The organism is Bacteroidota bacterium, from assembly GCA_016713765.1.
Classification (GTDB): domain Bacteria; phylum Bacteroidota; class Bacteroidia; order AKYH767-A; family 2013-40CM-41-45; genus Pollutiaquabacter; species Pollutiaquabacter aromativorans.
This window is the reverse complement of sequence record JADJON010000001.1, coordinates 1,557,126-1,672,468: the sequence shown is the minus strand read 5'-3', so window position 1 is coordinate 1,672,468 and position 115,343 is coordinate 1,557,126. Positions and strand designations below refer to the sequence as shown.

Sequence of the window (115,343 nt, the reverse complement as noted above, 5' to 3'; positions counted from 1 at the left end):
GCGGATCATTTCAGAAAAAGAAGGGTAACGTGTCCGGATCAGCGCGCTTAGCTCGTCATTCGAAAAAGATACTTCACCGAACGGGTAAAAACGGAAAATCGCCGCAACCGTCAGGATCAGCCCGATCAACAATCTTTCGTTCCGCCGCGTATCCTGGTTCATACGGACTCGCCGGCGCCGCTCATGCGCTGCCGCAGCGCTTCAAAGATCAAGACACCCGCGGCCACTGATACGTTCAACGAACTCACCTTACCGGTCATCGGAATGCGCAGCCATTGATCACACACTTTGAGCAGATCGGAGGAAACGCCATCCTCTTCCGAACCCATGATGATGGCCGCCGGCTGGGAAAAGTCAGCATTGAAATGAAAGGTCTTGCCCTTCTCACTGGCCGCGAAAACCTTGAGTCCACACTCCTTGAGCAAATGGACGGCATCGCGCAAATGGTCGACACGACAAACCGGAAGGTTGTGCAGCGCGCCTGCCGAGGTGCGGATCGCGTCCGCCGAAACCGCGGCGGCTCCGCGCTTGGGAATGACCAGCGCGTGAACACCCGCGCATTCAGCTGTACGGGCAATCGCACCGAAATTACGCACATCGGTAATGCGATCCAGCAACAGTACGAGTGGCGTCATCCCCTGCTCAAAGACCCGCGTGACCACTTCCTCCAGGGGTTGATACGAGATAGGTGAAATGAACGCGATGATATCCTGGTGGTTCTTAAGTGTCAGCCGGTTCAACTTCTCGACCGGCACCTCCTGAAACGCGATCTGCTTCTCCCGCAACATTCTCCTCACCTGCTGAATGCCGTCACCCCGCGCGCCGTGGTGAATGAATACCCGATCAAACTCCTTACCGGCATTCAACGCTTCCAGGACCGGGTGGATCCCGTAGATCATCTGCTCGTCATCCTGTGATGGACGCTTCCGGTCTTCCCGGTTAAATTCCCTGCTCATCAGTACATATTGTTATAGACCCTCCCCGAACGCCAGACATCCACCGCCCTGAACCAACTGGTTTCATAGATCGGCGACCTTGAAAGGGCGTAGTCGTTTTCGGTAAAGGGATTGTCCACTTTTGTGAAGAAGAAATTGATAGATACCGGGTTGTTGACGGTACCATAAATCCAGGTCTCACTTTGCGCACTGCGGTAGATGGTATTCGGCACCCCGAGAACGACATAAATCATCCCACGATCGGTTCTCCACCCTTCCGTGTAACTGGAAAAAAAGCGATTCGCATCCTGTACCCGGGTGTAATACTTCCGGATCAGCATACGTGTCCGTTCTTCATTGCCGCCCCGCTCTATCCAAAATCCATCCACTGTCTGTCGTGGATGCGGGTTCGACTTCAGTTCCTCATACTCTTTTCTGGTCGTCAGGTAGCGCAATGCTTCCAGCATCTGGTCGACATCGGAGACCTGTGGATGATCCTCCCCGAAGCGAAAAATCGTGAAACCTTCCTTTCGCGTGGTATCGATCCGGAAATGATAAAATCCCCGTCGATTCAACGTCAGAACAGGATGCTCCTGCAAATCGTATCGGAAGACGGAATCCGCATGATAGTCGAAGGGCTCACGCGCATCAAATGAAAACGGCGGGTTGGCCAGCGGAAAATCCTTTTTGTAGTAATGACACCAAAGGAAGCCCGTCGACGTGTCCTGATAATAGATCCGCAAGCTGTCGTTGGCTTTCACATGATCACGAAAGAACGGCGTTCCATCCGGCAAGGTAGCCCAGAAGCACTGGCGGGATTGCGCGGTAAGGTGAGCAAACGGTATGAAAAAAGTTGCGGAAGCGCCCTTGCCTTCATCGGTGATCACGGTTTCCAGGAGGATGGTACCCTTCCGGTGTACCGGCAGTTCCACTTCGAAAATCCTTGCCTTCCCTTTCTCCGTCATGTCCATCGTATAACGCGCGACGGCGCTATCATAGCGAGTCGGAACGTCGTAGCTTTCGACCAGTTGCAAGTGGATGCCAACCGTGGCGAGGTATCGATTGTCCTCCTGACGCACGTAGAGGTACTCGTCCGGTTTGATTCGGATCAGTACACGTGCCAGGGAATCATTGACTTGACGGATCGTCACTTCAGCCGATAAGGATTGCCCGTCCATTGGCCGATAATTACCGGCCATGTTGCGGTTGGCAAGTTCGCCGGGACTGAAACACCCACCCAGCAGTAAGAACAGCAGGAGGAACAGGCTTCGTATCCCGTACCCGTGTGCAGGCTTATAGTCAGGGAGCAGCATCTGTATCACCGCTTTCGAGCGCACGCTCTACCAGTGCCTGAGGTAATTCCTTACTGGACTTCGCGCCAAGTTTACGCAAGTCTTCAATTCGCTTGATGATGTTGCCCGGGCCGGACGATAGCTTGTTCATCGCGTCACTGTAGCCGGCCTTGGCGGCATCCATTTTCTTACCAACGTCGATGAGGTCATCGATGAAGCCTTTGAACTTATCGTACAAGGCGCCGCCGACGCGGGCGATCTCCAGGGCGTTTCGTGTCTGTCGCTCCTGCTTCCAAAGCGAAGCGATGGTTCGCAGGGTCGCCAGCAGGGTACTCGGACTGACGATGACAATCTTACGGTCCCAGGCGTACGCGAACAATTCGGTATCACCCTGAATGGCGACGCTGAAGGAAGGTTCGATCGGCATGAACAGCAGTACAAAGTCGGGGGCGTTCATGCCTTCGGCCGACTGGTACTTTTTCTCGGAAAGCTGCCGTACATGATTCTTGACCGATTGCACATGCTCTCGCAGATACTGTTCCCGCTCTTCCTCGCTGCCGGCATTCACCATCGCTTCGTAGGCAACCAGGGAAACTTTGCTGTCGACGATGAGGTGCTTGTTGTCGGGTAGAAAAACGACTACATCGGGTTGAACCCGCCGACCTTCCTCATTGCTCGTGCTGTGTTGCACTTTGAATTCGCGGTCGCGTTCCAATCCGGAGTGTTCCAGAATTTTCTCCAGGATGAACTCGCCCCAGTTACCCTGCTTCTTGGTATCACCCTTCAGTGCACGAGCCAGGTTGTGCGCCTCGTCGCTGATCTGTTTGTTAAGTTCAACCAGTTTACCGATCTCCCCTTTCAGACTGTTTCGTTCAGCAGCTTCTGACTTGTATGCCTGATCGACCTTTTGCTCGAAATCCCGGATCTTTTCTTTGAGCGGATTGAGGATCACGTCCAGGTTGTTGCGGTTCTGTTCAACGAACTTCTGGCTCTTCTCCTCCAGGATCCTGTTCGCCAGATTCTCAAACTCCTTGGTAAACCGATCCTGCAGCGCTTCGAGTTCCGCCTTTTGGGATTGGAGCTTCTCCTGGAGGTTGCGATTGAGGGTCACTGCTTCGCTCAGCTTTCCGTTCAATTCGAGCTGTTGCTGTCGGTCCTGCTCCTGCCTGGACCTTCCTTCCTGCAACTGCTGCTCCAGCTGACGTGCCCGTTCAGCCAAGGCCGACCGTTCACTTTCAAGGGCTTGTACCGCAGTACGCTGTTCCTCCCGCACCGATTGAACCCCGGCTTTACCCAGCAACCAGCCGAGAAGTACACCGACTACCAATCCCACCAAAAGATAAACGAATTCCATCCGTTAGACGCTTGTAAGTGGTTAAAGATAGCGGATTTCGTGCATTTTTCGTTGTTCTGGTCGAATGGCGGTTAATCGCGAACTTTGCGCCCCTTCAAAGGATCCAAATGCGAATTGACCGAACCTATCGATGGCTGATCGCCTTCTTTCTGCTGACCGGAAGTTCTTCCCTGCGCGCCCAGGTTCCAAACAATCAATTGGATCTGCAGGCAACCGATTGGGGATTGAAAGGGTCGGTGTACCACATAGCCCGCGTCGAAGACGAACGAAAGAAAGCCGGAGATGCCGGTAGTATATCCGGCGGCGGTCCCGTCCAACCGATTCGCTTCAAACAAGATCTCGCGAAAGATCTGCTGCCTTATGTTCAAACGTGTACTGCCGCGGATACGAGTAAGGTAGCACTGGTTCTGGCATTCGAGAAATTTCAGTTGAAAGAAAACCGCACAGGACCACGACGGAACATCCAATTCGAATTTCAGGTGCGCATCTATCGCGATGTCGATGGCCAGCGCGTTCAACTCTACCAGGTAGGCGGAACCCCCTCCTATGTGGTACATGGGCCCAATCCCGGAATCTACGACAAACTGATCGGCGGATCCCTGCAACAAGCCCTATCCGGATTCGACCGCTGGGCGAAAGAGAACCGAAACCAGCCACCGCTGTGCAAACACGTACGCATCGAACTACAGGACGATGGCGCTTTTCGGGACACGGTCAGTGCTGATACGATTCGATGGAGTTCCGCCTATCGGCTGAAGTGGGCCGACTTCAAAGGACAGCCCGAACAACAGGTCGTATTTTCCGCGAACAGTGCCTGCGTCTATTCCTTCACATCGCGGCCCGCCTATCGGGATGACACACTTATTCTGGAGCTGCTGCTGCATCCGGCTTTTATCAAGCCAGCCTCCTGGGTTAAACCCGACAAGTTGCAGGATGGACTGCTCGCCCACGAACAACTGCATTTCGATATCTGCGAATTGTACGCCCGCCGGATGCGCGATCGCTTCACCCAATCCAGTCCGGGTCTATTGACCTACGATTCCGTTCTGAAAACCATCTTCGAATCCGAATGGCAGGCCTATCAACTTCGACAGGCCGACTACGACCGGGAAACAGAACACGGCCTGATTCCCGAACAACAGGCGAACTGGGAAAAATCGATCTCCGAGGAATTAAACCGGCTGGGATCCTTTGCCAGTCAGTGAAATTGACGGAATTAGCGATGTTGACTTAATTATTCTTTCACTTTTCGTTCACATTTAATATTGAGTTAACACAGCCCCGGGTTGGTTGGGTTTAATTTGCGACCGATAGCCAACCTTCAAATGAAAAAAGCATTACTACTATTCTTTATTGGCAGCCTATTCCTGCAGAGCGGCATCAACGCACAGGACAACGCCGCTCCAAGCTTCAACTTCAAGAACGGCCTGGGCATTGCCAGTCCGGACAGCGCGTTCACCATGAACATCCGCTTCCGGATCCAGAACCGGGCTGCATTCACCGTCGCACAAGAGGACGAGGACACCTGGGATGTATCTGCCGTAGATGCCCGCGTCCGACGCATGCGCCTCCGCTTTGAAGGACAGGTGTACGATCCCCGGCTCACCTACCTGATCCAACTGAGCTTCAGTAGGGGCGACATGGACTGGGACAATTCCGGTGTGCCGAATGTGTTGCGTGACGCCATGGTGTTTTACAAAGTCAGCAACAAACTCAACATCGCCCTGGGGCAGGGAAAGCTACCCGGTAATCGTCAGCGTGTCGTTTCTTCCGGAGACCAGCAGTTTGCCGACCGTTCGATTGTTAATGCCGCGTTGAACATTGACCGGGATTTCGGTTTTCAGTTCAACTATACCGAGAAAACCGGAGACGTTTACTACATCCTGCGTGGCGCGGTGAGTTCCGGCGAAGGACGCAACTCCGCAGGCTCCGACAAAGGATTGTGTTATACGGGCCGACTGGAATTACTCCCCTTCGGCCTGTTCGATCGAAGAGGAGATTATTTCGAAGGCGACCTGGCCCGGGAGAAAAAGCCGAAACTGTCGCTGGCCGGTGGCTTGTCTTTCAACGACCGCTCCGTTCGTACCGGCGGACAACTCGGGCGAGATCTTTATAGTCCTGTTGATATTCAAACAGCCATTTTCGACGGACTGTTCAAATACCAGGGCATCGCGCTTTACGGTGAATACATGCAACGCGAAACTCCGGAATTTTCTCCTGTGACGGAAAACAGCAGTGGCGCCAAGCGCTATGTATTTGCCGGCGAAGGCATGCTTGCCCAGGCGTCTTACCTTTTCAAAAGCAACTATGAAATCGCCGCCCGGTATGCCCTCACCCATCCGGCTGCTTCGATTCAATCCCTTGAACCGGAACGCACCAATTATACGCTGGGCGTGACCAAGTATCTCAAAGCGCACCGCGTCAAGCTCCAGTCCGATGTAACTTATGAGGAGACGCTTAACTTGTCCAACGATACCGAAGGAAAGAACTGGCAGTTCCGTTTCCAGGTGGAACTTGGCATCTGATCAGTTTGGTATTAAAAAGACGAGCGCGCAGAAGTCATCCGCGCGCTCGTCTTTTTAAGTTAGCAGCTGGTTATTCGACTACCAGTCGGCTCATGGCTCGTTGACCATTCAGCTCAAGGGTGAGGAAGTAAACGCCGCTTTGAAGCATGCGCACATCGACCGTACGATGTTGTTCGTCGATAGTCGTAAGCAACACTTCTTTTCCGGTGAGGTCCATCAGCCGTGCGACTACCGAACCACTTCCGGCCGGAAGTGTGATCTGGAACTCATCGCGGGCGGGATTCGGGAAAACATTGATTCCGGCAAGCAGTGCGGATGAATAAATACCCGTTGGGGTGAACGCAAAGACCGGAGAAACGCCGGCGCAACCTGCTGCTGAATATGCCACCACTTCATAGTTACCACTCTGCGTGGCGACGAAGAACGGAGAAGCACCTGAACCTGCGAGATTGCCGTTGAGGTACCATTCGTAGGTTACACCACCACTCGTATACAAGGTATCGCCGCTCATGGTAATCACCGGCGCGGGCGTCACGTCAATGTCGACCTGTACGGTTGCCGATGAGCTGCATCCGTTTGCATCCGTGACTACAACCGTGTACCCGGTAGCCGACGCGGGAGTCGCGACCGGGTTCGGGTCAGTGGCCGAGCTCAGACCTGTAGCGGGGGACCACAGATAAGCAAGCGTGCCGGTGCCACCCAGGCCTGTCGGACTTCCACCGATCGTAGCTGCAGCGCCGGAGCAAACTGCCGCATTGGCACCCGCGTCTGCAACGATAGCCGAAGGCTCCGTGATTGAAACGCTCAGGTTGTTGACACATCCGGTTTGGTCGGTAACCGTTACACTGTAACTACCGGCAGCGACGCCGCTCACGCTGGCAGTCGTGTTACCGTTGGACCACTGATACGTGTAGGGTCCGGTACCACCGGAAACCGTGACAGTGGCGGAACCATCGGTTCCACCGTTGCAAGCCGGTGAGGTGGATGAACTGTTGACGGACATCGTGCCGGCGGTAACGGCCAGGGTACTGGGTGTACTGCTTCCGCAGGAATTATTGGCGGTCACCGTGATGTTACCGGAAGTCGTGCTGGAGGTGACGTTGATGGAATTCGTCGTAGACGTACCGGTCCAACCGGAAGGCAACGTCCAGGCGTAGGTCGTGGCGCCCGCTACCGTTGCTACCGAATAGGTGGTAGCGGTTCCGGAACACAAGGAAGTGCTACCACTGATAGATCCCGGTTGAGAGGGCGTAGCGCTAGCCGTTACGGCCAGGGTGCGAGCCGTACTGTTTCCACACGAATTGTTCGCCGTTACGGAGATATTGCCGGAGGTACTTCCGGTGGTAACGTTGATGCTATTGCTGGTCGAGGTTCCCGTCCATCCGGAAGGCAATGTCCAGGTATACGTGGTCGCGCCGGAAACTGCAGCTACGGAATAGGTAACCGAACTTCCGCTGCAGGGGGTTGCGCCACCACTGATCGTACCCGGTTGAGCCGGCGTGGTGTTAGCGGTTACGGCCAGTGTTTGCGCGGTGCTGCTACCGCAGGCATTATTGGCAGTAACGGTAACATTACCGGAGGTACTGCCGGAGGTAACGTTGATGCTGTTGCTGGTCGAACTTCCCGTCCATCCGGAAGGAAGCGTCCACGTATAAGAAGTTGCGCCGGACACCGTAGCCACCGAATAGGTCACAGCCGAACCACTGCACTGCGTGGCACCGCCACTGATCGAGCCCGGTTGTGCCGGTGTCGTACAAGTAGCTTCCGTGAAAACCTGGTTGGATTTGTACACGTAGTCGTTGCTCTCGTTACCATCACCGTCGGCGGCAACGCCGGCGAAGTAGAAGGTGACCGGACCAGTACCAGCCGCAGGAGCTGTCCAGCTGAAGTTAAAGGTCATCGAGCTGGGGTTGGCACCGCCGTCGAGCGTATGCACCACGTTACGACGGGAGACCCCGCTGACAGTCGCGGATTTGATCTGAGTATGCGTAGCATCCGTGATATTCAGCGTGCCGCCGTTGGCATTCGAAGCCGTCAGTGCTTCGATGCCGACACCGAACAAACTGTTGGCCGACCGGGCGACGGTAACCGACATATTATAGGTTTGGCCCGGTGTATACTCATGGGTCGGCATACCGGTAGCGGTGATCGAAATCGATCCTCCGCCGGAGTTGATGCCGAAGTCACTGTGACAATCCGTACAATCAACTTCACCGGGGGCGCCGGTTCTAGCTGCTTTGCCGTTGTCGCTCATTTGTTCGCTGGTCAGCAGTGTGACCGCGATTACCGGAACGAGTACCAGTAATAATTTTTTGATCATGGTGGTGAGGGTTGAGATAGGTGATGAATTGAATGGACACCGGACTTAGCCGGTCGCAGTTGGTCACATTCAATGGTTCCGAATCAGAGGGGAACTTCAAACACCATCGAAGCAGGCGCAAAGTAGTTGAAGGAAAAGAATCCGGAAAGTGATGGAAGTCAGGTCCCGGGTGATACTCATCTTCCCTACCGAAGTTCTTTCAAAACCTCAGGAAAGTCGCAATCAGCGCGGGAAGCACGTTTCTTCGTTCATTCGAAGCGCCAAATTCAAGTACCTGCTTTTTATAAAAAGTTCAATAGTAAAACTATCACTAACAGTAAGGATACTTCGTGATTAAAACAGATCGAGCTGTAATTGCATCCGTTCCTCCGGAATCCGAAAGGCAGACAGATCATAGGCAGGCACTGATCTGCCGGACAGATGACGGCGTACCGATTGTCGAAAGAGTTGCTTGATGCTCTCAGCGATATTTCCTTCACCGGTCATACGGGTTCCGAACCGGCTATCGGACAGAGAACCTCCATGACATTCCGCGATTTGGTTCAGCACTTTCTCCGCCCTGTCAGGAAAGTGTTCGTGCAGCCAGGACTTGAATACGTCGGCAACCGCATCGTTGAGGCGGACGATGGTCATCCCCGCGTTGAGGGCTCCTGCTGCCGCTGCCGCTTCGATGATGGTGGGGATCTCCGGTGCATTGATTCCGGGAATGATCGGCGCGACCATCACATCGGCCGGAATCCCCGCTTCACTAAGCCGTCGGACCGTTTCCAAACGTTGTCGTCCGGTCACCGTCCGCGGCTCGAGTACGCGTCGGATCTTTTCATCGAGAGAAGTGATGGAGAGGTACACATGCACCAGGTTCAAGGATGCCAACTCCTTTAGCAAATCGAGGTCGCGCAGGACAAGCTTGTTTTTTGTGATAATGCCGACCGGGTTCCGGAATTTCAATGCGACCTCCAGGAGCTGCCGGGTTATTTTCCAGTGTCGCTCGGCGGGCTGGTAACAATCCGTATTACCGGAGAGCATGATCGGCGCAGGCTTCCAGTTGCGTTTGCGCATCTCCGCTTCGAGTAAGCGCGGCGCCTCGGGTTTAACGATGATCTTTTGCTCAAAGTCAAGGCCGGGACTCAGCCCCCAATAGGCATGTGTATTCCGGGCATAGCAATAGGTGCAGCCATGTTCACATCCCTGATAAGGGTTCACGGAAAAATCGGTTGGGATATCCGGGCTGTCGATCCGGTTGATGATCTTCTTCGGGTATTCTAAAAGATACGTTGTAGGATGCAGGGGATCGAAGGCCTCGTCCAGTCCTTCCGGATGATCGAATACGAGCTCCGACTTCAGGTACTTGCTCTTCGGGTTGATCCGCGCGCCGCGACTGCTACCTACGGGGGTTGTCATACGATCCAAACTGCTTTCTATAAGAAAAGAAAAAAGGGATCGCGCAACACAAGAGCCATAAAAGAAGCCATCCGAAGATGGCTTTTGGCAGACTCCGCTTCGCCTTAGAAAGAAATGATCATGTATCCCTTCTGTTCTAAGGGAGCGGTGGGTACGTTGTTGAACAGCGCGGACTCCGCGGCCTGCTTGGCCTTTGTCTTCAGGTATTCACTATTCGTGGTGCTTCCGGGAGCACCCGGAATGGCCTTCATGACGTGGCCGTATTTATCAATGGTAACATCCACCACGACCGTTCCTTTTTCCTGCGTCAGGTTGTCGATCCTTGGGGGCTTCGCAACGATTCGGTCGGCAACCTTGTAGCGGACCAGGTAGGATCCGGAAGTAACCTGCTTCTCGCCTACTTCCCGGGGAGCGGATGATGTCGATTCGCCCGCCGTCAGCGACGACTGTTCCACAAAGTTGATGGAGTACAGATCCGCCAACGGGAACTTCATCTTGTTTCCCTTGTAGAGGAACTCGAGGGTCTCGTTTTGAATGGACTCCACTTTACCGCTCATCTTTTCGCCGGATTTCATCGTCACGACGTGCTGGCCCTGGACCAGGGTTCCCGCCATCAGGAGGGCGGAAAGGATCATTGCTTTTCGCATGGTTTTCTGGATAATCATGCCGGAACGGTTACAATAACCGGGCCCGGAGCTGATTGGGTAAAAGTAGGGCTCAGTTCAGCCGCTTCCCGGCAACTAGCCGGGCTGTTTTTAACAGAGAAGTCTACAGCCGGGGAACCCTGCCCGGTGCGTATAAATCCCTATTTTTGACCCAATCATTTAAACACAACTCCATGATCAAACGTCTACTCCTTACCAGCATGTTACTTGGAGGTCTGGCCGCTTCAGCTCAGACCTGGACGATGCAGAATGTCGGATTCATCTCCGCCGGCGCATATCCTTTCGACATTTCCGTACCGGACGCGAACTCCGCGTGGTGCGTAGCCTATGACGGCTCCGGCGCGGCCGCCAACCTGCAGGAATTCTCCCGCACGATCGATGGCGGTACTACCTGGACCGCGGGTCTGGTCACCACCGGTACCAACCTCGCCTTCTCCTGTATCAGCGCCATCGATGCCGATACGGCCTATGCCATGATGTACGATGCCGACGCCGGTGCAGGCGGTGGCATTTTCAAGACCACCGATGGCGGCGCTAACTGGGCACAGATCGCCGTAGGCCTGATCTTCGATGGCAACTCATTCCCGAACGTGGTACATTTCTTCGACGCTCAGAACGGTTTTGCCATGGGCGACCCGAACGGCGGTTACTTCGAGATCTACACCACGAACGACTTCGGCGCAAGCTGGAACCGGGTGCCTTCAGGCAGTATCCCCGCACCGCTCGCCGGTGAATACGGAATCGTAAACGACTTTGACGTAGTCGGACAGACCATCTGGTTTGGCACCAACAAAGGGCGCGTTTTCAAATCCGACGACGGCGGCTTGAACTGGACCGCAGCGAGTGTACCTGCCAGTGCTTCCCGCACGATTTCGGCCATCGGTTTCCGCGACGCGAACACCGGCATTTGCATCAGCACTCCGACCAGTGGTACGGCCACGGTCTATACCTCAACGGATGGCGGCGCAACCTGGACCCTCCTGAGCCCTGCCGGCCCGATGTTCCTCAGTGAAGTTGACAATATTCCCGGCACGAACGTTTGGGTAAGCTGCGGTGCGAGTACAGTTGGTCGCGGCTCTTCCTACTCAACCGATGACGGCGCCAGCTGGGTTGGAATCGACACCTCCGGACAGGGCACCATGGATGGTTATACCGAAGTCGGTTTCCTCGACATCAACACCGGTTATGCCGGCGGTTTCGCCGTTGATCAGTTGACTGATGGTGTTTACAAGTGGGACGCGGGTATTCTTTCTGCGAAAGATCTCAGCCCGCGTGCCGAATTCGTCGCCTACCCGAATCCCAGCCAGGGATTGGTCAACCTCCGGATCAAAGCCCGTCAGCAGGATGTGTTGGTTCGCCTGATCGACATGACCGGTCGCGAAGTTGCTTTCCGCAGCTTCCAACAGGTTTCCGGGCTGTTCAATCAGACGCTTGACTTCTCTTACCTGCCTGCCGGCCTCTACAACCTCGTAGTAGAAAACGGTTCCGACCGGGTTACCGAACGGATCGTTCTTCAGTAATTCGTTCCTTACCGGTATTCAACACCCCTGCGTCTGCGGGGGTGTTTTTTTATTCCCATTTTCCAACGAAGCCTTCATGATGAGGGCAGGGCAATCGTTACCTTTACCGCTCCTCCCCAGACATGAAACTGCTTTTTTCCTACCTCAGCAAACATCGTAAAACCGTTTTCCTGGCATTGCTGTTAGCGGCGGTCAACCAGATTTTCTCCTTAATGGACCCGCTCATCGCCGGAAAGATGATGGACCGGTTCGGAGTGCACATAAATGATTATCGCGGCGATCCCATCAGCCGGTTTGTCGGCGACATCCTGCTGTTGTTGCTTGCCTCGATGGGTGTTGCCATGGTATCCAGAATAGCGAAGAACTTCCAGGACTACTTTACCAGTGTAATCGTGCAGCGGACTGGCGCGGCGATGTACACCGACGGGATCCGGCATTCGCTCGAACTCCCTTACCAGGTCTTTGAAGACCAGCGCAGCGGAGAAACGCTGGGCAAGCTCCAGAAAGTCCGGTTGGACAGTGAGAAACTGATCAATTCGTTCATCAGTGTAGTTTTCCAGACACTGGTGGGACTGATCTTCGTCTTATGGTATGCCTTCACGGTACACTGGATCATCGCGCCGGTTTTCCTCGTTACCGTTCCTTTGCTTGGCGTCATCAGCAACCTGCTCAGTAAACGGATTAAGAAAGTTTCGAAGGAGATCGTCTCTGAAACGACCGCCCTTGCCGGCTCAACGACCGAGTCCTTACGGAATATCGAACTGGTAAAAAGCCTCGGGCTGGCGAACCAGGAGGTGACCCGGTTGAATACGATCACCGGAAAGATCCTGAAGCTGGAGCTGAAGAAGGTGCGTTTCATTCGCAGTCTGAGTTTCGTGCAGGGAACGACCGTCAACTTCCTGCGAACCTCCTTCGTATTTCTACTCTACTATCTTGTCTTCCGCGACACGATCTCACCGGGAAAGCTGATGACCCTGATGTTCTTCAGCTTCTTCATCTTCGGACCGTTACAGGAACTCGGGAATGTGATTGCCATCTACCGTGAGACACAAGTTTCCTTACAGAACTTTCAGACCATCCTGAACATACCGAAGGAACCGCGACCGGCACATCCCGCCACGATCGGGCCGGTCGAACGTCTACGCTATGAGCGCGTCACGTTTCGTCATCAGGCCTCGACGCACAACGCGGTGGAGAACATCTCCTTTGAGGTGACCAAAGGTCAAAGCGTCGCATTCGTCGGCCCTTCCGGCTCCGGCAAGACCACCCTGGTGAAACTCCTCCTCGGCCTCTACCCTCCTTACTCCGGTGATATCTATTACAACGACATCCCCGGAAGCCAGATCGAGAAGGACGAATTGCGCGAACAGATCGGTTTCGTATCGCAGGATACGCAACTCTTCTCGGGAACCATCCGGGAGAACCTGCTGTTCGTCCGCCCGGGCGCCACGGATGAAGACTGCTATCGTGTTCTACGCCAGGCCGCCTGTCAGTCCCTGTTGGATCGCGCCTCCAACGGGCTGGACACCGTCATTGGCGAGGGAGGCGTAAAAGTTTCGGGCGGCGAGAAGCAGCGCCTTTCGATTGCAAGAGCGCTGCTGCGCAATCCAAAGCTCCTGATCTTCGATGAAGCCACCTCGGCGCTGGACTCCATTACCGAAGAAGAAATTACCGGTACGATACGACAACTTTCCGCCCGGCAGGAGCATATCACGATCATGATCGCTCACCGGCTGAGTACGATCCTGCACGCGGACCGCATCATCGTACTCGAAAAGGGACAAGTGGTGGAAACGGGAACGCATCAGGAACTCATCGAAACCAAAGGACTTTATTATGCCATGTGGCGTCAACAGATCGGTGAACGCAAGCGTGATGAAGAACGATCGAATGGATCCGCACGTCCGGCGCCCCAGCACGCATGAACAGTATCCGGGATCGTCTCTATTCACGGCTGCAGCAACCCTTACCCGGTATCGAGTCACAACTTCGCCTTGCACACCCGGACCGCATCAAGAATGTTCGCGAACTGAAGATTCCGGACAACGCGAGAATCAGCAGCGTCTTGGTGCTGCTCTATCCCGGCGATGCCGAAGTCCATTTCCCTCTGATCGTTCGTCCCGATTATCCGGGTGTACACAGTGGACAGGTCGGTTTACCCGGCGGGAAGCAGGAACCGGAAGACAGCAGTTTATCCGCAACTGCCCTGCGGGAGACCCATGAGGAAGTCGGCATTCATCCCGATACGATCGAACTGCTTGGCCGCTTGACGCCACTCTACATTCCTCCCAGCGGTTTCCTGGTGCACCCCTTCGTGGGCTGGCTGGGCCGATCGCCTGAATTCGCCATCGACCCTGCCGAGGTCGCGTCCCTTTTTGAAGTTTCCGTTTCCCGGCTCTTAGATCCCAATGCTATTTCCGAGGAGCGCATCCGGTTGCAAAGTGGTTTGCAGCTCACCACTCCTGCCTTCCGCTTCGATGACCGTATTGTCTGGGGTGCTACGGCGATGATCCTAAGCGAATTCGGAGAAGTCTGGAGGCAAGCCCTGGATCCGACACAATAAAAAAGCCCCGCTGAAGCGAGGCTTTTTTATTTGAGATAAGTCAAGATCAGGCGTGTGCCTTCATTGCCTGGGCTTTCATCCATTCGGTCGTGACGGAGCCCGGTCGTTCGATCGGATGACCGAGCGCACGATCCCACAAGAGCGACGCGAGTACCCCCAAGGCGCGGCTGACGCCGAAGAGCACCGTATAGAAATCATACTCTTCCATGCCGTAGTGAATGAGCAATGCGCCACTGTGGGCATCCACATTCGGCCAGGGGTTCTTGATCTTTTTGATTCCGCTCAGAATCGGAGGCACTACATCATAGACGGTATGCACGATCTGACACATGGAGTCGTCGGGCATGTAAGTCTTGGCGAATTCCATCTGGGCGATGAAGCGCGGATCGGTCTTGCGCAGTACGGCATGGCCGTAGCCCGGAATCACTTTCCCATCCTCGATCGTCTTCATGACATATTCGTGGATCTGTTCTTTGGAAGGCGTCGCGCCGTCGTAATAATTCCGAAGGTCGATGAGCCAGCGAACCACTTCCTGATTGGCCAGTCCGTGCAAAGGGCCCGCCAGTCCGTTCATACCGGCCGCAAAGGACAAGTAGGCATCACTCAGAGCCGAACCGACGAGGTGGGTGGAATGGGCGGAGACGTTTCCTCCCTCGTGATCGGCATGGATCGTGAGGTAGAGGCGCATCAGGCGTTTCATGTTGTAATCGTCGTACCCCAACATGTGGGCGAAATTCGCAGCCCAATCCAGTTTGGGATCCGGTTCAATATGAACGCCATTCTTATAGACCCGACGATAGATGTACGCTGCCACGCGCGGCAAACGGGCGATGAGATTCATCACATCCTCGTACATCGGATCCCAATACTCTTTTTTACTGAGGCCCTTCCGGTAAGCACTGGCGAATACCGATTCAGTTTGCAGCGCCATGACGGCCATGCTGAACTGGGTCATCGGATGGGTGTTAGCCGGGAGTTTATCCAGCATGTCGAACACATGCTTGGGAACGTTGCTCCGGCGCGCCCACTGGTTGGAAACGTAGGTCGCTTCTTCATCCGTCGGGATCTCACCGATCAGCATGAGGTAGAAGATACCTTCCGGTAACGGTTCCGTATCACCAGGAGCCTTGGGCAGTTTTTCCCGCAGTTCAGGAATGCTGTAACCGCGAAAACGGATACCTTCTTCCGGATCAAGTTTACTTGTTTCGGTCACCATCCCGATCATTCCCTTCATTCCGCTATAGACCTGTTCGATCGTATAGGAGCCGATGACATGGTTTCCGTTTTCCTTGATGAAATCTTTCAGCTCCGCTGCCATTGGCAACGCCACTTTTGCGAATTTCTCTTTCAGCTTGTCGGTTTTCACTGCAGTAAGATTAAAAGGCCGCGAGGGTCGGACTTGTTATTGGTTGTTGTATCGTTCCTGAGTCTTTCGGAACTTTTCCTGATTTGCCTTCTTATTAGAGCTCTCGATATTCAATTCCGGGAATACGATGATTAGACTGACCAGAAACGCAAGGATAAGGAATACCCACAATGCCATCTGACCATACTTTTTCATCCGTCGCTTTGAGATCAACGGATTCTTTTTCGTTTTTACCCGAACCCGCTTTCGCAGACGACCGCTTCGCGGTGAGATGGAATACTCACCGGAGGCCAATTTTTCCTGCAGCGTACGCTCGTCCATTAACTAACTATCGTAAGCCGCCCGTTGTTCAGGAGCGACTTACAAATTTAAAATCTTTTCCGCCAAATCGGGCATTTTCGCCTAAAGCTTCTTCGATGCGGAGCAATTGGTTGTATTTGGCAATCCGGTCGGACCGGGAGGCCGATCCGGTCTTGATCTGCCCGGTATTCAGGGCAACGGCAAGGTCAGCGATGGTGCTGTCTTCCGTCTCCCCGGAACGATGGCTCATGACCGAGGTATAACCGTTCCGATGGGCCAGGTCTACCGCTTCGATGGTCTCGGTGAGGGTCCCGATCTGGTTGACCTTTACCAAAATGGAATTGGCGACACCCTGGCGGATCCCGTCACCCAGTCGTTTCACGTTGGTGACGAAGAGGTCATCGCCGACGAGCTGCACCTTCTTGCCAGCCAGTTCGGTGAGCTTCTTCCATCCGGCCCAGTCGTCTTCCGCAAGTCCGTCCTCGATCGATACGATTGGGTATTTGGCGATCCAGCTTTGCCAGAACTCCGCCATCTGATCGGGGGTGAGTTTATCGCCCGTAGATTTTTTGAAGATGTACTGTCCGGAGGCTGCGTCAAAGAACTCGGTCGAAGCGGCATCCATGGCAATGAAAATGTCCTTACCCGCCACATAACCGGCCTCTCCGATCGCATCCATGACCGCCTGAATCGCTTCTTCATTCGATTTCAGGTTCGGCGCGAATCCGCCCTCGTCGCCTACGTTGGTGGAAAGACCTTTCTTCTTCAGGACCGCTTTCAGGTGATGGAACACTTCGGTTCCCATCCGGAGGGATTCGGAAAACGATGCAGCTCCGACGGGCATGATCATGAATTCCTGGAAGTCGATCCCGTTGTCGGCATGGGCACCGCCGTTCAGGATGTTCATCATGGGCAAGGGAAGAACGTTGGCGTTCACGCCACCGATGTAGCGATACAAGGGCTGTCCGCTTTCAATTGCCGCTGCCTTGGCACAGGCCAGTGAAACCCCCAGGATGGCATTGGCACCAAGGTTGGCTTTATTCTCGGTCCCGTCGATCTTGATCATCGCCAGGTCGATCAGCCGTTGTTCATAGACCGGAAAGCCATGAAGCTCTTCGTTCAACGTCTTGTTCACATTGTGAACGGCCCGCAACACCCCTTTTCCGAGGTACTTTTTCTTATCACCATCGCGCAGTTCTACCGCTTCATGTGCGCCGGTTGATGCGCCGGAAGGAACGGCAGCCCTGCCAACAACGCCATTTTCGGTAACTACGTCAACTTCTACCGTGGGATTGCCGCGGGAGTCCAGGATCTGTCTGGCGCGAATTTCAGCGATCGTGCTCATAATGGTGGTTTTGCGACGCAAAAATACGGAAAAAACCGGGCATTTGGCCACTTGGGCGAATCCTGACGCCTTCCTCCCAACCCGGTTTTTTACCTTCGTCCCGTTGAATCCGCTCTACCCAGCACTCGAATATTGCCGCTACCGGGTTCGTGCCTCGAACGAACATGGGTTGCACTCGCCTTTTGTCTACGAGTTATACAACTCGGTGATTCGGGATGAAACACCTTACTACGTCTTCGGCCTGATTGAATCCATACGCGCCCGCATGATCCTGAGCGATGAAGTGATCGACGTGCGTGATTTCGGGACCGGAGGCGGACCAACCGGGAGCAAGCGCCGACTGGGTGTTTCAGCGATTGCCCGACGGTTTGTGCAATCTCGTCGTCACGGACAACTGCTGTTTCGCCTCGTCAACCGCTTTCAGCCGGGCAAGGTGCTGGAGTTGGGGACCTCGATTGGGATCACCACGCTTTACCTCGCCGCACCCTCCGGAAACACCGAAGTCTGGACACTGGAAGGTTGTCCGGAGACAGCCCGCATCGCGCAGGAGAATTTCGACTCGGTGCAGGCGCCGAACATCCACCCGGTCGTTGGAGAATTCAGCACTACGCTTCCGGACGTGCTCCGGCAAATGGGAACGGTCGACTTCGCCTTTCTGGATGGCAACCACCGTTACGAAGCGACCCTTGCCTACTTCCGGCAACTGCTACCCTTTACGCATGAGCATTCCGTACTCGTATTCGACGACATCCATTGGAGTTCGGAGATGCGCAGAGCCTGGGAGGTGATCCGACAAGATCCGGCGGTCACCATCAGCATCGACCTCTACCAATTTGGAATCGTATTCTTTCGGCAAGGTCAGGCACGACAACATTTCACCCTTCAATACTGAAGCGATCCCTAACGTTTTGATAACACATTAAGGGCTACTTTTGCTGCAAACGAATCCACCATGGCGCTGATCGACATTCGCGATATCTCCCGACGCTACACCATAGGAAGCGAATCGGTAAATGCGCTTCGTTCGGTCACCCTTCAGATCGAAAAGGGCGAGTACGTCGCGCTCATGGGTCCTTCCGGATCCGGGAAGTCGACCCTGATGAATATCCTCGGATGTCTCGATACACCCAGTGGCGGCACGTACACGTTGAATGGCAAAGAGGTCAGCCGGATGACGGAAGACGAATTGGCCGAGATCCGGAACAAGGAGATCGGATTCATCTTCCAGACCTTTAACCTCATTCCCAGGAGCAACGCGCTCGACAATGTCGCGCTTCCGTTGGTCTATGCGGGCATCAACAAAGATGAACGCGACGAAAAAGCGAAGAAGGCACTGGACGATGTCGGTTTGACGGACCGGATGTTGCATAAACCCAACGAACTCTCCGGCGGTCAGCGACAACGGGTCGCCGTAGCCCGGGCCCTGGTCAATGATCCGTCCATCATCCTGGCCGATGAACCGACCGGTAATCTGGACTCCAAGACCTCGTCGGAGATCATGTCCTTATTCGAAGAGATCCACACACGCGGTAATACGATCATCGTCGTTACGCACGAAGAGGACATTGCCCGGTACGCTCACCGGATCGTTCGCATCAAGGACGGCATGATCGAGTCGGACGCGCGAAATCCGAACATCACCCGGGCCGACCGGCCGCTTACTGAAAACGCATGAAAATCTACACCCGGAAAGGCGACCAGGGCGAAACCTCCCTCATAGGCGGAACGCGTGTACCGAAGCACCACCTCCGCATTGAAGCGTACGGTACGATCGACGAACTGAACTCCTGGACGGGTCTTTTGCGGGATCACATAACCGACCCGCACATCCGCGAGGAATTGGCAGTCGTCCAGGACCGGCTCTTCACCATCGGCTCTCAACTGGCAGCGGACCCCGATGCATCCAGGATGCAACTGCCGGATATCCTGTCATCGGACATTCTTGCATTGGAATCATCCATGGACCGCATGGATGCGAACCTTCCCGAGATGCGCAACTTCGTGTTGCCGGGCGGCCATCCGGTCGTTTCGTACTGTCATGTAACGCGCTGTGTGTGCCGCAGAGCGGAACGCCTGTGTGTGCACCTTGGCGAAAACACTCCCGTTAAGCCGGAAATCCTCCAATACCTGAACCGATTGTCGGATTACTATTTCGTACTCTCCCGGCAGTTGGCCAAAGACCTTGGCGCTCAGGAATTGCCCTGGAAACCCCGGGGCTGAGCCCAATCCCCCATCCCGCCTTGTTTTTCAAGCAGTTCTAAAAAGTGATGCATCGGGTGCATCTGAACGGAATATTTTTATTTTTGCGGACTTTTAAAAAACCAGGATTACTCCTTAACCCGGCGACTATTATGTACTGGACCCTTGAACTGGCGCAGCATTTGGAAGACGCGCCCTGGCCTGCAACCAAGGATGAGCTGATTGACTACGCCATCCGCTCCGGTGCCCCGCTGGAAGTGATCGAGAACCTTCAGGAACTCGAAGATGAAGGCGAAGCCTACGAGAGCATTGAAGAAATCTGGCCCGACTATCCTACCAAAGACGATTTCTTCTTCAACGAAGACGAGTATTGAAAACACGTTTCGCAGCCGCCTCCGGGCGGCTGTTTTCTTTTCTACTTTTCCGTTATGTCAAAGCCGTTCATCATCCTTTTCCTGTGCCTGCAAGTGTTTGCTTCCGTTCGCGCGCAAACGGTATTTTCCAAAACCTACGGTGACGACGCTTACCAAAACGGCAGCGCCCTGCAGTTACTGCCGGATGGTGGTATGGTCATAGCCGGCACTACCGGCTTTGATCAAACGGATTCCGCCGACATCGCGCTTTATCGAATGAACGCCGACGGCGACCTCCTGTGGTCGGTGAAAGCCGGTGGACCCGTGAGCGATTACGTGAACAACATGATCCTGACGCACGATCAGGGCACTATCCTGACCGGCCAATCGATCGTCAATGATCCTGACAGCGCCATCGGGGCGCTTTTCGTAATTAAACTCGACAGTCTGGGCAATGCGGAATGGGCCCAGTCCTATGATCGCCCGGGGATTGAAAGCGGAAATGCAATTCGCGAGCTTGCGAATGGTGATTTCCTCATCGCTGGAAGCACTTCCTCGCCCGATTCAATGCCGAATGGGCTCCTTTTGAAGATCGACGCGTTGGGCAATCTTCTTTGGACGAAACGATTCGAGCTGAACCGATCCGTCCTCTTTACCTCGCTGGAATTGTCACCGACCGGTTCAACCGGCGAGTTCTTTGTCGGAGGTACAGCCATCGACAGCCTGCACGATCCGAACGGAGACTTCGTCGTTCTGAAACTCGACTCATCCGGCCAACCGCTTTGGCAATTCCTCGCTGGCGGAAGCGGTCTTGATGTCGTCAATGCTTTGGCGCTCTTAGCCGATGGTGGTCTCTACGGTTGCGGCACGACGAATTCCGGTCCCTCGATGAATGAAGATGACGGTGTCTTGTTCAAGCTGGATAGCCTGGGTAACGCCGAATGGGTGCACCATTATAACAGAACGAACGACGAAGGATTCATGGATTTGAAATTCGACCAAAACCGCCAGGAGGTATATCTCTGCGGAAGCATCACCACTTCGGGAAGCGGTCCATTACCCTTGATCCTCGTCACCGACGACTCCGGCACAGTGCTGCAGAGCAGGAAACAACAAGCCGTCTTTGCAGAAGCATTTTGCACGAACCTTCAATTGACCGACAATGGCCTACTGCTGACCGGTCAAGCCGATTTTGCCGACGCGCTTCTCGTACGTACCGATCGAAACGGAAACAGCCCGGTATGTCAGGACAGTATTATTCTCCTGACCGGCGATAGTCTGCCGCTAACCGGTGTCGGCTTCTTGACGACACAATCCTTTAGCCTCACCCCCGCGGTTTTGAATTGGACGTCACAACCGTTCGTCGACCAGTTTTCCACGCTTTGCTTCACCAATTCCACGTCCGACGTGAAGGAAGAGCCGTTACTGATATTCCCGAACCCAAGTAGTACGTGGCTACAAGCCCGATCTTCGTTCGACCATATTACCGAATGGGTGGTTTACTCGTTAACAGGAGAAAAACTCATGACAGGGAAGCTGCAACAACAAGAGCAGGTTCTTACAATCGGGTTGTCAACACTTGCAAACGGCGTTTATCTGCTCGAGCTCAATTCGGACGATGGTGTACAGCGAGCCCATTTTATCAGGCAGGAATAAAAAACGACGCCCGGCGAACACCGGGCGTCGTTCCTTCAATCGGTTTTAGACGACTTAGAATTTCACCAAACGGCCATTGGCTGCAGCCACATCGTTTCGCATCAGTCGGTAGAAATAGATTCCCGCGGTTTCTCCTTTCAGATCCACGCGATATGCCGACAGTTCAGCCGCCTTCAGGTTACTGAAAAGTTTCACCACCCGACCGGACACATCCACGAGCTCCAGGCGGTAATCTCCCGTATCCGGTGCCCGGAAGGAGAATACCACTTCACCGGAGGTGGGGTTCGGGTAAAGACCTGAAGCGATGGACGTGACCTCTGGCGTAGAGGAAGAGTTATCGTACAGGTTGATATCGTCCACATAGAGATGGTTGCCGTAGCCGCTGATGTATTGGAAGCGAATGAGCACGTTAGGATTCCCGGCGTAAGCACTGAGGTCGACACGTTCCGCACGCCATTGGCTCGGATCCGGTGTGAATTCATTCATGGTCTGGGGCGCCGTTGCAAGGCTGTTGTCGCCCTTTGCATATACCGCTGTAAAGGTCTCTCCGCAATCAAGGGACAAGAGCACTTTCAGCGAATCGTGCGAAGTAGCGTTGAATACCGCGTAGGCGACATTGAAATCAAGGTAAACCGGATTGGTCACGGCACTGAAATCAAGGTGAGGAAACTCGATGGACGAAGTCGCTCCCGGGCTGCTAAAGAAATAATTCACTTTCAGGGAGACACCGGACAGACCGAATCCGCTTGCACTTGTCGTATAGGAGAGCATTCCGGCAGCGTCATCGAGCACCCAATCCGCGGGAATTGAAAACGCCTCGAAGCCTTCCGCCTGGGGAACGTTGGCAACGCTCGTATTGACGGAGATATTGTAGGTATAGCCGTCATTCGCAGGCTGCTGATCGGCCTGACCATTCGGATCGGAGGTGGCCGCATAGATCGAATGCGAACCACCGGTGACCGTGATCAAGGGTAGCGTAACATGTGCAGTATCGCCGCTCGCGATATTGCCTGACCAGGCGAATGATTGTAAAGCCCCTCCGTCAAGGCGATAATTGATGTTAAGGTCCGTAAGCGCGTCACTACCATTGTTCCGTACGACGATGACCGGAGTCACAGAGTTCGAACAGATCGTCGCGGCAGGTTCGATGAATTGAATCACCGCGGCATCCAATGCCAGTGCGGTAACCGGATTCAAATCAACTTCCCAAATGCCTCGGCCGTAGGTGGCTGCGCGCAGCTTTTGTCCGGCATAGTAGATCTCCATGTCGCTGACGATAACGTTCGGCAGATCGTTGCCATAGGGCACCCAGTCCATCAGAGTGGCATCGCGGTAATACACGCCAAAATCAGTTCCGATGTACAGTGCGTCGTTCGAGCCATTCTGATAGACGATACAGTTCACCGGAATATTCGGAAGCGTACCGCTCACATTGGACCAAGTTGATCCACCGTCTACCGATGAGAAAACTTTGATGCCTGCCTGATAGCCCGAGAGCGTCACCCAGACCTGTTGCGGATTCTGATTCGAGATCGCGATGTAGGTGATACCGGTACTTCCAACCGGTAGTCCGGTCGTAATGTTGTTCCAGGAAGCTCCGCCGTTCGAGGTCATGTAGATACGGTCGAGCGCTGCGGTATAGATGTAATTGGGATTGGAAGGCGCTATGGCCAATGCAATAATCCCACCGCCGATGGCAACGGGGCCAATGGTATTCCAGTTGGTGCCCCGGTTGGTTGACTTGTAAACCTGGTCGTATCCCGCGTAGATGGTATTGTGGTCGACCGGATCGATGGCAAACGGCGTTACCCACTCCCCGGAGGAAGGCGCGATATCGTTGAAGTTGTTGCCTCCGTCCGTTGACCGTTGCAAGGCACCGTACTGGTAGGACACGTAGGCAATGTCGTCATCCGTGTAATCGACCATGCAATCCATTCCGTCGGCTCCGAATACCTGTGTCCAGTTGCCGTTTGCCAAACGGTCGGTTCCATTGTCCTGGGCTCCGGCATAGATCACGCCGGCGTTGGTAGCCGACTGCCCCATCCGGTAATATTGTTTGATGTGCAACTGATCGCTCAGGTCCGTCCAGGTAGCTCCGCCGTTGGTGGATCGGAACAAACCGCCATCGTTACCGGAGAAAATGATATTGCCGTTTCCGGGAGCGAAGTCCATGCTGTGGTTGTCGACATGGATATAATCGTTCCAGCTCATATTGCCGATCTGGTACCAGGTCTGACCTCCGTCGTCGGAGCGGCCGATATTCATACCGGCACAGATGACCACGTCCGGATCCGTTGGAGACACTGCCAGGACGCCGTCGTAGTAACCGTAAAAAGTAACCAGAGAAGACGGATCAGTGGTCGCGGTAAAAGAATCCCCCGCATCATCCGATCGCCATAAATTGCCGTTCTCGCAGAGCACATAGACCCGATTGGAATCCGCTTCGCAAGTACCGATCATGGAGCGGCCACCACACAATCCACCTTGGACAGGTGACCAGGTAGCGCCATAATTGTACGAGACGTAGAGGATGGAACTGGTAGTCGCGAAGACTTTCGCGGGATTACCAACTCCCCATTCAATGTCATAATGCTTGGATGTACGGACGGAGTTCCAGTTGACTCCCGCATCGGTCGAACGAAACAGACCATACCGGGTGGCAGCCAGCATGATCGAAGGATCCTGCGGATTGATGGTTAACCGCTGGACGATGTTGTTTTGATCCTGAGTAAAGGCTATTCCGGTCGGATTCCACGTAACGCCTCCATCCGGTGAAACGAGGATGCCGGCACTGTACGTTCCTCCCCAAAAATCGCCGTTGACCTCATACCCGTAACCGTCGCCGGTTGCGACATAAATCGAATCCGGGTAACGGGGATTAATGGCGATATCGGCAACCGAAAGCGCCGTGAGGAAATCGTCGAGTGCCGTCCAGGTGGAGCCGCCGTCGATGGATTTCCACAGACCGCCGCTGGCAGATCCCAGGTAAAGGATGTTATTATCGACCGGATTGAAGCGCAACACATTCAAGCGACCTGCTCCTCCGCCATTGGCGGGCACCACATCCGGTCCGACATAGGTCCAATTCGTCGATTGCATCCGCGCGTTATTGACCGGGCGGATATCACGGGTCCGCTTCCACTCCCGGAACAGGATATTCGGATCCGGCAGATCACCGGAAGGCCAGGTACGTTGCTTCATGAACCATTCCCAGCGACGGAACTGTTGATAGCCCCCTTCTTCCGCATTCTCCCCTTCATCAATGGAAGGGGTTCTGGAGTTCCAATACTCGTTGAACCTTGCTGAAAGATCCTGAAGGTTGGGACGTTTGCGCACCACTTCATCGCCGCTGGTCAGCGGACGCTTCATCCAGGGTTGTGCGGAATTTTCTTTGGGGAACAATAATCCGGTGAGCAGAGCCGACCAGACATATAGGCGCAGGATACGCATGTAAAGCGGTATTTTTTCAAAGATAGAAATACCGCCTCACCTGCACCAGCCTGCTGCCGGCTCCGCTCAAAGATGACAATTGATTGACATCGAATGCCTTCCGCCAAAGCCGGAAATAAAGAGTACCTTTGTCCTCCTTTTACCCTACCTGTATAATGCTTGGAATTCTCAATAAAACCATCGGAAAGATCTTCGGCAGCAAGCGTGACCGCGACCTGAAAGAACTGCTTCCGATCGTGGATTTGGCGAAGGCCGAATTCAGTAAGCTTTCCGCCATTTCGAACGATGAGCTGCGGTCCAGGACTTCCGATTTCCGGAGACGGATCGAAGATCATCTGAAGGAAACGAATGAAGAGATCAAACGCCTGGAGACTGAAGCGGCCGGACTGATTGACGGTGATATCGTTCGACAGGAAGAGATCTATCGGGAAATCGATCAACTTAAGAAGCAACGGAACAAGGAAACGGAGGAAGTCCTGATGGACCTCTTGCCCGAGGCTTTTGCTGTGGTGAAAGAAACCGCCCGCAGGTTCAGTGAACAGGCAGAGATCGTATCGACCGCCACGGAACTGGACCGCAATCTGGCCACCCGCAAGGACTATGTGCGCATCGACGGAGATCGGTCGGTTTTCAAGAACAGCTGGTCTGCTGCCGGCAACGTGGTGACCTGGAACATGGTTCATTATGACGTGCAGTTGATTGGCGGTTTGGTCCTCCACCAGGGTAAGATTTCGGAGATGGCGACCGGTGAAGGAAAAACGCTCGTCGGCACCCTGCCCATTTACCTGAACGCCCTGGCGAGTCAGGGCGTTCACGTTGTGACCGTGAACGATTACCTCGCAAAACGCGACTCGGAATGGAACGGACCGATTTTCGAATTCCTCGGATTGACGGTCGACTGCATTGACAAGCACGACCCCAATACGCCAGCCCGCCGCCAAGCCTACCTTGCCGACATCACCTACGGCACCAACAACGAATTCGGCTTTGATTACCTGCGCGATAACATGGCCCGTGCTACGGAAGACATGGTACAACGCGGCCACCACTTCGCGATCGTGGATGAGGTGGACTCTGTACTCATCGACGACGCCCGGACACCGCTGATCATCTCCGGACCGACGCCCAAAGGTGATCATCACGAATTCGACGTTTATAAGCCCAAAGTCGAACAGCTCGTTCGTGCTCAGCGTGAGTACGTGAATACACTTATTTCCGACGCGCGGAAATTACTCGAAGCGAAGAAAGAAGACGAAGCGGGCCTTGCCCTGTTGCGCGCGCATCGCGGATTGCCCAAAACGAAATCCCTGATCAAGTTGCTGGGCGAACAAGGCGTCATGGCCATCATGCGCAAGACGGAGAATCACTACATGCAGGACCAGTCGCGCGAGATGCACAAAGCCGACGCGACCCTGTATTTCGTGATCGACGAAAAGAACAACAACATCGAACTCACCGAGAAAGGCGTAGAGTTGATGTCGTCCAATGTTTCGGAGAAGAACTTTTTCGTACTACCGGACGTCGGCGCTGAAATCGCCGAGATCGAACGATCGACCGCTACGCCGGAAGACAAGATCACCCGGAAAGACGACCTGATGCGGGATTACGCGGTCAAGTCGGAGCGTATCCATACCGTCAACCAGCTCCTGCGCGCTTATGCCCTGTTCGAGAAAGATGTCGAGTACATCATCGCCGACGGCAAGATCAAGATCGTCGATGAACAGACCGGTCGTATCATGGAAGGCCGGCGTTATTCCGACGGACTGCACCAGGCCATCGAAGCAAAGGAGAACGTAAAAGTCGAAGCCGCGACGCAGACCTACGCCACCATCACGCTGCAGAATTACTTCCGGATGTACCACAAGCTGGCCGGCATGACCGGAACGGCAGAAACGGAGGCACAGGAATTCTGGTCGATCTATAAACTGGATGTTGTCAGCATTCCGACGAACAAGCCCATCTCCCGTAAGGATCACGAAGACAAGGTTTACAAGACCAAGCGGGAGAAATACAACGCGGTGATCGAAGAGATCGAACAATTGGTGAAAGCCGGCCGGCCGGTATTGGTCGGTACGACCAGTGTCGAGACTTCTGAATTGCTGAGCCGTATGCTCAAGCTGCGAAACATCCGCCACAACGTACTCAACGCGAAACTCCACCAAAAAGAAGCCCAGATCGTTGCCGAAGCGGGACAGTCCGGCACGGTGACCATCGCCACGAACATGGCGGGTCGCGGAACCGATATCAAGCTCGGATCGGGCGTTCGCGAAGCGGGCGGTCTTGCCATCATCGGTACTGAAAAGCACGAATCCCGTCGCGTCGACCGACAGTTGCGCGGTCGTTCCGGACGTCAGGGAGATCCCGGAAGCTCGCAGTTCTATGTTTCGCTTGAGGATGATCTGATGCGACTCTTCGGTTCGGAACGGATCATGAAGCTGATGGACCGCATGGGCATCGAGGAAGGGGAAGTCATCCAGCACTCGATGATCACCAGCTCCATCGAGCGCGCCCAGCGCAAAGTCGAAGAGAACAACTTCGGTATCCGGAAGCGCCTGATCGAATACGACGACGTCATGAACGCGCAGCGGGAGGTGATCTACACCCGTCGGCGTCATGCCATTTTCGGGGAGCGGCTCAGCATCGACATCAACAACATGTTGTACGACACTTGCGAGTCGATCGTACAGCAATTTCAGGAATCCCGCGATTACGAGGGTCTGAAACTCGACCTTGTCCGGATCCTTTCGATCGAGTGCCCCGTCAGCGAACAGGAATTCCTCAACGGAAAATCCGAAGCCATCACGGAGAAAGTATTCGCCGAAGCGCAGCGATACTACCGTCACAAATCCCAATTGATGATCGACCGCACCTGGCCGTTCATCAACGACGTTTTCACGAACCAAAGCGCGACCATCCAGAATATCGTCGTGCCGTTCTCGGACGGCATGAAAGGCATCCAGGTGATCGCCAACCTGCGGAAGTCGCACGACTCGCACGGGCGGGAACTCATATCGGCATTTGAACGCACCATCATTTCAGCGCTCATCGACGACGCCTGGAAAGAGCATTTGCGGGAGATGGACGACCTGAAGACGTCCGTGCAGAACGCGGTGTACGAACAGAAGGACCCGCTGCTCATTTACAAGTTCGAGTCGTTCGAATTGTTCAAGCGCATGGTGACGGAAACGAACCGGGACATCATCTCCTTCCTTTTCAAAGCCGTCATTCCGCAACAGGACCCGAACCAGGTGCGGGAAGCGAAGCCTCAACCCCGTCAGGACCTGCGCAACGTACAGACCAGCAAGGCCGATGCCAGTGAAGCACAGCGTTCCAACGGCATTCCCCAAGGACCGCCGCCGTCCGCGCCGAAAGCCCAACCCGTTCGCGTCGAACAAAAAGTAGGACGAAACGATCCATGCCCTTGTGGCAGCGGCAAAAAATTCAAAAACTGCCACGGCGCAGGTACGCTTTGAGCCGGATAATAAACACTACAGCCCCGAAGGAACTTCCTCCGGGGCTTTTTTTTGACCTTTTTACAATGGAACCAAAAGATTGAATTGCTTATACTTGTCGGGCACGCGCTAACGCCCCCACCACGCTATGAGCTACAGCTTAGAACAGATCCGGGACTTCAAAGGAAAGTACCCGAAGCAACTCTGGTATCTTTTCTTTTCCGAAATGTGGGAGCGTTTTTGCTTCTACGGAATGCGTGGGATGTTGACCGTCTTCATGGTCGACAAGATCGTCGGTCTCAGCATGCGGGAAGACGTCGCCAATTTGCAGTACGGTGCAACGCAAGCGTTCGTGTACGCTTTCACTTTTATCGGGGGACTGTTCGCAGACAAGATCCTCGGATTCCGGAAATCGCTCTTCTGGGGCGGGCTCCTGATGATTTCAGGCAGTTGCATCCTTGCAGCCGATCCGAAGGATTTCTTTTTCCTGGGGATCAGTTTCACAATTGTCGGTACCGGATTCTTCAAGCCGAACATATCGACCATGGTCGGGGCGTTGTACAACGACGGGGACCATCGGCGGGACGCGGGCTTTTCGCTCTTCTACGCAGGCATCAACATCGGCGCCTTGCTGGGCGGATATGCCTGTGTAGCGATCGCAAAAAGTTATTCGTGGAACCTTGCATTCGGTCTGGCCGCCATTGTGATGACCATCAGTCTGCTGACCTTCGTTTTCACCCAACGCAGCCTCGGTCCGATCGGTCGTTCGCCGATGGAAGCCGGCAAGGGTGGAAAGCGGTGGTACGAGTACGCGACCTACATCGGTTCGCTGGCGGTCATTCCGCTGATCATGACCATGGTGGCCAAGACGGAGTATACCGACTGGTTCATGTACATCATCGGGCCCTGCACACTGATCTACATGTTCTACGAGATGACGCGGTACAGCGCCGAGGAACGTAAGAAGCTGATCGCTGCACTGGTCTTCATTCTCTTTTCGGTACTCTTCTGGGCTTTCTTCGAACAAAGCGGTGGCTCCCTGAACCTGTTCGCCAGCAACAATCTCAAGGATTCCTTCCTGGGAGTAAAGCTTGACCCGAACGGCGTCAACAATTCCGCCAATTCACTCTTCGTGATCATCTTCGCGCCCTTGTCCGGGCTCTTCTGGTTGTGGCTGAGCAACCGGAAAGCGGAACCGAACACGGTGGTGAAATTCGGACTCGGATTCCTTTTTTTGTCGCTTGCGTTTTACGTCTTCTACTCCACCCGATTCTTCGCGGGCGCCGATGGCATGACCTCGCTGGAAGTATTTACCCTGGCCTATTTCGTGATCACCTTTGGCGAGCTTTGCCTCTCGCCGATCGGACTATCGATCATGACGAAACTTTCCCCACAGCCCTTACAGGGTGTGATGATGGGCATGTGGTTTCTCGCCAGCGCCTACGGGCAATACGTAGCAGGCATCCTCGGGGCAGGTATGGCATCGCCCAATGAAAACGCGACCTTATCCGAAAAATTGATCTCCTATACCGACGGCTACCAGCAGTTGGCCATCTATGCCGTCATCAGCGGCGTGGTCCTGATCGCCATTTCTCCGATGGTCCGTCGTCTGATGGGCAACGTGAAATAAACAGCCGGGCGTACAAACGAAAACAGCATGCGGCAGTACCGCATGCTGTAAAGATCGACGAACCGATTGTATCAGATCCGTTTGTTGGTCTTGCGCGCCGGGCGGGATTTGCCGCTGGTGCCGCGCCAGATTTTCCCTTTACGGGAACGTTTGTCACCTCTTCCCATGATTCAGTTTTTTAACGGCTTAAAAATAGAAAGGCCGGAACAATCCAGCAACCAGAATGTTATTTTTATAGCATGCGATTCCCGCTCTTACTTGTGGTTAGCCTATACTTTCAAGTACCGGGTTCGGTCAAGGCCCAGGTGATCCACCGGATGTCCTTTGACGGGATGGAACAGCGATTGCATGGTATTTCGGACAGTCTGGTGGTCTTGAATTTCTGGGCGACCTGGTGCAAACCCTGCGTGGAGGAATTGCCGTACTTCGACTCAGCTCCTGATCGCCACCCGGATCGACCCCTCAAGATCATCTTAGTCAATCTGGATTTTAACTCGCGGGTCAGTTCGCTTGCGGAACCCTTTGTCGTCAAAAGAAAAGTACGATCCGAGGTTTGGCACCTGGATGACACCGACCCCAATACCTGGATCAACCGCCTTGATCCGGCATGGAGTGGCGCCATTCCGGCATCCGCCTTTTATTACAATGGAAAAAAACTCGACTTTCGCGAAGGGCAATTGACACAGGTTGAACTGGATCAAATCATCCAACGCCTTTCCGAACACCGATAATCATCCAGAACCAGCATCATAACTCAAACCATAACAACCATGAAACAACTCCTCACTACCCTCGTGTTGGTATTCGTCGTACTTGCCGCGCAAGCCGGGTATAAAGTCGGTGACGAAGCGCGTGACTTCGCGCTGAAAAATGTTGACGGCACATCCGTCTCGCTCTCCAAATTCGCCGGTGATACCAAAGGCGCCATCGTCATTTTCACCTGCAACCATTGTCCCTTCTCCGTCGCGTACGAAGACCGCATCCTGGCCTTGGACAAGAAGTATGCTGCACTTGGATATCCGGTGATTGCCATCAACCCGAACGATGCCAAGATCCAGCCGGGTGATTCTTACGAGAATATGATCGAACGTGCGAAAGAAAAGAACTTCACATTTCCTTACCTGCACGACGAAACGCAGGAGATCGCTACGGCATTCGGCGCAGCACGCACGCCTCATGTATATGTCCTTGAGCGGGAAAAAGACAAATTCATTGTACGGTATATCGGCGCGATCGACAACAACAGTGACGAACCGGGAGCCGTTACTTCCAAATTCGTTGAGGAAGCCGTCGATGCATTGGTGGCGGGAAAACCGGTCACCACCGCGGAAACCAAAGCCATCGGTTGTACCATCAAGTGGACCCAGAAATAAAGTTCCATAACGCTTGAAAATGTTAATGCCTCCCCATCCGGGAGGCATTTTCTTCATCTGCCTGTTTTTCAACGTGTTTTATGACACTTGGCTTACCGGTTTTGATAGTGCGACAGGCCGGGAAATCGTAACTTGGGGCTCCTCTTTTAAAGCAACCGACTAACCAAAAACCAATTACCAACAAAATGAAACGACTGTTACTTGCAGCCTGTGCCCTTCTTGCAACGCTGGGCGCTACTGCCCAGGGAATCTGGGTCAGTCAGGCCACGAATTTCACGCCGGTATCTTCCGGTGTACGCTACATCAGCGCCGTTGACACCAACGTTGTATGGATCTGTTCCTACGACGGCTCTGGCGGTGGCGCCAGCCGTCAGGATTTCTCCCGTACCGTTGACGGTGGAGCCACCTGGACGGCGGGAACTGTTCCCTGCCCGACCTCGCACGACTGGTCGATGATCAATGCAGTATCTGCGGATTCTGCATGGGCCGTATTCTACAATGCGACTGCCGGTTCCGGCGGTGGCATTTGGCGCACGGCTGATGGCGGTGCCAACTGGACCCAAGTAGGTGTAGGTTCGATCTTCAACTCGACCTCCTTCCCGAACGTAGTGCATTTCTGGAACGCCCGTGACGGCTGGGCCATGGGTGATCCGAACCCTTCCGAGTTCGAACTCTACACCACCGCTGACGGAGGCGACACCTGGACCCCGACCGATCCTGCCAACATCCCCGACCCGCTTGCCGGTGAGTATGGTATCGTTGGTCACTACAATGTGATCGGTGACAACATCTGGTTCGACACCAACAAAGGCCGTGTTTACTATTCTACGGACCGCGGTCAGACCTGGAACGTAGGCACGACGGCAATCGCTGTTCCTGCAAACGGTGCCATCGACATCTGCTTCTGGTCACCGACCAACGGTCTTGCCCGTATCTACAACCAAACCACCGGTGCCAATACCGTTAAATTCACCACCGACGGTGGTGCTACCTGGTCGGCCGGCACGATCACCGGAACCTTCTTCGGTTCTGATGTGAAGCACATTCCCGGCACCACGTCCAAACTGATCTCCACCGGCGCAGCTACCGGCTTCGTTGGTTCCTCCTTCAGCGACGACGGTGGCCTCACCTGGAATACCATTGAAACGCTTGCGCAGCGCACCGCACTTGGTGTTGTCGACTCCATGCACATGTGGACCGGCGGCTTTACGGTCAGCCCGACCGAAGACGGCATTTTCAAGTGGGCTACCCTTGAGCCAGTTCTTTGCAACGATCCGACCATCAATCCCGGAACCGCGACTTCCGATGTGACCGAACTGTGCGAAGGCGACACCGCTACCTTCACCGCGACCGGAGTATTGGCTCCGAACGAGGGTGATTTCTCCGGTGTGAGCTGGATTATCTCCTCTGCCGACATCACCGGCATTTCGGACCCGCTGAGCGACCCGAGCCTGGTTGCGACCTACACGTTCTCTTTCCCTGCTCCTGCCACTTCGATCCGTCTCTACATCAACGATGGTACCCTGATCGATGGCTCCCTGGTTCCGTATGGCCTGTACTATTGGACCCCGGTCGTATTCGCCAATGCTACCAACCCCGGTTCGACTGCTCCGGTATTCCTGAGCGACCTCACCCTGGATCCGCTGTGTACCTACACCGGCAACTCGGTACCGGTTACCGTTTACGACCCGAACGATCCGGCCTGTCTGGGTACCGGTGTCGCCGAACTCAACAGCAACGACTTCAGCGTTCTTGCTAACCAGTCCGACGCCAACACGATTCGTGTACGTCTGCAGGCCAAGAAAGCCGGCAATGTCCGCCTCGAGATCATGGACCTGACGGGTCGCGTGGTCACCCGCATGAACCAGTACGTTGGCCAGGGTCTCACGATCCAGCACCTCGACGCTACGCAACTCCCCGCCGGCACCTACATCATCCGTGCTGAACAGAATGGCGTAGTTGGCACTGGTAAAGTGGTGAAACTGTAAACGCATCTTAAATTGTTATTAAAACGCCTCGTCCTGGACGAGGCGTTTTTTTTGTTTTTTCTCTATTCCGGCATTTTCTCCTGATCAAACAGGTAAAGTCGGCTAATGAGATGTGGATTTTTTTGAGGAATCAGGAGATAATTCCTAGTTTCGTTTCAACCTGCCCCTCCTTTCGCAGGCCTTACTGGAAGCGGCTTTTAGTCAATTTCGAACGGAAAGGACACTACCAATTGCACCTGCAAAATTCCCGATGAATCTTTTCGGAATTAGGCTGATGAACATTCCCCCAATCACTCAACAACGGGACATTGATCGTCCCGATTTAACAAACGACTACACACCAATTTATATGAACAGTATTTTACGCATTGCTCTATGGGCAGGTTGTTTTTTTCTGATCGCCAACAACACCATTGGCCAATCCCTGATCAGGAACATGAGTTCGACCGACGGAGCTGTGAATGCCATCGTCAAGAATGATGGTGTTTACTATATCGGCGGGAACTTCAACTATGTCGGGTTAATGACCGGCGGCGCTTCGCTGGTAACGGATACCAACGACTACCCCGACATGGACTTTCCGACCATCAATGGCAACGTACTTACATCTGTCCCCGACGGAAATGGTGGTTGGTTCATTGGAGGCACTTTCAGTTACCTGAATAACATTAACAATACCTGCCTGGCGCATGTCCGCAATGATAAATCCATTGATGCTAACTGGGCTGCCAATTTATCTGCCAGTTACGGCGGCGAGGTTCGGTCATTGTTTCGTGCAGGAGATACCCTTTTCGTCGGCGGCAGTTTTTCAAGCATTGGAAGCAGCAGCAGAAACAATCTGGCCGCCATTCGCATCTCCACCGGGACAGTCTTGAACTGGAACCCGAATTGTGATGGCGCTGTCAATACCATTTTAGTCAGGGACACGACCGTTTACATCGGCGGACAATTCAATCGAGTACAAGGGACCAAACGTTTCTGCTTTGCTGCATTAAGCCGGACGACAGGGCTTTCCTTGCCCGGTATCATGTCCGTTAACAGCACGGTAGAAAAGATCATTGCCAGTGGCGACACGGTATTCATTGCAGGGCAGTTCAGCGGATTCGGCTATGAGGCGAACAACCTTGCTTTGTTCGATAATGGAAGCCCCATTCCTTCGGACCCGTTTCCGTCCGCTGATAATACCGTCTTTGCCAGTATTCCGGATGGTTCGGGAGGATGGTATGTTGCAGGAAACTTTAGTACGATCGGCGACAGCAGTCGAGCCAAACTCGTCCATCTTCTTTCCAACGGTTTACCAGACCCCTCCTTTGCGCCGCCGGCGGTTCCCTATAATACGGTGAACTGCCTTCGCTTGGACGGTGGCACCTTGTATATCGGAGGAAATTTTGTCGATGCCGGTCCTCCCTACTTGGAGCGAAACTATCTCGCGGCCCTGGATGCCACCAGCGGGAATCCCTTGTCCTGGAATCCGAATCCAAACGGGCCGGTCAACAGCATCGACGTGGACGACAGTACTGTTTTTATTACCGGATCATTCACTTCGATCGGCGGAAAACAGGACATGTACTTTGCACGGATCAGTAAAGTATCGGGACTTCCTTTGGATAACACACCCGACTTCAACCAACCCACCGCTGCAGTCGTGGTGAAGAATGACTCCGTCTTCGTTGGAGGTTCCTTCACAGAAACCGGCAGTTCGAGTCCTTATCTGACGCGCTCGTCGGTGAACAACGCGCTTAGTTTTGCGCCGACAGCCATTCCCAATGGAGTTGTTCATGTAACGGAAGCAGACGGCAGCGGAGGTTGGTACATCGCCGGAACATTCAGCAGCATCGGCGATTCCAGCCGATTCCTCCTCGCTCACCTGCTTTCCGATGGAACTCTTGATCCGGTTTTCCAGTCACCCTTCGGGCAATACGACGTTTGGTCGGGCACTATACCCTATGCACTCCATCGGGAAGGCTCCACGCTGTTCGTGGCGGGATACTTCGCCAATTCCGGTCCGGACGCGCTGCCGAGAAACGGTATTGCTGCTTTGGACGCTACAACCGGCGCTCTGCTTCCCTGGAATACGCAGATCAGCGGGACAGTATTTTCGATTGCGAAGAAGGACACCTACCTGGTGTTGGGTGGCTTCATCATGACAGCCGGAGGACAGCCCGCAGGCTCACTGGCGAAAGTGGACATCTCAACGGCGGTCGCACAGCCGGGCTGGCTGGCAGGTGCCGGATATATTCGAAGCATGGCCATTTCGGGAGACAGTCTCATAGTCGGCGGCTCGCTCAACAATTTCGGATACATGCGGGAAAACCTGGCCTTTTATTCCACCGGGACATCTACCCCGCTTAGCAGTTGGCCGCAGGCAAATGGTCCGATCCTGGCATCCATCCCTGACGGCAGCGGAGGATGGTATGTGGGAGGCAGCTTCACACAAATCGGTGGAATATCCAGAACAGGGCTTGCACAAATCAATGCAGCCGGCCAGGTTGTAACGGGTTTCAATACGACCTTGGTTTGCACCTGTGGTACTGTATCGGTAAATGCGCTTGCTATTTCGGGTTCAAGGTTGATAATCGGTGGCGACTTCACGTCCGTTAATGGCGTTTCGGGTGCCGGCAGAACTTACCTCAGTGCTGTGAATCTGTCTAACGGGAGCAATGTCAGTTGGAGTGCTTCGGTCAACTCGACTGTCTTCGCTTTGGCCGTCGATGGATCCGGAAACGTCTTTGCCGGAGGCAGCTTTACGTTCTCAGGCGCTTCTTCTCGACAACGGTTGGCGAAGTTCAGTAGTTCCGGAACATTGAACGCATGGATCAAACACGCCAATTCAACTGTTACGTCATTGGCCATCCTGAATTCAAGCAGCCGATTACTCGCCGGCGGATACTTTACAACCATCGGAAGTACCACTAGCCAGTACATCGCCAAGCTCAGTACAACGGATAATACCAATGCACCTGTCTCAGGCTGGAATCCTGAACCAAATGGAAATGTGAATGCCATACTTGTGGATGGCGGCAAGGTCTATTTCGGCGGCAACTTCAACACCATTTTCACTAACAGTACTCCCGTTTCCCGTGCCAGTCTGGCTGCCGTGGATTCCGCGAATGGAATCAGCACGGCACTTCCCTTCGACAAGGGGGTCAACAACTGGGTCAGCACACTCCTGTTGAATGGATCTGAGCTCTACGTGGGCGGCTCCTTCACCCAGGCAGACGGAGCAACAGCAGCCCATCTGTGCAGCTTCAGTACAACAGGAACAGGATCGATCTTGACTTCGGATTATCTGATGAACGATTACGTCTCAACACTCAGCCTTTCCGGCGGCAAGTTGCTGGCGGGCGGGGGGTTTGGCAGAACGAATTTCGGATGGAGAAACAATCTGGCCTGCATCCAATTGTCAAGCGGCAAATTGAATGAATGGAATCCCGATCTGGGTGGTGAAGTGTTGGATGTCGTCATCGATCAGGGTCGGATATTTGCCGGCGGCTATTTCAGCTCGGTCCAGATCAGCTCCAGTCCCATTAACAGGAACCTGGTTGCTTCCTGGCTACTCTCCGATGGATCACTCACGGCCTGGAATCCTCAATTTACCGGAAGTTCCGTTGAGGACTTGTTGGTCGAGCAGGATACGGTTTACGCAGCAGGGACTTTCAGTAGTGTAAACGGATCCATACGAAACAATCTTGTTCGGCTGGATGGCACATCGGGCCAGGTACACGACTGGGATTTTTCGACCAATTGTACGGTCAATACAATTTCCCGTCAAAGCAATGAGCTCCTGGTTGGTGGGTGCTTCTCCTTGTCCCACTATTACCAACGTCAACGATTGATGGCCTATCGTGCTTCTACCGGCAGTGTGTTCAATTGGCACCCATTGGTCAACAGTTCCATTCTTGCCCTGGAACACACAAACAGTCGGTTATTTGTCGGGGGCCAGTTTAATGATATCAGCGGTACTCCACACAGCGGAATTGCACGCTTCGATCTCAGCCTACTTTCCGATACGGCTGATACTTGGGATCCCGGATTATTTTATCAGAATAATTATTATAGTGTGACGATCAATGATATGACGACCAACGGCTCCAACCTGATCATCGGGGGAACGTTTGATAGTCTCGGCACAGTCAAGCGACTTAACCTGGCGGAGGTCAGCCAAGCGGATGGCTCACCGACCTCCTGGAATCCGGATATGAACGGGCCGGTCTATTGTGTCGCCGCGCAATCCGGCAAGGTTCTCGCGGGAGGAAGTTTCACGCGTGGTTCCTTCCGGGAACGTTACTTCATTGCAGGCCTGCGACACAGTACGAAATCCGTACTCGACTGGAAACCCACAGTCAATAGCGCGGTCTATGACCTGTCAGTAGCAGGAAATCGACTTTACCTGGCAGGCGGTTTCAGCGAAGTGGAAAGTGTCCCGCGCTGGGGGTCCGCGGCCTACGACTTTCCATCCGGTACCCTTTCCAACTGGGATCCCAACTTCAATGTGTCATTCGGTAATGGGACCTTATACTCCATCTTCGCTTCCGGTGATAAAGTCTATGCAGGCGGCACCTTTAATATGGCCGGCATCTCCGAGCGTAACTCAGTAGCCTGTGTTGACACGGTAACAGGTTCTGCGCTCTCCTGGAATCCTTCAGCAAACGGGAATATTCGGCACATCAACAAATCCGGAAATTCCATGCTTCTGGGCGGCGAGCATCGTTTCCTCAAAGGAGCTCCCCGGACCCATCTTGCTGCTATCGACTCCGCCAGTGGTCTTCTACTGGAAGACTTCAGTCCGAATCCCAACGCGAATGTCAACGATTTACTGGTCACGAACGGGAAATTATATGTCGGAGGATTCTTCTCGAACATAGGAGGTGCCTACCATCCTTTTCTTGCCGATCTTGATTTTACCTACGGCAATTATCAGGGCTTGATCGCCGCACCGAATGCAGGTGTCCGAGACCTTGCGTTGGATTCTATCGGTAACATTTACCTGGGTGGCGACTTCAACCAAGTCGATGGCACACCGGTTTCGTATTTGGCTAAACTCGACGCGGCGGGAATTCTTCAAACCTGGAACCCCGATCCGGATAATGGTGTCTATTGCATTGAACCGACCACAAACTCCATTTCCGTAGGCGGAGCGTTTACCCAATTCACTTCTTCGAGTACCTCGCGTCCTTATTTTGGACAATTGGATTATAGCGGCAATCCAACCAGCTACAACCCGGCGCCGAATGGAAGCCCAATCTGCTTCCACGTTAACGGAAATACGTTTTATACCGGCGGGTACTTTTACACTTTCGACGGACAATCCAGAACCCATTTATCCGCAATCGATCTAAACACTTCTACCCTTCTACCCTTTGCACCGCAGTTGAACGGCGGGGTGGCAACACTTGCATCCTATGGCAATTTGTTGTTCGCAGGCGGCGATTTCAATTATATCGACACGCTCAATGCTCCCTTTATTGGTGCGATCAGCACGAGTACAGGATTCGGTGTTCCTTTCAATGTGACATTGGACGGAAGAGTGAATCGCCTGGTCGTTGATGGCAATCAGCTACTGGTCGGTGGCAACTTCACCTCGGTCGGCAGTCGTGCCCGCACCAGCTTCGCGGTCTACTCACTGCCCAACACGAATTGTATCGGCATTTCTCCACCCTCGGTAACGATCAGTGGTCCGCTGGAATTCTGTGAAGGCGACAGCGTCACCCTCAGTACGCCGTCCGGTTTTGCGAATTACAATTGGAGCAATGGCGCTACTACGAATACCATTACCGTCGGAACAAGCGGCAATTACAGCGTCACCGTGACCGACAACAATAACTGTTCCGCGTCTTCCACAGTCACAGCTGTGCTCGTCCATCCCAAACCCGTACCTGCCATCTCCGCCTCCGGCCCCTTACAATTCTGCATTGGCGGATCTGTCACTTTGGATGCGGGTTCCGGATATGTCAGCTACAACTGGTCCAACGGGGCTACCTCCCAGTCGATTTTGGTCAATGCATCTGCTACCTATTCAGTGACGGTAAGCGACTCCTATGGATGCGCAGGAAGCAACCAGTCCGAAGTTGTCGTTTCTTCGAATTACCCTGCCCTGATCGCCACCAGCAGTTCACCGGTGTGTCGGGGAAATAACCTTCGCATTCAAATCAACGGCGCAGGAAGTTATGCATGGACCGGCCCTGGTGGATTCAACGGCACTTTCAGCGACACCCTCTTGTCCAACATCCAACCATCCGCAAGTGGAACCTATACAGTCATTGGCACCAATCCCGGAGGGTGTACGGCTTCCTCGACGCTCACGGTAAACGTCAGTAACAACAACGCTCCGGTACTGGCCTATGTCGGCAACGTGCCATTTGCTGCCAGTGCCGTTTACCCTGCCAGCGGCGAACCGGCCGAGCGATTCCGCTTTGAAATCCGGTACACGGACCTTGACGGTGATTTGCCGCAACCCGGCTATCCCCGCTTGCTGCTGGACTTCGAAGGGAATGGACTTTACACTGATCCGAACGACCGTTCGATCTCGTTGTTGCAAAGCAACCCGTTGGACGTTGACGTGACCGATGGTAAAAACTACTACTGCGAGACAAGCGGATTGCCGGAATCCTACTACTACCATCATACATTCATTGTGGAAGACCCGACCGGTTGTACCACTTCATACGGACCGAATGCAGGCCCTGTTGTAACCTTTGCGCCCGACCTGAGCATTTTCGCGAACGACATCACCTTCTCAGACCCGAATCCCGCTCCTGGCAGTCCGTTGACCATCACAGCACGAATTCACAACTATCCAGGTTCTGCTAATGCTTCTCAATTGACAATACGGTTAAAAAATCAATTCGACACCACGATCGTTTATCCGGACCAGTTTATCTATACACCGATCAACCCCTACCCTTATGTAGATGTCGTATGGAACATTACCACACCGGCAGTTCCGGCCTGGTGTCCCATGCAGGTGATCGTCGACGCGACAAACGCCCTTTCGGAACCGAATGAGCTCGATAACCAGGCCATACGCCCCTTTACCAATGGTGTTTACGAATTACCCGGCGACATCATGATCACCGCTTCCGCCAATCCGGAAGTGGCGAGTGTTTGCGGCAGTGTTACCGTTTGCGGAACTGCTTATTACCGGAATACGGCGATACCGCTGACCGACTCCTCCTGCGCCGGCGCGACGGTTACCTGTAGGATCAACGAAACCGGACAGAGCGCCAGCGGATACACCAATTCATCGGGGGAATATTGTATCACGCTTCCGACGGCAGCAACCCCTGGACCGTATACAGTGAACGTCAGCATTACAGATTTCACCCTTACCGGCGACACCATCACCGACTTTGAGCTTACCGGCTCCTGTCCTACCAATAACGAAAACGACCCCGGAGGTGGGGCTGGCGGAGGAGGTGAAATCGAGCCATCCTGCAACATCATCCGTGATTTACTCCATCAGGGATCCGGAATCATTACCCTACATGCGACCTTGGGCATCACCGATGTCGTTGTGGCAGGCGACTCGCTTCATGTTTACTTTTCTGTTGAGAATGGTGGCTGTGACAGTATAACACGTCAGTCTATCCAACAAATCCAGATTCCGACAGCATTACCATCCGGCATCATGGATACTGTGCCGCCACTGGCTCCGGGAGCAAGTTATGCTATTGACCTTGGCTACGTCCGGTTCCCGACTCCGGGGCAAACCTACATCCGATCCATTTGCGACGCCACGGACTCCGTGACGGAAAGCAATGAATTCAACAACATCCTGATCAAGAACATCACGGTCCTTCCTGCGCTACCCGATCTTCTACCAACAGCGATGAACCTTCGCGGGCAATCCTCCCTGTTGAAGTGTCAGCTGAGCACGCTGATTTACTCCATTCAAAATACCGGTGGCGTTCCTTCGGGAACCTATCAGGCCAGACTGGACATTTACCGGAACGATACGCTGGAAAGCACCCAGACGCAGACTTTCCCTTCGATCAACGGTATCTCCAGCAGCAATATCACATTCACGCCTACCCTCGCAGGAACCGGCACTTACCGCTTCGAGTTGAATTGTGATCCTTCTAATTTTATTACGGAATTATCGGAGAACAATAACAATGCAGTTGATCAATTCGTCCTGGACGATTGCAAAGCCGATCTGCAAATGCTCAGTTGCGGAAGCGTGATCATTACACCAACCGACCCGACTCCCGGGGGAAACATGGTGATATCCGCGTCAATCTATAACGGCGGACAACTGGCAGCGAACGGACCGTTCACTGTCGACTTCGACGTCAACGGTACACACTATTACGGAACCTACAACGGCAACATCCAACCCGATTCGAGCAAGACCGTATCTGTTCTGGCAACGGTGCCGCCCTACGGCAGCGACACACTCACGGTGATCGCTGATAATTCGGGAGTGGTACCGGAGTTGGACGAGAACAACCAGGTAAAGCAGCCATTGTGCTATAACTTCTCGTTATCCAACTATAGTCACTGTCCGCCTTCGCAGAATGCGCTGATCAACAGTTCCTATCCGGTAAACGCGCCCGTTACGCTCGCCACGAACGTCTTCAATGCAGGACTTTACCAGGCCGGCAACGCGACCATACGATTCGAGGTCAGCGGGCCGGGAATCTCAGGCTGGGCACTGGCCGGTAACATCTCGAAATACCTGCCCGGCACCTGCGGCTGTCCGATCTACGTACAACTGCCATTGCCCTACTCCTTCCCTCAGACCGGGTCCTACACGATACGCATTACCATTGACCCCGCGAACCAATACCCGGAATGCAACGAAGCGGATAATGTCCTCCTGATCCCGGTTAACATCAGCAACTCTCCGGATTACCGTGTGTTATCGCAGTACATTGCTCCCGACATCCTGAACCCGGAGCCCGGGCAGCAAGTAACCCTGGACCTCACCTATGAGAATATCGGAGCCTATCGCCCCGATAGCCTGGAACTTCTCGTCCGCGGCGACACCAGTGATCTGGACTCCATCCTCGTGGCACCGCTTACGAACGGAACGTTCAGCACAGTCCGGCTGGCACAGACCTGGTCATCTCAGATCCGGGGCGTGCATGTGATCCGCTCGATCGTTGATCACGATGATGTCCTCAGCGAATCCGACGAAACAAATAATGAGGCCACACGCGCCATCGTAGTGGGAAGGTCACCCAATCTTCGGTTTACCTTCTTCGCCACAACGAATACGAATCCTTCGCCAGGCGCACAGATCAATATCAACGCCATCGTACAGAACAACGGCTATACCCGGTGTACCGGACTATTCGGACTGTATTATCTCGATAATTCAAATTTTGAAGTTCTCATTGCAACGCGAAATTTGAATCTGGATAGTAACGAATCAGCGAATTTCTCCATCCCCTGGTTTGTCGCCGAAGCACGTACGACGATCATTGGAAGACTTTTAAACTGTACTCCAATAGAATTTAATTCCACCGACAATGTAGCCCAGCTAGACATCGGCAGGCTGACGTTGAATGCCTTCGCTTTACCGGCAAGTTGTGACAGTAACGGAACCGGACTGGCCATTGCGGCAATCAGTGGCGGACAACCTCCATACTTCATCCAATGGTCCACCGGAGCAAATGTCGATTCCATCCGGGCGGTCAACGGCACCTACTACGTGAGCGTACTGGATGCGGAGGGGACCGCGCTGAGCGACTCCGCCAACATTGCCTGCCTCGCATTCGTCAACGGCCTTACGATAAAGTCGTGGCTATCCGGATTCTACGACCCCGGCGCTGACAACATGCGGGCCACCATCGACCCCATAAACATGGACACCATTGCGGATTCGATCATCGTGGTACTTGCGGATACGAGTACACCATTCGCCAGTCTATATCAGGGCACCAGCCTGCTTGGCACGAACGGATGGTCCTATGTACACTTCCCTCAAAATGTTGCACAACGCTCCTACTACATCGTGCTCCGCAATCGGAATCACCTCGAAACATGGTCGGCTGCTCCCGTCCCATTCCTGGAGTCCGGCACGGCCTACGACTTCACCGACGCATCCGGAAAGGCGTACGGGGCCAACCAGATGGAACTTGAACCGGGCGTTTGGGGCATCTGGTCGGGGGATGTCAATCAGGACCGCTTGATCGAAGCGACCGACTATTCCCTGGCTGAGAATGCCGTGGTGAACTTCGCGTTCGGGTATGTGCCGGAAGATCTTACCGGCGACCAACTTGTGGAAGCTTCCGACTATAGCCTGATTGAAAACAACCTGTTATTATTCCTGTTTGTGATAACACCCTGAGAAATCTTAGCACTAATCCGAAAAGGCTGCCTTGTTGTGCAGCCTTTTCTCTTTTAAGGCCCTAATAAAAGCGAATATTTTTCCATGGACTTTCCCGCAGAATAAGATGGGCTTACCTTTGCTTTCGCATGAGTTCAACAGACAATCTCTCCACTGCCCTACACGAGCACTTCGGTTTTTCTCATTTCCGGCATGAACAGGAAGCGATCATCAGCCGGGTGATGGCGAACAAGGATGTGTTGGCGATCATGCCGACTGGCGGCGGCAAGTCGATCTGTTATCAGTTACCCGCGCTATTGAAACCCGGTCTGACGGTGGTTTTTTCCCCGCTGATCGCGCTCATGAAGGACCAGGTCGACAGTCTTCGCCTCAACGGAATCCACGCCGCTTTTCTCAATTCATCGCAAAGCGCAGAAGAACAGCAGGCGGTGATCAGGAGTGTAGACGCGGGAGAGATTCGAATCCTCTACATAGCCCCCGAACGCCTTGCTTCGCGACGCAGCGAACACATAGACTGGCTTCGCAGGGTCGGCGTTGCCCTCTTCGCGATCGATGAAGCGCATTGCATTTCCCATTGGGGCCACGACTTCCGTCCCGATTATTTGGGACTTTCCGTATTGAAGGTCAATTTTCCCGACACACCGATCATCGCCCTCACCGCGACTGCTGATCGTCAAACCCGTCTGGACATCCTCGAAAAACTTGGTTTGCACAACGCAGAGGTTTTCGTCAGCAGTTTTAACCGGGAGAATATCCGCTATACGGTGGATGACAAAGATGACTTTGAATACAAACTGCGCGAATTCCTCGATGCCCGAAAAGGGCAAAGTGGTGTGATCTACTGTTTATCACGAAACAAAACCGAAGAACTCGCACTACGCCTGGAGGACCTCGGGTATAGTGCGGCCGCATATCATGCGGGCTTGGACAATAAGACGCGACAGGAACGACAGGACCAGTTCAAGAAGGATGATTTGAAGATCATCGTCGCGACCATCGCCTTCGGCATGGGGATCGATAAATCGAACGTCCGGTTTGTCGTACACGCCAACTTGCCAAAGAACATCGAAAGTTATTATCAGGAAACCGGAAGGGCCGGTCGCGACGGTCTGGCGAGCGAAGCGCTGTTGTTTTACAATCCGGGTGATCAGATGATTCTGAAACAATTCGCGGCGGTCGACAACAATCCGGCGCAATCGAGGATCATGCTTCGGAAGTTGGAACAGATGGCGGATTATTGCACGTCAAAAAAATGCAGGCGGGAGATCCTGCTCCGCTACTTCGACGAAGACTATACCGGCCCCTGCAACAACTGCGATCGTTGCCTTTCCACCGAAGTGGAAGAAACTTTCGACGGAACAAGGATCGCACAAATTGCCTTGTCTGCGGTTGTACGGCTGAAGGAGAAATTCGGGATTGGCTATGTAATCGATTTTTTAAAAGGGTCCAATTCGTCCAAACTATGGGAAGAACATCGCTACCTGCCCACCTTTGGGAAAGGAGCAGAACATACCCGCGATGAATGGCGATCGTACCTGAACGATTTGATCCGCCAGGGATTCCTGAAACAATCAGAGGGCGAATTCACCCTGCTCCGGCTTACTCCGGAAGCCCACAAAGTCCTGTACGAAAACCATCCGGTTCAACTCGTCAGAGTACACAGTCGCAAATCCAATCGAGAACTCCGGCAGCGCAACGCTACCCGGCCCAACAATCCAGAACTGCCTCATCCTGAATTGAACCAATTGCTTCGCCAACTCCGACGACAGATCGCCGATTCGGAAGGTGTTGCGGCCTACATGGTCTTTTCGGACGCCTCCCTGGCAGAATTGGTCACCTACCTGCCGCAAACCACGGAAGCGCTACACTCGATTTCAGGCTTCGGGCAGGCGAAAGTTGATCATTACGGGTCCACGATTGTAGAAGTCATACGCGCGTACTGCGGGTCAAACGGCATCGAGCACGCACCGGAACGAAAGGCTCGGAAAAAATCAAAGTCCTCCGGTCCCCGGCTCGACAAAGACCATCTCAATACCCGCGAGCGCACCCTGATCCAATTCCAGGAAGGTAAGTCCATCCAGGAGATCGCGACCGAACGAAAGCTATCGCCGTTGACGATCGAAGGTCATCTCATCGAGTTCATCAAATCCGGAGAGATCAACGTACTCAAGTTCATCACCAAAGAAAGACTTCAAGAATTGTTACAACACTTCGAATCCAATGAATCTCTGATCAACGGAACGCTGACGCAAGCGAAGGAATCCCTGCAAAACCAATACACCTTCAATGAAATCAAAGCAGCGATGGCTTACAGGGAAAAGAAGGTGACGGAGCGGAGGTGATTGGGGATTGGAGATTCGTAATTAGTAACTAGTAATTAGTAACTAATTTGTAATAGTTAGAACTTCACCTGACAGACAGGGTTGGTTAAAGTTATTTCCGGTCTGACGGATTTTTAAGGATCCGTCGCCCGGAATAACTTTTAACCGGTTGCTAATTTATCGAGCATTTTACTTTGCGCCAAGGGTATGCTGTCCAGGAATGTCTCCATTGGTGTTTTACCAAAGCAGTATTTTCCGGTGTGTGTCCTTTCACAGTTGTACTCTTCTATCCACTGATCCAGATCCTTCTGTAATTCCTCCAGCGATCCAAAGACCTTTTTTCGGAAGGCAACCGCATAAAACTCGTTCTGGATTGTCCGATGGAAGCGTTCGCAGATGCCGTTGGTTTGAGGATGCCGGGCCTTGGTACGGCTATGATCGATATCCTCCAGTGTCAGATAAAGACTGTACTCATGACTCTCCCGCTTGCCGTTGTACTCTGTACCCCGGTCTGTGAGTACCCGAAGCAGCGGCAAGCCATGCTCCTCAAAGAATGGTAGCACCTTGTCGTTGAGCATATCGGCTGCCGTCAAGGCGTTCTTACGGTCATACAATTTGGCAAAGGCTACTTTGCTGTAGGTGTCGATGAAGGTTTGCTGGTAAATCCGGCCTACACCCTTGATATTGCCCACATAATACGTGTCCTGGGCTCCAAGGTAACCGGGGTGTTCGGTTTCAATCTCGCCAATGGCTTCCTGCTGTTCCCGTTTCTTTTCCATGGCAACCAGTTGCGCTTCGGTGAGAATCAGTCCGTCTTGAGCCACTTTCGCCTCCAAAGCGCTCAGACGCTTGGCAAAGGTCTCCAGATCATGCCGCATCCAGATATACCGTACCCCGGCCGGTGAAACAGAAATCCCCTTCTTACGCAACTCGTTCGATGCACGAAGCTGACCGTAGGCCGGATAGTCGGTGGCCATCTGTACGATGGCGTTCTCCCAGGCTATATCCATCCGATTGGCCAGTATCGGCTTCTTCCGACTGATCTCCTGCAGAGCCGTCTCCCCACCGGTATCGTACAACTCTTTGATCCGATAGAAACTATCCCGTGAATAGCCCATCACTTTGCACGCCTGGGATACATTACCCAATTGTTCGGCTAACTTCAACAAGCCTAACTTGGTTTTGATTAACTTAGCTTCTGTATTCATTGTCTGACAGTTTAGGGGTTATTGTTATGTTTCGTATCCTAAAGATAACCCTTATCTGTCAGATTAAATACTAACTAGTACAACTAATTACTAGTTACCAGTTTCTAGTTACCAGTTTCTAGTTACCAGTTTCTAGTTACCAGTTTCTAGTTTTTAGTTTTTCTAAATAAGCTACTAGCAGCTAGCGCTAGCAGGCCACTATCAAAATAAACTATTCACTGTTCACTATTCACTGTTCACTATTCACTTTTCACTATTCACTTTTCACTCATTAAGACTCCTGCTTTCCGCCAACTGCCAACTGCCAACCGCATACCTCACACCGCTCACCGTCAAACACCTACCCTGCCCAGCCATCCCTGTCCAGGCTGCGGTATTGAATGGCTTCGGCGAGGTGTTCGGTCCGGATTTGCTCACTGCCGTCGAGGTCGGCAATCGTTCGGGAGACTTTCAGGATACGGTCGTAAGCACGAGCCGATAAGCCCAGTCGTTCCATGGCTGTTTTGAGGAGCTGTTTTCCTTCGTTCCCAATCACGCAGATCTCCTGCAACAACTGCGAACTCATTTGCGCATTGCAATAGATACCCGGGTACGCGGCGTAACGTTCAGCCTGCCGTTTCCGCGCAGCCACTACACGTGCCCGAATCGATTCGCTGCGCTCCGAGACCCGCTCCTGTGACAACTCCTTGAACGGGACCGGCGTGACTTCCAGGTGCAGGTCGATCCGGTCCAGCAAGGGACCGGAGATCTTATTCAGATATTTCTGCACTACACCCGGTCCACAGACACACTGCTTTTCCGGATGGTTGTAAAATCCGCACGGACATGGATTCATCGAAGCGATCAGCATGAAGCTCGCGGGATACTCGATCGAAAACCGCGCACGCGAGATGGTCACCACCCGTTCCTCCAGCGGCTGACGCATCACTTCCAGTACGCCGCGTTTGAATTCGGGTAGTTCATCGAGGAACAATACGCCATGATGCGCCAGGGATATCTCGCCGGGCTGCGGAAACATCCCACCGCCCACCAGGGCCACATCGCTGATCGTATGATGCGGAGAGCGGAACGGTCGCACGGAAACCAACGAGGCATGCTTGCCCAATTTTCCAGCGACCGAGTGGATCTTGGTTGTTTCCAGCGCCTCTTCGAGTGTCAAGGGCGGCAGGATAGTCGGCAGCCGTTTCGCCAGCATCGTCTTCCCGGCTCCCGGCGGACCAATGAGAATGAGATTATGTCCCCCAGCGGCCGACACTTCCATCGCGCGTTTGATGTTCTCCTGCCCTTTCACATCGGCGAAGTCGAACTCATAGCGCTCCTGGCTTTGCCGGAACTCCGCTTCCACATCGATCGTTTGTCGTTCGAGTTGCCGATCCCCGTTCAGAAACTCCACTACCTCCTTGATGGTTTCCACACCATATACTTCGAGACCTCCGACGATCGCCGCTTCCCGCGCATTGGCCGCCGGAAGAATAACCCCTTTGAATCCCTCCTTCTGCGCCTGAATGGCAATGGGCAATACGCCCTTGATCGGCTGGACACCTCCATCAAGTGACAGCTCCCCCATGATCACATATTCGCCCAAACGCTCCTGGTTGACCTGTGCGGAGCCTGCCAGGATCCCCAACGCGATCGGCAGGTCGTAAGCAGAACCTTCCTTGCGGATATCCGCTGGCGCCATGTTCACGGTGATCTCGTGTCGCGGGTTGTTGAACTTGCAATTACGCAAAGCCGCGACGATGCGTTTATGACTTTCCTTCACCGCACTATCGGGCAACCCTACGAGGTAAAAATTGATTCCGGTACCCAGGTTCACCTCCACGGTGATCGTCGTGGCATGAATACCATAGACGGCACTCCCATACGTTTTAACGAGCATACTCCTTGAGATTAGACAATATCATTCCGCACGCTGAAAAGCGTGAATCAAAACCGGTAGCTCCGGCGGTAATCCTAAACTACAGGAACCGGGTCAGATACCCCGTTCGATCGCGTCGATGAGGCAGTGGATCACCTTGATGTGAATCTCCTGCGCCCGATCGGCATACGCGCTGTGCGGCGCACGTATTTCCACATCACACATCCCGGCCATCTTACCGCCGTCCTTTCCGGTCAGCCCTACGACCTTCATTCCATGCTGTCGCGCGGCCGCAATGGCTTTTAGAACATTGGCAGAGTTGCCACTCGTGCTGATGGCCAACAGCACATCCCCCGAACGGCCGATGGCGCTGACATACCGGGCGAACACTTCATCATAGCCAAAATCATTTGCCACACACGTAAGGTGGGACGGGTCCGAGATCGCGATAGCTGGTAATGCGCGACGGTCCTCCCGAAATCGGCCGGACAGTTCTTCGGCGAAGTGCATGGCGTCACACAAACTACCACCGTTTCCACAGGAAAGAATCTTTCCCCCGGATCGGATCGCGTCGAGCATAAGATTGGCTGCATCCCGGATACATTCCAGATTCTGTTCATTTTTCAGGAACGTTTCCAGGCACTGCCTTGCTTCTTCCAGGTGCTGGCGGATCGGATCGTTGTTGGTCATGAGACAGCTTGTTTCTGCGGCGTGAAGGTAGAAAGAGAACGAATACCGGCCTCGGAAATTACTATCTTGCCCGGAGATTCACGCATTCCTTCAACTGCATTTATGCAACGGCTCAAAGCCTTCTTTCTTTTCTTTCTGCTGCCGTTGTTTGCCCAATCCCAGACGTTCGTACAGGGGAATGTGATGGTCACAGCCGGCGCCCAGTTGGGCATCCATCAGGTGGTCACCAGCGACGAAGTCCGTGGCACCCGCCGCCTGGGCGGTACGGTCAGCCGTGTCCTGCCGTTCGGACTCGAAGTGGCAGCGACAGACTACCTCGGCATCTGTGTGCACTACAGGAAAGACACCTATGTCTCCACCCGCGATTCCGTTGATGCCGAAAACAGCGAATGGAACATCGGGGCGAATGTCCACTTCCTGCGCACTCAACTGACCAACGTTTTTGTGGGACTTCATGGCGGACCATCCAAGTTCAAGTACACGGAACTGACCGATCTGGACGAATTCGAGGCAAAAGGCCTGCACCTCGCCCTGGTTAGCGGCGCCAATATGTACTTCTCCAACCGCTTTGGGTTGCAATTCTCCGCGGCCTTCAATAACCTGATCTATCGGGATGGTGTGGTAAAGGCCAAGAACGGGGACTCCACCCGATATGATCTCTTCCTCACAGGCGTCACGCTTGGCCTCTCCCTGGTGTTCATCATATAAAAACACGAACAGCGGCTGTGCGGGCCGCTGTCGTGCCTTAACTCGAATTACACCTCTGGTCGTTTAACCAAAAACCACGGTCCGCTGAGCGGACCTGAACCATGAGACTGTGTCCCGAAGATATCCCCGGTAGTGCCGGACGGCAAGATAATTCGGCATGCTTCCTTACAGGCTTGGCGAATGAATCGAATTTCAATGTGAGTAACCGCGTTTAAAAAACCGGTTACGCTACGGGTTGATTTGCTCCTTCAGGATTACCTTCGTCCGTACCCTTTCCCGCCATGCAAATCCTGCAAAACACCTCCCTTCGGGGATACAATACGTTCGGCCTGGAGGTACGAGCCGACTGGTTCGCGGAAGTTCGATCGGTGGATGATCTGATCGGGCTGGTCCGGGATCCGAAGTTCCAGCCGATGCCCAAAATGATCCTGGGAGGGGGAAGCAATGTTCTCTTTACCGGTGATGTCCATGCATTGGTCATCTACAACAAGATCCTGGGGAAGTCGTTGCGGCCGGATGGCGATGATCATTTCCTGGTGACGGCCGGTGGTGGCGAGACCTGGCACGAGCTCGTCAAGTACAGCATCGAACATTCCTGCGGCGGAATCGAGAATCTCTCCCTCATTCCCGGATCAGCCGGCGCTGCGCCCATCCAGAACATTGGGGCATACGGCGTCGAGTTGAAAGATCATTTCCATGAACTCGAAGCGATTGATCTGACAAGCGGGGACGTACGCATCTTCAGCAAAGAAGATTGCGCATTCGGTTACCGCGACAGCGTATTCAAACGAAGTGAAAAAGGAAAGTACCTGATCGCGTCGATCACCCTTCGACTCGACCGGCACCACCGCGTCCGGACACACTACGGCGCTATCGAACAAGAGCTATCGAAAATGGGTATCCTGAATCCCGGCATCCGGGATGTGAGCGAAGCCGTGATCCGGATCCGCAGCAGCAAGCTGCCCGATCCGGCGGTAATCGGAAATGCCGGCAGCTTTTTCAAGAACCCGGAAGTGAGTCAGGAGGACTATGACCGATTACACGCTCTATTTCCCGACTTGATCGCCTACCCCGGCGCTTCCGGAAAAATGAAACTGGCCGCGGGATGGCTGATAGAAAAAGCGGGATGGAAGGGTAAGCGTCTCGGAAACGTCGGCATGCACGAAAAACAGGCGCTCGTATTGGTCAATTATGGCGGAGCAACCGGAAAAGAACTGATTGAGCATGCCCGGCGGGTCCAGCAGCATGTTCAGGATCAGTTTGGCGTACTTCTGGAAATGGAAGTGAATATCCTTTAAGCAGCAAGAATGACTTATCTTCGTTATCGCCCTATCATGAAACCATATCAACCGCTCCTCCTCTCGTTCGCCCTCTTGTTATGGGTAAGCGTAAGCGCTCAAAAAACATTGGAACGGGTATCCGAGCGCGTTTGTCGTCGGATGGAAAAAGCCAACCTGCAACGGCCCGCCGATTCGCTGCGGACGGAGATGATGAACATCTTCATGGAAGAAGCGATGCTGGACGTGGACGGGTTCATGAAGGATTACAAACTCAAAACGTTTGATGAATCCGCCGGGCAGATGATCGGGCAGGAACTGGGCAAACACCTCGTTTCGACTTGTCCCGCGTTCCTCCAGTTTTCCCTGGCGCTTGCGAAAGATGAAGTCGCTACGGAAGAACAGGCTGCTTCGAACGAACACGAAGAACTATACGCCTACGACCACGCGGACGAAACCGAACTCCGGCATCTCTACTTCCTCGACGAGAAGGGAAAAGAAGTGAAATTCTATTGGACGGAGCACTTTCCAGGATCCGATCTCTTCACGGTCAACCCTGAACGTCACAAGGGCAAACACTTTTCCGTGAAATGGAAAGACGCGGAGTACTTTCTACCCAAGGCGGATGGTTATTACCAGATACGGATCCTGAGTTCAATTGAACTACGGGAAAACTGATGTTGTCAGCGTACCTCTCTTAGTACCGCTTCCGATTCGACAAGTTCTTTTCCCAATCGGTCAATCAGGATCTGAAGCGTATCATCAAAGGAAGTCTTGGACCTGAGCTCGAGTTCCCGACAGGTTTCCGCAATTCGCTTGGCTCCGATGTTCAGAGCCGAACCTTTGAGTTTATGCGATAGTCGTGAAATCGCAAGATGATCCCTGCTTGCTCCTGCCCGCTCCAGATCCCGGTAAATATCCCGAGCCTGCTCGATGAACATCCCGATAACCTGTACGAGGAATCCGGGATCACTGCCAGCCGTCATTTCGCGGAGCCTGTCGAGTACCGTCTGGTCGATCAGCGCACTGGTAGCCGAGGAAACCACCACTACCGGAACTGAGGGTTCTTCATGCGCCGCCTGTTCACGGCCCTTGCTCCACTTACGGATCCGCTCTACGATCTCTTCGATCATGAAGGGCTTGCTGATATAATCGTCCATTCCGGCTTCCAGGCATTTTTCCTTATCGCCTTCCAGCGCGAATGCGGTCATGGCAACAATGACCGGAAGGTGTTGCAGATTCATCTTGTTCATGATGAATCTTGTCGCCTCCAATCCATCCAACTCAGGCATCTGTACATCCATGAAAATGATGTCGAAGACCTGTCGGCGAAGCTGATCGATCACTTCCTGTCCATTCGAAACGATCACCGGACGATAGCCCAGGCCTTCAAAGATGTTCTGCGCCAGTTTCTGGTTGATCTGGTTATCCTCCGCGATCAGGATGCGCACCGGAAATTCCTCTGCGAGACTTGCTCCTACTCGCGACAATCCCTCCTCGTGCTGGCTGCGCTGATGGTCCTCTACAGAGAATACTCCGATCAGGATATCCAGCACCTTACTGCGGTCGACATTCTTAGGGATAACGGCCGAAACCACATCCGAAGTATAATCGAAGAGGATGTTGTCCGTACGGTCCGCGTTGAACAGGACGATCGGAAGTTCATCCTTCGGACGAAGGTGACGGATGCTTTCCGCCAGTTCCATCGCATTTCCGCTCACAAGCGTACTGTCAATGATCACCAGGTTGAGTCCGCTTTCACGACGGACCAGGTCGAGCGCCTTGGCGGAGTCCTCACAAACCTGAGGAAGCATATTCCATCGCCGGATGTAATTGGCAAAGAGATCAGCTTCCGTGCGATCGTCGGACACCAGCAACACATGCGCATTAGCCAACCTGCTGGAGCCATTCCGTCCGCTTTTAACAGCTTCCGTCGCGGTACTCGCCTCGGTGCGGATCGTGAACTGAAAGTTCGAACCCTGCCCCGGCACACTATCGACCCAGATGGATCCGTGCATCAACTCGACAAGATTTTTACAGATAGCAAGACCAAGACCGGTACCGCCGTAAGTCCGCGCCGTAGAAGCATCGGCCTGTGAAAACGACTGGAACAAACGGGCGATCCGATCGGCCGGAATGCCAAGACCGGTATCCTGAACTTCGAATAACAACTCAACATGCTTGCCCTCTTCCCGCATCTTCGAGACATGAATGGTGATACCACCCTGTTGGGTGAATTTGATGGCGTTGGATACCAGGTTCATCAAAACCTGACGCAAGCGGGTCAGATCCCCATAGATATAGGAAGGTGTACCTTTCGCTACTGAATACCGCAGCGACAACTTCTTTTCAATTGCCTTGGAGGCCATGAGGTCAAACGTTTCCTCGATGCAACGCTTGAGCGCGAACGGCTTGTACTCCAGCTCCATCTTCGCCGACTCGATCTTGGAATAATCGAGGATATCGTTGATCACGGAAAGCAGCGCTTCACCGCTCAGCAGGATGGAGTCAACGTAGTCTTGCTGTTTGGGTGACAGGGCGGTTTGATTGAGCAATTTACCCATGCCGATCACGCCATTGAGCGGCGTGCGGATCTCGTGGCTCATCGTTGCCAGGAAAGACGACTTCGCCTGGGTGGCTTGTTCGGCTTGTTCACGGGCACGAACCAGTTCCGCTTCCGCCTGCTTCCGCGCAGAGATATCCCGTCCGAAATAGGATACACTGACCACTAACCGGTGCTCATTCCTAACCGGCGTCGCGATGATCTCCACATCGATCCTCTTGCCTGTCAGCACCAGTTGCTTCTCGATGGTGAGCGATTCACCCGCCATTGCACGTGCATGTAAGGCCAGAAAATCGTCGCGGAATTGATCCGGAAGAATATCCAGGACGTTGTATCCGGTCTCTACTACGATGCCGGTAAGGGCGAAGAGCAGATCGGCCAAGCGTGAGTTGATCAGCAGGATCGTATGCCGAACGTCGACCGAGAGGATCGCGTACTCGGCATTCTCGACCAAGGCGTTCAGCCGCTGCCGACTGTCCGACAAGGACCGCTCGATCCGTTTCCGTTGGGTGATGTTTTCCGCCATCGTAATGACGAAGGCCGGCGTGCCGCCAATACCCTGGCTGACCGAGGCGGATGTTTGTACCCAGATCACATCGTGGTTCCGACGGATAAAGCGCTTCTCCCGCCGGGCAACCGGCAGCTCACCCCGCAGCAGACGTGATAATATTTGCCGCTCCTGCTCACGTTCTTCAGGGTGGACCAGTTCGATGGCGGTCATACCGCGCAGTTCTTCTTCCTGGTAGCCCAACAGGTCGCAGAAAGCTTTGTTCGCGCGTTGTATCCGGTAGTCGATGCCGAAGAATGCCATAGGAAGCAATCCTTCGGAGAATACGGCCTGATAGGCATCGGCAGGAGGTTGCGGACGAATGCCACTGGCTTCCGGCAACAAGGAAAGGTCCGTCAAATGAACCAGCAGCATGCGCTGTCCGGCCATTTCGGAACGACTGACCTGAAGGAGTACTTTACGCGTTACGCCGTCGAATCCCGACAGTTCCACCGCGGCTGCGGCACGATTTTCCGCGGCCAAACGAAGGCGGAATTGCTGGCGTTCTTCTGCAGTCCAGGTATCCCGGAATCGCGTATATAAATCGACTCCGATCACATCATCAAACCCTTTAGCGCCCAGCAACCGCAAAGCTCCGGGTGAAACGTCTACCATCAAACCGGTAACCGGATTGATACGAATCATCGGCTCAGGCCATTCGCTGAGGCCGGCGTCGATCAAGGAACCCGCCTCTGTGGTCGTTTCATCCTCCTTCAGCTCGGGCCCCTTGCGCTCATCCGGCTCTGTAACTGGCTCGCGCGATTCAACCGTAGTCGAAACGCGAAACCACATGTAAAACAGCACGAGGACAACGAACCCGAAGAGGCTCAGCAGCAAGAAGAAAGTAAAATGCAATTGCAGGAGATAGTCCAATACGAACACGAGCCCGTACACCACAGCCACTACGATGAGCAGCAAGCGGTACAGCACACGGCGGCCTTCTTCAGCACGCGATTGTCGGTTCATTGGACGCATCGATCCCAAGCAGGGAGTTCCTGAAAATCAGTGTATCCTTATATGGAATCGGGAGCCCCAGGTTGTAGCGAAGGAGCATCAGTTACCGGTAATATGCCCGCGGGCATTACACGGATAACGCGATTCCGTTTTCAAGTCGAATCTTACAATTTGGAACCGTGTCATCAAAAGGGAAATGCGCCCCGCACCAGAAGCGCCATTAACACGGGAAATTCGCGGCAATTCCGACAAAGCAGTCCAGGCTAAACATACGCGGGCGGCTCATCAGCTCCCTGAAACAAAAAAACCCAGGCTTTTCCTTACAGTTTTTCCAGCTCCTCTTGGACAAACGCAGCCAGCTCCTGGATGTAGTTTTCCGAGAAATCAAACCGGATACCGGCCGCCTGATAGACCTCCGGAATCGAGCGGGTATAGCCCAGGGAAAGCGCCTGTTTGTACTGTTCAATAGCCGTTTTCGGGTCGTTCCGGTAATTCCTCCAAAGGGCAATGGCACCCAGTTGCGCCATTCCGTACTCGATGTAATAGAAAGGCACTTCAAAGAGATGGAGCTGTTTCTGCCACAAGGATTTCCTAACCGGCTCATGCCCGCTCCAGTCAACCCTGGAAGGACTGAAAGCGCGATAAACCTCATCCCAGGCAGCAGTACGTTCTTCAACCGTATGACCAGGGTGAGTATACAACCAATGCTGGAATCGATCAACACAAGCGATCCAGGGCAATGCTTCCAGCACATTTTCCAACTGCTCACGCTTGGCGCGACGCAACTCCTCCTCGTTCGGGAAAAAGTGATGCCAGTGTTCCATGGAGATCAACTCCATGCTCATGGACGCGAGTTCCGCGATCTCCGACGTCAGCTCCTTGAACCCTACGAATTCGAGATCGCGCGTAAGCATCGAGTGGATCGCATGTCCACCCTCGTGTACCATGGTGACCACATCGCGGAAAGAGCCGCTTGCATTCATGAAGATGAATGGTACACCGGTCTCATACAGCGGATAATTATAACCGCCAGGCGCTTTGCCGATCCGGGAATCCAGATCGATGAACCGCATTTCATCCAGCGTACGGGCAACGAATCCGAAATAGGGATCGATCTCCGAGAAGCAGGCAATCGTCTTTCGCATCAGATCGCTTCCATCCGTAAATGGTTTAAGATCCGGTCGTCCTTTGGAATCAACGTCAATATCCCAGGGCTTCAGTGACTCAAGTCCCATGTCGCGCTGACGTTCTTCCATTAACTTGTCCAGTACCGGAACAATCGCCTGCCGCACCGAATCATGGAACCGCATACAATCATCAGCGGTGTAATCGAACCGATCCATGGCTACGAACTTGTAATCACGGAAATTCGAAAAACCGGAATTGTTGGCGATCTGATGGCGCAGCTTCAGGAGTTCATCAAACAGGCTATCGAGCTTCTCCCGGTCCTGCAAGCGACGGCTGACGATCTGCTCATAAGCCGATTGACGCACGCCACGATTCGGCTCCCGAAGGAAATTGGCCGCTTGTTGGAGCGTCAGGGTCTTGCCGTTGAGCTCAACGCTCATGGCACCGGCGATCTCACCGTACTTCTGCTCACGGGTGGAAAGTTCGGCATTCAGGGGAATGTTCTCTTCCCGGAATAGTCGGATCTCATTCTCCGTCGACCGCAGGTGAATCGAAAATCGTTTGTCCAGACCATTCCGGAACGGACAATCCAGCAATTTCCTGTTCAAGCGATCCGCGAACGGCTCGATGTGGGGATTGATCTCATTGATGAAAAATGTATACGCCTTCACCAGGGCTTCGTCCTGCGTGTTACAGGTCATCCGGATGTACAACCAACCTACGTGCTCCTGAACAACCGATTCCAATTCACTCAGGTCTTCCAGCCATTGCTTGAGACCGTCTGCCGAATGGAGAAGTCGTTCCTCCAGCTCCTTGAAATAGGGCGAAAGGGCGTCCCAGGAATCGATTTCCAGCGCATCCGGCAGAAAGCGACGCGGCGCTTTTACCGGAGCCGTGAAGTAGGTGGAGGCTGTTTCCATTATACCTTTTTCCGGGTTCGGGCTGTGGAGGTCTTGGCGTGCTGCTCCGCCTTGGGACCATGTGCTTCGTGCACTTTCGGTACCGCAGGTTTATCGTCTTCTTTCTTGACGGCAGCGGCATCAGCTTCTACAGGCTTGGTGAAATCCACCTTACCATTCAGCAACTGAAACCAGTTGAGCATCTTCTTGATGTCCGAATTGTACACCCGCTCCTCGTCAAAGTCCGGAACAATGGACCGGAAGTAATCCCGGATCTTCTTGTCGTCGCCCTTCAAATCGACCGGCAATTTTCCATTGGTTTTCTCCTGAAGACTCAGGAAGATCTCACGCAACGGCTTCTCCTCACCGCTGGTATAGACGGCGATATCGATCAGGGTCATGATGCGTTGCTGGCCATTGACCATGGAGCGCTTACCATCGAGGATGGACTCCACGATAAAACCGTTCTTGTTGTTACCGACGACTTTGTAAAGTCCCGGCATTCCCGGAACGGCAAGAATGTCTTTGAATTCCATAATTAGATTGAATTAGAACAAAGGTAAAGGTTTTAGTCCTTCCCAAAACGCGAACGGGCCGGTGAAACCACCGGCCCGTCGAAGTAAAAGTTCGCTCCCGTCAATGTACCACCTGCAGCGGGCGCGTCGCGGACTGACCGTCGCAGGTCAGGCGCACGAAATAGGTTCCTGACTCGAGTTTGTTCAGGTCAACACCCGTGGAATAAGAACCCGCTCCGAGGGTCTGTGCAAGAACTGATTGTACGCGTTCACCCAGTGCATTGTAAATGGAAAGTTCCACTTTGCCAGAACGGTCCAGCGTGAAGCGCAACATGGCATTGCTGCCTGCCGGGTTCGGATAGATCGTCGACAAACCAAACGTTTCGGCTGACGGAAGCGCGATCAGTCCCGTCGTCAGGACGGTATTGTCCCAACGCACTTGCGCTGCATCCGCCGAGGCCTGGATCATGGTCAGATCTTCGCCGGCGATGAGGGCGAATGCGACCCGGATGGAATCTCCGGCGGCAAGCGTAAAGGGACCACTCGACACTACGTCGATCACGTCGTTACCCGTTGACGCGGTATTTCCTGCAGGGCTGCGGGAAGAAGACAGGGCGGAATATTTCTCCGTGTTGCTGAAGCCATCGGAAAGATCCAAGCCGCCATTACCGCCGGTCACGTTGTCGACCGCGTAATGATTGAACCCTCCGGAGGTAAGGAGTTTCATACCGGCCCACAGTCCACCGGCATCGGTACTCCAGGTATAACCCATCTTCCGACCGGCATCGGTATCCGATTTGTTGTTGCCGTATTGCGGAATGTCCCAATCGGCGAACAGGCCTGCATACAGGTTATTCAGCGTATTGACTCCATTGTTGCGAATGGTATAGTCGACGATGATGTACTTACGATCAGCAGCCGGAGCCGCCCAGGCATAAGCACGGTGAGAAACCAGGACCGGTAACGGAGTCGAGGAAGTCGTGCCATTGTCAACGAACTGACCATACGCGTCAAAGTCGGAAACAGTGCCCGGCTCCTGGCCGCTGACGGTCAGGTAGGAACTGAAGTCGGAATCGTAGCTACCGCCATCGCCCCGTACGTTGTCGGAAACCTGGGTTCCGCTTGCACCGATCATCAATCCCATTTCATACAGAATCGTCGGTCCGCCCATGTACGTGAAACCAAGTCCTTCAATCTGTCCGGACTGATTGTAACCGATCATGCCCTTACTGGTGATCGTGGTGGCCACGTCGTTGATTCCGATATTGATGTAATCGACATTCACCGTTACGCGGAAGGCAAACGCGTCCGTCCAACTGCCGTCGGTCAGCACCAGACGGAAGGTCACGGATTGGTTCGTGGGGGTACCGGCTTTTACGATCGCCTGGAAAGGGACGGAGAAGTTGGAGATCGTATCCAGCGTACCCAGTGCACCGATGTTGAAGTTGGATTGAATGACCTGCATGTAGGTCGGGGTGCCCGTGGTCATCGAACAGGTAAGCGCCGTGGTGGGACGAAGCATATTCTTGAAGGTGGCGACGAAGGAAAGCGTATCGCCGATCACGAACACACCGTCGTTACCGTCACGCGTATTGATCTGCTCGACGATCACGCCGGGAGAAAGGCTGTCGCTGACCGCACGGAAGAGGTTGACGCGTCCTTTTCCGAGTTTGTCCCGGTAGGCCGCGTTACCGCTCACGGTATAAATGTTGTCGGATGTCATGCGCAACTGCTCCGCGATCTGCAATGCGCCCATGGCAGGAAACTGAGACTTCACCAGCGCCGCGCAACCTGCCACGACCGGCGAAGCCATCGAGGTTCCGCTGTACGAGACGTAATTGTTGTTGTAAACGGTCGAATAGATGTTACTTCCCGGCGCCGCGATATCGACATTGTAACCGTAGTTCGAGAACCCGGATTTACCATCGGTGATCGTCGTCGACGCTACGGAAAACGCGCGCGGGTAGGAACTTGGATAATGGTCCATGTCGGAGCTGCTGTTTCCGGCAGCCGCAACAACCAGCGCGTCGTAATCGAAGGTGACCAGGTCGATCACGTCATTTTCGAACGAACTGGGGCCGCCCGCTCTTCCCCAGGAGCAATTCACGATATCGCAGTTGGCCACGGTAGCCGCATACACGATCCCATCGTAACCGTTGTCAATCGAAGTGGTGCTGCCGTCGAGCGAAGATTTTACGCCAACGAAACGGCAACGGAAGGCGGGAGAGGCAACACCTACTCCATTATCGGTCGTTGCAGCAGCGCAACCGGAAACGTGGGAACCGTGGTCCTGGTTGACGACCATCGGGTTGTTATCATTCTCGCTGACATCCCATCCGCGGAAGTTGTCGACGTAGCCGTCGGCGTCGTTGTCGATTCCGTCAATCGGATCGGCATAATTGTACTTGATGTTGTCTTCCAGATCAGGATGGTCCCAATCCGTTCCGCTGTCAACGATGCCAACACTGATGTTGGTGTCGCCTTTCTGAATATCCCAGGCGGCAGGCGCCTGGATCTTGCTGATGTGATACTGGGTGGCGATATCCGGGTCGTTGGGCGTATAATCCAGTTCATGCAGATAGAGGGGTTCCGCGTATGCCAGGATACCGGTCGACAGGAGCGACTGGATCGCCTCCGATAAGGTGAAGGAAGGATTGAACCGGACTTCGTACACCAGGCTCATGTCGATCGGCTTGCGACCATAACGGTTCACCGCGACGGAAGGCTGGCGCAGATGGGGATATTTACGTTGTACCGATGCTGCCTGGAGGTGCTGGACGGCTTCCTGAAATTTCGGATCTGCAATCCCGGTCGTAGAACACAGGTCACGGTACTCGGGAAGCACGCGAACAACGAGCCGGTCGGGCCATGCCTGCGCTCCGTTAAAGGGAACACCGTTAACGCGATGTGCAGCATTAGCTGAGGCACTGGCGACAGGATTAGAAGCCAGCGATGGGGTGGCAGCCGTCAACTGCATGAACGCAGCGAGTGCCAGTAAAGACAGTTTTTTCATGGATGGAGAGATGCGCCCTGAATAAGGCCACGCAAAATAATCCTTTAATGGATTTTAACAATCAGGCTAATGTCCGAGTTTACCGCTACCAGCCTGCCCTTCAGCCAATATTCATAATTCCGAATGTCCTGGAAGGTCCGGCAAGGGTACCAAGACCTGCAGATCCGGATCGACACGACATAATTTGGTTTCCAGACCATTGGTAATGAGGAGATAGGGCACCTGAAGGGTACGGTTATACCGGGCGGCCTGGTCGAAAACAAGCTGATCCAGCGGAATTTCCGGCGCTTTGCATTCCGCAAGGAGAATGGGGTGATGCTCCCGGTCATAGACCAAAAGATCGAATCGCTTATCAAGCGTCCCGACTTTCAACGATTTTTCGACGGCGATCAGGCCTTTCGGATACGATCTGTCCACGAGCAGAAAATGCAGGAGGTGTTGACGCACCCATTCCTCGGGCGTTAAACTGACGTATCGACCCCGAATGATGTCGAAAATTTTTACAGAATCCCCGTCTTTGCCAGCCGGGCGTATCGTAAACTTGTACTCTGGAAAGTGGAGCCGGGGAAACCGCACCGGAGTTCGATTTTCCCCGAAAAGTACGCTATGGAAAGTAAAGAAGAAATCGTTTCCAACTGGTTGCCCCGTTATACCGGGGTGGCGCTAGAGGATTTTGGTAAATATATCCTCCTGACCAATTTTCATCATTACGTAAAGCTCTTCTCCGAATGGTACAATGTGCCGATCATTGGCGCGGATAAGCCTATGCCTACCGCAACGGCCAACGGCATCACCATTATCAATTTCGGGATCGGAAGTCCGAACGCGGCCCTCATCATGGACCTGTTGAGCGCGATCAAACCGAAAGCCGCGCTATTTCTGGGAAAATGCGGCGGTCTGAAAAAGAAAAACGCTGTCGGTGACCTGATCCTTCCAATCGCAGCTGTGCGTGGCGAAGGAACCTCCGACGACTACCTCCCGCCCGAAGTGCCGGCGCTCCCCGCCTTCAGTCTTCAAAAAGCTGTTTCCACGACCATCCGCGATTACGATAAGGACTACTGGACCGGTACCGTCTACTCCACCAACCGCCGTGTCTGGGAACACGATCTGGATTTCAAGGAATATTTGGAATCGACCCGTGCTATGGCGATTGACATGGAGACGGCCACGATCTTCCTCGTCGGCTTTGCCAACAAGATCCCGACCGGCGCACTGCTGCTGGTATCGGATCAACCGATGGTTTCCGAAGGAGTTAAAACCGCTGAAAGCGACAAGAAAGTCACTGCCAATTTCGTCGAAGACCATCTCCGCATCGGCATCGACTCGCTCAAACAACTGATCAACGACGGCTTGACGGTCAAACACCTCCGCTTCTGACATGACCTTCGACCAGATCATCGGCGATATCCGAAAGAAAGTCTATGCACCCGTGTATTTCCTGCACGGCGACGAGGCGTTCTACATCGATGCGATCGCGGATGCTTTGGAAAAGAATGTCCTGAATGAATCGGAACGGGAGTTTAACCAGACCGTGCTGTATGGCAAAGACACGGACCTGCTCTCCCTGATCAGCACGGCCAAGCGGTACCCGATGATGTCGAGCTACCAGGTGGTCATTGTCAAGGAAGCTCAGGATATCCGCAACCTGGTTTCGAAAGCCGAAGGCAAAGACAGTCGCGACCCGCTTATTGAATATTTACATAAGCCGACGCCCACCACCATCCTGGTTTTCTGCTACAAGTATAAGACACTGGATAAGCGGACGCGCTTGTATAAAGCACTGCAGAACGGTTGCGTCCTTTTCGAATCAAAGAAACTTTACGACAACCAGGTCCCTGATTGGATCACGCGGCATGTACTTTCCAAGGGCTTCCGCACCAACCCCAAGGCGACCCAGCTAATGGCCGAGTACCTCGGCACCGATCTCTCCCGTATCGCGAATGAGATCGACAAACTGATCCTCAACCTGAAGCCGGGTGATGAAATCACCGCAACATTGGTGGAAGACAACATTGGCATCAGCAAAGAATTCAATGTCTTCGAATTGCAAAACGCGCTGGGCAAGCGCAATATTTTCAAGGCCAACCAGATCGTCCAGTACTTCGGAAAGAACCCCAAGAACAATCCGCTGGTGATGACAATTCCGTCCATCTTCACCTTTTTCATGAAGCTGCTGACCTATCATTCCCTCACCGACCGATCGCGCAACGCCGTTGCTTCTGCACTGGGCATCAGTCCTTACTTCGTGACTGAATACGAACATGCCGCGAAGGCCTACCCCTATCCGCTCGTGATCCGGAACATTTCCTACCTCCGCGACTACGACCTGCGTGCCAAAGGCGTCCGTAACGAATCAACAGGCGATGATGATTTGTTGAAGGAGTTGGTGTTTAAGTTGATGCATTGAGGGGGGAGATTAGTAATTAGTAATTAGTAATTAGTAATTGGTGATGGGTGATTGGGGGTTCGTAAATTGTTTGGCTGAATTTCCCTCGTCCCTCGTCCCTCGTCCCTCGTCCCTCGTCCCTCGTCCCTCGTCCCATGGCTTACTGGCTTGTAAAATCCGACCCCGACACCTACGGCTGGTCTGATCTTGTTCGTGATAAGAAAACCACCTGGGACGGTGTTCGCAATCATCTTGCGAAACGTCATTTATCTGGAATGAAGAAAGGCGATCAGGTGCTTTTCTATCACAGCGGAAAGGAATCGGCTATTGTAGCCATTGCCGGGGTCGCCAATGCTCCCAAACCGGAGCCGAATGATCCCGACTGGATCTGTGTTGACCTTGTACCGCTTAAACCATTGCAACAACCGGTGACCCTCAAAACTATAAAAGCCGAGAAAAAACTCGCAGACTTTCCGCTGGTGAAGATCGGTCGCCTTTCCGTGATGCCTGTTGCGGAAGCAGCGTTCGATTTGCTGGTTGAAATGGGATCCTGACCCGACTATTTCCTGTATTTCATCCAGGCGAAGCGGCAACGGCTGTTCAGATAGTCTGACGAAGCCTCATGGAGGTACGCCTCGCGTTCAAAAGGAATTGCCCGATATGCCGCCTTTGCCGAATTCCCTTTGAAACGCCCTTTCAAATAGTAATAAGCGTACATCAGGTAAAATGGTAACACCAACAATTCAATCTGCTGCCGGAGGTGTATCTGCTCATGCCGCAGCAGGATCTGGTCGTAAGCCCGGTCATGCCGATCGAATAGTACAAAAGGGAATAAAGCCATCGCGGTAACAGGAAGCATCGGAATGACCAGGCGGAAGTAGCGCATGACATTGGCAGGACAATTACCCGGCCAAAGTGTTAAAGTATGTTTCTTTCATCGTCCGAATGTCAAAGCGACCCATTACGACTCTGACTTCCGGGAAACAATACTATTTTTGGCGCTCTCAATTATGCGTCACCTACTTCCTCTCCTGATCCTGGCGTTCTTCACCTCAGGCGCGCTCGCTCAGACCGGCGACATCCGGGGCTTTGTCTATGAACAGGAAACATCCGAACCCGCCATCTACACCAGTGTCTACTTAAAAGGCACTACGCACGGTGTCCAGACCAACCTGGACGGCTACTATTCCATCACCCGCGTCCCCGCGGGCGATTATGTGCTGATGGTCACGTCGGTCGGCTTCGATACCATCAAGGAGCCCATCACCATCAAGGCTGGCGATATCCTCACGAAAAAACTATACCTCCGCAAGTCGGCGATCCAGATGAAAGAGATCGAGATCTCCGGCGAGAACGAGGAAAAGAAGACCGAGGTTAAAGTTTCCGTCAACAAGGTTACGCCCAAGGAAATCAAGCAGCTTCCGACCGTAGGCGGCGAACCCGATCTTGCCCAGTATCTGCAGGTACTGCCCGGTGTGATCTTCTCCGGCGACCAGGGCGGACAATTGTACATACGCGGCGGCACCCCGATCCAGAACAAAGTCCTGCTCGACGGGATGATCATCTATAATCCGTTCCACTCCATCGGCCTCTACTCGGTATTCGACGCCGATATTATTCGCGGAGCCGACGTTTATACCGGTGGCTTCAACGCGGAATACGGCGACCGCATCTCCTCGGTGATGGACATCACCACCCGCGACGGCAACAAGAAAAGAATCGCCGGCCGCGCTTCGGTGAATCCGTTTACGGCCAAGTTCCTGCTCGAAGGTCCGCTAAAGAAGGAAAAAGAGAACCAGGAAGGCAGTTCGTCGTTCATCATCACCAGCCGGAATTCGTATCTCGACAAAACGTCGAAAAGCCTTTACAGCTACGTGGATACGGCAGGGCTGCCCTTCGCCTTCAACGACCTGTACGGCAAGATCTCGCTCAACTCCTCTTCCGGCAGTAAAGTCAATTTCTTCGGTTTCAATTTCACCGATCGGGTGAACTACAAGGAAATTGCCGACCTCGACTGGAAATCATTCGGGCTGGGAACCAATTTCGTGTTGGTTCCCTCCGGCAGTTCGGTCCTGATCGACGGTAACTTCGCTTACAGCAATTACCGCATCAACCTGGATGAACGCGATGAGCAATCACGCTTTTCGGAGATCAGCGGCTTCAACACCAGCCTGAATTTTTCGTACTTCATCAAGAAGGATGAATTGCGCTACGGCCTCGAGATCGTCGGTTTCCGGACCGACTTCCAGTTCTCCAACGCCTATTCGAAATCCATCGGTCAAACGGAGAACACCACACAACTGGCGGGATATTTCAAGTACAAGAAGATCGCCGGCAAACTGATCGCCGAACCGGGCATTCGGATCAACTACTACTCCTCGCTGTCCGAACTGACGGCAGAGCCTCGCCTGGGTCTTAAATTCAATGCGACGGACAAACTTCGTTTCAAAGCCGCCGGCGGTTATTATTCCCAGAACCTGCTCAGCGGCACCTCGGACCGTGATGTCGTCAACCTGTTTTACGGCTTTCTCTCCGGCAGCGACAACATTCCTGAAACCTTCGACGGCGAAGATGTCACCTCCCGCCTCCAAAAGGCGCAACACGCCATCGCCGGCTTCGAGCTCGATCTGCCATTCCACCTCAACCTGAACGTTGAAGGGTACTTCAAGAACTTTTCCCAATTGCAAAACCTGAACCGCGACAAAGTCTATGATGACAACAGCGAAAACAGCGAGAAGCCCGATTATCTGAAGAAGGACTTCATCATCGAAAGCGGAACGGCGCGCGGAATCGACTTCCTGCTCAAATACGATTACCGCGGATTATACCTCTGGGCCACTTACTCGCTCGGCTATGTGAAACGGTATGACGGGGTAAGAACCTATTGGCCCAGTTTCGATCGTCGCCACAACCTCAACCTGGTCGGTTCCTACACCTTCGGAAAAGACAAAGCCTGGATGACGAGTGTGCGCTGGAACTTCGGTTCACCCTTTCCCTTCACCCAATCCCAGGGCTATTACGAGCAGCTCAATCTGAACAACGGATTGGGAACCGATATCCTGCAGCAAAACGGACAGATAGCGATCTACTACGCGGGCATCAACGAGGGCCGCTTGTCGTACTTCCACCGGCTGGATGTTTCCGTTCAACGCACCTTTAAGCTGGCCAAAAACACCAAACTCGAAGTTCAGGCATCGGCCACCAACCTGTACGACCGGAACAACATTTTCTACTTTGACCGCCTCTCCGGAACCAAAGTATACCAGCTCCCGATATTGCCAAGCCTGGGCGCAGCGCTCTCCTTCTGAGGCGCGTCAGAACCTGAGCAAGACTTGCAAGCCGCCACCCGAAGGAATTGGCGCCAGTCCGTATTCCACTTCCACCCGGCGACGGCCTTGTGGTTTTTCTTCTCCGAAAACTTCCTGCTCACGCCGGAGTACTTGTCGACCACAGGCATAGCCAGCCAACGCGCCGAAGATCAGGTCGGAGGCCCAGTGCTCGTGTTCGATCATTCGGCTGAACGCGACCAGCGAAGCCGTTCCATAAGCCACAACCGGTACCGCACGATGCTCGGAAAAACGACCGGCAAATACGGTTGCAATCGAAAAGGCGGCCGCGGTATGCCCTGACGGGAAGGCATCGAACGCCGCTACACTTCTTCCCTGTTTCAGTTTCTTATCGAAGACCGCGAACGGTCCGAACCAATGGTCGTAGGGATACACGTCGTCCGTATAGGTCGCCAACGGCCGCATGCGACCGGTCAGAACTTTGACAAGCCGCAGCCAAACACCGGCCGTAATGGCCGCTTGACTGGCCAGAATCGCGGTCCGGAAGTGACGATGATCCCGCAGCGCCATCGCGGTGAGACCATAGCCGGCAACCAGGGCGTAGCCATAATAGTCGCCCAGTTGTGTGAAATGCGGACTGAATTCTCGCAAAAAAGGATGCCGGTCCCGCCAGGGACGAATCCAGGCGTCAATGTCTTCGTCATAATAATACAGCGCTGCCGTCGCGCCGCCGGCACCGGCAAGAATCAGGAAGCTCTGCTCGTTCAGGTGAAGGGGCGAAACCGCTTGTCTCCCAAAGTTGTGCATCAGCATGGGCACATAACCTTTGGGGCTTCTGAAGGAAAAGATCCGCTCTTCTTTAAGAAATGCGCCAAGAGAAGGTCGTTGCTGCGCAGCGGCTATTCCCGCATGCAGCAGGAACGCGCATAAAATAATCACACGGTTCGGGACAAATCTCATCGGATATTGTCGGCAAAATGATACTTTTGTATCCCGTGTTGACGGAATCTTTTTTCCGTTTCTCAACATAATTTTCCAACTACTCACGCTCAACACGGTGGCAGCAAAATACATCTTCGTTACCGGTGGTGTTACCTCTTCCCTGGGAAAAGGCATCATCTCCGCATCCCTGGCCAAATTGCTTCAAGGCCGCGGCTATTCTGTTACGATCCAGAAGTTCGACCCGTACATCAACGTCGATCCCGGAACCCTGAATCCCTACGAACACGGGGAATGTTATGTGACGAACGATGGAGCGGAGACCGACCTGGACCTCGGACACTACGAACGTTTTCTCAACGTTCCGACCTCCCAGGCCAACAACGTAACGACCGGCCGCATCTACCAGACGGTGATCAACAAGGAACGCGAAGGCGCGTACCTCGGAAAAACCGTTCAGATCATCCCCCATGTGACCGACGAGATCAAGCGGCGCATGATGCTGCTGGGTGAAAGCGGCGAGTTTGAGATCGTCATCACCGAGATCGGCGGTACGGTGGGTGATATCGAATCGCTGCCGTACATCGAAACGGTGCGTCAGCTGAAGTGGGAACTCGGCAGTTCAGCGCTGGTCATCCACCTCACGCTCATTCCTTACCTCAGCGCGGCGGGCGAACTGAAGACCAAGCCCACCCAGCATTCGGTCAAGACCATGCTCGAACTCGGTGTGCAACCCGACGTGCTCGTATGCCGCACCGAACGCTCCCTCAGCGCAGACCTCCGCCGCAAAGTGGCCTTGTTCTGCAACGTGAACGTCAATGCCGTCATCGAATCGATCGACGCGGAAACGATTTACGACGTTCCGCTGATGATGTACAAAGAGCAGCTCGACAAAGTCGTGCTGAACAAACTGAAGCTGCCACTCAAGCAGGAGCCGGAGTTGGAACTCTGGAAAGCCTTCCTGGGAAAACTCAAGAACCCGATCCACGAAGTAAGGATCGGGCTCGTAGGAAAATACGTGGAACTGAAAGACGCGTATAAATCCATTGCGGAAGCCTTCATCCATGCCGGTGTGGCGAACGAATGCAAAGTGCGGCTCGAATGGATCCATTCGGAGAAGATCGACGAGGACAATGTGGCGTCCAAACTGGGGCACCTGCAAGGGGTTCTGGTCGCGCCCGGCTTCGGGGATCGCGGGATCGAAGGCAAGATCACGGCCATCCGCTTCGTACGGGAAAACAATATTCCGTTCCTCGGCATCTGCCTCGGCATGCAATGCGCCGTGATCGAATTCGCCCGCAACGTGTTGGGTTGGAAAGACGCCCATTCGACGGAAATGAATCCGAACACGAAGCATCCGGTGATCGACTTCATGGAGTCACAAAAGAAGATCACGGCAAAAGGCGGCACCATGCGACTGGGCGAATACGGATGTCAGCTGGAGAAAGGCAGCAAGGCCTACCAGGTGTACGGCAAGAGTCGGATAGGCGAACGCCACCGTCACCGGTACGAATTCAACAACAAGTTTCTGAAAGACTTCACCGAAGCGGGGCTCATCCCCTCCGGCACCAATCCCGACAACGGGCTGGTCGAGATCGTGGAAGCGAAGAACCACTCCTGGTTCGTAGGCGTACAGTTCCACCCCGAATACAAGAGCACCGTCGAGAATCCGCATCCCCTTTTCGTTCGCTTCGTGAAAGCGGCGATGGAGAAAGCGAAGGTGGAGGTGGCGGTGAGGGCTTGAATAGTGAATAGTGAATAGTGAATAGTGAACAGTGAACAGTGAACAGTGAATAGTGAATAGTGAATCTTGCCTGCCGAAGCTTTAGCGTAGGCAGGAGCGTATAGTAACTAAGAACTAATAACAGAACTAATTACTAATTACTAGTTACTAGTTACTAGTTACTTTTCCAGCCATTCGTTTTATGACCCACAACAAAAAAGCCGACTTACGTCGGCTTTTTTGTTGTGGGGAATTGGCTCTCTTATTCGAGGATCAGCCGCTGTTCGCGGGTCATGCCTTCTCCGCGGACGGAGAGCAGGTAGATGCCGCGAGGGAGGGAAGCGACATCGAAACGATGGGTATAGGTGCCGGGAGTTAGATCGGCATTCCAGCGTTGAACTTCTTTGCCTGTCAGGTCGAGGATCGCGAATTCGGTGTTGCCCGCTTTCAATACTTCGAGTTCAATGTTCGCGCTGGTGGTTGCAGGAGACGGGAAAACACGCAGTGCTCCGAGGGAAGGTCGAACAAGGTCATCGACACCCAGACCGAAATCGGCTACACCCACCGACTTGGAATAAGCGCTGGAAATTCCGGAAGTGGTGGACGTGATGATGCGCATCAGCGGTCCACGGAAAGTGGCATTGTACCAGTAGTAGCTTTCGGTGTGTACGATCTCATCGACACCGGGTCCGAAGGAGAAGGTAATGTCTTCCGTGACTTTTACGCGCAGCACGTTGTTGTACGTGATGGAAGGAAGCCGCAACGTGCCCGTGCCATCGCCCTGAATGTTCACCGTACCGGAGATCGTGCCCACGGAAGTGGAACCTGAAATGGTGTTGGTAATATTGGCGCCGAACGAAAGCGGATAACTCAGGAGCAGGTAGCTGGAGCCGGTAATGGTAGCGATATCGCTGCCCGTTCCGCGACCCTTGTAGGCAAAACCACCCGAACTGCTGGCATAGTAGTTATAATCACCCGGCAACACATAGGAGGCCAGATTCGCCTGGGGAAATGAACTTCCGTAAGGGGTGGAAGCGGGAGTCACATAGTGGACGATAACCGTATTCAAGGTAACCTGAACGCCGGTGTAATTCCAGGTCTGACCCGAACCGCCGGGGCCCGGTTGCGCGATCGTGTCGGTTACCCGGTAGTAATAGCTTTCACCGGCGACAGGATTGTTGTTGGAATTCAAGGTCGGCTGCCCTTTAGCAGCCAAAACGCTCAAAAACAGCAAAATAACGATGGAGTAGATATCTTTTTTCATCATTTCTACGTAATAAGGCTGCCAAGATAGGCGGTCTGCGCCAAGTCGCAAAAAAGAACCGGCTTTTCCGTGAGCCTTATCATTCACCCCCATAATCCGACCATTGCCAAAACAATTTGGGCGACTTGCCAATTATTAATAAAAACCGGGTAAACGCATTGAAAAACAGATAATAAATGATTAAATTTGACCATCCAAGAACCATGAAAACGGGGGGATTTCCGATCAAATGCCGGAACCGCTCATCATTGTTACCCGGATATTAACCCGAACACCCTGAAAGCCGCTACCCATGCGGTTTTCAAAGACTGCGACCAAGAAACCAAAGACCATTCAGATAACACCCGAACCATGAATGTGAACTATACCCGAAAAATCTTCTCCGCACTGACCGTGATGCTCCTGCTCAGCCGTGTCAGTTTCGCGTTGAATGGGATCACGTACAACCTGACGGCAGCCTCCGCGGCATTTGCCTCGATTGGTGCCGCCACGACGGTCGTCAATGCAAACATTGACGATCAGTTAGCGGGTCCTTTCGCTCCTGCAGGTTTCAGGTTTAACTATGGCGGTGTAGCGTATACCAGTTTCTATGTCTCCTCGAACGGCTTCATCGCATTGGCCAACCCCGGAGGTTCACTACCTACCAACAACCTGTCGACCGGACCACGTACGATCATCGCTCCACTGTGGGACGATCTTCAGACAGGAGCTGCAGGACGCGTCTCCTACGTTTATTCACTCGGAACGCTGACCGTGGAGTGGAACAACATGCTTTGGGCCAAGAATGCTGCAGCTCCGGCCATCAACTTCCAAGCTAAACTCGTTACTGGTACCGGAAACATTGTCTTTACCTATCAGCAATTGGCAGGTGCTGTTGATGTGAGTGTATCGGGTGGAGCTTCCATTGGCTTGACGGGCTATTGCGACGGCGATTACTACTCACAAACCGCCAGTTCGGTCCAGACTGCCGGCACAACTTGGGGTAAAGCCGTTTTATTCAATACGATTTCCACCAAGCCGACGACCAACCAGACCTTCACCTGGGCACCATCGGCCTTCCCTACTCCTGCTAACGACACCTGTATCAACGCGGTTAACATTCCTTTCAACCCGGGTGCACCAACTGTGCTGACTGACCAGACGCTGGTCATGACCCGGCAGATCACCATGGCTGCCGCAGTTCCAGGAAAGCCGGCTGCATGGACCGCCCAAACGCAATCAAACGAGACCTGGTACACCTTGACCAAACCGATCGGTCTGACATCTTTCCAGTTATTCATCGACAATACCTGTCCTACCGGATTCTCTACCGCAATAGCGGTTTACACCGGTGGTTGCGGCGCACTCACCCTGCTGGCCGCCGATGAAGCCAGCAACGGCGGTGGCAACCCGAAAGTGACGATTACCGGTCAGCCATGTACTTCGACCGTTCAATACTTGGTTCGCGTGGAAAGTGACCAGGATGCTCTGGTAGGTAACTTCAACCTGACTTTGATGCCTCCAGGTGCAACCTGCTCGAATGCCAACGACATCACCTGTTGGTACACCGCCAACGGCAGTTACAATACCGCCATCGCTCCGCTATCGTGGACCATGAACAATGCCGGCTTCGGTGATGAAATCGATACGCCAGCCGTTGTTCCCCCTACGCGAAACCTGAGCGGACAGGACTACATCTTCACTTTCACGCCTCCTGCCGCGGGTTGCTTCGACCTTTCGCTTTTCAATACCAATACCAACACCAACCCCGGCATTTTCGTTTATCTGGGATGCCCCGGGACAACCAACCTGATCAGCTATGCACTTGGAGCCGGTGGCAGCGCCCTGAACATTACCAACCTGACGCTGGGAACCGGCACGTACTACATCGTCGTGGATAACGATACGAGTGTAGCGCCGTCCACCAATTTCTCCTTCTCGATTCAGAATGCCGTTTCACCTGCTCCTCCCAATGACGCCTGCGCCAGCCCTGCTACGGTCACACCTGTTGTAGGAAGTTCTTGTACAGGCGCCATCAATTACTCCGTATCCTGCGCAACGCCATCACCGGTAGCGCCCGGTTATCCGAACCCTGGGTGTGCCGGTTTCGTTGACGGCGCCACCGGTGATGTTTGGTTCTCCCTGACCAGCGTAAGCAATAATCCACACTCGATATCCATACAACCGGGATCAACCGGCACATCTGCGACGGATCTTGGTATGGCGGTTTATACAGGTACCTGCGGAAGTTTTTCTTTAGTATCCTGTGATGACAACTCCGCCGGATCCAACATGCCCGCGCTGACCATCGTACCTCCTGCAGCAGGAACTGTTTACTACATCCGCGTATGGTCCAATTCCGCCGGTTCTCCCGGTACGTTCCGCATTTGCGCCATCTCCGGCTGTACCCCTACCAATGATCTTTGCTCCGGAGCAACCCCGCTGGTACTGGGTGTCAGTGCGACCTATCAGACCAACGTTTGCGCCTCCGGTGCAGGCCCGAGCGATGGCACCGTAGCCGGATGCTGGGACGCGGGTGCCCTGAACACGGTCTGGTACACGGTGGTAGCTTCCAGCACCAGCATCAAGATCCGCACCCGTCTTCGTTCACTGAGCGACTCGCAGATCGCCGTCTATTCCGGCGCATGCGGTAGCCTGGCGCAGATCGGCTGCAACGACAACTTCACCCTCTGCTCCAGCGGCGGTGGTCGTAACTCCGACGTCACTGTTACCGGTCTCACGCCCGGCAATACTTATTACATCCGTGTGGATGGCCGAAATGCCGCTACCGGTACATTCGACATCATGGCGATCGACGGCTCCGCCAGTTTCCCGCCGATCCCGGACCAGGATTGCGAAATGGCCACCGCGATCTGTGCTGCCACCACCACCATCGCCGATCCGGGCTACACCGGTTCCGGCAACGTATGTGACCTTCAGGGCGGGACCTGTTTGTCGTCAACCGAAGCTTCTGGTGTTTGGTATTCCTTCTCTACTACTGCCACCGCGCCTGGACAAACCCTGCAGTGGACGGTAACACCGAACAACGGCACCTCCGACTACGACTTCCAGTTGTGGGAAGTGACCGGTGTGAGCAACCCCTGTGCGCTCATTACCTCCAACCCTACCTCCGGCACCTTCCCCTTCCGTTCCTGTAACTATTCCGCAGTTGGAACGACCGGGATGAACATCGTGGCAGGCACCACTTCCACTTCACAAGCAAATGCTGTTTCCGGCGGTTGGAATAGCGCATTCAACCTGACCAACGGTGCTACGCAGCAGTTCATCCTGCTCGTTTCGCACTTCGGTAATTACGCCGGTGGTTCGACGGCCGGATTCAACCTGACTTTCCCCGGTACAACTCCGCTCAACATTGGCTCACCCACCACCCAGTATTGGAAGGCGGATGCTGTTTCATCGACCTGGGCACCCGCGCCGCTGGGAAGCAACTGGGATCCGAACTGTCTTACGACCATGGGAACCTGTGCCGGTGGTCCTTCGACCATCGTGATCCAGGCAGGCCCTAACCAACCGATCATCACCGCCAATACGAGTGTCAAGAATCTGATCGTTAATGCCGGCGCGACCCTGACCATCAATCCGGGTGTCACGCTCTCCGTATGCGGCGACTTTACCATCAACGGTAACATCAGTTGCGGCAACGGTTCGACGATTCAGTTCATCGGTAGTGCCAATCAGGCTGTCACCGGCAACCTGACCGCGGGTAATGCGCTCTGGCATTGCACCATGGCGAAAGCAGCTGGAAACGTCACCCTGGGCAGCAACATCGACATCCGTGGTAACCTTACACTCAATGCCGGCGGCACCTGGCTGCCGAACGCCAAGCACATTCGCGTCGGCGGCGACTTCGTGAATAACAATGGCGCAGCCTCCCACGGCACTGCGCTGGGCTCCTGCTATGAATTCAACGGTTCCGCCAACCAGAACTTCACCAACCTCGTCAGCGCCCTGGAACTTGATTCCGTGCTCATGAATCAGTCTGGAGCGTTCTCGCTGACACTTGGCGCAGGCGCGTTCAATGATTTGAATATCGGCGTCGGCGCCTATGTTTCCGGTGTCTCGCCAACCAATGGTAACCTGGTTCTTACACAAGGAAAGATCGTGACCGGCGCTCGTCAGGTTTATGTCCGTCGGGCAAACGTCGCTGCCAGCACAGCCGGCAACAATACATCCTATGTAGAAGGTAACCTGCGTCGAGCCTTGTCGACCGGCGTTAATAGCTGGGATTTCCCGGTAGGTATTTCCACCAAAGGTTATCAGCGGGCGCAAGTACAATATACTGCCAGCCCGGTGACGGCCTATGACCTGACCGCCTTCTTCACGGGTTGGGTTCCTCCGGTGGGACCTGTTGCGAATGAATGTGTGATCAATACCTATGATATCCTGAACGCGTTTGATAACGGTTACTGGACTTTCACCGCGTCGATTGGCGCTGGAACGGGTACCTACACCATGCGTTTGTTCAACAACAACGTCACGAACAACAGTGGCTCCGGCTGGACGGTCATGAAGAGCGCCAACCCACCGGCGGCCTGGTCGCTGCAGGGAGCCTGCTACATCCCGAGTACAGCAGCGGATACCCGCCGCACCGGTATGAGCAGTTTCAACGCAACCTTCGCGACGGCACAGTCACAGGATCCGCTGCCGATCGAACTGCTCAGCTTCACCGTGGAGCCGGAAGCCGTCGGCAACCTCTGCCGCTGGGCTACCGCTTCCGAGACCAACAACGACTACTTCGACCTTGAGCGTAGCACCGACGGTGATGTCTTCAAGAGCATCCAACGCGTGGAAGGCTTTGGTGTCGGATCTACAACCGAGACCCGCTACTACAGCTACCTCGACGGCGAGGTCTGCAAGGGCATCGTATACTATCGATTGAAGCAGGTCGATATCGACGGTCACTTCAGCTACTCGGATGTGATCGCCGTCAACTGCAACAAGTCGAATACCGATGTCGCGGTATATCCGAACCCGGCCAACTTCTCGATCACCTATACCTTCTTCGAGGAAACGGACGGTAACGTAACGATGGAAGTCCTCGACATGGTCGGTAAGATCGTATTGCAGGAAACGCATGATGTAAAACGCGGATACAACACCATCGAGTCTTCCGTCAACAACCTGTCCACGGGCGTTTATTACCTCAAGCTTATCCGTCCTGACGGTGAAACCGAGGCTCCCCGTATGGTGCGGTTCATGAAGAAATAAGTGCGGCCCCCGTCATAAGCCGACGCCCTGGAGATAGCATCTTCAGGGCGTTTTTTTTAGGGAAGAGGGGCGAGGTGTGTGGAAAGGAGGAACGAGACCGAGACCGAGGAACGAGGGGACTAGGTACGTGGTTTTCGAGTGAACGACAACCAACCGGAAACCTGCCTGCCTTCGCTAAAGCTACGGCAGGCAGCCGTGGTGGGCGGAAACGAGGAACGTGTCCCTGACAGAGGAAAAGAAGTACGAGGGACGAGGAATTTAGAAAGATCAACTCGGAAACCGGAACATGCCTGCCTGCCGAAGCTTTAGCGAAGGCAGGAAACCCGAAACCTTCAAATTGCTATATTTGCGCTCCTTTTTACCGCCCCTGAATGGATCGTAATTCAATAATCGGCCTTTTTTTGATCGGCTTGCTGGTGCTCGGCTATTCGATCTATACACAGCCATCGGCTGAACAACTTGCAGCCGAAAAACACCGCAAAGATTCGCTGGAACTACTTGCCCGAAAGCAGGAGGCTGCCAGTAAAGCGCTTGCACAGCAACAAGCTGCTGAGCAAGTGGCAGCAACAGCAGACACTACAGGCGCAGTATCTGATTCCGCGAAGGCCCAACAGCTGCAGGAGCAATGGGGAGCATTCGCCGCAGCCGCTGATGGCAAAGAACAGTTGGTCACCCTGGAAAACGACAAGATCCGTTTGACACTTTCCTCTCTCGGTGGCAAAGTAAAACGCGTCGAGTTGAAGGACTACAAGACCTGGGACGGACGCGCTGTTGAGTTGATGAGTTCCGATTCGAGCAGGTTCGACATCACCTTTCCTGCACAGAACCGGATCATCAATACGGGTCAACTGAATTTCCAGATCGTAGAAGGCGGGACGACCGGCAAAGCCAGCCTTCGTCTGAATGCAGGTGATGGAAAATATCTGCAATACAACTATAGCCTGGAACCTGGCTCATACCTGGTAGAGCTGGACCTCAAAGTTGTCGGATTGCATGATCTGTTGCCGGCGAATACGACCTACCTGAACCTCGACTGGAAAGACCAGCTCAACCGGCAGGAACAGAGCGTAGAAAACGAGCGAACTGCCACTACTCTCTATTATCGCTTCACCGGAGAAGAGGTGGACTACATCTCCGAAACCTCAGATGAAAAACAGTCGCTGAAGACCAAAGTCCAGTGGATCGCCTTCAAGCAACACTTCTTCTCTTCCGTCCTCATCGCGGATGGCATTTCCTTCGATGCACCGGTGGTGGAGACCTTCACCGACAAGAACCAGGAACGGTATGTAAAAAACATGACCGCCTCCATGTCGCTGCCGCTGGAGAACAAGCCCGAACAGGACATCCGCCTTCGCTTCTATTTCGGGCCGAACCATTACCAGTCTTTGAAGCAGATCGACGACCTGCACCTGGAAAAACTCATTCCGCTCGGTTGGGGTATCTTCGGTTGGGTGAACCGTTACCTGGTCATTCCGACCTTCAACTATCTCAACGGCTTCAACCTGAATTTCGGAATCATCATTCTTATCCTGACCATTCTGGTCCGGATCATCCTCTTACCCCTGACATACGGCTCATTCAAATCACAGGCGAAGATCCGGGTCTTACAGCCTGAAATGCTGGAGCTCAATGAAAAGTACGGCGATGATCCGATGAAGAAGCAACAGGAAACGATGAACCTGTACCGAAGAGCCGGAGTGAATCCGCTCGGTGGTTGTATTCCGGGTTTATTGCAGTTGCCGATCCTGATCGCGATGTTCCGCTTCTTCCCTGCCTCGATCGAATTGCGGCAGGAAAGTTTCCTGTGGGCGCACGACCTGTCGACCTACGACTCGATCCTTGACCTCGGCTTCAAGATCCCTTTTTACGGCGATCACGTCTCGCTCTTCACGCTGCTGATGACCATCTCTACGATCATCTACACGAAGATGAATATGCAGATGACCGCAGCGACGAATCCGTCGATGAAATGGATGATGTACCTGATGCCGATTTTCTTCCTCGGGTTCTTCAATAATTACTCGGCCGGTCTGAGCTATTATTACTTCCTGAGCAACATCTTCGGCTTCGCGCAGCAGTATCTTTTCAAAGCCTTCATCGACGAAGACGCCATCCACGCCAAGATCCAGGAGAACAAGAAGAAGCCTGCGAAAAAGTCCGGTTTCCAGGCGCGTCTTGAAGCCATGGCGAAAGAAGCGCAACGGCAGCAGGCTGCGAAGAAGAAATGATTTCGTTGTAACGTTTGAATGTTCAAACGTTACAACGTTCGAACGTTAAACGTTTTTTTTGATTCAATCTTCTGATTTTTAGATATTTGCAACTGTATTCGAGTAGCCTGAAAAGCTGATTTTTAGCTAAATTTCAGGCAATCAATCAAGACCTCCCCTAAAATCACCTCCCCATGTCTACCGACTTCCTTCCGCTTCTGGGTACCGATCACATTGAGTTCTGGGTAGGAAACGCCAAGCAGGCTGCCTATTACTACCAGATGGCCTTTGGGTTCAAACTCGTTGCCTATGCCGGTCCGGAGACCGGGGTGCGCGACAGGGCTTCGTATGTGCTCCAGCAAGGCAAGATCCGTCTGGTGCTGACTACTGCCATGCATCCCGATTCGGAGATCGCCAGGCACGTACACAAGCACAGCGACGGTGTGAAAGTACTGGCCTTGTGGGTCGATGACGCGGAAAAGTCGTTTTACGAAACCATGTCGCGCGGGGCGAAAGCCCATACGCCACCGACCACACTCACGGACGATCAGGGTGAAGTCAAGATCGCGTCGATCCACACCTACGGGGAGACCATCCACACGTTCGTTGAACGGAAGAACTACAAAGGCGTATTCATGCCGGGCTATCAACCGGCTACCTCTTCCCTACCGGTCGAGCCGGTGGGACTCGATTATGTCGACCATTGCGTCGGCAACGTGGAACTCGGCAAGATGAACGACTGGGTGAAATTCTATGAAGACGTGATGGGCTTCAAGATGATCATCACCTTCGATGATAGCGATATCTCCACGGAGTATTCCGCCCTGATGAGTAAAGTGGTTTCCAACGGGAATGGCTATGTCAAGTTCCCGATCAACGAACCGGCGGAAGGCAAGAAGAAATCGCAGATCGACGAGTACCTCGAATTTTACCACGGCGCAGGCGTCCAGCATATCGCGATCATCACGCACGATATCGTCAAGACCGTGACTGAGCTACAACGCCGCGGCGTGAATTTCCTGACGGTGCCTACCACCTACTACGACGAGCTCCAGGCTCGCGTCGGTAAGATCGACGAGAACATCGACGACCTCAAGCGCCTTGGCATCCTGGTGGATCGCGATGACGAAGGTTACCTCCTGCAGATCTTCACCAAGCCGGTCGAAGACCGCCCGACGCTTTTCTACGAGATCATTCAGCGCAAAGGCGCCAAGTCGTTCGGCAAAGGCAACTTCAAAGCACTCTTCGAAGCGATCGAACGGGAGCAGGCGTTGCGGGGGAATTTGTGAGGGGAGTGGAATAGTGAACAGTGAACAGTGAACAGTGAACAGTAAACAGTAAACAGTAAACAGTGAATAGTGAATAGTGAATAGCGAATAGCGAATAGCGAATAGTAAAGAGTGAATAGTGAATAGCGAATAGCGAATAGCAAAGAGTGAATAGTGAATAATAATTAGCGAATAGATTTGGGCATCGGGTAACTAGTTACCAGTTACTAGTTACTAGTTACTAGTTACCAATTACTAGTTACCAGTTACTAGTTACCACTTACCAGTTCTTTTTTCCGCTAACCCCATCACCTCCCGGATTCGAGTTTGGGCACTCCGTCTTGACGCTATCCTTTTTGCTTAGTGGATGCTGTAAGGCCATTTCTTAGTCCGTCGGGTGAACTTTAGCATTTGTTTCATTGCCCACCATCTGTCAGGCGGAATTGCAGATTGTAAAATATTTGCAAATATTTGTTTTTCAATACAATAGGATAAACAAAATTCCCTCTTACTGCAACTGCAACTGCCAACCGCCTACTGCCTACTGCCACCGCCCATTGCCTACTGCCCACTGAAATCTACCCTCTTTTTTCATCTTCCGGCCTTATTTTTGCCGGTCTGCAACTCCCTGATCCAATTACGTACAACTCCTTCGGTATGAAACGACTCCTTTTACTGACGCTCCTGACGGCGCTTTTATCCCCGCTGCACACCCTGGCAGCCGGCAGCGGTTACGAGATCAAGGTCCACATCAACGGACTACGCGATACGGTCTGTTATTTGGGCAATCACTTTGGAGACAAGCAGTATGTAAAAGACACGGTGCGCACCGACGCGAACGGCTGGATGACCTTCAAAGGCAAAGATCCGCTCGAGGGTGGCATTTACCTCATCGTCCTTCCGAACAAGACTTACTTTGAGGTCCTGGTCGACAAGAACGACCAGCACTTTACGATCGAGACGGACACCCTGGATTACATCTCGCACATGAAAGTGACCGGCTCGCCGGAGAATGAGATCTTCAACGGGCACCAGCGTTTCATCATCCAGAAGTCAATGGAGTCGCAGGCTGTCAAAGCCCGACTCGACGCCAACAAGGATAACAAGGACAGCACGACGTACTTGCGGAAGCTGATCACCGACATGGACAAAGAGGTGAAAGAGTACCGCCTCAAACTGGCCGCGGACCATCCGAAAAGCCTCATGGCAAAGATCATCCGGACCATGCAGGAGCCCGAGCCGCCCGAACCGCCGAAGGACGCGAACGGCGTGATCACCGATTCGACCTTTCAGTTGCGTTATTACAAGGGGCACTACCTCGAAAATGTCGATTTCAGCGACGACCGGCTGTTGCGCACACCCTTGTTGCAAACCAAGATCAAGACCTATACGCAACAATTGACCGTTCCCCTGCCCGACTCCATCATTCCGGCCGTCGACACGATCATCATCCGTTCCCGCGCCAACAAGGAAGTCTTCAAGTACTGCGTTGCGACACTCGCCAACTATTACGAGACCTCGAACATCATGGGGTACGACAAAGTCTTCGTGCACATCGCGGAGCACTACTACCTCACCAACGAAGCCTATTGGGCCGACAGCACCCTCAAGGCCAAGATCCACGAGCGGGTCATGAAGATCAAGCCGAATATTCTCGGCACTCCCGCGAAGGACCTGGTCATGCCCGACACATCTTTCAAGATGCATCGGCTGTATGACATCAAGGCGGAATATACCGTACTCGTTTTCTGGGATCCGACCTGCAGTCATTGCAAAAAGGAAATCCCGGAACTTGGCGCCTACTACGATTCTGTGAAGACGTCCGGTGTCGAGGTGTTTTCCGTCGGTATCGAATCCGACATAGAGCTTTGGAAGCAGTTCATCCGCGATCACAAGTTGAAGTGGATCAACGTATCGGATCTCTACAACAACACCCGCTTCCGGGATTTCTACGACATCTACTCCACGCCCGTCATCTACCTGCTGGATTCAGAAAAGCGCATCATCGCCAAACGCCTGGATGTTCCCAAGCTGCGCGACTTCATTGAAAACGACCGGAAGGCGAAAAAAGGAAAGTAACGATTCGCGCTTTCCAATACCGCATCAATCAAAAGCGGGAAGCGATCTTTCGATCACTTCCCGCTTTTGATTTTTCTCACATCACAGAGCTTCACTCAAGCTCATTTTCCAGGAGGTCCGACGGATTCGGGATCCGGAACACCGGATTCCTTTTTCGCTGACGGATCCTTTACTTCGAACTTGCCTTCCACCGAGTGTCCGTTTGCATCGGTAAAAGTCAGTTTATACTCACCCGGAACCAGGTAATACTTACCGTCATCTTTTCCGGGCAGGATCCGGAAGGCAGCATCCTTCTTCGACTTCCGGCATTCCGCTTCCAGTTTCTTGGCTGTCGCTCCGTCCAGACTAAGATCATTCGTGACATAATTAACACCCGCTTCAGCGGAATCGCTGACTTCCTTCAACAAAACACCCGCCTTACTGATGAGTCGGATCCTGGTCGTACCGGAAGACTGCGCAAAGTAAGCCCAGGCGGCGGAAGGCGCGGAAGGATCCGAGAACTCGTCAGGACGCCTGCCCCAACTTGCCTGGTAGTTGACCGGCTCCGCGTGCAGGAAAGCGATCGGTGATTTCCGGAGGCTGTCGGTCAACGCACGTACATCGGTCAAAGGCAGAATGAAGATGCTGCGGCCGTGGGTACCGATCACCAGTTCCGGATCGCGTGGATGCACGACCAGGTCGTGTACGGCGGTGCGCGGGAGGCCGGGAGTCAGGTTCATCCAGTTGGCTCCGCGGTCGAGGGAAACATACACTCCATTATCCGTTCCGACATAGAGGATATTCTCATCGCTGGGATCCTCCCGCACCACGTTGACCGGCTCAGCAGGAAGGCCATTGGCGATCGCTTTCCAGGAGGCACCAAAATCCTCGCTGACGTAAACGTAAGGCAGGAAGTGATCGAAACGATAACCGTTGAGGCTGACGTACACCCTGCCTTCCTGGTGCGACGAAGGTTCCACCCGGCTCACCCACAACTGCTGCGGAAGTCCGTCCGAAATTTTCGACCAGGTATAACCATCGTCCTTGCTGATCCAGCAGAGGCCATCGTCCGTGCCGAGGTACAACAAACCGAATCGTTTCGAAGATTCAGCAATCGTAGTAATCGTGTTGTAGGGAACATCTCCCTTCCTGTCATTTCGGGTAAGGTCGCCGGACAAGGTCTTCAGTGGCTCCGTAGGATTCATCGAGCGATGGAAGCGGTTGGATCCGAAGTAGAGAATGTCCTGATTATGGCGGGACAGGCAGATCGGCGTTTGCCAGTTGAAACGGAAGTTGGGTTCTCCCAGGTCGTTCTGCGGCTGGATCGACTGTGCGCCATCCGGTTGATTCTTGTTCAGCTTGTAGTAATATCCAAATTGAAAACCGGTGTAGAGGGTGGTATTGTCGCGGTAGTCGACCTGCGTTTGCATCCCGTCGCCGCCCATCAGAAACTTGTACGGATAGCTTCCACTGGCGTGCCATTCGGTGGAAGGCGTTGTCGATGAAGAGCCCGTCCAAACACCATTATCCTGTAACCCACCATACACATTGTAAGGCGTCTCCATGTCCACCGTGACATGATAGAACTGTCCGACCGGCGGCGTATTGGCCTTGAACCAGTGTTTGCCTTCATCGTAGGTGATGTTCAATCCTCCGTCGTTGCAGATGATCATGTGTCCGGGGCGTTTGGCGCTCATCCAGACCGCGTGATGGTCGCCGTGCACATTGTCACCGTCGATCGGCTTGAACGACTTGCCGCCGTCCGTCGAGAAGATCAACGGCAGGCCGCATACCGCAATGCGGTTATCATCGATCGGAGAAACGGCTATCCGACCGAAGTAGTAACCATAGGTGTAAACGACATTCTTCAGGCGCGTGGTATGCGTCTTCTTCCACGTCTTGCCTGCATCTTCACTTCGGTAGATCTCGAGGCCGATGATCGGTGTATCGAAGAGCGAGTTGTTGGCGTCGTTCAGGTAATCGGTGATCGCCGAGGTCTTGATCGAATCCGACTTCACCAGTTCTTTGACTACCGCAGCGGTATACTTTTCCGGGAATCCGTTGTTGCGCAGGAATTTTTCCAGCTTCGTATCGTTGAGCGCGAGAAACCGTTCTTTGGAAATCTCCCGGAGGTCCCGGGCTTCGATCTTCGCGGTATCGCGCGGTTCTTCTTCCTTGCTGCGTTCCTGGTTATCGAGGACTGCGTACAAGACATTCGGATGTTGTTGCGAGATCGCCAGTCCAATGCGCCCAACACCGGGGCCCGAAGGAAAACCGCTCTCACCTCCGGATATCCTGTTCCAGTGTTCTCCTTCATCCACACTTTTATAGATCGCGGAAGTCGCACCCGACTCCACAAAATTCCAGGCGCGACGATCCCGGTGCCATAGAGTAGCATAGAGAATGGAAGGGTTGAAGGGATCCATCACCAGATCGACCGCGCCGGTGGTATCATCCCCCGAGAGCACGCGCTGCCAATTCGTCCCGCCATCGGTGGTCTTATAAACACCTCGTTCCGCATTGGGAGAATACAAATGACCCAGTGCAGCAACCCAGACGGTCTTCGGATCGTTCGGATGTAACAAGACCTTGCCGATGTGGTGCGATTCCGGCAAACCACGCTGCTGCCAGGTCTTGCCGCTGTCGGCGCTGAAAAACATCCCTACTCCTGAGTACGAGCTCCGGCTGCTGTTCACCTCACCGGTTCCCAGCCAGATGTGACGCGTCTTCCAATCGACCGCGAAGTCGCCGATCGTCATCACGTCTTCCTGGTCGAACAAAGGCTCGAACGACTGTCCGTTGTTACTCGTATGCCAGAGGCCGCCGGAAGCATAGGCGACATAGAATTCATTCGGATCTTCCGGGTTGACCTCCAGATCGACAGCACGGCCGCTCATGATGGTGGGGCCGATGTTGCGAAGGGGCAGGTTTTTAAAAAGGGATTCATCGGTCAGGCGGGTACGCCTTGCAATGCCTTCCAGACGCTCTTTGGCAGGTGTAGCCGGATAGATCGCTTGTGCTTGAGCCTGGACATGAACGCTCTGCAAGAGCGCACACACCAGGAGAATCAGTTGGTTCAGGTTCATGGTCGATTGTGAATGCCGAAAATAAGAAAATAAGCGAATTTTGAAGCCGATAAAGGGTTAGTTACCTTTCAACTTTAACGAATGAAAGAATGAAAAACGCAGCTTTACGATACGGTATCTGGATCAGCATAGTCCTGCTCTTCACCTTCCTGGGAACTTCCCTGCTCTGGGTGGAAGGATCGAATCAACACCTCAGTGTTTGGCTGGGCTATATCGGTTTATTTGTCTCGATGATCCTCCTCGTGCTGGGCATTCTTCATAAACGAAATAATGAGCAAGGCGGAAAGATCACATTTGGACAGGCATTCCGCACAGGCGCCACCATCACGCTGGCTGCCGGCATCCTGTTCTTTTTCATGAACTGGGCCTTTTTCGAGATCCGAGGTGATGCCTGGTTGAAAAAATACTACGCTCACCAGGTTCAACTTATCCGATCCGGTGCTCCTACGCCTGAGGCAGCCGCCTCACGACTAGAACAATTCGAAGAGGAATGGAAACAGAGCGGAGAACGCTATAAGAACAGCGCATTCCAGGCCGGTGTCGTATTCTTCACCCTGGTTCCGGCGGGATTCGTGGTAAGCCTCGTCGGTGCCTGGCTCTTGAAACGGACTTAAGGACAAATCATTCAACCTCTTTCAACCCGGCCATCCAATGACCGGGCTTTTTTGCAGGTAGTAATATTTATGGATGATTTTATGGAATTTAATTAACAGTAAATGAACAATTCTTAAGCACTCGAAGCAACACGAGATCTTCTGAAACCCGCATTTACCAAGCTTTTCCGGGGGTTGGCCAAAATTCTTACGACTTTCCATCAGAATTAACACGAATAAATCTATCGCTAAAATGAAGTGCGATATTTTTGAAAATTGAGAAATTTTAGTTGAAACATTTTCGGATCTCCCACCGAAACTCATCCAGTTTGTCTACCCGCTAACTATTCATACCATGACACACACACCCTTACACGCCCATGCCGGGACGAGTTTGAATCGCATTGTTCGCCTGACCCGAAGTGTCAGTTGCGCATTGCTCTTCGGCTTCTTCCTGCTGATTTCGGTTTCATCCGCGCTTGGACAAACAGCCGGTGGCCCGATCGATCCGTCGATCAAGGAGTTGCTCAATACGTATGAGCACAAGATCTACTTCACGGAAAACCGCGGACAATTCAAAGAGCGCGTGCTCTACCGGGCCGACTTTCCCTACGGCCAGGCTGCGGCAACTGCTGAAGGCATGTACATCTCCACCTATGATCCGGCTTCCGTACAGGCACGCATGGATGACGGTGAATTGCTGGAGCGCGAGATCCAGAACGGGCAGCGCATCCGTCCCCTTAATGGACGTTTGAAAGGCCATACCTGGTTGATGAACTTCGTCGGTCGCTCAGCCGGAATGACAACTTCCGGCGCCGAACGTCACGGCGATTTCTACAATTACTTTACGGGCAACACCTCGCGTCATGCGACCGGCGTAGCCAATTATCAGGAAGTCTGGTACAACAACGTCTACAATAACGTAGACGTACGCTATTACCCGGCCGAAGACGGCACGCTCGAATACGATATCGTGTGTAAACCGGGCTTCCGCCCGACGGACATCCGCATCCGATTCGACGGCATTGATCGTCTCAAGGTGAAAGAAGACGGTGGCCTCCTGTTCGAGACATCAGTCGGTTCGGTAGAATTCCCCGCACCAGTCGTGTACCAGCAGATCAACGGGGCCCGTAAAACCATCGCAGCCGCGTATCGCGTACGCGAAAACAACATGCTGTCCTTCGAACTTGGCGAATACGACGTAAATGCACCCATGATCATCGACCCGATCGCCTTGCGTTGGGCAACCTGGGTGAACACAGCCTCCTCCGGCGATAACCACGGTCACTGTATCTGGGTGGATCCTTCCGACGGCGCGATCTATATGGTCGCTCGTGTTGTGGGCACAACTGATCAGATCACGATCGGAGCGTTCGACGAGCTAGCGAATGGTAACCTGGAAATGATCGTAGGCAAATACCTCGAACCCGTCAACATTGGCGAGGCAGGCACACGGGTATGGCAGACCTACATCGGCGGTAACAACGACGACAACCCCTACGCGATGGAGCAGGGCCCGGACGGCAACCTCTACATCACCGGCTATACCGGCAGTACGAACTTTCCGCTTCTTGGCGGTACCGGATTCAGCGGATCGAGCATCGACAATCAAAGCCAAAGCGGTAACGACATTTTCATTCTGAAGATCAACCGCGATGGCACCGGAATCAAGGCATCGGTACTGGGCGGAAACGGCGACGAAGGTTCCTATGACCTACGCATCAATGAAGCGGGCGACGTGGTGATTTGCGGACAAACCACCAGCACTAACCTCTCGACCTTGTATGGCCTTGGCGCCAGCAATACGAACAACGGCAGCAATGACTGGCTGGTCTTCAAGATCAACCAGGACCTTTCCGCTTTGGCGTGGATGAAGAACAACGGTGGCAGCGGTTCCGACATCGCGACGATCATGGTGCAGAACGTTGCCAACGGCGATCTCTTCATCGGCGGCTCAACCGCATCTACCAATTTCCCGACCCTGAACCCGCGCCAGAGCACGCGCGGTGGCAGCAGCGCAGGCTTCATTCAGAAGATGAACGCAGTGGGTAATCTTCAATGGGCATCCTATTTCTCCTCCGCCACCAGCCAGAGCGCCTCCATCCTTTGCATGGAGTTCAACACCTCAAAGAACCAACTGTACTTCGGCGGTCTTACCACCGGTCTGAACGCAGCCAACATCTCGGCATCCGGTGTCATCGACAACAGTGTGAACGGCGGAAACGACTTTTTTGTTTGTCGCATGGACACCAACCAGACGTTCGTCGCCGGAACCTACCTCGGTGGATCCGGTACAGAGGAGAACATGATGGGTCTGAACACCGACCTGAACAATGACGTTTATATCTTCGGTTATTCCAGCTCTACGAATTTCCCGGTCAGCTCTTCGCCGAACGTACCGTTGCAGTCGACCAACCAGGGAAGCAGCGACAAGACCTTTTCGAAGATCAGCTCTTCCCTGTCGACCTTGCTCTTCAGCACCTACTATGGCGGAACTTCGAACGACTATGATCCGGTTGGCGAGCGGGGTATCAAATTCTCGAACTGTCGTATCTACACCATCGTAACGGCACGTTCGAACAATATTCCGCTGACCGTCGGCGCGCTCAACACAACGAAAACCAGCACAACTTCGATCTACGAACCGGGCATGGTCATCTGGGCCAATCCCCCCGATCTGTTGGGCAATTCCATTACCGGTAACCAAACGATCTGCGCAGGAACGATTCCGGGCGACCTGACTGGCTCCGAACCCGCCTACGTACTTCCGACCATTACGCGTGCCGGAAGCACCTCCAGCTATCCTTCACTTGGCGCAGCCACCACCTACCAGTGGCAGATCAGTACGGATAGTACCAATTGGTCAGATATTCCGGGTGCGACTTCACGTGATCTTCCGGGCACCACCATTGGGGCGCTGTATCAGAAGACCTTCTTCCGTCGCATCATCGGTGGTGACGCCTGTATTCTCGCCGGCGCTGCCGACCAGGTCGTGACGGTGAAAATCGTTACCGCTTCCGGTACTGTAACCGATGCGGCCTGTAACGGTACCGCCACCGGTTCGATCTCTGCTACATCGGATGGTGAATCACCTTTCACCTATGCATGGAGCAATGGTCAGTCCAGCCAGACCGCGATCAACCTCGCAGCAGGCACCTACACGGTGACCATCACCGATAACGGCAACTGTACGGCAACAACCTCCTTCACGGTCGGCGAACCGGATGCACTCGATGCAACGGCATCAACCACGACTGCAAATTGCAGCAGCAATACCGGTGGGGCGAGCGTGACGGTAACCGGCGGAACGCAACCGTACTCGTACCTCTGGAGCAATGGCGCTTCGGGATCTTCGATTTCCAACGTAGCAGGCGGCAGTTACTCGGTAACCATCACCGACGCGAACAGTTGTACCTTCACCCTGCCGGTGACCATTCCGACTACCAGCATTCCCGATGTGAATGCGGGGCTTGACCAAACACTCACCTGCAGCAACGCATCCATCACACTGACCGCGACATCCTCTACTCCGGGCGCAACCTTTGCCTGGACCGGCGGACCGAACGGCGCGTCCAAGACGGTCACTGCTGCCGGTACTTATTCTGTAACCGCCACGGATCCTGCCAGCGGATGTACTGCATCTGACGAAGTCATCATCAGCCAGGACATCGCCACACCGAATGTGGATGCCGGCACTGACCAATCGCTCAGCTGTACGATCACCAGCGCCACTTTAACAGCAACTTCCAGCACACCCGGCGTTACGTTTGACTGGGTCGGTGGCCCGAGCGGAGCATCCAAGACCGTGACCGCAGCCGGTGTCTATACGGTAATCGCCACGAATCCGGACAACGGCTGCACCGCATCCGACATCGTTTCGGTCAGCCAGGACATCAGCACCCCGAACGTCAATGCCGGAGCTGATCAGACGTTGACCTGCGGCAACACCAGCATCACTTTGACCGCCACCTCTTCCACTGCCGGCGCCACCTTTGAATGGGCCGGCGGACCGAGCGGAGCAAGCAAAACCGTTACTGCTGCCGGAACCTACACGGTTGTCGCCACGAATCCGGCAAACGGCTGCACGGCATCCGATGAAGTAACGATCAACCAGGACAATGCCGTACCGAACGTCAATGCCGGTGCGGACCAAACCCTCACCTGTACGCTCACCAGCATTACCCTTACGGCCTCCTCTTCCACTGCCGGCGCGACTTTCGAATGGGTCGGCGGACCGAGCGGCGCAAGCAAGACGGTAACCGCGGCGGGCACCTATACGGTTGTAGCCACCAATCCGGCCAACGGCTGTACCGCTTCCGATGAAGTGGTAGTCGACCAGGATATCGTTGCTCCTGGGGGCTCTGTAGTAGGCTCCGACGAGACCCTGACGTGTACCACCACCAGCATCACGCTCATAGCTCTTTCCAACATCGCAGACGCCACCTTCGAATGGGTCGGCGGTCCGAGTGGTGAGAGCAAGACGGTTACCGCTGCCGGTACTTACACGGTTGTTGCCACAAATCCCGCGAACGGTTGTACTGCTTCCTTTACCTTCTCCGTCGGTCAGGATATCACTCAGCCCGACGTGAATGCAGGCGCGGACCAGACCCTGACCTGTTCCACCACCAGCATCACACTCACAGCAACGTCTTCCACATCCGGCGCTACCTTCGAATGGGTCGGCGGACCGAGCGGCGCCGGCAAGACCGTTAGCGCAGCCGGAACCTATACCGTTGTAGCAACCAATCCCGCCAATGGTTGCACCGCTTCCGACGAAGTCACCGTGTCGCAAGACGCCAACCTGCCGAATGTAAATGCAGGCGCAGACCAGACCCTCACCTGTACCACTACCAGCATTACGCTGACAGCCACCTCTTCCACTGCCGGCGCGACTTTCGAATGGGTCGGCGGACCGAGCGGCGCAAGTAAGACGGTAACCGCGGCGGGCACCTATACGGTTGTAGCCACCAATCCGGCCAACGGCTGTACCGCTTCCGATGAAGTGGTAGTCGACCAGGATATTGTTGCACCTGGGGGCTCTGTAGTAGGCTCCGACGAGACCCTGACGTGTACCACCACCAGCATCACGCTCATAGCTCTTTCCAACATCGCAGACGCCACCTTCGAATGGGTTGGCGGTCCGAGCGGTGAGAGTAAGACGGTTACCGCTGCCGGTACTTACACGGTTGTCGCCACAAATCCGGCGAATGGTTGTACTGCTTCCTTTACCTTCTCCGTCGGTCAGGATAACACTCAGCCCGACGTGAATGCAGGCGCGGACCAGACCCTGACCTGCTCCACCACCAGCATCACACTCACAGCAACGTCTTCCACATCCGGCGCTACCTTTGAATGGGTCGGCGGACCGAGCGGCGCCGGCAAGACCGTTAGCGCAGCCGGAACCTATACGGTTGTGGCTACCAATCCTGCCAACGGTTGCACCGCTTCCGACGAAGTCACCGTATCGCAAGATGCCAACCTGCCGAATGTAAATGCAGGTGCAGACCAGACGCTGACCTGTACGACGACCAGCATCACCCTGACGGCGACCTCTTCCACTGCAGGCGCTACCTTCGAATGGGTTGGTGGTCCGAGTGGAGCTACGAAGACCGTCAGCGCTGCCGGAACCTACACGGTGATCGCCACGAATCCTGCCAATGGTTGTACCGCTTCCGACGAGGTGGTCATCGGGCAAGACGGCAACTTACCGGACGTGAATGCAGGCGCTGATCAGTCGCTGTCCTGTACGACGACCAGCATCACGCTGACCGCCACCTCTTCCACCGCCGGTGCGACCTTCGCATGGGTAGGCGGACCGAGTGGCGCCAGCAAGACCGTTACGGCTGCCGGTACGTACACGGTTGTCGCCACCAATCCTGCCAACGGTTGTACTGCTTCGGATGAAGTGGTAATCGGACAGGACATCAACACACCGATCGTCAACGCCGGCGTGGATCAATCCTTGACCTGTACCACCACGAGCATTACACTTACTGCTACCTCCTCCACTGCAGGCGCGACCTTCGCCTGGGTAGGCGGACCGAGCGGTGCCAGCAAGACCGTAACGGCTGCCGGCACCTACACAGTGGTCGCCACTGATCCGGCCAACGGCTGCACCGCTTCCGATGAAGTGGTGATCGGATTAAACAACAACGTCCCGAACGCCAATGCCGGACCTGATCTGACGGTCGGCTGCGGCTCCGGAACCGTTACCCTGCAAGGTTCTTCGACGACCGCAGGTGTTGATTTCTCCTGGACCGCGTCCAATGGCGGACATATCGTGAGTGGCGGCGGCTCCGCCTCTCCGCTGGTGGATGAAGCCGGCACCTATACGGTTGTCGTGACGAACCCGACGAACGGTTGTACCGCCTCCGATTTCATGATCGTGACCGAGACCCAATTGCCGAACTGCAACATTTCCGGAAATGAAACGATCTGTCAGGGTCAGTCGACCAACCTCTGTGTAGGCGGCGGCTACGCCTCTTACCAATGGTCGACCGGCGCGACTACTTCCTGCATCAGCGTTTCCCAGGCCGGCACTTATACGGTCACGGTAACGAACAGCGATGGTTGCACCAGTAGCTGCAGCAAGACGGTGACGGTCACGGGCAGCACCAATTGCCTGATCAGCGGCAACCTCAACATCTGCCAGGGTCAGACGACACAATTGTGTGCTCCTGCCGGATACAGCTCCTATCTCTGGAGCAATGGCGCGACCACACAGTGTATCACCGTCAATTGCAGCGGCAACTACTCGGTGACGGTTTCCAATGGAAGCTGTACCAGCAGTTGTTCAGTATGTGTGACGGTGCGTCCGCGTCCTTCGGTTTGCATTACCGGTTGCACGCGTATTTGCCAGGGTCAAACCACCAGCCTTTGCGCTTCGAGCGGCTATTCTTCCTATCAGTGGAGCAATGGTGCTACCACACGTTGCATCAACGTCAGCGCTCCCGGAACCTATTCGGTAGTCGTGACGAACGGCAGCGGTTGTACCGCCAGCGCCAGCACGACGGTAACCGTCGGTTCCGCCCCGAGCTGCAACATCAGCGGCAACACGACCATTTGCCAGGGTAGCAGCACGACACTGTGTGGTCCTTCCGGCAATTACAGCTACTACTGGAGCAACGGTTCCCGCAATCGCTGCATCACGGTGAATTGCGCCGGCACCTATACGCTCACCGTTTCGAACGGCAGTTGCAGCAGCACCTGCAGTGTCACGGTAACCGTATCGTCCGCTCCTTCGGCAACGATCACCGGCAACCTGCGTATCTGCGGCGGTCAAACGACCAGCCTCTGCGCTCCTTCGGGCACGGGTTACACCTACCGCTGGAACACAGGATCCACATCACGCTGCATCACGGTCGGTACGCCGGGCAACTATACCGTCACGGTAACCAACGCGGCCGGTTGTACCCGGTCGAGTACGGTTTGCGTCACCAGCAGTCCGGGCATCTCGTGTAACATCACCGGTAACACCACGATCTGCCAGGGTTCAAGCACGAGTCTCTGCGGACCTTCGAGCTGCGCCAGCTACCGCTGGAGCACCGGCGCGACCACCCGTTGCATCAACGTTTCCACCGCAGGCACCTACACGCTGACCGTCACGAACAGCGGCGGTTGCAGCAGTACCTGCACGGCAACGGTAACGGTTGCTCCGCGTCCTTCGAGTACGATCACCGGCCCGACGGTCATTCGTCAGGGTTGTCCGATTTCCCTCTGCGCGCCTTCGGGCGGTGCGAGCTACCGCTGGAATACCGGTGCCACCACGCGCTGCATCACGGTGAATTGCGCAGGCACCTACTCGGTAACCGTAACGAACGCCGCGGGATGCAGCAGCACCAGCAGCATTTGCGTAACCTGGTACCAGCGTCACCACTGCCGTACCGTCGTCGATCCGAAGACCGGTGGCGTAACGGCTGAGGTTACCGGCGGTATCCCGCCGTACACGTTCGCCTGGAGCAACGACGCAACCGAAAGCTCTGATCATACCACGGTGAAACATTCCGGAACGGTCGAAGTGACCGTCACGGATGCTGAAGGCTCGGTTGTCAAGGCAACCGCCGACGTCCTGCTTGACCTCCTGTCGGTTAGCGCCTATCCGAACCCGGTTTCAGAACGGGCGACGATCGAGTTCACCAACGAAGGTCTCAGCGACAAGGCCGTTGTATCCATCTACACACTGGATGGCAGCCTGGTCACCGAGTTGTACAACGACGAAGCGATGAGCAAGCATCTCTATCGCGTCACCTGGGATGCTGCGGACATTGTTCCGGGTGTTTACGTCTATCGGATCGTTTGCGGAAGCAAGTCCTTTGAGGGCAAGCTCACCGTCCAGCATTGATTGAGTTATGGTAAATGAAAAGAGCGGCCGCACTATTGCGGCCGCTCTTTTTTTATGGCATTCAACCTACGATGAACGATCGAACGCCGACCCGGTCGCCCGTACGCACTTGGATATAATACTTGCCCGGAGCAAGACCGAGGTTGAATTCATGGATCGTTTCGTTCAACTCTTCCTGCCATACCTGTCGGCCCTGGATGTCGGTGATGATCACCTTGGCAGCAGGTTGTAGGAGCGATTCGGTCAACCGGAGTGTAAAGCGGCCGTTGTTAAGTGAAGGGTAAACGCCAAAATCGATTGCAGTGGCAGGAAGGCCGGAAGAACCTGTCACCAATCCCAGATCGCTCCCCCAGATACCGCGGCCGAAGGTGCAGACGTACACCTTGTTCAGGACTTCGTTGAATTCGATGTCGGATACGATCACGTTGGGAAGGCCGAGGCTCTGGTCGTTCCAGGTAACCGATCCACTGTCGAGGGTCCAGACACCTACGTCGGAGGCGATCATGAGCTGTCCGCTGCGCGGAACGTACTTCACGCAGTTCACCGGCAGGTTGGGCAGGTTGAACGAAACGTTCTGCCAGCTCTGACCGCCGTTGGTACTGCGGTAAACTTTTTGTCCGGCCGCAAAACCCGCGAGCGAGATCGCGATGTCGCCGGCATTCGCAGGATGGATGTCGACCGAGGTGTAATACAAGCTATCGGGTAAGCCGGCGGTAATGTTGGTCCAACTGCCGCCCTGATTGGTGGTGCGGAACACATCGCCGTTGACGCCAAACTCGTAGCGCACACGCCGGGCCGCGACCAGTACATCCGGATCGTTCGGCGCAACGGCCAGGGCACAGATCTCCGTTTGCGCCACACCGTTCGGCGGAAAGCTGCTGATCGGATTCCAGTTGAAACCGTTATCGTCGGACCGGTTGACGTTGTAATAGCCCGTATAGAACACTCCGGGGTTATTGTAGTCCGCGACAAAAGGCGTGGTCCATTCACCGTCTTCGTTGTTCGGGTTGGTGTTGACGAAGTTGGCTGAGAATCCGCCGTCCAGTGATTCATAGAAATTACCGAACTGGCTGGAACCGATCAAGCGGAAATCGTCGGCCGGATCGAGGTAATTGTCCATGCCATCGCCACCGAAGACGGAGTACCATTGTCCGCCGTCGTAATAGGAAGTCGAATTATCCTGCGCACCGGCGATGAGACGACCGGTGGCATTCCTCGAACTGGAGATGCGATAGAACGAAGTCGTCGCCATGCCGTCGCTGAGGTTGGTCCAGAGCGTGGGCCAGGGAATTCCGTTGATGGCATCGTCCCAGGAGTGGATGATCATATCGGCCGTACGATACAGACCGCCGTCGTTGCAGACGAAGATGTTTCCCGTCAGCGGCTGGCGTGCGAAGAAGTGCTGATCGGCGTGCACGGAAGGGCCATATTCCAGTGTCCAGTATGCCAGGGGATCAAAATTCCGCGCGGCATCGGAGGAGCCCCAAATGTTGACGCCGCCAACATAAACCACATCAGGATCGGTAGCGTTGACGAGCAAGGCGAGGTCGTAGGTGCCTTGCCCGCCGGGATTGGTGCCGTCGCCTCCGCTCAGTACGTTCACTCCCGGGTTGCGGTATTGCCAGTTGGTTCCGCCGTCGTTGGTGACGTAAAATCCATACAAGCCGCTCTGGGTATCAACCGTCACTGCGTAGATCCGTTGCGGGTCGGAGGGCGCGATGGCCAGTTTGACGCGCTGTATATCGCCGCGTGGCGGCATACCGGTATTGAGCAGGGTCCAGTTGCGACCGAAGTCGGTTGATTTGTAAACGCCTGCCGAACCGGTATTGCTATTCTGCACCCAGCCGGTGGCAGCATAGAGTACATCCGGGGCACCGGGGTCCTGCTGCAAATCCCAAAAGAGCGAGTCGGATACCTGCGTCCAGTTCGCTCCGGCATCGTCGCTGGTGTACATCCCACTGGCGCCGCAGGCGACGAGCTGGTTGCTGTCGGAGGGACGCACCAGCACCTTGCGGATGAGGGACGCGTCGCGCTGTGTCTGGTCGAAGCCGAGGCCGGTCGGCGCCCAGGTTTGTCCGCCGTCGGTGGATTTATAGACGCCGAGTCCATAGTGCGTATTGCGCTTGCGGCCGTTGAGGTCGAGTCCGAAGCCGATGTACGCGTAGTCGCCGACCGAGATGTAAAGCACATCCGTGTTGTTAGGATCGATGGCGATATCGGAGATGCGCAGGATGGGCAGTTCGTCGGTGAGGGGCGTCCAGGACTGACCGTTGTCGGTCGTCTTCCACACGCCACCCTGGGCGACGCCGACGAAGTAGGTAGACGGATCGTTCGGGTGGAACGCGATGCAGTTGATCCGGCCGATACCGACTTCGAGGTAGCCCGTCAGGTTGTCGGGTACGGCGGCAGGACCGAGCGGATACCAGGAAGCGGCAGTGGTGCGGGCGTTGGCTTGCTGCCGGGCGGTGTGCACCCGCAGGTGTTCACGGGCCAGCAGCTCGGGCGCAACGGGTTCGCCGTGTCCGTCGGTATGCAGGAGCATCTCGGCTTCCCAGCGTTTGTAGTATTTCCAGTTCTTTTCCCGGTCGAGGCGGTGCCAGGAAGACCAGTCATGGAACTGCCGTTGCATAGCAGAAAAGCTAAGCGGAGCGTTGGCGGGATTTACCAGGAAGGGCTGAGCCTGGGAAACGGGGAGGATCAGCAGCAGGAAGGCGGCCAGGACGGCCGTGCGCAGGAATAAGGTATTCATCGTGTTACAAAGATAGCGGGTTGCAACCTGCAACAGCCGGGGGGCGCTTCCTGTTTTGTCGGGCTGGTGTTATCTTTCGGGATGCAATACCCCGCCGATTTCTGGAATGAACGCTATGCCGGCGACGAGTTCGTCTATGGCCGGGAGCCGAATCGCTTCTTCGAGCAGGAAATGAAACGACTCAAACCGGGTAAGCTGCTCCTGCCTTGCGAAGGGGAAGGACGGAACGCGGTATGGGCGGCACGGCACGGTTGGGAAGTGTCAGCCTTTGATCAGAGCAGCGTGGGCAAACAAAAAGCCGAGTTGCTGGCCCGGGAATCCGGCGCGACGATCGACTTCCGCGTGTTGTCGATGCCCGACCTCCCCTATCCGGCAGGATCGTTCGATGTGTTGGCCTTGATCTATGCGCATTTCCCCGAGACGCAACGGCGCAGTTGGCACGAGCTGCTGGGGCGGCTGGTGAAGCCGGGCGGACTGGTGCTCGTGGAAGCGTTTTCAAAGAAGCAGTTGCAGTACCAGCAAAAATACCGTTCGGGAGGGCCGGGTGACGCGTCGCTCTTGTATTGGGGCGACGAAGTGCGAAATGATTTCCGGGAGTTCGAGACCATCCGCATCAGCGAATCGGAAGTAACATTACAGGAAGGCGTTCATCACGAAGGGCAAGCGCATGTGGTGCGCTTCGTGGGGCGGAAGGTTTAGGTTCGGTGGTTCGGTGGTTCATTGTGCATGGCACACGGACTACACGGACAAAGCGGATTTGCACGGATTCTTTACGTGTGTAATTCCTCTCACGGCTTGTTTTGCCAGCATTCTTCGTAGGTCTAAGTTACACGGAGTCGCACTGAGGACACACAGAGTCCCACAGAGTTCGATCTCTGTGGGACGCTGTGTGTCCTCCGGGTTACTCTGTGCTACTAATCCTATGCCTACCGAAAGTGGTCACAAATTGATGGCACGCGGATCCCGCGGATGTTGCGGATTTGCACGGACTTTTCCGTGAGCATCCGTTTTGTCCGTGTAGTCCGTGTGCAAAAAACCACGAAGCACACAGGCAACAACCTCACTCCACCACCACCCGTCCACTCACCCGTTCCTTCTCCGTTTCCAGGACTACGATGTACAGCCCGGCGGCCGTGCCGGTGAGGTCCCATTGGCGGGTGTAGTAGGGCGGTTGGATGCTGAACTCCTCGCGGCGGAGGAGTTGGCCGGTGACCGAGTAGAGCGCGAGGCTGCCCTGCTTGCCTTTGAGCTGCTGCCCGTTCACAAACAACTGCCGCCAGCCGGTATGGAAGAACAGCTTCAACTGCGCAGGCTCAAACACGGGCACCTGACTCACGCTCGTGATCAGTGTATCGCACACACTCCCCGCCAGCGGCCCCAGCTCGTAGTTGGGGTTGTTGGGCAGGCCGTGGTAAGAGCGATGACCACCCAGATAAAAACTATACGGCCGAAAATCGCACAGCGCCCTCAACTCATTGGGCTGGTGGATCACGCTCAGGTTCATGATCTCGGGGTAGTAGGTGGTGTCGCAGTAGAGGTAGAAGAATTCGCAATCTTCTTCAATGGTCATGTGCGACAGGTAAATCTGACTGTCAGGAGCCAGCTTAACAAATCCACATATGAAGGGCTCTGGAAAAACCTGAATAGTATCCATGGAGGCCTGAATATCCGGTGCCTCTAAATCAAATTGGATTAGACAGGAAATGGAATCGTTGTTGCCGTAGGGAATAGTGGTAAGATAAAGTTTTGTTTCATCCGGCGAAAACTCAGTACTCCAGTACAAGCAATTTACATTGATAGTACTTGTGTCATGCACTATTGTTTGATTTGAAATAACTCCTGTACAACGGTCGAAATCGTAAACATCAAGATTGTTGCCTGCTTCATGAACCGCCATCTTATTCCCACTGGGACTAAACTTAATTCTTAAATTGTTATTCTTTGAAGGCCTTCCGGTAAATTGGATCGGCTGTGGCTGAACTCCTGCCGCAGTTACTAAATACAAGTAAAACTCATCCGTAAAGACATTGGGCTCATACCTCTTGTGAATTACCCACCAGTCTCTACCATTTCCATGCTTAACTGCAGCTAGACCATCATTAACCGGGAAGTTCTGCAATTGAACGTTTTTCTGAATTACCTTACCCAAGCCATTGTTGTAACCCAAGTCAATCAGCGACCAATAAAATCCGGGATTAGTTGTTGGTGTAACTCCTCCTGAAAATAAGTAAAACTGTTTCTCATTTCCCGGATTAGGTACGATTGCCATTTCCTGATAGTTTTGGTTCGAAACTATAGTGTCACCATCTTCCATCAACTGATGATCCTTATTGACAACGTATCCCAAGAAATTTACCGTAGTCATTGGCCAAAGGTTGGTGTTCGGAGATCCAGCATAAAAAAGCAGACCACCTAAACTATCGCAAATGCTCACGCATGTACCTCGGGATCGCAGGATAGATTCACCAGAGACAGGGTTCGATAAGTTGGAAAAATCAATTGCCGCACTATCTCCAAAAGCCCAGAACCGGTCGGTGAATTGACTTTGGGCGTGGTTCCATACAAGGATGCAGACGAGTATGATGCGGAGTTTCATCGGATAAGTAGGATGCGTTCAAAGTGTCGTAGATTGTGGCTATGCACTTGCACTAAGTAAATTCCATTTGGCAGGTTATCTAGGTCAAGCTGATCGGCAGTCACACCCGTTAAGATACGGCCATTATACACCTCTTCTCCGATGGATGAATAAATACTGATAGCATACCCTTCGTCATTAAGTATGGATGAGGTGCAGTAGAGTTGACCGGTTGTAGGGTTAGGCCATAGTCTGAAAGGCATATCTTGAGCATTGTTACTGCTACTTCTAAAACCGATTGGCATATCTTCCAGATCCAAACGTAGTATCGCTCGAGCCCTATAAACTGCCTCGCCACCAATTACCGGGTTCTGGTAAGCGATAGCAAGCAGCTCCTGCCGTTGAACAGAGGTATATGCAATGGAATCGCCAGAGGATTCAATAACAACCTGGTTTACCTTGACGCTGTTGGATTCATGGAGATTTGCAGGAACCAGTCCCAGGTTGAGGATGGCAGCCTGCGCAAGTTCATTGTTTATCAACAAGTCTTCAATTTCTTTTAGGTATCCTTGATTTGATAGTGCATAGACATTAAAGAAATTCTGTAGTTCAACATCGTATGTGCTGCCCTGATACAGCAATTGAAGGCTGTCCTTCAATATACCATAGGCAACTTTTCGGTCAAAAAGCTTCTTTTCAAAAAGATGCTCTGTGTATGCACTGTCATTTATCAGCCTAAGTATTGAAATTTGAGGATCAAGGATAGAAGGAAGTTGAGCGCAGTCGTTATTCGTATTCCCATTGTTGAAGTTTACTACAAGTGTACTATATGGGCTTGGATTATAGCTTGCGTTTTGACTGAGATCAAAATACCAATCCACTGTAAACCCAGGGGGATCCAATTCCCCAGCAATTCTCAGTCTCACATTATCGTAATTGACCCACTGGTTATCGGTAGCGTTAGTGGGCCCTCCTTGCGGATCAATCTGCGCCAGATCGAAGTTGAAGCCTACATTTCCACCGTTGAAGTAGTTGCAGTTATAGTACCCGCCGGCTGATTCGCGGCGTACGAGTACTCCCTGAGGAGCTTTTATGAGGTAGTTGTCGTGGATGTGGGCGGCGGTGGTCAGGTCGCTGGTGATGCCCCGGAAAAATTCCGGTTGCCCGATCACGTCGCTGCAGGTCTGGCAATCCCGCAAGACGGTGTTGTAGCTGATGTCAAGGTTGTTGCATGCCTGAGCCTGCAGGCCGTTTCGATAGCCATAGCCCAGGTCGATCCAGGCATCCGGAACGGCGTAGCTTACCTGGTTGGATGCCACCACCCCGCCATTTTGGTTCATGACACGAATGCCCGTAGCGCAATGGGCGATCTCATTTTCCACCAGGTAGAGCGAACTGAGCGATTGTACGGAGTTGTTCACCAGAATACCCACGCCGCCTTCCGTTGCCGGATTAAAGGGCGCGGATATATCGTTGACCTGGTTCTTCCTTATCTGAAGCATCGCCTGGTGGTTGTTCTGCAATTGGATGCCGTATCCCGGGTTTTTGCTTAAAGTTATGGTGTTTTCCCGTATGTCGATCGTGCGTTCATCACAGCGAAAGACCGAGACGCCAATTCGATTGTTCTGGAAGGTATTTCCAAAAACATTCAGGTCGTAGTGGTTGGCGGCATATACCCCAACATGAAGATCGGAAAAGCTATTGGAAGCGGCATTTCCAACTGAGAGGTTGTATGGCAGGGGGAGGGATCCGGTGGGATACCCGGTGGCATAGACCCCAAATTTGGCGGTTGGATTAACATCCCGCCCGAACACATTGTTCTGCACCGAAAGGTGCGACCGTACAGCATAAACTCCTCGAATGGCGTCGTAGAAATGATTAGCCGATTTCCCCAATCCGCCGACTTGTACATTTTCGGCATCATGCAGGTAAATGTGATGGGCTGCCCACTCCAGGTTGGAAGCGGGCTTTATGTAACGAGTACACAGGAAGTGGTTGCCATAAAAGGATGCATTCTGGAACGATCCGTCAAACAACTCAACGGCTGTCTTGTTGGCATCAAAGTAATTGCCCAGCACCTCTACCAGGGCCGGTGCACCCCATGAGCGTATGGCAGCCAGTCCGTCTTCGATAAAGGAATCACTGACTTTGAGTCGAGCGGTCGGAGGCACCTCAATGCTTTGCCACATGGGCCCGCAGGAGTACAAGTGGGAGGTAAGGATATCCAGGCGCACACCCGGGTTGATGTGAATGACTGCATTGGGCCCAAGTATGATGTGTTCGCAATTGTTAAAGACAAAATCAACATCAATCGTCAAAGTCCCATTGATCAAGATCTTGTTCGCCGTCGATACCGAACTGCCCCATCCCGCCGTAGCGGCAAAAGAGGAGATGGTGGTATTGGCCAGGGAGAAATCCGTGCCGGGGACAAAATCCGAAGGCACGCAGCAGTCGGCGCCGAGGTTGGGTATGACTTGGACGGTGGTGGTGGCGGAGGCGGTAGCCGTGCCATTATTGCCAGTAACTACAACAGTATAAACGGTAGTGGAAGATGGTGAAACTGTTATGGAAGATAAGGTACTCAAGGTTGTGCCATTTGCTGACCAAACATAGGAATATGGAGCCGTTAGATTGATATTTGACGGGGACAAAGTGGTACTTTCTCCATCGCAGATCAAGCTGGCATTCAGGGTCATAAACGCACAATTCTCCACATGTATTATCAAGTCGCTATAGTAAGTGCAACCACCGACGCCAAGGCTACAGGGCTGAATCTGATGTCCAAAGGAAACCGTATAATCCTGATTCGGCAAGACAGATGAAGGGTCAAAGTATATTCCTTGCACACCAACTTGAGTGGGATCAATTGTGCCGTTATTTATAGTAGTTAAATCAAACAGACCGTCCGTATTGCATAACTGAATTGTGGACAAGTCACAATTCGGGCTCGCATCAACAACTACCGCCTTTGAATTCAATACCTGCGGGGAGTTACAATAGCGCAATAACGAAGGTGTAACATTCATCGTAAAGGTGCCTAAGCAATAGTTTACAACAGGAATAGTAATTACAAGCACTTCGATTTCGCCAGGATTGAGCCCAAGTACGGTAGGAGTCGTGCCGTTGTCAACTATATTCAAGGTACTGCAATCCGATGAAATGGTTGCGGAGAGTGTCGGTACCGGATTCCCATCACCAGTAAAGCTAATTGAACTGACATCGACATTCAATAAATTCAACAAATCCGGATAAGATGCTGTCGCCAATAAGATACTCTCCAACCGATAGCTTCCCTGCAAGACACTAATTTGGATATCAAACTGCCCGGGTGAGCAACTTGGTATACTGATATTATCATCAACATCAATACTTACATTACTTCCAGTCCAAAAGAATTGCCAATCGACCGGTTCCATGAAACAGATAGTTGAAGGATCCACACTTCCGGCTATTGGCAGCGTGCTGCAATCCCATCCTACGATTGTTTGAATAATCTCGTTAAATCCAAACAAATTGTCATTGCACTGAGCAACAGCAACTCGAACAGTGCATTGTACATTCGAACCCGAAAGCATGGAAGGTAACTCAAACAGTATGCCCGGAGGCGAGCCTGGAGCAGTACCCCATGTTACAGCGTTTCCGGATATAAGCGATCCATTAACCTCCAGACTGATGCCTCCTTGCGACATCCAAAACAACGTAGGTATAAAGATAAAAGGATGCTCAACCACATATCTAATGTCATTAAGCCAAGGTTCATCACGATTAGTTAACGTGTAAACACCTATCAGCTCATCAGTTTCCAGATCACTATTCACAGGGCCTTGAATATTCAAATCAGGTCTTGAAAGTCGGAGGATTGGAATATTGGTATTTACTCCCTGTAGCTGAAGTGGAGTAGTTAGCGCGCAACTCATCAAGCTGGCATCTTCCTCAAGATCCACAATACTGAAATGCTGTGCTAAATTAAATTCATCAGGAAGGACATTGCAAGCATTTACCGTAAAAGGTTGACCAATCTCCCAGACTCCATTTTCATCGCCGCTAAGCAGGTGACTGGACTCTACAGAGCCCGGTGTGCAACCACTCGGCGGCAAGATACTGCCCTCTTCTACCTGCTGAATTAGACTGGCTAAGTCGTATTCAAACGTCGAGAGGGAGGAGGGAATGAAAGAGGGTGATATCATAGGAGCCTGATCATCATAATCTACCTGATGAAGGACAGAAGGGCTGCACAACTGGTCAAATGTTTCAATTCTTGACGTGAGACTTGCACGCTCAAAGGTTATATTCGCACCACCAGCAGCGTCAAACGGAGCCAGATCAAAGGTAAGGTTCGTGGGGAACGGAACCGGTCGAAACTCATTAGGAAATGAGTTTCTTAAATTTCCACCAATCCTCGAAACAATTCTGAAATCAAGAATCTTTACGCACCTCTTAGGAGCTGATGACCCACCTCGAACATCAACATCATGATAAGTGGTGCTCATGGTGGTGAACTTCCTGAAGAAATAGTGATAAGCTGACCTGGTTTCACATACATAGAGCCAGTTCTCGTCAACTGGATTAGGCGCACCGCCCCACTGATCGGAGGCAACTGAGCGATGCGCGCCGAAGTAAGCATTAAAAAGCCCCTGACTCCAAAGATCCACTCCGGTCAGATAAGCGCTTGCCTGAACCAAACTTTCAAACCTATTATCGTCCGGATCTGCGGATCCAGATTGCGGACCATTTCCTCGAACGCAAAACTCCAACGTTACATTAAATTGATCATTGTCCATGAACTCGTTAAATGTTCCCAAGCCAAGACCACTAAACTCCGCATCAATCTTACTAATTTGAAAATCGAAGGCAAGGAGGCCATTTAAGTTCCGCTGGTCAGAGAAAAAAGGTGAAATTGCAGGCGCTTGTGGCGGAATATGGGTAAACGTTCTGGAAACTCCCGAACGGGTCATAGTAAAGGTAATACTCCGAACCTCCAGGTCGAAGTTATTAGCTTCAGAAAAAGGAACCAAAAACTCGACATACAATCTATTCAAATTAACAGGTGGATTTGCCTGAGCCAATGACTGTATAGTGTATGTGGGTGAACTTGCAGGTGAGATACGGAAATTAATTGTGGAGCGTAGTATATCTCCTTGCATCGAACGGTTTACAGCAATGCCATTCGTATTGCCATTTGCAGGTATCAACCCAATATCTGCCCGGCCATCATTATTTGAGTCCAGCCAACCAAAGGTTGTCCGCTCCAAAATCTCACTATCACTTGTTATAATCGGTCCGGGTAACTCGCATCCCGGACAATGCAGTTGAACGAAGTTATTCTGCCGTTCAAGTGGTATGTCGCATTGTCCTGCGCCTTTTCTTAGAAAGAACTGGACATCATAACTCGGGTTGGCATTCATGCCGTTAGTGCCAATAGGTAGTGGCACCAAACAACTGCAGCATCCTTGCAAGAAAAAGTGAAACTGAACGACACTCAATATATCCAATAATTCAGTAACAGTTTGCGGGACTGGAGCGAGGTCGGAAAATCTAAAAAACAATTCATAATTAGATTCATTACCAGGGCAACCATTATTATAAACTACCTGCGACAAATCAAAATTCCAATTAACACCCATTGGTGTTGAGAAGAACACATCATTATGACTTGGCATTCCGCTTCCAATAAAAAGCCCCGCATCCATGAAGAACCTTACTACAATTCCCTGCGCAGCATATTGAAGGGTTCCCCAATTTGCAGATTCGTCAATTTCGTCGAGAAGAGACTGGGCTCCCCATAAATTGAAAGAGGGTATATAATTTGCCGCCTTGTTAAAATTCAGATTGTTTATTACAAATTCATAGTTTCCAGGTGAACTGCAACCCGTCCCTTGCGCCATATCCATGTCAGCATGAGCAGGGTAATAGGACTGTTCCAACTCGATATCAGGATTGCCATTCAATCCTGCGGTAGTTAGATGTTTATCATGTTCCAATCCAACGGTTTGAATAGTAAGTGGAGTCGATCCAATGCAATCATCACGATACTCTCTGTCTACAAACGACCACCGATTGAAAAAAACCGGATTGTCAAAGTAGAAATTCGGGAAAAGAGCATTGTTGCTGGGGCAGCATTCCGTTATGTCCAAAGTGAATTCGAAACGCTGGCCTGGTAGCATTTGTGGAACCTGAAACGTAATTTCGCGGATCGGGTCTGTAAGACTGTATACGCATTCGGGAAAAGGGGCAGTCACCGGAAAAAGTGCTGCAAGTGGTTGTTCGTTCACCAGAGTCGCATTGACCGGTGTCCCATCGTTAAAATTCTGATCAATTGCAATATCCGCTCTTTCAATGAAATAGGTTGAAGTAGGATATGGGTTGAACAATCTGAAACTGATATCCCGGGCAGCATCATCTCCGTCATTGGCAACAGCAAACCGCCATCTTGTCGTTCCTGCAACTGCAGGCTGAATATCCCAGAAGCAAGGATGACCAGTAGTAATGTTGTTTTGCGGATTGATTCTGCTTAGGACTAGTTGTGGCCTCCTGAGGCCATCAATAAAACTCACCTGGCCCGCTATAGCAGTGCATGCACCAGTAACGCACTGCGCCTGAAAACTATAATCTATTTGCGTATTATTTGGAAAATCAATTGGACAGCCTGCTGCGTCCGGGTCAATTTTGCCATAGCATACCGTAACCTGAATTTGCGACCCACCTTGGACATTCGCTTGTACTGAACAGGTAACTAAACTACAAGGGGTAAAGCCGGAGAATATACTTTGAATCGCAGCACCTTGCATGTCGAAATAATCAATTGTCACGCTCTGAATAAAATAGGTCGGACAATAAGGCTGCGTCTCAGTATATACAATATTCCCCTCAAATGTGGCTGAACCGGTATTTTGATAAACTAACACTCTGCTCACGCCACAATTTGGATTGTCAATAAAATCCATGAAATCAACTCGGATTGATCCGAGTCCACTTCCACCTCCCACTTCATCAAAATGGAATACAGCAGGTGTAAAAGTCGCGGTACCGTTAATTGTATAAGTCCCGGTGGTACTAAATAGATACTCGTAAACAGTTCCTCCGATATGTGACGAAAGCGTATTATTTTGATATATCCCGCTAAATGTCGCTGGGAATGACGCATTTGTTCCGCCATCAAGATATCCACAGGAAACATTCATGGTAAACTCGCCGGTATAAGTGCTCCCACTCGTTATCGGCGAAGTATTGCCAATCGGAAAAAGTGATGTCGGACCGCTAATAGTAGCGTTAGGAATACTCACCGAAGCCGACAGATCAACCCCTAAATGTGCACCGGATGGTATGGTTAATCCTGAATTATTCTCAATCGTAAACTGAAAAACATTTGAGCCGTTCATTTCACAAACCTGAAAAGCAGGAGGCTGCACGACATTTATCTTAATCGAGAGGGTGGCCTGTCCCCTGGATTCGAAACTTAAAAACGAGAAGAATATCAGAAGAAATCGCACGCAACTTCCGATTTTTAGTTTAAAACAAGCAATTGACAGTTCAACTATTTCTGTCTGCAAACTGACATGAGCTCTGCCAAAGCAAAATTTGTGGGAATAAAAATTTAACATGGTGATATATTTTCAACGAACATGAAGTAAAAAAGAAACAAAGTCAATAACCCCAAGGGGTTATGTTCATAACTTTTCTATTCCAAAAGATACCTGGCGACCCATTCGCGTAGCTGGGCGCTGCTTTTGATTCCCAGTTTTCTGAACAGGCTTTTCCGATGGACTTTAAAGGTATTTAGAGCAATGGCGCCCTCCTGGCAGATACTTCGGATACTTTTACCGTTCGCAATTGCTTTCAAAAGCCAATATTCCTTTTTGGTCAATTGGTTTACTCTTTCCATTGCGGCAGTTCGTTGCATGCACAGATTGCTTGCAGCGTCGAACCTATCCGATCCCGCATTTCGATTATCTCGTAATTGCACTTGATACCAATTGGTACCATCCCATAATGAAATTTGAAAACCCTTAAATCCTACATTTTCGCAGGCAATTTTACAGGCATTAGCCAATGTCCCGATGAGATCCGGTGATTCGCCCTTCCGCCGGTAATAGGACAGCAAGCTACTCTCTGACAATTCCAATGCAATGGAATAATCAAGTTGATTCTGCGTGAATTCGAACAAGGCCTTTTTCCAATACATAAAGCATTAATAAAATCTAAAAATTGCGAAAAAAAAACGATTTGGTCAATTAGAAATTTGATTAACACCTTATTCGAAGGGGTTAACGAATATTCCGAACTGGCAAAGAGTCAGAACAATCGGGCGTCTATTGACATGGAGGCTTGCGGTATCGTCAGCAATGAGACGTTCCACGACTTGGCTGCATGAAACACCAACGCTCCAGGCTAGCCCCGGGTGAGTTCGGCAAGCACTATCGTTTCTAAGCAGTCATACGCCGACATGACGAGCGAACACGGGACGGGTGGTGATACGGAGAGGAATGTTCCGCTCCTGATCAATTGAATTAAATCCCATGGCACGCAGCAGTCGGCGCCGAGGTTGGGGAGGACATGGACGGTGGTGGTGGCAGCTACTGTTCGATGGCACGCGGATCACGCGGATGTTGCGGATTTGCGCGGACAGTTATCCGCGGGATCCGCGTGCCATCACGAATAAGGCACTAACGGCGGTCACTCCACCACCACCCGTCCACTCATGTACAGTACACCAGAATATTTTCATCCCGCCGCTGATACGTTTCATCGGTTGATTCTGCCGGTTGAGCCTTTTGTCGTATGGGCGAGGTGAATGAAATATTTTACATTCGCCCGCAAACCAAATCCCCTTTATGACCTCCCACAAAACCCTGAGCCTGCTGGGCATCGCCGCCGCGCTGGCCGGCGCGATCGCCTGCTCCTCGCCTGCTCCCGAGGGCGACAAGAAAACCACGGAAACCGTCGACGAGAACGCCAAGGTGGAACGCGGACGCTACCTCGTCGGCATCATGGGCTGCGACGACTGCCACAGCCCCAAAGTGATGGGCCCGATGGGTCCCGAACCCGACACTTCGCGCCGCCTGTCGGGCCACCCGGCCGATATGCCGCTTGGCCCCTCCGATACGAACGTGTTCGCCAACGGCTGGGTGCTGATGTCCATGCAACTCACGACTACGCACGGCCCCTGGGGTAAGACCTACGCCGCGAACCTGACTTCCGACGAAACCGGTATCGGCAACTGGAGCTACGAGCAGTTCAAGAAGGCGATGACCGAAGGCAAATACAAAGGCATGGACAACACCCGACCGCTCATGCCACCGATGCCCTGGCCGAACTTCCGCAACCTGCACGAGGACGACCTGCAGGCGATCTTCGCCTTCCTGAAGTCGACCAAGCCGGTGAAGAACCGCGTGCCGGATTATGCGCCGCCGGGAAGCTGATTTTTTCGTTTAAACGTTGTAACGTGAAGGTTGAAAGTTGAAAGTTGAAGGTTGCAGGCTGATCGTTTGACTGGTAGTGGGGCGACTATTCTGGAGAGAAAACCGCTGACTGGCGACGGGACGCGGCTCAATTTGCGAAACCGCCTGATTTTAAACGAAAGCCGAAAAACATTCAATTTCCAACTTTCATCTTTCAACTTCCTTCTTTCAACCTGCAACCTGCAACCTTCAACTTGCAACCAAATACAAACCGTTTCCTACTCCAAATCCCCTTCATACTTTACTAACCGCCGCTTTGTATCTTTGCAACCTTCCCATGAAGCGCTTCGGTCGGTCGGTTCTGAGTGTTTTTTTCCTGCTGGTATTCCTGTACCCGCTAGCGGAGAAGACCCTGCATGAGCTTTCGCATGCCGGCGATGTTCATTGTAACACGGTTTCCCAGTATCACTTACACGAGGAGGAACATCACTGCGAAGTCTGTGATTTCACGCTGACGGGCACCGCCGAGTTTTCCGCGATTCCGTTGCAGTGCCTGTGTGTGGTCGCGTCCACGATCGGCATTCCTCCGCTGACGACTTCGGTCCTCGTTGAACCACCGTACTTTTTCCAGCTTCGGGCGCCTCCCCTGGCCTGATCGCTTTTCCGCCTGCGGCGGATCCTTCCCTTCTTCTTTCATCACCACCGATGCGTTCACTTCATAGCGAACGTGCATCGCCTTAACCTGCAATCGTGAAACGACTGCACCTTTTGCTCATTGGCAGTTTTCTGCTGATGCGCCCCGCGTTCCTGTTCGCGCAAGCCTGTACCGGCTCGCTCTCGGGCAGCGTGCTCGACGACCACGACCGCACGCGGCTGGAATATGCCGCGATCTATATCAAAGAGACCGGGCAAAGCGCCCTCTCCGACAGCAGCGGCCGTTATCGCATCGACGGGCTGTGCGACGGCTCCTATACGGTACGGGTCACACACGTGGGCTGCGACGACCTGCTGCAGGTCGTGCGCGTGGCGGGCGCTACGCGGGTCGACTTCCACCCGGAGCACCATACCGAAGAGCTGCGCGCGGTGCGGATCTCCTCGACGCGCATCGCGGATCGTCCGACCCAGGCCGCCAACAGCCTCAGCGAACAGGAGCTCGACCGCAGCCGCGGCCTCTCGCTGGGCGAGTCGCTGAAGAGCATCAGCGGGGTGACGAGCCTGAACACCGGCAACTCGATCGCCAAGCCGGTGATCCACGGCCTGCACAGCAACCGCGTGCTGGTGCTGAACAACGGCGTTCGCCAGGAGAGCCAGCAGTGGGGCAGCGAACACGCGCCGGAAGTGGACCCGTTCGTCGCCAGCGAGCTGAGTGTGGTGAAAGGCGCGGCCGGGGTACGCTACGGCCCCGACGCCATTGCCGGGGTGGTGATCGCGCAACCGAAACCGCTGCGCGACACACCCGGACTGGAAGGCGAACTCAGCCTCGTAGGCGCGAGCAACGGCCGCAGCGGCACCGTGTCCGGAAGGATCGAAGGCAACCACGCCTTCCTGCCGGCGCTCTCGTGGCGCGCGCAGGGTACGCTGAAGAAAGCCGGCAATGTGGAAGCGCCGGATTACTTTCTGAAAAACACCGGTCTAGAAGAAGCCGATTTCTCCGGCGCGCTCGGATGGAAGAAAGAACGCTATGGCGCCGAAGTCTTCTACTCGCAGTTCAACACGACGCTGGGGATCTTCTCCGCTTCGCACATCGGCAACCTGACCGACCTGCAACGGGCGTTCGACAGCGAGCGACCGCTCGAATCGGCGGGTTTTACGTACACGATCGGTCGTCCGTACCAGCGCATCGAACACGAGTTGTTCAAAGTCGGCGCCTGGTGGCTGACGGGTAACGCGGGCAAGCTGAGTGTGACCGGCGCACGGCAGTACAACCTCCGCTACGAATTCGACAAGCACCTGCCGTTGAACGATTCGCTCGCGGGATTGAACCTGCCGCAACTGCAATTCGAGATCACCTCGCATACGGCGGACGTGGTGTGGGAACACCATCGTTTCCACGGCTTCACCGGCAGCATCGGGTTCAGCAGGCTGTGGCAGGCCAACACCACGGAAGGCCGCCTCTTCATTCCCAACTTCGAGAACGCGCGCAACGGCGCTTTCTGGATCGAACGCTACAAGCAACCGAAGGTCGAACTGGAATTCGGCGTACGCTACGACGCGCAACAGCTCAGCGCCTACCGCTGGGTGTACGCGAACGGCGGTTATACGCTGACGAATCCGGAACGCACTTTTGGCAACGTATCGGGCACTATCGGGGCGATCTGGAAACCCGACAGCAGCTTCACGCTCAGCTTCAACGCGGGCACGGCCTGGCGCGCGCCATCGGTGGCGGAGTTGTACGCCTCCGGCCTGCATCACGGCGCCGCGGCGATCGAGTACGGCGATCCCGGACTGCTGACGGAAAAGGCGCTGAACACGATCCTCTCCGCGCGCTATCAACGCGACGAACGCCTGCAGGCGGAAGTGTCGGTGTACTACAACCCGATCCGCGACTTCATCTACCTGCGGCCCGAGTTACCACCGACGCTGACGATCCAGGGCGCGTTCCCCACCTTCCGCTACCGGCAGACCGACGCGCTGCTGAAAGGCCTGGACGCGCAGGTACGGTATCGTCCGCTGCGGCGCTTGCAGCTCAGCGGAAAAGCGTCCCTGCTGCGGGCGCGCAACCTGAACGCCGCGGAATGGCTGGTGATGATGCCTGCCGACCGCGCGGAACTGGAAGTGAGTTTCCTTCCGTCGGCTCGTCCGCGGTTCCGCGACAATAGTGTGAGCATCGCCGCGCAGTATGTAGCGCGACAAACACGGGTACCCGATAACAGCGACTTCGTTGCGCCGCCGGCGGATTACCTGTTGTTGCGATTCGAAGCTTCCACCACCCTGAACCTGAATCGCCAGAAGATCGTCGTAGGACTCGGCCTGAGTAACCTGCTCGACACCGTCTACCGCGATTACCTCGACCGGTTCCGGTATTACACCGATGCCATGGGACGCAACATCGTCCTGCGGCTACGCATCCCGCTCGCGTTGACAAAAGCGGAAACACCAACCACCGAATAATCCAACTCCATGAAACTCCATCAACTCCTGACCATAGGTGCCTTCTCCTTACTCGCATTACAATCCTGCAAGAAGGACGAAAACGAAGTTTCCTCACCCGCCCCTCCTGCCAACGAATCGGAAGTCATCACGACGCTGCGCATCACCTTCACCGATTCGGCGAACACGGCCGATGTACGCACCGCCGAGTTCCGCGATCCCGACGGTCCGGGCGGTGTGGCCTACGACCGCTTCGACACCATCCGGCTCGACAGCAACTGTACCTACTTCGCAACGATTCTCCTGCTCAACGAAACGGCCTCACCGGTCGACACGATCTCCAACGAAGTGCTCGAAGAAGCCGACGACCACCTCTTCTGTTTCACGCCATCGGGCAGCAGCGCGTCGGTTACCGTCACCGACCGTGATGGCAACAACCTCCCGATCGGACTGCAATCGACCTGGATCACCACCAGCGCCGGTTCCGGCACCATGAACGTTACCCTACACCACCAACCCGGCATCAAGAACGGCGACTGCGCATTGGGCGAAACGGATGTGGAGGTTTTGTTTGTGGTGGAGATTGAGTGAGAGGGACGAGGGGCGTGGGGCGAGGGGCGAGGGACGAGGGACGAGGGACGAGACCGAGACCGAGGAGCGAGACGTTGGAACGTTGGAACGTTTGAACGTTGTAACGTTTGAACGTTTGAACTTACGGCCTTGATCGACTGTGCTGGCGATGCCGGGTCGGTCGGGCTTGCCTTGATGGAGCTGTGTTACGCCCCTCCGGGGCTGGGGGATTTTGGTATTTGGACTAGCAAGCGTGTTGGGCCCCTCCGGGGCTGGGGTGAGGATCGCATTCCAACGTTGGAACGTTGTAACGTTTGAACGTTTGAACTTACGGCCTTGATCGACTGTGCTGGCGATGCCGGGTCAGTCGGGCGTGCCTTGATGTAGCTGTGTTACGCCCCTCCGGGGCTGGGGGATATTGGTGATTGGATTAGCAAGCGTGTTGGGCCCCTCCGGGGCTGGGGTGAGGATCGCATTCCAACGTTGGAACGTTGGAACGTTTGAACGTTGTAACGTTGTAACGTTGAAACGCTGTAACGTTTAAACGTTGTAACGCTTGAACGTTTGAACGTTAATCCGTTCAACCTTCAACTTTCAACATTCAACCAACGCGGAACACGGAACCCCACTACGCCCCTCCGGGGCTGGGGTGAGGATCGCATTCCAACGTTGGAACGTTGTAACGTTTGAACGTTGTAACGTTTGAACGTTTGAACTTACGGCCTTGATCGACTGTGCTGGCGATGCCGGGTCAGTCGGGCGTGCCTTGATGGAGCTGTGTTACGCCCCTCCGGGGCTGGGGGATTTTGGTGTTTGGACTAGCAAGCGTGTTGGGCCCCTCCGGGGCTGGGGTGAGGATCGCATTCCAACGTTGGAACGTTGTAACGTTTGAACGTTGTAACGTTTGAACGTTTGAACTTACGGCCTTGATCGACTGTGCTGGCGATGCCGGGTCAGTCGGGCGTGCCTTGATGGAGCTGTGTTACGCCCCTCCGGGGCTGGGGTGAGGATCGCATTCCAACGTTGGAACGTTGGAACGTTTGAACGTAGTAACGTTTAAACGTTGTAACGCTTGAACGTTTGAACGTTAATCCGTTCAACCTTCAACTTTCAACATTCAACCAACGCGGAACACGGAACTCGGAACACGGAACCCCACTACGCCCCTCCGGGGCTGGAGTTAGGATCGCATTCCAACGTTGGAACGTTGGAACGTTGGAACGTTTAAACGTTGTAACGTTTGAACGTTAATCCGTTCAACCTTCAACTTTCAACTTTCAACTTTCAACCAACTCGGAACACGCCTGCCAGCCGTAGCTTTAGCGAAGGCTGGGAACCCGGAACCCTAAACCTCACTCGACATTCATCATCTTCTCAATAACCGTCTCATACTCCGCTTTCATCTCGCCGATGCTGCCCCAGGATTGTTCGTCGATGAGGACTTCGCCTTCGGTGACGGTGCCGAGGTTGGACCAGGTGACGTTGTTGACGGTGGAGAGGTAGTCGACGAAGGCGTCGATGTGTTGTTCGTTGACGCTGACGACCACGCGGCTCTGGGCTTCGCCGAAGAGGAAGGCGTCGGCGCGGCAGTCGAAATCGGTCTCGATGCTGAAGCCGAGGTTGTTGGGGAAACCCGATTCAGCCAGGGCGATGAAGAGGCCGCCGTCGGATACGTCGTGCGCCGAGGCTACGAGGCCTTTGCGGATGAGCTGCTTCACGACCTGTTGCACGGCATACTCGGTGTCGAGGTCGAAGTGCGGCGCGGGGGTGTTCTTGCGCTTGTGCCAGCTATACAGGTACTCGGAGCTGTTGATGTCGTTCACCGATTCGCCGATGAGGAAGATGCTGTCGCCCGCGCGCTTGAAGTCGAGCGTCATGCGGTGCGACTTGCTCTGCAACACGCCGAGCATGCCGATCGTCGGCGTCGGGAAGACCGGTCCTTCGTCGGAGCTCTGGTTGTAGAAGCTCACGTTCCCGCCGGTGACGGGTGTCTGGAACTTCCGGCAGGCCTTGCCCATGCCCTTGATGGCGTTGACGAACTGCCAGTACACTTCCTTGTTGTACGGATTGCCGAAGTTGAGGCAGTTGGTGATGGCGGAAGGTTCTCCGCCGGAGCAGACGATGTTGCGCGCGGCTTCGGCCACGGCGATGGCGCAGCCCTGTTCGGGGTCGGCGTGCACGTAGCGGCTATTGCAATCGACTGTAAGGGCGAGGGCTTTGTCGGAACGCTTGAGGTTGACGATCGCGGCGTCGGAAGGCGCGTTGGTGCTCATGTTCACCGTGCCGACCATCGAGTCGTACTGCCGGTACACCCAGCGGCGCGAGGCGATGTTGGGGTGGCGGAGCAGGAACTGTCCGACTTCGCGCAGGTCTTCCGGCTCTTCGATCTCGTCGATGCGGAAGCGCTTGTTCTCGTAAAAATAACTCGGCACCGAATACTCGCGGTGATAGACCGGAGCGCCGCCACCCAGCACGAGTGAATCGGCGGGGACGTCGGCGACCATTTCGCCGTCCATGAAGAACTTGAGCTGCGTGCCGGAGGTCACTTCTCCGATCTGCACGCAGTTGAGGTCCCACTTGTCAAAGATCTTGCGCACCTCGGGTTCCCGGCCGCGCTTGACGACGATGAGCATCCGCTCCTGGGATTCGCTGAGGAGAATCTCCCAGGCCTGCATGTGCTTCTGCCGGGTCGGTACCTTGTCGAGGTGGATGACCATGCCGTGCTTACCCTTGGCCGACATCTCGCTGGTTGAGCAGATGATGCCCGCCGCGCCCATGTCCTGCATGCCGACCACCGCGCCGGAGGCGATCACCTCGAGGCTGGCTTCGAGCAGCAGTTTTTCGGTGAACGGATCACCGACCTGTACAGACGGCAGGTCTTCGGCGGAATCTTCGTGCAGGTCGCCCGAAGCGAAGGTGGCGCCGTGGATACCGTCCTT

General features: G+C 53.7%; 64 protein-coding genes (2 of these 64 cut by a window edge). 36 read left to right on the top strand and 28 right to left on the bottom strand.

Features of this window, described 5'->3' with window-relative positions; genetic code table 11:
* The 4 genes in view from IPJ96_06310 to rmuC are tightly spaced (each overlapping or abutting the next) and all read right to left on the bottom strand, a layout consistent with a single transcriptional unit that may run on beyond the window.
* Positions 1–162: the start of a glycosyltransferase family 39 protein gene (locus tag IPJ96_06310; protein ID MBK7909965.1), read on the bottom strand. The gene continues 1,749 nt to the left of window position 1, outside the view; 162 of the gene's 1,911 nt are visible here — the first part of the coding sequence; its start codon is at positions 160–162; the stop codon falls past the left edge of the window.
* Positions 159–956: a 23S rRNA (guanosine(2251)-2'-O)-methyltransferase RlmB gene (gene rlmB / locus IPJ96_06305; protein MBK7909964.1), complete on the bottom strand. Its 798-nt coding sequence runs from the start codon at positions 954–956 to the stop codon at positions 159–161. Before rlmB ends, IPJ96_06310 begins: the two co-directional genes overlap by 4 nt.
* Positions 956–2,248, bottom strand: a complete 1,293-nt coding sequence (locus IPJ96_06300) for a GWxTD domain-containing protein (GenBank protein ID MBK7909963.1) — start codon at positions 2,246–2,248, stop codon at positions 956–958. The genes rlmB and IPJ96_06300 overlap by 1 nt, the downstream gene beginning before the upstream one ends.
* The gene (rmuC, locus tag IPJ96_06295; GenBank protein ID MBK7909962.1) at positions 2,235–3,581 is read right to left on the bottom strand and encodes a DNA recombination protein RmuC; all 1,347 of its coding nucleotides are present in this window, start codon (positions 3,579–3,581) and stop codon (positions 2,235–2,237) included. The genes IPJ96_06300 and rmuC overlap by 14 nt, the downstream gene beginning before the upstream one ends.
* A 107-nt stretch (positions 3,582–3,688) precedes the next feature.
* Here rmuC and IPJ96_06290 point away from each other — a divergent pair, with 107 nt between their 5' ends.
* Both IPJ96_06290 and IPJ96_06285 read left to right on the top strand, forming a co-directional pair.
* Complete coding sequence (locus IPJ96_06290) at positions 3,689–4,786, top strand: hypothetical protein (GenBank protein ID MBK7909961.1); 1,098 nt, start codon at positions 3,689–3,691, stop codon at positions 4,784–4,786.
* Positions 4,787–4,906: 120 nt separating this feature from the next.
* Positions 4,907–6,106, top strand: a complete 1,200-nt coding sequence (locus IPJ96_06285; GenBank protein MBK7909960.1) for a porin — start codon at positions 4,907–4,909, stop codon at positions 6,104–6,106.
* A gap of 70 nt (positions 6,107–6,176) precedes the next feature.
* Here IPJ96_06285 and IPJ96_06280 read toward each other — a convergent pair whose 3' ends face one another.
* From IPJ96_06280 to IPJ96_06270, 3 genes are all read right to left on the bottom strand, one after another.
* Entirely contained in the window at positions 6,177–8,426 is a 2,250-nt protein-coding gene (locus IPJ96_06280) for a T9SS type A sorting domain-containing protein (protein ID MBK7909959.1), read from the bottom strand.
* A gap of 333 nt (positions 8,427–8,759) precedes the next feature.
* Positions 8,760–9,827, bottom strand: a complete 1,068-nt coding sequence (locus IPJ96_06275; GenBank protein ID MBK7909958.1) for a PA0069 family radical SAM protein — start codon at positions 9,825–9,827, stop codon at positions 8,760–8,762.
* A gap of 104 nt (positions 9,828–9,931) precedes the next feature.
* The gene (locus IPJ96_06270) at positions 9,932–10,492 is read right to left on the bottom strand and encodes a hypothetical protein (GenBank protein ID MBK7909957.1); all 561 of its coding nucleotides are present in this window, start codon (positions 10,490–10,492) and stop codon (positions 9,932–9,934) included.
* A gap of 173 nt (positions 10,493–10,665) precedes the next feature.
* On the opposite strand from IPJ96_06270, the gene IPJ96_06265 reads away from it, so the two are divergent.
* The 3 genes from IPJ96_06265 to IPJ96_06255 all read left to right on the top strand — a co-directional run bounded on the left by IPJ96_06265 (position 10,666) and on the right by IPJ96_06255 (position 14,575).
* Entirely contained in the window at positions 10,666–12,012 is a 1,347-nt protein-coding gene (locus IPJ96_06265) for a T9SS type A sorting domain-containing protein (GenBank protein MBK7909956.1), read from the top strand.
* Between the two features lie 122 nt (positions 12,013–12,134).
* Entirely contained in the window at positions 12,135–13,937 is a 1,803-nt protein-coding gene (locus IPJ96_06260) for an ABC transporter ATP-binding protein (protein MBK7909955.1), read from the top strand.
* Entirely contained in the window at positions 13,934–14,575 is a 642-nt protein-coding gene (locus tag IPJ96_06255) for a CoA pyrophosphatase (protein ID MBK7909954.1), read from the top strand. Before IPJ96_06260 ends, IPJ96_06255 begins: the two co-directional genes overlap by 4 nt.
* A 46-nt stretch (positions 14,576–14,621) precedes the next feature.
* On the opposite strand, the gene IPJ96_06250 is transcribed toward IPJ96_06255, so the two are convergent.
* A complete protein-coding gene (locus IPJ96_06250; protein MBK7909953.1) occupies positions 14,622–15,893 on the bottom strand; it encodes a citrate (Si)-synthase, eukaryotic in 1,272 nt (423 codons plus the stop codon).
* 397 nt (positions 15,894–16,290) lie between these two features.
* On the bottom strand, positions 16,291–17,586 hold the full coding sequence (gene eno / locus IPJ96_06245; protein ID MBK7909952.1) for a phosphopyruvate hydratase: 1,296 nt from the start codon (positions 17,584–17,586) through the stop codon (positions 16,291–16,293).
* A gap of 103 nt (positions 17,587–17,689) precedes the next feature.
* Here eno and IPJ96_06240 point away from each other — a divergent pair, with 103 nt between their 5' ends.
* From IPJ96_06240 to IPJ96_06220, 5 genes are all read left to right on the top strand, one after another.
* Positions 17,690–18,478: a class I SAM-dependent methyltransferase gene (locus IPJ96_06240; protein MBK7909951.1), complete on the top strand. Its 789-nt coding sequence runs from the start codon at positions 17,690–17,692 to the stop codon at positions 18,476–18,478.
* Between the two features lie 66 nt (positions 18,479–18,544).
* Positions 18,545–19,261 carry an ABC transporter ATP-binding protein gene (locus IPJ96_06235; protein MBK7909950.1) on the top strand — a complete coding sequence of 239 codons (717 nt, stop codon included), beginning with the start codon at positions 18,545–18,547 and terminating at the stop codon, positions 19,259–19,261.
* Positions 19,258–19,806 carry a cob(I)yrinic acid a,c-diamide adenosyltransferase gene (locus IPJ96_06230; protein MBK7909949.1) on the top strand — a complete coding sequence of 183 codons (549 nt, stop codon included), beginning with the start codon at positions 19,258–19,260 and terminating at the stop codon, positions 19,804–19,806. Before IPJ96_06235 ends, IPJ96_06230 begins: the two co-directional genes overlap by 4 nt.
* A gap of 131 nt (positions 19,807–19,937) precedes the next feature.
* Complete coding sequence (locus IPJ96_06225; GenBank protein ID MBK7909948.1) at positions 19,938–20,159, top strand: DUF2795 domain-containing protein; 222 nt, start codon at positions 19,938–19,940, stop codon at positions 20,157–20,159.
* A gap of 54 nt (positions 20,160–20,213) precedes the next feature.
* Positions 20,214–21,794 carry a T9SS type A sorting domain-containing protein gene (locus IPJ96_06220; GenBank protein ID MBK7909947.1) on the top strand — a complete coding sequence of 527 codons (1,581 nt, stop codon included), beginning with the start codon at positions 20,214–20,216 and terminating at the stop codon, positions 21,792–21,794.
* Between the two features lie 54 nt (positions 21,795–21,848).
* On the opposite strand, the gene IPJ96_06215 is transcribed toward IPJ96_06220, so the two are convergent.
* A complete protein-coding gene (locus IPJ96_06215; GenBank protein MBK7909946.1) occupies positions 21,849–25,244 on the bottom strand; it encodes a T9SS type A sorting domain-containing protein in 3,396 nt (1,131 codons plus the stop codon).
* Between the two features lie 155 nt (positions 25,245–25,399).
* Here IPJ96_06215 and secA point away from each other — a divergent pair, with 155 nt between their 5' ends.
* Positions 25,400–28,717, top strand: coding sequence for a preprotein translocase subunit SecA (gene secA, locus IPJ96_06210; GenBank protein ID MBK7909945.1), 3,318 nt, complete (start codon positions 25,400–25,402; stop codon positions 28,715–28,717).
* Positions 28,718–28,844: 127 nt separating this feature from the next.
* A complete protein-coding gene (locus tag IPJ96_06205) occupies positions 28,845–30,326 on the top strand; it encodes a peptide MFS transporter (protein MBK7909944.1) in 1,482 nt (493 codons plus the stop codon).
* Positions 30,327–30,397: 71 nt separating this feature from the next.
* Here IPJ96_06205 and IPJ96_06200 read toward each other — a convergent pair whose 3' ends face one another.
* Positions 30,398–30,493 (bottom strand): 30S ribosomal protein THX, encoded by a 96-nt coding sequence (locus tag IPJ96_06200; protein MBK7909943.1) that lies wholly within the window; start codon positions 30,491–30,493, stop codon positions 30,398–30,400.
* Between the two features lie 72 nt (positions 30,494–30,565).
* Between IPJ96_06200 and IPJ96_06195 the strand changes: the two genes are divergently transcribed.
* The 5 genes from IPJ96_06195 (at position 30,566) to recQ (ending at position 46,323) form a co-directional block, all read left to right on the top strand.
* Positions 30,566–31,057 carry a TlpA family protein disulfide reductase gene (locus tag IPJ96_06195; protein ID MBK7909942.1) on the top strand — a complete coding sequence of 164 codons (492 nt, stop codon included), beginning with the start codon at positions 30,566–30,568 and terminating at the stop codon, positions 31,055–31,057.
* Positions 31,058–31,096: 39 nt separating this feature from the next.
* On the top strand, positions 31,097–31,699 hold the full coding sequence (locus IPJ96_06190) for a thioredoxin family protein (GenBank protein ID MBK7909941.1): 603 nt from the start codon (positions 31,097–31,099) through the stop codon (positions 31,697–31,699).
* A 185-nt stretch (positions 31,700–31,884) separates the two neighbouring features.
* Positions 31,885–33,687 carry a T9SS type A sorting domain-containing protein gene (locus IPJ96_06185; GenBank protein MBK7909940.1) on the top strand — a complete coding sequence of 601 codons (1,803 nt, stop codon included), beginning with the start codon at positions 31,885–31,887 and terminating at the stop codon, positions 33,685–33,687.
* Positions 33,688–34,036: 349 nt separating this feature from the next.
* Positions 34,037–43,981 (top strand): hypothetical protein, encoded by a 9,945-nt coding sequence (locus IPJ96_06180; GenBank protein MBK7909939.1) that lies wholly within the window; start codon positions 34,037–34,039, stop codon positions 43,979–43,981.
* Positions 43,982–44,109: 128 nt separating this feature from the next.
* Positions 44,110–46,323, top strand: coding sequence for a DNA helicase RecQ (recQ, locus tag IPJ96_06175; GenBank protein MBK7909938.1), 2,214 nt, complete (start codon positions 44,110–44,112; stop codon positions 46,321–46,323).
* Positions 46,324–46,463: 140 nt separating this feature from the next.
* Here the strand turns inward: recQ and IPJ96_06170 are convergent, their stop codons facing one another.
* The 3 genes from IPJ96_06170 to lpcA all read right to left on the bottom strand — a co-directional run bounded on the left by IPJ96_06170 (position 46,464) and on the right by lpcA (position 50,058).
* Positions 46,464–47,510 (bottom strand): IS481 family transposase, encoded by a 1,047-nt coding sequence (locus IPJ96_06170; protein MBK7909937.1) that lies wholly within the window; start codon positions 47,508–47,510, stop codon positions 46,464–46,466.
* Positions 47,511–47,850: 340 nt separating this feature from the next.
* A complete protein-coding gene (locus IPJ96_06165; GenBank protein MBK7909936.1) occupies positions 47,851–49,389 on the bottom strand; it encodes a YifB family Mg chelatase-like AAA ATPase in 1,539 nt (512 codons plus the stop codon).
* 93 nt (positions 49,390–49,482) lie between these two features.
* Positions 49,483–50,058, bottom strand: a complete 576-nt coding sequence (gene lpcA / locus IPJ96_06160; protein MBK7909935.1) for a D-sedoheptulose 7-phosphate isomerase — start codon at positions 50,056–50,058, stop codon at positions 49,483–49,485.
* Positions 50,059–50,160: 102 nt separating this feature from the next.
* On the opposite strand from lpcA, the gene IPJ96_06155 reads away from it, so the two are divergent.
* The 3 genes from IPJ96_06155 (at position 50,161) to IPJ96_06145 (ending at position 52,721) form a co-directional block, all read left to right on the top strand.
* A complete protein-coding gene (locus tag IPJ96_06155) occupies positions 50,161–50,766 on the top strand; it encodes a hypothetical protein (protein ID MBK7909934.1) in 606 nt (201 codons plus the stop codon).
* A gap of 281 nt (positions 50,767–51,047) precedes the next feature.
* The gene (gene murB / locus IPJ96_06150; protein ID MBK7909933.1) at positions 51,048–52,064 is read left to right on the top strand and encodes a UDP-N-acetylmuramate dehydrogenase; all 1,017 of its coding nucleotides are present in this window, start codon (positions 51,048–51,050) and stop codon (positions 52,062–52,064) included.
* 36 nt (positions 52,065–52,100) lie between these two features.
* A complete protein-coding gene (locus IPJ96_06145) occupies positions 52,101–52,721 on the top strand; it encodes a hypothetical protein (protein ID MBK7909932.1) in 621 nt (206 codons plus the stop codon).
* Positions 52,722–52,726: 5 nt separating this feature from the next.
* Here IPJ96_06145 and IPJ96_06140 read toward each other — a convergent pair whose 3' ends face one another.
* The 5 genes from IPJ96_06140 to IPJ96_06120 all read right to left on the bottom strand — a co-directional run bounded on the left by IPJ96_06140 (position 52,727) and on the right by IPJ96_06120 (position 62,109).
* The gene (locus tag IPJ96_06140) at positions 52,727–56,119 is read right to left on the bottom strand and encodes a PAS domain S-box protein (protein ID MBK7909931.1); all 3,393 of its coding nucleotides are present in this window, start codon (positions 56,117–56,119) and stop codon (positions 52,727–52,729) included.
* A gap of 308 nt (positions 56,120–56,427) precedes the next feature.
* On the bottom strand, positions 56,428–58,155 hold the full coding sequence (locus IPJ96_06135; protein ID MBK7909930.1) for a M3 family oligoendopeptidase: 1,728 nt from the start codon (positions 58,153–58,155) through the stop codon (positions 56,428–56,430).
* The gene (locus IPJ96_06130; GenBank protein MBK7909929.1) at positions 58,155–58,670 is read right to left on the bottom strand and encodes a DUF5606 domain-containing protein; all 516 of its coding nucleotides are present in this window, start codon (positions 58,668–58,670) and stop codon (positions 58,155–58,157) included. The genes IPJ96_06135 and IPJ96_06130 overlap by 1 nt, the downstream gene beginning before the upstream one ends.
* A gap of 100 nt (positions 58,671–58,770) precedes the next feature.
* Positions 58,771–61,662, bottom strand: a complete 2,892-nt coding sequence (locus IPJ96_06125; GenBank protein MBK7909928.1) for a S8 family peptidase — start codon at positions 61,660–61,662, stop codon at positions 58,771–58,773.
* Between the two features lie 111 nt (positions 61,663–61,773).
* Positions 61,774–62,109: a type I restriction enzyme HsdR N-terminal domain-containing protein gene (locus IPJ96_06120; protein MBK7909927.1), complete on the bottom strand. Its 336-nt coding sequence runs from the start codon at positions 62,107–62,109 to the stop codon at positions 61,774–61,776.
* A 159-nt stretch (positions 62,110–62,268) separates the two neighbouring features.
* On the opposite strand from IPJ96_06120, the gene IPJ96_06115 reads away from it, so the two are divergent.
* The 3 genes from IPJ96_06115 (at position 62,269) to IPJ96_06105 (ending at position 64,602) form a co-directional block, all read left to right on the top strand.
* Positions 62,269–63,039, top strand: coding sequence for an AMP nucleosidase (locus IPJ96_06115; GenBank protein MBK7909926.1), 771 nt, complete (start codon positions 62,269–62,271; stop codon positions 63,037–63,039).
* 1 nt (position 63,040) lies between these two features.
* On the top strand, positions 63,041–64,069 hold the full coding sequence (holA, locus tag IPJ96_06110; protein ID MBK7909925.1) for a DNA polymerase III subunit delta: 1,029 nt from the start codon (positions 63,041–63,043) through the stop codon (positions 64,067–64,069).
* A gap of 134 nt (positions 64,070–64,203) precedes the next feature.
* Entirely contained in the window at positions 64,204–64,602 is a 399-nt protein-coding gene (locus IPJ96_06105; protein ID MBK7909924.1) for an EVE domain-containing protein, read from the top strand.
* 5 nt (positions 64,603–64,607) lie between these two features.
* Here IPJ96_06105 and IPJ96_06100 read toward each other — a convergent pair whose 3' ends face one another.
* The gene (locus IPJ96_06100; GenBank protein MBK7909923.1) at positions 64,608–64,934 is read right to left on the bottom strand and encodes a hypothetical protein; all 327 of its coding nucleotides are present in this window, start codon (positions 64,932–64,934) and stop codon (positions 64,608–64,610) included.
* A gap of 124 nt (positions 64,935–65,058) precedes the next feature.
* On the opposite strand from IPJ96_06100, the gene IPJ96_06095 reads away from it, so the two are divergent.
* Positions 65,059–67,356, top strand: coding sequence for a TonB-dependent receptor (locus tag IPJ96_06095; GenBank protein MBK7909922.1), 2,298 nt, complete (start codon positions 65,059–65,061; stop codon positions 67,354–67,356).
* Between the two features lie 6 nt (positions 67,357–67,362).
* Here the strand turns inward: IPJ96_06095 and IPJ96_06090 are convergent, their stop codons facing one another.
* Positions 67,363–68,274, bottom strand: coding sequence for a phosphatase PAP2 family protein (locus tag IPJ96_06090; protein ID MBK7909921.1), 912 nt, complete (start codon positions 68,272–68,274; stop codon positions 67,363–67,365).
* A gap of 118 nt (positions 68,275–68,392) precedes the next feature.
* Here IPJ96_06090 and IPJ96_06085 point away from each other — a divergent pair, with 118 nt between their 5' ends.
* Complete coding sequence (locus IPJ96_06085) at positions 68,393–70,018, top strand: CTP synthase (GenBank protein MBK7909920.1); 1,626 nt, start codon at positions 68,393–68,395, stop codon at positions 70,016–70,018.
* 241 nt (positions 70,019–70,259) lie between these two features.
* Here the strand turns inward: IPJ96_06085 and IPJ96_06080 are convergent, their stop codons facing one another.
* A complete protein-coding gene (locus IPJ96_06080) occupies positions 70,260–71,264 on the bottom strand; it encodes a T9SS type A sorting domain-containing protein (GenBank protein MBK7909919.1) in 1,005 nt (334 codons plus the stop codon).
* 348 nt (positions 71,265–71,612) lie between these two features.
* On the opposite strand from IPJ96_06080, the gene IPJ96_06075 reads away from it, so the two are divergent.
* The 4 genes from IPJ96_06075 (at position 71,613) to IPJ96_06060 (ending at position 82,023) form a co-directional block, all read left to right on the top strand.
* The gene (locus IPJ96_06075; GenBank protein ID MBK7909918.1) at positions 71,613–76,469 is read left to right on the top strand and encodes a T9SS type A sorting domain-containing protein; all 4,857 of its coding nucleotides are present in this window, start codon (positions 71,613–71,615) and stop codon (positions 76,467–76,469) included.
* 371 nt (positions 76,470–76,840) lie between these two features.
* Positions 76,841–78,697, top strand: coding sequence for a membrane protein insertase YidC (gene yidC / locus IPJ96_06070; protein MBK7909917.1), 1,857 nt, complete (start codon positions 76,841–76,843; stop codon positions 78,695–78,697).
* 173 nt (positions 78,698–78,870) lie between these two features.
* Positions 78,871–79,965: a 4-hydroxyphenylpyruvate dioxygenase gene (gene hppD, locus IPJ96_06065; GenBank protein MBK7909916.1), complete on the top strand. Its 1,095-nt coding sequence runs from the start codon at positions 78,871–78,873 to the stop codon at positions 79,963–79,965.
* Between the two features lie 636 nt (positions 79,966–80,601).
* The gene (locus IPJ96_06060; GenBank protein MBK7909915.1) at positions 80,602–82,023 is read left to right on the top strand and encodes a redoxin domain-containing protein; all 1,422 of its coding nucleotides are present in this window, start codon (positions 80,602–80,604) and stop codon (positions 82,021–82,023) included.
* A gap of 101 nt (positions 82,024–82,124) precedes the next feature.
* On the opposite strand, the gene IPJ96_06055 is transcribed toward IPJ96_06060, so the two are convergent.
* On the bottom strand, positions 82,125–85,088 hold the full coding sequence (locus IPJ96_06055; protein MBK7909914.1) for a glycosyl hydrolase: 2,964 nt from the start codon (positions 85,086–85,088) through the stop codon (positions 82,125–82,127).
* A gap of 89 nt (positions 85,089–85,177) precedes the next feature.
* On the opposite strand from IPJ96_06055, the gene IPJ96_06050 reads away from it, so the two are divergent.
* Together IPJ96_06050 and IPJ96_06045 are read left to right on the top strand one after the other, a co-directional pair.
* Positions 85,178–85,702 (top strand): DUF4199 domain-containing protein, encoded by a 525-nt coding sequence (locus tag IPJ96_06050; protein ID MBK7909913.1) that lies wholly within the window; start codon positions 85,178–85,180, stop codon positions 85,700–85,702.
* Positions 85,703–86,036: 334 nt separating this feature from the next.
* On the top strand, positions 86,037–94,022 hold the full coding sequence (locus IPJ96_06045; protein MBK7909912.1) for a T9SS type A sorting domain-containing protein: 7,986 nt from the start codon (positions 86,037–86,039) through the stop codon (positions 94,020–94,022).
* A 61-nt stretch (positions 94,023–94,083) separates the two neighbouring features.
* Here IPJ96_06045 and IPJ96_06040 read toward each other — a convergent pair whose 3' ends face one another.
* Complete coding sequence (locus tag IPJ96_06040; protein MBK7909911.1) at positions 94,084–96,771, bottom strand: T9SS type A sorting domain-containing protein; 2,688 nt, start codon at positions 96,769–96,771, stop codon at positions 94,084–94,086.
* 81 nt (positions 96,772–96,852) lie between these two features.
* Between IPJ96_06040 and IPJ96_06035 the strand changes: the two genes are divergently transcribed.
* Complete coding sequence (locus tag IPJ96_06035; protein MBK7909910.1) at positions 96,853–97,470, top strand: class I SAM-dependent methyltransferase; 618 nt, start codon at positions 96,853–96,855, stop codon at positions 97,468–97,470.
* Between the two features lie 361 nt (positions 97,471–97,831).
* Here the strand turns inward: IPJ96_06035 and IPJ96_06030 are convergent, their stop codons facing one another.
* The 3 genes from IPJ96_06030 to IPJ96_06020 all read right to left on the bottom strand — a co-directional run bounded on the left by IPJ96_06030 (position 97,832) and on the right by IPJ96_06020 (position 107,528).
* Positions 97,832–99,367, bottom strand: coding sequence for a T9SS type A sorting domain-containing protein (locus IPJ96_06030; protein ID MBK7909909.1), 1,536 nt, complete (start codon positions 99,365–99,367; stop codon positions 97,832–97,834).
* Positions 99,364–106,947 (bottom strand): T9SS type A sorting domain-containing protein, encoded by a 7,584-nt coding sequence (locus tag IPJ96_06025; GenBank protein ID MBK7909908.1) that lies wholly within the window; start codon positions 106,945–106,947, stop codon positions 99,364–99,366. The genes IPJ96_06030 and IPJ96_06025 overlap by 4 nt, the downstream gene beginning before the upstream one ends.
* A gap of 77 nt (positions 106,948–107,024) precedes the next feature.
* Positions 107,025–107,528: a helix-turn-helix transcriptional regulator gene (locus IPJ96_06020; GenBank protein ID MBK7909907.1), complete on the bottom strand. Its 504-nt coding sequence runs from the start codon at positions 107,526–107,528 to the stop codon at positions 107,025–107,027.
* Positions 107,529–108,177: 649 nt separating this feature from the next.
* On the opposite strand from IPJ96_06020, the gene IPJ96_06015 reads away from it, so the two are divergent.
* From IPJ96_06015 to IPJ96_06000, 4 genes are all read left to right on the top strand, one after another.
* Positions 108,178–108,765: a diheme cytochrome c-553 gene (locus tag IPJ96_06015; protein ID MBK7909906.1), complete on the top strand. Its 588-nt coding sequence runs from the start codon at positions 108,178–108,180 to the stop codon at positions 108,763–108,765.
* 316 nt (positions 108,766–109,081) lie between these two features.
* On the top strand, positions 109,082–109,399 hold the full coding sequence (locus IPJ96_06010; protein MBK7909905.1) for a hypothetical protein: 318 nt from the start codon (positions 109,082–109,084) through the stop codon (positions 109,397–109,399).
* A 95-nt stretch (positions 109,400–109,494) separates the two neighbouring features.
* Complete coding sequence (locus IPJ96_06005) at positions 109,495–111,855, top strand: TonB-dependent receptor (protein MBK7909904.1); 2,361 nt, start codon at positions 109,495–109,497, stop codon at positions 111,853–111,855.
* A gap of 9 nt (positions 111,856–111,864) precedes the next feature.
* Positions 111,865–112,425: a hypothetical protein gene (locus tag IPJ96_06000; protein ID MBK7909903.1), complete on the top strand. Its 561-nt coding sequence runs from the start codon at positions 111,865–111,867 to the stop codon at positions 112,423–112,425.
* Between the two features lie 1,331 nt (positions 112,426–113,756).
* Here IPJ96_06000 and purL read toward each other — a convergent pair.
* Positions 113,757–115,343: the 3' portion of a phosphoribosylformylglycinamidine synthase subunit PurL gene (gene purL / locus IPJ96_05995; GenBank protein MBK7909902.1), read on the bottom strand. Its footprint extends 648 nt past the window's final position; only the last 1,587 of its 2,235 coding nucleotides appear in the window; the start codon falls outside the window, past its right edge — the gene reads right to left on this strand; it ends in the stop codon at positions 113,757–113,759.

Bases quoted from the DNA above. Each gene is read 5' to 3' on its own strand.
- IPJ96_06010 (MBK7909905.1), top strand. From the start codon at position 109,082: ATGAAGCGCTTCGGTCGGTCGGTTCTGAGTGTTTTTTTCCTGCTGGTA.
- holA (MBK7909925.1), top strand. From the start codon at position 63,041: ATGACCTTCGACCAGATCATCGGCGATATCCGAAAGAAAGTCTATGCA.
- IPJ96_06185 (MBK7909940.1), top strand. From the start codon at position 31,885: ATGAAACGACTGTTACTTGCAGCCTGTGCCCTTCTTGCAACGCTGGGC.
- IPJ96_06075 (MBK7909918.1), top strand. From the start codon at position 71,613: ATGAATGTGAACTATACCCGAAAAATCTTCTCCGCACTGACCGTGATG.
- IPJ96_06225 (MBK7909948.1), top strand. From the start codon at position 19,938: ATGTACTGGACCCTTGAACTGGCGCAGCATTTGGAAGACGCGCCCTGG.
- IPJ96_06035 (MBK7909910.1), top strand. From the start codon at position 96,853: ATGCAATACCCCGCCGATTTCTGGAATGAACGCTATGCCGGCGACGAG.
- eno (MBK7909952.1), bottom strand. From the start codon at position 17,586: ATGAGCACGATCGCTGAAATTCGCGCCAGACAGATCCTGGACTCCCGC.
- IPJ96_06270 (MBK7909957.1), bottom strand. From the start codon at position 10,492: ATGATTATCCAGAAAACCATGCGAAAAGCAATGATCCTTTCCGCCCTC.
- IPJ96_06125 (MBK7909928.1), bottom strand. From the start codon at position 61,662: ATGAAAAAACTGTCTTTACTGGCACTCGCTGCGTTCATGCAGTTGACG.
- IPJ96_06030 (MBK7909909.1), bottom strand. From the start codon at position 99,367: ATGAAACTCCGCATCATACTCGTCTGCATCCTTGTATGGAACCACGCC.
- IPJ96_06020 (MBK7909907.1), bottom strand. From the start codon at position 107,528: ATGTATTGGAAAAAGGCCTTGTTCGAATTCACGCAGAATCAACTTGAT.
- IPJ96_06300 (MBK7909963.1), bottom strand. From the start codon at position 2,248: ATGCTGCTCCCTGACTATAAGCCTGCACACGGGTACGGGATACGAAGC.
- IPJ96_06055 (MBK7909914.1), bottom strand. From the start codon at position 85,088: ATGAACCTGAACCAACTGATTCTCCTGGTGTGTGCGCTCTTGCAGAGC.
- IPJ96_06130 (MBK7909929.1), bottom strand. From the start codon at position 58,670: ATGGAATTCAAAGACATTCTTGCCGTTCCGGGAATGCCGGGACTTTAC.
- IPJ96_06095 (MBK7909922.1), top strand. From the start codon at position 65,059: ATGCGTCACCTACTTCCTCTCCTGATCCTGGCGTTCTTCACCTCAGGC.
- IPJ96_06265 (MBK7909956.1), top strand. From the start codon at position 10,666: ATGATCAAACGTCTACTCCTTACCAGCATGTTACTTGGAGGTCTGGCC.
- IPJ96_06165 (MBK7909936.1), bottom strand. From the start codon at position 49,389: ATGCTCGTTAAAACGTATGGGAGTGCCGTCTATGGTATTCATGCCACG.
- IPJ96_06080 (MBK7909919.1), bottom strand. From the start codon at position 71,264: ATGATGAAAAAAGATATCTACTCCATCGTTATTTTGCTGTTTTTGAGC.
- IPJ96_06180 (MBK7909939.1), top strand. From the start codon at position 34,037: ATGAACAGTATTTTACGCATTGCTCTATGGGCAGGTTGTTTTTTTCTG.
- IPJ96_06155 (MBK7909934.1), top strand. From the start codon at position 50,161: ATGCAACGGCTCAAAGCCTTCTTTCTTTTCTTTCTGCTGCCGTTGTTT.
- rlmB (MBK7909964.1), bottom strand. From the start codon at position 956: ATGAGCAGGGAATTTAACCGGGAAGACCGGAAGCGTCCATCACAGGAT.
- IPJ96_06000 (MBK7909903.1), top strand. From the start codon at position 111,865: ATGAAACTCCATCAACTCCTGACCATAGGTGCCTTCTCCTTACTCGCA.
- IPJ96_06280 (MBK7909959.1), bottom strand. From the start codon at position 8,426: ATGATCAAAAAATTATTACTGGTACTCGTTCCGGTAATCGCGGTCACA.
- IPJ96_06250 (MBK7909953.1), bottom strand. From the start codon at position 15,893: ATGGCAGCGGAGCTGAAAGATTTCATCAAGGAAAACGGAAACCATGTC.
- IPJ96_06195 (MBK7909942.1), top strand. From the start codon at position 30,566: ATGCGATTCCCGCTCTTACTTGTGGTTAGCCTATACTTTCAAGTACCG.
- IPJ96_06170 (MBK7909937.1), bottom strand. From the start codon at position 47,510: ATGAATACAGAAGCTAAGTTAATCAAAACCAAGTTAGGCTTGTTGAAG.
- rmuC (MBK7909962.1), bottom strand. From the start codon at position 3,581: ATGGAATTCGTTTATCTTTTGGTGGGATTGGTAGTCGGTGTACTTCTC.
- murB (MBK7909933.1), top strand. From the start codon at position 51,048: ATGCAAATCCTGCAAAACACCTCCCTTCGGGGATACAATACGTTCGGC.
- IPJ96_06290 (MBK7909961.1), top strand. From the start codon at position 3,689: ATGCGAATTGACCGAACCTATCGATGGCTGATCGCCTTCTTTCTGCTG.
- recQ (MBK7909938.1), top strand. From the start codon at position 44,110: ATGAGTTCAACAGACAATCTCTCCACTGCCCTACACGAGCACTTCGGT.
- IPJ96_06260 (MBK7909955.1), top strand. From the start codon at position 12,135: ATGAAACTGCTTTTTTCCTACCTCAGCAAACATCGTAAAACCGTTTTC.
- IPJ96_06145 (MBK7909932.1), top strand. From the start codon at position 52,101: ATGAAACCATATCAACCGCTCCTCCTCTCGTTCGCCCTCTTGTTATGG.
- IPJ96_06015 (MBK7909906.1), top strand. From the start codon at position 108,178: ATGACCTCCCACAAAACCCTGAGCCTGCTGGGCATCGCCGCCGCGCTG.
- IPJ96_06040 (MBK7909911.1), bottom strand. From the start codon at position 96,771: ATGAATACCTTATTCCTGCGCACGGCCGTCCTGGCCGCCTTCCTGCTG.
- IPJ96_06230 (MBK7909949.1), top strand. From the start codon at position 19,258: ATGAAAATCTACACCCGGAAAGGCGACCAGGGCGAAACCTCCCTCATA.
- IPJ96_06190 (MBK7909941.1), top strand. From the start codon at position 31,097: ATGAAACAACTCCTCACTACCCTCGTGTTGGTATTCGTCGTACTTGCC.
- IPJ96_06215 (MBK7909946.1), bottom strand. From the start codon at position 25,244: ATGCGTATCCTGCGCCTATATGTCTGGTCGGCTCTGCTCACCGGATTA.
- secA (MBK7909945.1), top strand. From the start codon at position 25,400: ATGCTTGGAATTCTCAATAAAACCATCGGAAAGATCTTCGGCAGCAAG.
- lpcA (MBK7909935.1), bottom strand. From the start codon at position 50,058: ATGACCAACAACGATCCGATCCGCCAGCACCTGGAAGAAGCAAGGCAG.
- IPJ96_06025 (MBK7909908.1), bottom strand. From the start codon at position 106,947: ATGTTAAATTTTTATTCCCACAAATTTTGCTTTGGCAGAGCTCATGTC.
- IPJ96_06135 (MBK7909930.1), bottom strand. From the start codon at position 58,155: ATGGAAACAGCCTCCACCTACTTCACGGCTCCGGTAAAAGCGCCGCGT.
- IPJ96_06050 (MBK7909913.1), top strand. From the start codon at position 85,178: ATGAAAAACGCAGCTTTACGATACGGTATCTGGATCAGCATAGTCCTG.
- IPJ96_06100 (MBK7909923.1), bottom strand. From the start codon at position 64,934: ATGCGCTACTTCCGCCTGGTCATTCCGATGCTTCCTGTTACCGCGATG.
- IPJ96_06200 (MBK7909943.1), bottom strand. From the start codon at position 30,493: ATGGGAAGAGGTGACAAACGTTCCCGTAAAGGGAAAATCTGGCGCGGC.
- IPJ96_06045 (MBK7909912.1), top strand. From the start codon at position 86,037: ATGACACACACACCCTTACACGCCCATGCCGGGACGAGTTTGAATCGC.
- IPJ96_06140 (MBK7909931.1), bottom strand. From the start codon at position 56,119: ATGAACCGACAATCGCGTGCTGAAGAAGGCCGCCGTGTGCTGTACCGC.
- yidC (MBK7909917.1), top strand. From the start codon at position 76,841: ATGGATCGTAATTCAATAATCGGCCTTTTTTTGATCGGCTTGCTGGTG.
- IPJ96_06285 (MBK7909960.1), top strand. From the start codon at position 4,907: ATGAAAAAAGCATTACTACTATTCTTTATTGGCAGCCTATTCCTGCAG.
- IPJ96_06255 (MBK7909954.1), top strand. From the start codon at position 13,934: ATGAACAGTATCCGGGATCGTCTCTATTCACGGCTGCAGCAACCCTTA.
- hppD (MBK7909916.1), top strand. From the start codon at position 78,871: ATGTCTACCGACTTCCTTCCGCTTCTGGGTACCGATCACATTGAGTTC.
- IPJ96_06060 (MBK7909915.1), top strand. From the start codon at position 80,602: ATGAAACGACTCCTTTTACTGACGCTCCTGACGGCGCTTTTATCCCCG.
- IPJ96_06105 (MBK7909924.1), top strand. From the start codon at position 64,204: ATGGCTTACTGGCTTGTAAAATCCGACCCCGACACCTACGGCTGGTCT.
- IPJ96_06220 (MBK7909947.1), top strand. From the start codon at position 20,214: ATGTCAAAGCCGTTCATCATCCTTTTCCTGTGCCTGCAAGTGTTTGCT.
- IPJ96_06275 (MBK7909958.1), bottom strand. From the start codon at position 9,827: ATGACAACCCCCGTAGGTAGCAGTCGCGGCGCGCGGATCAACCCGAAG.
- IPJ96_06115 (MBK7909926.1), top strand. From the start codon at position 62,269: ATGGAAAGTAAAGAAGAAATCGTTTCCAACTGGTTGCCCCGTTATACC.
- IPJ96_06205 (MBK7909944.1), top strand. From the start codon at position 28,845: ATGAGCTACAGCTTAGAACAGATCCGGGACTTCAAAGGAAAGTACCCG.